The organism is Acinetobacter sp. YH12249 (assembly GCF_013417475.1).
Classification (GTDB): Bacteria; Pseudomonadota; Gammaproteobacteria; order Pseudomonadales; family Moraxellaceae; genus Acinetobacter.
Genome location: NZ_VPDX01000012.1, coordinates 1 through 84777, shown reverse-complemented (window position 1 = coordinate 84777; position 84777 = coordinate 1). Strand labels below are relative to the sequence as shown.

Here is an 84777-nt window from a genome sequence, read left to right as displayed (position 1 = left end):
CCCGCTCGACTTGCATGTGTTAAGCCTGCCGCCAGCGTTCAATCTGAGCCATGATCAAACTCTTCAGTTAAAATCATTTCGAACTTTATAAGTAAAGTTCTTAAACTTGGCTCATCAATTTTCTGACTTAAATTTCGCTCAAATAAACTTCGAGTAATTTAAACCAATCAATCAATGAAAATAATTTCGATCAATCAACCAGTAAAAATCCACACAAGTTGTTCTTCATAATCTCTTAATGATCTTCTTGCTACTTCGTCAGTAGCAAGCTAGGTCGGCTATATTACTCTCTATCTCTAGAAAGTCAACCAGTAATGAAAATTATTTTTAAACTTCCTTCCTAAAACCCAACTCAACCATTTCATGCTAAGTTACTGTTTTATCAGAAGTTTTAATCTTCATCACCGCCGATGGATGTGCATTCTACAGTATTTCAGGGGGCTTGCAATACCTTTTTCAAATAAATCTTACCGCATGTCTAATTTTTAGCCTTTTATGAAGTTTTTATTCATTTATTATACAATTTTGCTTAAATTACGCCTATTCCTAGTAATACAGTTTATTATTCCGGGTTAAACAACGCCACTATACTCAGAACAAGGCTTTGGGGTTTCCTTATGCATCGCTCTATTTATTTATCTTTATGCTTATTTTCTTTGGCCTTTAGCCCATTAATTTTTGCTGAAGACACTATTCAGGCTGAACAGACTGAAATAGAAACTGAATCTTCTGCTACTACTGCTACGGTTCCACTCAGAGAAAAAATATCTTCCAAGGTGAGTCATCTGCAAACCCAGCTAAAAGTCGATGCTAGCGCTGCACAGGCTGAAGAAGTTAAAGATCCTTTCCAGGGCTGGAATAGAAAGGTGTATCAATTTAATGATGCAATCGATCAGGCAGTTGTTCGCCCCATTGCGGTTCAGTATCAGGAAAAGGTTCCTCAAGATGTGCGTGGCAGCTATACCCAGTTCCGTAGCAATTTAGGTGAACCATGGAATGCGGTAAACCAGTTGATTCAGGGCCGTCCTGCTCGTGCAGCAAAATCTTTGGGCCGTTTTACCATTAATACCTTAACTACTTTAGGTCTGGCAGACCCAGCCCGTCGTCTGGGACTGGATCATGAAGATGAAAAGTTCGGGATTACGCTAGGTTATTATGGTGTACCTTCCGGTCCTTATGTGATGTTACCGTTCCTAGGCCCAAGTTCTGTGCGTGATACTTTCGGTATGGCAGTCGATAGCCAGACCCGTCCACAGAAATATATTCTTGAAGATGATGAAGGCTTGTATTGGGGTGATCAATTCTGGCGTGCAATTGATAATCGTGCAGAATTACTTGATATTGAAGGTGTGTTAACAGGTGATCGTTATGCACAAATTCGCGATATTTATTTGCAACGTACCAATTATATGATCGCCCAGAAAAAAGGTCTGGAACAGGAATCTTTATTCCTTGAAGATGACTTCGATGATGAAAATCTTGAAGATGAATCTTTCGATGAAAATGAGACTGAATCTTCTAGTGATGACCTTTGAAACCTAAGCTCAATGATGATTTGCTAGCGAAAACCGTTCGCTAGCAATCATTTGCTTGTTATAGTACATCTTATAACTCATCCCAGGATCGAACTACCTGTCTATGTATTTCATTCAACCTACCCGTGATATTCCTTATTTAGATCAAGTGCTTGAGAAGCTTCCGCACGTTCAAGTAATCAAGCTGGAAGATCACGAGTTGTACGATGCGACGATTATTGCCATTGCAGATGTACATGATTATCTGAAATATAAGTGGAACCTTCCGACTGTCGTATTAGCGCTGGAAAATGAAGGAACAGCCTTGGCACAAGCTTGGGAACAAGGTGCTTTGGCAGGCTGGATCTGGGATAAACTGCCTGAACAACCCGATATCGCATTACAAAAAATCGATGCGCAATATAAGCGTAATCAGGATAGTCGTGATCTTCCTTCAGCAGCAGAGCTACAAAAACGTTTGCTACCGAATGAAATTGAATTAACCAATTATGCGGTTGAAACCTATTTTCAGCCTTCTGCCTATCTATCTGGCGATTGGTATGATTACTGGAAAATCAGCGATAAAGAAGTCATTTTCTATCTGGCAGATGTTTCTGGTCATGGCGTTACCAGCAGTTTATTAACATCCTGGATGGCAGCCTTTCATGGACGTTCGAAAACGCCTCGTGAGCTGATCAAGAAGCTGAACGGGATGCTGGTTCAGGAAAATATTGAAAAACATATTACCATGATTGCCGGAATTCTGAATCTGGAAACCCATGTCTTGAAATGGTCTAGTGCTGGCCACTACCCTCCTCCGATTATCTTTGAACCGAATCAGGAACCAAAAATCCTGTCATCCAGCAGCTTTCCTCTTGGTCTGACCGAAGACCTTGAGGTAGAAGAAAATGAATATATCCTCAGCCGCAATGCACGATTTATTATCTGTTCAGATGGAGCATTGGAGCCGTTTAACGGCGGTCTGAATGAACAATTTTCCCAATTATTGCATCACTTACAGAACGAATCCTTCGAAGCACCCGAACATGTTGCCGACGATATTGCCATTCTCAGCTTTATAAGAGTGAAATAGCAGTATAATCACAAGCTTTATAAGCACTTAATTTGATTGCGACTTTCAGCTACTTGAGTATCCGTAGACCCTATGGGATAATTTAATATCCTTCTCTGCAAATGGCATTTATATGTCAACAGGTCATGTTGAATATGCAAGCTTGAATGGAACGCATATTTTTAAGCTTATCGGCGAAGTGCGGGCCCAATCTTGTATTAGTCTAGACAAATTACTGAACAAACTTGAGCAGCAGGACAACGTTGTTGGCGCAATTGTTGATCTGACTGAAACCAGCTTTATTGACAGCACTGTACTGGGTGTCCTAGCAAAATTAGGACTTAAACTTAAGCAGCTCCATAAGATCCAGGCGGTGATGTTGTCGACTAACTCTGATATCACGACTCTGGCCAACAGTATGGGCTTGGGGCAGGTCTTTGTCATTTTGGATTACTGCGGTGATTCAAATGTATGTACGCGTAAACTGATGGAAGAACATGTGACGCATCAAGCAATGCTGAAAACTGTTCTAGATGCACACAAGACTTTAATGCGGTTAAATCAGAGCAACCAGAATATGTTTGAGCCCTTGGTCAAACAGTTGCAAAAAGAACAAGATAATCTAGATCAAGTGTCTGAACAAAAGGTATGAACACACAATAAGGAATCCCTATGACTTTACTTTCTGTTGCACAGATGAATTCCCAAAATGAAATTGAGCAAAATTTCATGACCATCGAATCATTAATTCAACAAAGTAAAGCAAAAGGTGCTGAGCTTATTGTCTTTCCTGAAAATTTCGTCTGTTTTGCTGCTGGTAAGCAGCGCGAAACTGCAGCTCAATTCGAGAGCATTCAACAACGTCTGGAACAACTAGCGCATCAATATCAGATCTGGATTATCGCAGGGACATTACCCTGTCCTTATCGTCCTGATGGTTCGATTATTGAAGATGGCCGGGTTAGAACCGTAAGTCTGTGTATTAGTCCAGAAAAAACTGAAGCTCGCTATGACAAGATTCACCTCTTTGACGTGCAGGTCGGTGATGCTGTTGGGGGCTATCAGGAATCCCAATTCTTTGAACCAGGTACCGATGTCGTCGTTGCGAAGACGCCTTTTGGCAATATTGGCATGATGGTCTGCTATGACCTGCGCTTCCCTGAACTTGCGCTTCATTTACGTACACAAGGTGCAAATATTTTGACTGCGCCATCTGCCTTTACCTTCACCACTGGCCAAATGCACTGGCAATTATTATTGCAAGCACGTGCTATGGATACCCAATGCACAGTTCTCGGTGCTGCTCAACAGGGTTGGCATGGTGAAAAACGTCAAACTTGGGGACATGCCGCTGCCACAAACAGCCGTGGTCAACTTCTCGATATGGTGCATGCGGAAGGCGCACAGATTATTACGGTTGATTTTGATTTGACTGGGCAGGCCAAAGTGCGTGAGTCTATGCCACTCATGCAGCATCGCAAGCTACTAAAGTTCTCTTAAGTCAGACTTTTTACCGCATTCTCATTCGCTTGCATAAATTAACAAAATCCCTGCTTATTCTTCCCTAGAAATTATGGAGCATAGAAGTTCCATAAAAGAACAAGCAGGAAATACTCTCATGTCATTAGAAAAAGCAGTATATACCGCACGTGCCAAAGCTACAGGCGGTCGAGATGGCCGTGCAACCTCTGACGATCAGATTTTGGATGTGAAACTGGCAGTGCCCAAGGAAATGGGTGGCCCAGGTGGCGGGACCAATCCTGAACAATTGTTCGCTGCAGGTTATTCAGCCTGTTTTTTAGGTGCCATGAAGTTTGTTGCCAACCGGGATAAAATCAATATTAGCAAAGATGCCTATATTGAAGGTGAAGTTGGCATTGGTCCGATTCCTACCGGTTTTGGCATTGAAGTGACTTTAAATATTCATTTAGAAGGAATGGAACAGGACGAAGCTCAAAAGCTGGTCGATGCCGCACACATCGTTTGTCCTTATTCAAATGCAACCCGAAACAATATTGATGTTACTTTGAATGTCATCACCTAAGTCTACATAAGCATTCCACTCTCTATCCTGAAAAATCAGAAGTCATTTCAGGATAGAGTTGATCATTCTTATAAAATATTGATAAAAATTACTTTGTGCTATTTCATAGAAAAATGATCACTTGAGATATTTACTTAAGAAAACTGTGCCTTCCTATCCCATCGAATAAAAATTTACTCTGCCGCCTCATTGGTTACACGCAAAACTTCTTCAATCGTGGTTTTTCCAGCCAGCACTTTACGTAAACCATCATCGCGAATTGAACCAGATTGCTGACGTGCATAGGTTTCCAGCTCATATTCAGCCGCATTACCATGAATCAGACGGCGCATATGCTCATCAACCGGTACAATTTCATAAATGGCGGTACGTCCACTAAAGCCCGTATTCCCACAGCGTTCACAACCGTGCGGTTGAGGTAATCTTAAATCCTGTGGATGCTCAATATGTTCAAACAGATTCTGTTCAAATGCATCTGCATCTTTCCAGGTTGCACAATGCGGACATAAGGTACGCACCAGACGCTGAGCAACTACCCCAATTAAGGAGCTGGATAGCAAGAATGGCTCAATTCCCATGTCTTTTAAACGGGTCACTGCACCAATCGCAGTATTGGTATGCAGCGTTGACAATACCAAGTGACCTGTCAGTGAGGCTTGAACTGCAATTTCTGCGGTTTCCAGATCACGAATCTCACCGACCATTACCACATCTGGATCCTGACGCAGCATAGCTTTTAAGGCACGGGCAAAGGTCATATCGACTTTGGTATTTACCTGAGTCTGACCAATCCCTTCTAACTGATATTCGACCGGATCTTCGGCCGTCAGGATATTTTTGGAACCATCATTTAGATCAGAAAGTGCTGCATATAAGGTAGTGGTCTTACCCGAACCGGTAGGTCCAGTCACCAGAATAATGCCATGAGGACGATGCACCAGGGTCTTGAGTCGATCATAATCGTTATTCATCAAGCCCAGATGAGTCATATTTAGACGGCCAGCCTGTTTGTCTAGCAATCGCATCACCACCCGCTCCCCATAAGAGGATGGCAAGGTTGAAACACGGACATCGACTTCACGCCCTGCCAGACGCAAGGAAATACGTCCATCCTGAGGAATACGTTTTTCTGCAATGTCCAGCTTGGCCATGACCTTGATCCGTGATACCAGTAATGGCGCCAGCTCACGACGTGGCTGCACAATTTCACGCAACTGCCCATCGACACGCAAGCGTACGGAAAGTCGTTTTTCGAAAGATTCCACATGGATATCTGAGGCGCCAACACGGATCGCTTCCGACAACAAGGCATTGATCAGACGGACAATAGGCGCATCATCTTCCTGATCCATCAGGTCTTCGGCTTCAGGAACCGAATCGGCAAGGCTTAATAAATCAGGATGATCTTCCAGACCGGCAGCCACCTGCTGTGACTCACCGCTATCGCCGGCAAAACTGGAACTGAGTAACTGATTGAATTCTTGTTCTGTACAATGTTGATACTGAGCCGGATGACCCAGCAAACGGCGTGCTTCCTGTAATGCAAGCATAGACGTATTGTCACGACGGACAATAAAAGCCTGATCCCCCTCATAACGCAACAGCACACCATGACGTTTCGCAAAGCTATACGGGATTTGTAATTGTTTCAGTACTTGCATCGCAGATTATAATAATGATGAAAAAATTTAAATTGAGTGTACTCTAAGCATATGACAGCGTGAAGTATGTTTTCAAAGATTTAGCAAGAAAGGATGCCAACATTGCCCCTAGATCAAGAGGAATTAAACCTGCAGTCTCCCAGAATTCAATGGTGGGGAGAGCAAAGTTTTGAAATTAACGAGTCCAAGGCCTGGCAATTTGGCTCACTACTCTTTCGTTTGACCCGGGGTTTACAGGAATGGCGGCTAGAATATTATCGCCCGACGGTTCAGTACGATTATGAACAGCAATGGCATCAGATCAGTGATCCACTGTTTGCATTTCCGACCCCAGTGAAAATTGAACGTTATATGTTCAAATCTACCCAAAGCAAGTTACAGCTTATGCCTCGTCTGGCGAATCGCTCCGTAGTAATTAAACCGGTTGATCCGATTTATATTCCGGCTGGACAACGTGGAACCCTCTATATCAGCACCCCGCTATGGATTGCCGGTTTTGTCGAAGGTCAACGTGAACCGATTTTTGATCTTCCAGTGATTTTACCGAAAGATACCTGGTTTGGGCCAAATCACCGTTCCGGTGAAATTTGCTATGCTACCGCAGTTGATGGCCGGACTGAATTGCAACAATTACGTCCTCGTGCATTCCGTGCTGTGACTCCAATTGAGTTTCATAATACCAGTCAGCAGCAACTGCGTTTCGATCGGATGAATGTTCCAGTACCTGCATTGCCTCTCTTTTATAGTGCCAGCACTGAACGTCTGTGGACCTCGCAGATTAAGGTTTTGCATGAAGGTCTGGATCGCCCACCCCGGATCCGGGTGGAAAACCGTACCCCGCCCAATGCGGGTGAAGTGGATTATTTACACCCACCGCGTGATCCGGCGGGAAATTTATTTAATATGTTTGATTCATTTTTCTAAGAGCGTGTGATGCCAAATTCGAATATTCCAACCGAAGTCACCAACAGTCTCAAGGGAGTATTTACCAATATTAATACCGATCGCCTGACTGAAATCGTCGTCGCGGTTGTGCTGTGTTTTATTGGTTTCCTGATCGCACGTTTTTTTTCGAATGCTTTTATCCGTACTATTGGTATACGCTTTAATGCGCATCAGCAAATGGTCTGGCGCCGCGGGATTTTCTACTTTATTTTCCTGCTGTTTGTGATGGCGAGTTTGAAGGAAGCCGGATTTAAACTCAGTGTCTTTCTCGGTGCAGCAGGTATTTTAACCGTCGCACTGGGTTTCGCATCCCAAACCTCTGCATCCAACCTGATCAGCGGTATCTTCCTGATTGGTGAAGGATCTTTTGAAGTAGGTGATACCATTCAGATTACACTGATTCGTGGACATACCGTTGAAGGTGAAGTGATTTCGATTGATCTGCTCTCGGTTAAACTACTTACCCAAGACAATATTTATGTACGCTTGCCGAACGAACAACTGATTCGGGCTCCGGTACACAACTTGTCCAAGTTTCCAATCCGGCGTATTCCGATTACCTTGGCTATTAATTTCTATGAAGACATCATCAAAGTGCGTGAAGTACTGCTGGATGTTGCCAATAAATATCCACTGGTTCTTGCCGATCCAAAACCGGCTGTTACAGTCACCGCCTTCCGTGAATCTTCGATTGAACTTTTGTTTGCGATTTGGTGTCAGCAGGAAAATTATCTAAAAGTCCGCGATGAGATGCAGGAACGAATCCGAAATGGCTTTCTCGATAACCAGATTGAAATTCCGGTACCGAAAATGGGCTTTGTTGATCATCCACTGGCTCGCCCACTGGAAAATGAAGATATTGATCAATATGCCAATGAAAAGGAGCTGAAGAGAGAGCCGGATTTAAAATAACTTTTTCTAAATGCCTCCTAACCTCCCTTTACTAAGGGAGGAACTGTCATAAAAAGCCTGTCTTTCTCTTACACATCGCTTAAAGCAGTGCTTTAAGCTCGTTCAGGGTTTGGAGAGATTAAATTAACGCTCAAATCTAGTAATTTAGATTCAAACCCTTTTCTCCCCATCCGGCATCGGTGCAATATACGCAATCAGTAGCATGACCCCACCGGCCAGCAAGAATGAAATCACACGCGTCAGTGTACCTGTATGAGACAGGTCGAATAACACCAGCTTCAAGCTGACAATCACCAGAATACTGCCTCCTAAAATCCATATCGGTTTAAGCCTTTTTAGCGTAGCCGTCCACATGGTCGCCCAAGCCAGTAATACCCAAAGAATCGTCAGGCTTAGCTGTACTGTAGCATTACTCCACAATTCCAGACTATTGAATGGTGTTTGCAGATAGATATGTAGGGCCCGTAATACAATATAGCTCGACAGCCATAACAGGCTCAGCACCATCAGTACCGACATCATACCGCGATCGTGTCCTGCCCGAATCTGCTGCAACAGCATCCATAGGAAACTGGCAAGCATGGCCAGACTGATCAGGTCAAATGGATTAAATAAAGGTAACCAGTAATACTGGAAAGCTTGCTGGTTAAACAGTTGTGAGCATATTAACCAAGCTCCCATTAATACCAAGCAGTTTTTACTCTGCCAGAGTAAGCGCCACTCCGAATTTTCTTTTTGTCGATAACACCAGAACCAGAATACCAAAGGCAGAATTACCATACTGAGATAAGGCATGCTCGGTATTAGGCATACACTAGCCAAAGTCAGGCTGGCAAATACCCCAAAGCTCATCCACTCTTTGGATAAATCAATTCCTTTCACCGGTCTTAACCATAAAGCAGCCAGCAATAATGATGAAAGTGCAAAGATTCCACGCTCCAAAGCACTTGGCCAGACCAGAATCCCATTTTCGCTATAATCAACAGCCAGCAAAATCGCAATGATCACCAATGGCGTAAGACCGCTCCATTTTGGCAATAACCAGCACCATTCCTGATGCTTGCGCTGTATGATTTCACTTAGAACCGTATAACCCAGTCCAAGACTGAATAAACTATAAATATAAGCCTGTTCATGAGCAAACTCATCTTCAAGCAAGGCAAACAACATCAGGGTCGAAGCAAAACTGAGAATGCTCAGAAAACTGATACTTAAACTATTGAGCTGCTGGCGGTATTTGGCTTTAAGCTGACTCAGGAAGACGACGGCGACATAACAAAAGCTGAGAATCCAGAAAATTTTCCGCGGTGTGGGATTAAGCTCGATCAGATAGTAAACACTACTGAAGCCTGCCATGATCAGCAGTCCCATACTCAGATAATGCGCAACCCGAATATTCTTTTCCAATGCCCAGAGATAAATCAGTGCTCCTTCAACCGCCCAACCCACTACGCTCCACTGCTCTGTCAATAAAATGGGTGGAACCAAAGCCAGAAAGATCAGCATCAAGCTGAGATAACTTTGGGAAATGACCTGAATACTTTCTCTACGACGCACTAAAGTCCAACAGATTGCAAATATCCCAGCAAATAACAGACTAAGCCCGGCTTGCCAAAGCTTCTGATCAGGCTGATTGAAATGAATCAGATACAGGAAAATATATGCGGTAATCGGTGCAGCAAAAATCAGGACAAGATCCAGAACCGGTTTTAAACGAAAACGCGAAAGATCCTGCCGAGCCAGTAACTGGCTAAAACGAAAGCCCAGCCAGATGAATACCGCACTATGTGCCAGAATCAGAGCGGTCATGGTATAATGCTCGTATGTATGACCATGAATCAGGCTATACATCCCACCTACTATGACTGTGACCAGAAAGGCAATCTGGTTCAGGATTTTCCAAGGCCGCAAACTGCTGAGTAACAGCACGCCGATATTAATCAGCAGATAATAACTGATGAACTCAACCGCAGAAGCATCTCGGGTCGGCAAGGTAAACGGCGCCAGATAGGCAATGAATAAAGCCATAACTGCCAGCTCAATACTTTCCTGTTTCAAGCTTAAGTACAGCGTAATTGCTAAAATGACCAAGAACACCAGAGCTGCCAGTGGCAACGTGGCAATCACCAGATTGTAGTAGGCAAAGAACAAGGTCAGAAATAGTGCCCCTAATCCCAAGCCTTCCAGTGCCAGACCGAAACTGCGGTTTTTAGCGATCAGGGTATAACCCAATCCGGTAACAACAACAGCAGATAAGGCGACCAGTCCTAATTTCACCGCCAAGCTCAGCTGCCAGTGCTCTGTCGCAAAACGTAGTAATAAAATGATTCCGATCACCAAAATGGCGATCGCAGCTTTAAGGACCGGATTTCCTCGAAAAATCCACTGCTGGATCTGATCCAGCAATTGTGGTTGATCTGGACTAGCTTGAGCAGCAATGGGTAAAGGAATATCGGGTTGAGTGATTTCTGGATGAGTCTGATCTGCTGACCGGTAACGAGATTGCAACTGAACTATGTTACGTTCCAAACGTTGTAACCAGCGTAATAGAAAGAAAATCCAAGCGGTAATGCCGATCCCCATCAGCCAGTTAAGCTCAGTCACGCCTCCGACAATGGCGATAATAGAAGAAATATACAGCGGTATTTTAGAATTGGCTGGCACAATCACCTGCGTCGGTGCAGCCAGATCCCGCACGGGCGCTTCAATGGCACTGATATATTGCATCACGCTGATCAGGAAACCCAGACCAGTGAGATAAGTCACGATCTGCAATTCCAGATACCATGCACTTATCCCCACAATTACCAGACTAATCAGCCAGATCATACGCAATTCATTTTGCCCTGCCGTCATTCTTCTCGTTCTCGTTCCTTAACCATGTCATCATACAACAGCTTGTACTGCTTATTTCATCTTCACCCGATATTCGCTAAGCTGTAGAAACCGACTTGCCCCTGCGAGTGCAGTAAAAATCACGTACAATAAAACTGTTTTTTGAATAAGGAATTGATTACATGCCACCATTTGTCTTGGTCGATGGCTCTTACTTTTTATTTCGTGCCTTTCATGCACTACCACCATTAACCACGTCAACCGGTCTGCACACCAATGCAATTCGTGGTGCGATTTCTGCTATTCAAAAACTGATGCGCCGTACCCAGCCAACCCATATGGCGGTGATTTTCGACACGCCTGAACCGACTTTCCGTCACGAGCTATCACCTATTTATAAAGGTGACCGTCCGAGCATGCCGGAAGAACTGTCACAGCAAATTCCATACTTACATGCCTTGATTCGTGCTTTGGGCATTCCCCTGCATATGCTGCCAGGTGCGGAAGCGGATGACATTATTGGTACACTGGCTAAACGTGCTGAAGCTTTAGGCCATCAGGTGCTGATTTCGACTGGTGATAAAGACATGGCACAGCTGGTGACTGATAAAGTGACCCTGGAAGACAGTTTCAAAGAAAAACCAATGGATGTTGATGGGGTTTTTGAAAAGTTTGGTGTATGGCCAAACCAGATCATTGACTATCTGACCCTGATGGGCGATGCCTCAGACGGTATTATGGGTGTGCCTGGGATTGGGGCGAAAACTGCAGCCAAATTACTCAATGAATATGGCTCGATTGGTGGCATTCTGGAAAATGTCGACAAGATCAAAGGTAAAGTGGGTCAGAATATTAAAGACAATACCGATGGCATTGCACTGGATCATCAATTGGCCAGCATCATTTGCGATCTGGATTTAAGCTTCACTTATGATGACCTGAAACTTCAGGATCCAAATGTAGAAGCTTTACGTAATCTGTATACTGAACTGGAATTCCGTAACCAGCTGCAATCACTGGATCATCCAAATAATCCCAATAACCGTAATTATAAACAGGCTACCCAATCGATTACTGCCAAAGCAGCACCTGAACCTCAGGAAGCCGATGACCAGCAGGCAACACTAAGCAGTGATAACGATCAGCTCGGAGAGGCGACTTATCATACCGTCTTGACTCAGGAAGATTGGAGTAAGCTGTTTGAACGTTTAAATACTGAAAAACGCTTTGCTTTTGATACTGAAACCACCAGTCTGGACTATCGTATTGCACAGATTGTCGGTTTTTCGGTGGCTTTTGATGCCCAGGATGCCTATTACGTACCGCTAGCACATGATTATGAAGGTGCGCCAGAACAGCTCAATCGTGAAGAAATTCTGGCTCAGATCAAACCGATTCTAGAAAATGAAGCCATTCAGAAAATTGGCCACCATCTGAAATATGATGCGCATGTTCTGGAAAATCACGGCATTCATCTGGTGGGCTGGTATTTTGATACCATGCTGGCTTCTTATGTATTGAACTCAGTTGCCACTCGCCACGGTATGGATGATGTGGCTCGTCTGTACTTAAGCCACTTAACCACCACTTATGAACAGGTGGCGGGTAAAGGCGCCAAACAAAAAACTTTCAATAAAATCGAGATCGAAACTGCAGCGCATTATGCGGCAGAAGATGCGCATGTGACTTATCGCTTGTTTGAAGTACTCAGCAAAAAGCTGCAGACTTATCCTGAACTGGTCAATATTCTGTACAATATTGAAATGCCTGTAGCGCGTGTGCTGACCAGTATGGAAGAAAATGGCATCCGACTGGATCTGGCTTTCCTGGATCAGCTCGGTTGTGAGTTCGCTCAAACCATGCAGAATCTAGAAAATCAGATCACGGAAATAGCCGGTGAAGCGTTTAATGTTAGCTCCCCTAAGCAGGTCGGTGAAGTTCTGTTTGACAAACTGGGCCTAAAAGGTGGTAAAAAGACCTCTACCGGTCAGTACAGTACCAGCGAAAGTGTACTGGAAAAACTGGAACACCCGATTGCTGAACTGATTTTGGAATATCGCGGTCTGTCTAAACTGAAAAGTACCTATACCGATGGTCTATGCAAACAGGCCAATAACGAAACCCATCGTGTGCATACCAGTTATCATCAGGCACTCACAGCCACTGGCCGTTTATCGTCTACTGATCCAAACCTGCAAAACATTCCAATTCGTGCGGAAATCGGACGTCAGATTCGTAAGGCCTTTATTGCACCTGAAGGTCGTGTCTTACTCGCAGCCGATTATTCACAGATTGAATTGCGTCTGATGGCACATTTATCTCAGGATGATGCGCTAGTAGATGCCTTTAACCATGGACAGGATGTGCATCGCCGTACCGCAGCTGAGGTTCTGGGTATCCCGCTTGAAGAAGTGACCAATGATCAGCGTCGTCAGGCCAAAGCCGTGAATTTCGGTCTGCTCTATGGCATGTCTGAATTTGGTCTGACCCGTCAGTTAGGTTTCACCCGTCAGGAATCACAGGAATATATCAAACAGTATTTCCGCCGCTATCCGGGAATTTATGAATATATGCAGCGTACCCGTCAGGTGGCATTGGAACAAGGCTTCGTTGAAACTATTCTAGGTCGCCGTTTATACACACCTGATATCGATGCCCGTAACATGATGGTCCGCAAAGCCGCTGAACGTGCGGCGATTAATGCACCATTACAAGGTTCAGCTGCAGACATTATCAAAATGGCGATGATTGAGGTTGATAAAATGCTACCTAAAGATCAGGCCAAAATGCTGCTACAAGTGCACGATGAATTGGTATTTGAAGTCGATGAAGCGATTGCAGATGAACTGGCTCCTCAACTGGCCGAAGTGATGCAATCTGTGATTGAAATCTCTGTGCCTTTGGTCGTGGAAGTCGGTAAAGGCATGAACTGGGATGAAGCGCATTAATACTAAAGCTCCTTCCTCCTTTTAGGAGGAAGGTTGGGATAGAGGTTATTTAAATTTATAGACCTCACCCTAACCCTCTCCTACAAGGAGAGGGAATTTTCTTGAAATAAAAAAGGACGCCTAAGCGTCCTTTTTCTTTAGGGTTTGATTAAAGACCGGTTAGCAACACAATTGCCACCTGATTCATAATCATTTCAATTACGATCAATGCCAAAATTGCCAGAATTGGAGACAGATCGATCATTCCCATATTCGGCATGATACGACGGAACGGTGCCAATAATGGCTCTGCAAGTTCCTGAACTACCTCAATATAAGGTGAACGGGATTGCGTAAACATCACCACCCAGCTCAAAATAATTGTTGCAAAAATCAGGTAACGACAGAAACGGATCAAATCCTGCATCATGGTAACGAAGGTTAGAATAAGCAAATGGATTGGACCATTTGGCATTCCCCCAGACAAATACATGATGCCAAAAATTTTCAGCAAATACAGCACGACCAAAAGTGCCAGTGCAGCAGTATTCACCCGGCCTTTACCTGCAGTTGGGAAAATACGCCCAAACACATCTACAATTTTAGTCGCTTTGACAGTAGATAGAACGACAGGATTATAAGGACTCACCGCGGCTAATTGCATTAAAAAGCGGAAGAATACGAGCAAAATCGCGACGTTAATGATAATGCCAAAAATTAGCGCAGAATTTGCACCCATACTTGAACGTTCCTAAAAATTAAACTGATAGATTATTTGCTATTGTCACTGAGCTCTTGGGCCAGTTCCTGACTACGTTTTTGCGCAGCAGCAAGCGCTGCCTGAATATTCTGAGAAATCTGCGCGCGATCAAACACTTCCAATGCCGCCTGAGTTGTACCATTCGGAGATGTTACATTCTTACGTAGCTCTGCCGGTGTATTCGAACTGGTGATCGCCATTTGCGCTGCCCCCAAAGCAGTTTGCAATGTCAATGCAGTAGCTACTTTTTCATCCAGACCTAAATTCTTGCCTGCACGAATCATGCTTTCCATCATATAGAAGAAGTAAGCAGGTCCTGAACCAGAGACTGCAGTTACGGCATCAATCTGAGCTTCTGAGTTTACCCAAATTGTCAGACCGGTAGAAGCCAAAACCTGACTCGCCAGCTCACGGTCATCATTACCCACTTCTGCATTGGCAAATAAACCATGTGCACCAGTCTGTACCAATGCGGGTGTATTCGGCATCACACGGACAATACGATCAGTACCCAATAGCGCAGATAGTGTTGCAATCTCGGCACCCGCAACAATTGAAATCACCAGCTTGCCATCAAGTAAACCTTGAAGTGGTTTTAACACACCAGCTAAAACCTGTGGTTTGACTGCAAACAGGACGATATCCGCATCTTTAATAGCAGCAATATTATCATCGGTGACATTGACTTCTTTTTCTGCAAGAAGTGAGCGTACTTTCTCAACCGGATCAGAAACTGTAATACGCGTTGCTGGCAACCCCTGCGAAATCAGCCCGCCAATCAAGGCTTGAGCCATATTACCGCCACCAATAAAACTAATATTACAATTTAAAGCTGCACTCATGTTTAATGCTCGTCGTTGAATTCTAAAGTTGAAGAAACCGAAATGGGTAGCCATCCCCCTGCTTCACAATATGCAGATTGAGCTAACCAAAATCCTTTAGGTGTAAACACGCCTAGCATAACATTATCTGTGCTTAATATTTGAATAGTATGCCGAGTCCAGGGAAATATTTGCGCTTCCTGAATAGCTTTTTTGAGCGGCCAGTGTCCCACCCGTCCATAGAGATGGATTTTTTCACCCCCCTTCCGTTGCCGTAAATACAAGGGTTGTCCTAATAAAGTGGGAGATAATCCTATCTCAGCCCTTTGAATCCTGAATTGACCGGAAGGAAGATGAACCTGATCTTTATTCTGTAAAATGATCTGCTGTTCGGCTACAGTCGATTGTTGGTCAACCAGATAAACTTCAGCTTTTAGGCGATGCAACTGCTGCTGATAACGCACATAGTAATAACCCGACCAATGCAGCGCTGCTTGAGCATCTGGTTTCGCTCCAATTACTTCAGCCTGTACACGCTCAACCATGTCCAGAGAGGGACGATATTGTCCTTCGCCTTTCATCCAGACCGAGAGTAACTGACGCTGCCGTGCTTTGGATAAACTTGAGAATGAAGATAGATCGAGAATTTCGGCGTTACCACAGAGTTTGAGATCCTGCTCTAATACTTCTTGCAGAATGTTTTGTGCATCCTGCATCAGTTCACTGGTACGAGCCAAGGCAGACTGCATTTTCGGATAGCGATGACTTAAGACTGGCCACAGCACCTGACGTGCCCAGGCACGGTCATAATGAGTATCCTGATTAGTCGGATCTTCAATATTCTGGATATTTAAATCTGCTGCCCATTGGCAAATCTGCTCACGAGAAATATCCAGCAGTGGCCGCCAGATGGTTAAATCTGTCCGTATATCGATCGCTTTCATGGCAGCCAGACCATCAATCCCTGCACCAGAAAGTAAGCGCAACATCAAAGTTTCTGCCTGATCCTGCTGATGGTGAGCCAAGACCAGAATTTCATTGGGCCGAAGATGCCGTAAATAAGCTTGATACCGTGATTGGCGAGCCTGTGATTCCAGATTGCCGCTGGCAACATGGACGGGCTGAATGATGCAAGGAATATTTAGTTGCTGACACTGATGCTGGACAAAAGTGCCCCATTCATTGCTGATACTTTGCAATTGATGATCAACATAAATCGCGCGGATTTTTTTCGGGTACAAAAAAAACATCAGATGCAGCAACAGCATAGAATCTACGCCGCCACTGCATCCGATTAGAAATTTTGTTTCTGCAGGAAATTCCTGCAGTTGCTTTAAGATGCCAGACCTAAATTGTCGCTGCCAAACTTCATTAAACGTTGGTAACGTGCTTCGCATCGTGCTTGTGGTTCCATTGCTTGCAGTTCATTTAAAGCTTCTTTCAGGACTGCTTTCAGTTGGTACATGACTTCATCCGGATCCAGATGTGCACCTTCACCTTCATCAACCACATATTCAACAATGCCCATCTTTTGCAATTTTTCAGCAGTCAATGCCAAAGCTTCACTGGCCTGTTCGGCTTTTTCTGCAGTTTTCCACAGAATAGACGCACAGCCTTCTGGTGAAATCACTGAATAAATACTGTGAGAGAGCATCACTACACGATCTGCCACACCAATCCCGAGTGCACCACCTGAACCGCCTTCACCCAAAACTGTAGCAATTACAGGCACTTTCAGATTAGAAAGTTGCGCCAAACTTGATGCAATCGCTTCAGCCTGACCACGCTCTTCCGCACCCACACCCGGGTATGCACCCATGGTATCAATAAAGGTGAAGACTGGCAGATTAAAACGTTCCGCCATATCTAACAGACGCTGAGCTTTACGATAACCTTCCGGATTACTCATGCCAAAATTATGCTGTAATTTTTCACGGGTACTACGACCACGGTGCTGCCCCACGATCATCACCGGCTGTCCATCGAAACGTGCCAGACCACCGATCATTGCGCCATCATCACCATAGAGACGGTCGCCATGCAAAGCATCAAATTCAGTGAATATTTCACCTACATAGTCCAGAAATTGTGGACGTTCCGGATGACGAGCAATCTGTACTGTCGTCCATGCTTTTGATGGGGTAGCTTTATTTTTCATAGGTCAACCGTTTTCATCCCTATAAAGGTATTAATTAACAAATTGTTCAGATTGAACCGAGAGCTCGATCTCCCAATTTTTAAACTGCACCTGTTCATCATGCAGTTCAGCAATCAGCAATGGCCATTGTTTGGCATCGCCAGAAATGCTGAGCTGCCATTGTTGCGCATTCTTGACCTTGAGTTCAATGGCAGGAAGCATCTCATCGCTACGACTGTGATTGACCAAAACCGCCAGACGCAGCAGCAAACAAAGCTGTAAAAGTTTAGTTCCGCCGACTTTCATCACATCATGCTTGGCATCAGCGCGCAATTTGCGGCGATGGTGTGCGACCAAATGTGACAAATAATTCTGATCTACCTGCGAAAAACCGGCAATGTCAGAATGTTGCAATAAATAGGCACCGTGGCGGTGATAACCGCTATGACTGATCGCCAAACCAATTTCATGCAAATAAGCGGCGCGACGGAGTAAATCACTGTCCTCGCTATATAGGCCAAGATCAGCTGCTACATCATCAAACAGTTCTTGTGCAGTCTGCACTACACGTTCGGCCTGCTTGGCATCAGCATTATAACGACCAATCAAGGCATGAACTGAACGATCACGGATATCTTCATGCTTGAAACGGCCCAAGAGGTCATACATCACGCCTTCACGTAATGCACCATCTGAATACACCAGATATGGAATATTCAACACATCAAATACCGCATATAAAATGGCAATTCCTGCAGGCAAAACTGCACGGCGGTCATCTTTCAGACCTTCAAACTCCATGTCCGAAACATGTTTATATTTGAATAATTTGTCTTTAAGTTTTTCCAGACCTTCACGGGTGAGCTGTTCTTTATCATTGCTCCAGCCCATATTGACACAGATCTGGCGACAGGCTTTGATCGTACCACTCGAACCAACTACCGCATCCCAACCGGCAGATTTATAAGTATTGGCAATGCCTGAAATTTCTTTACGTGCCGCAGTCACTGCCTTATCAAATGCTTTATGGGTGATTTCACCATCAGCAAAGAATTTCTTGGTAAAAGTCACACATCCCATCTGCACAGATTCGGTATGAATGGGTTCGAATTCCTCCCCAATAATCAGTTCAGTCGAACCACCACCAATATCGACTACTAGACGACGGCCAGTATTGGCCATGGTATGCGACACACCGAGATAAATTAGACGCGCTTCTTCGCGACCAGCAATAATTTCAATCGGTTTTGGTAAAATTTCAGCTGCTTTCTGAATAAATTCATGACCATTTTTGGCCTGACGCAAAGCATTCGTTGCCACAATCCGTAAGCGGTTCGGTTGTACCGATCCCAAGCGTCCGACAAAACGGGCCAGACAAGCCAAACCGCGCTGCTGTGCGGCTTCAGTCAAATTTTTATTTTCATCCAGTCCCGCAGCAAGTTGAACCTTTTCTGACATTGATGCGACTTTTTTCACTTCGCCATGATCCACCCGGGCAATCGCCAAATGAAAACTGTTTGATCCCATATCGATGGCTGCGAGTAATTCTTCATCAATCAAAAAATCAGACATTCTAGAAATAAACCTTTTAAGAATTGTGCTTAGAGTAATTCACAACCATGCAATTTAAAAGCCATTTGTCAGGACAATTTCGCGTAATTATTTTTTTCATTTATAGGACAATTGTATGAGGCGATGGTGACTATCGTGATCATCCATTAGACAAAACAACATTAAAGCTTGAAAATTTACAGATTCCCCTACATTGTTAAAGATGGCTATGTAATACTAATAATTATAGTTATCTTTATAAAATTAATTCTGGAGCACTCCATGTCTGGCAACATCGTAAACACTACTGACGCAAACTTCGAAGCAGACGTTCTTCAATCAGACGTTCCTGTACTGGTTGATTTCTGGGCTGGCTGGTGTGCGCCATGTAAAGCTATTGCCCCTGTACTTGAAGTATTGGCTGATGAATATCAAGGCAAAGTGAAAATTGTCAAAGTTGACGTAACATCTTGCGAACAAACTGCTGTGAATTTCAATATCCGCAACATTCCAGCTTTATTGATGTTTAAAAATGGTGAAGTCGTAGCGACTCAAGTCGGTGCAGCACCAAAATCTAAATTGACTGCATTTATTGATCAAAACATCTAAGCATAAAATGCTATAGTAAAAATACGCGACCAAAGGTTGCGTATTTTTTTCGTCTATAAATTGACAAAAACCTGTTTCTCTCTTATATTTCAACTTCAAGAGATAAAGGATGCTAAATCCTGTCAGTTTCTTACAAGACACATTACATAACATGCCGCTCGGCAATAGAAATTGTTTTCACATTTCTCTTTGAAACAATCAAACAGACCTCTGAATTGTTCTTGTGCAAATTCAATTGCTTTCGTTTGAATGCTTATATGCGGCCGAATGTTACTCCCTTTCTAACCTATACCTTAGAACTTTGATTCTATCTGACCACCTATGAATTTAACCGAACTCAAGAAAAAACCGATTGGCGAACTCATCAAGATTGCCGAGTTTATGGGCCTTGAAGGTATGGCTCGTAACCGTAAGCAAGACATTATTTTTGCCATCTTAAAACGCCATGCGATGAATGGTGAAGAGATTTTTGGTGATGGCGTTCTAGAAATTTTGTCAGATGGTTTTGGCTTCTTACGCTCTGCAGCAGGCTCTTATTTGGCAGGTCCTGACGATATCTATGTCAGCCCATCACAAATTCGCCGTTTTAACCTGCGTACCGGTGACACCATTACGGGAACCATTCGTCCGCCTAAAGAAGGTGAGCGTTATTTTGCTTTGCTTAAAGTCAATCAGATTAACTACGATACCCCGGAAAATTCACGTAACAAGATCTTGTTCGAAAACTTGACTCCATTGTTCCCTACTGAACAATTAGTGATGGAACTTGGTAATGGTACGACTGAAGATTTAACTGCACGTGTCGTCGATCTGGTGGCACCAATTGGTAAAGGTCAACGTTCAATTATCGTTGCACCACCGAAAGCTGGTAAAACCATGCTATTACAGAACATCGCTCAATCGATTGTTCGTAATAACCCTGAATGTTTCCTGATTGTCCTTCTGATTGATGAACGTCCTGAAGAAGTCACCGAAATGGAACGTACCGTTCGCGGTGAAGTGGTCGCTTCTACCTTTGATGAATCACCTGCCCGTCACGTTCAAGTGGCTGAGATGGTGATTGAAAAAGCCAAACGTTTAGTTGAACACAAGAAAGATGTGGTGATTCTGCTGGATTCGATTACCCGTCTGGCACGTGCATATAACACTGTGATTCCTTCATCAGGTAAGGTACTGACCGGTGGTGTAGATGCACATGCACTTGAACGTCCAAAACGTTTCTTCGGTGCTGCACGTAATATCGAAGAAGGCGGTTCTCTTACTATCATTTCTACTGCACTGATTGAAACCGGCAGTAAAATGGATGAAGTCATTTACGAAGAATTCAAAGGTACAGGTAACCAGGAAATCACGCTAGATCGCCGTATTGCGGAAAAACGCGTCTTCCCTGCGATGAATATCAAGAAATCGGGTACGCGTCGTGAAGAACGTCTGATGTCCGAAGACAAACTGCGTAAAGTCTGGATTCTGCGTAAACTTCTGCATACCCAAGATGAACTGGTCGCGATGGAATTCCTGCTTGACCGCATGAAAGAAACCAAAACCAATGATGATTTCTTTGATCAGATGAAACGCAAAGCATCGAACTAAAATTATCGGAAAGGTCACCATTCAAGGTGGCCTTTTTTTATGGTTGACGCATGTTACACAATGAAACAATGTAATGAGATATCTGTAAACTTATTTTTAAGTTTTTGATTATTAAAATAAACAAATAAATAACTGTATAATTTTTATAAGCTTAATAAGCCTTTCTCCAATCTATATCTTTCAATTAATTGTTATTTTCTGTTAAAAAACCCTTAATTTTTATCGTTTTTTCGCTGTTTTTGATGCTCCCCTAGTAGCAATTAAAAATGCGCAGTGATAGCATATTTGCAGACCAGTTAGACTGCTCCTGCGTTGTTAGTCCCTAACACTTTTAGGAATAATAAAAGCATATTACAGCCTGACTTTGGTTTTTTTTAATCTCAATTTTTTAGAGAGTGATGCCATGTTATTCAAAAAAATCGCTATTGCTGCTGCAGTTGCTACTACTTTAGCTTTCGTTGGTTGTGCTAAAAAAGCTGACGACGCTGCTGCTGACGCTAACCAAGCTGCATCTGAAGCTGTAGAAGCTGCTTCTGAAGCTGAAGCTGCTGCTGACGCTGCTGCTGTAGAAGCTACTTCTGAAGTTGCTGCTTCTGACGCTGCTGCTGTTGCTGAAGCTGACGCTGCTGCTGCTGTTGCTACTGACGCTGCTGCTCAAGCTACTGCTGCTTCTGAAGCTGCTGCTCAATAATCTTTACGATTATTCAGTACAAAAAAAGAGAGCCTTTGGCTCTCTTTTTTTTGTTTAGAAATATAAAAGATTAAAAAAATAAAATTTTTAAATGAAAAAAAGCAGATCAATTGATCTGCTCATTCCCCACACGTTGACGGAACTTCTGCCCCGCGCGGAACGTAACAACACGGCGTGCAGAAATCGGAATCTCTTCACCCGTCTTCGGATTACGGCCTGGACGTTGGCGCTTATCACGTAACTCAAAGTTACCGAAACCCGATAATTTTACTTGTTCGCCCGAGATTAGCGCTTGGCTAATCTCATCGAAAAACAACTCGACCATTTGTTTAGCTTCACGACGGTTTAAACTCGTGAGCTCACTTAAATGATCAGCCATTTCTGCTTTTGTTAATGCTGTCATGAAGCCCTCAATGTCGCTTGGTAAGTGTTTTCCAACACCTGAAGGATATTATCCATACCTGATTTAATTTCAGCATCTTCCAGTGTACGGCTTGGATGCTGCCAGAGAAGTGCAAATGCCAGTGAGCGTTTCCCTTCTTCTACTCCTTGTCCAGTGTACACATCGAACAACCATGTCGAGCCTAGAAGCTCTCCACCTGTTTTTTCGATAAGTCCCTGAATTTCGCTAACATTAATCTTATCACTAATTAAAAGCGCAATATCACGTCGAACCGATGGAAAACGTGATAATTCTGTAAAATTAGATACATAAGTTTGCAAAACAGCCGATTGATCTAATTCAGCGACCCAAGTCGTCGCCAAATCGAGCTCATCTTCCAGCGACGGATGTAAACGACCTAAGTAGCCAATTGACTGACCATTCACTAGAATTTCAGCAGATTGACCAGGATGTAACCAGCTACGTTCAGAACGTACATATTCTACATTCAGACGCGCAGCTGCCAGAATTTCCTCAATATCACCTTTGAAGTCAAAGAAATCCATTGGCTGCGCTTTACCATGCCAAGTTTCAGGTGTACGTGAACCTGTGGCAATCAAGGCAAAAGTTGGAATCTGTTTTAGATCATGAATCGAAGCCGCATTCTGGTAATCAAAACGCAGACCGAGTTCGAAGAAACGTACACGGTTCTGCTGACGGTTGACATTGTACTGTACGCATGGAATCAGGCTAGACAGTAAAGTTGAACGCATCACTGCCAAATCGCTTGAAATTGGGTTCGCCAAAGCCAATGGATTCACCGCTGGATTCAGCTGTTTTTCCAGTTTCAGGTCAGCAAAACTGAAGCTGATCGCTTCCTGATAACCCAAGGTCACGGCTGTTTGACGAAGCTGAGTTAGTTCGAATTGATCTTCATATTTCGCCAATTTCACATCAATGACTGGTAAGCTGATTTGAATATTGTCATAACCGTGAATACGGGCAACTTCTTCAATCAGGTCTTGGTAAATTGCCATGTCATAACGGTGTGATGGAGGAACCACTGACCACTGACCTTTAGCTTTTACAGTGACGCTGCAGCCTAAACGCGTTAAAGCATCTGTAATGAAATCTGATTCAACTGTATAACCTAATAGTTGATCGACTTGCGCTTGTTCTAGCTCAATCGCTTCACGCTTTGGTAATAGCTCTGGTTTTTCAGCTACAATGATTGGACCAAACTCACCGCCTGCAAGCTCAGCAATCAACTGAGATGCACGATGCATTGCAATCATAGGCAATTCGAAATCGACACCACGTTCATAACGTTGAGATGCATCAGTATGCAGACCGAAACGACGGGCACGGCCAGCAATATGCAATGGCGCGAAGAATGCTGATTCTAGGAAGATTTCAGTAGTTTCATCAGTTACCGATGAAGACAAGCCCCCCATAATCCCTGCAATCGCTAATGCTTTTTCATCATCTGCGATTACCATCACATCATCTTGCAGTTCAACTTCCTGTTCATTTAATAGAACCAGTTTTTCACCTGCAGTCGCTTGACGTACATGTACTGAACCTTGAACCTTGCCACCATCAAAGGCATGCAGAGGTTGACCCAGTTCCATCAATACATAGTTGGTGATGTCGACCAGAATACTGTGCTGACGGATACCGGCACGTACTAAAGCTCGTTCCATCCACTCAGGGGTTGGTGCTTTGGTATTGACGTTTTTGATCACACGACCGAGGTAACGTGCACAACCTTCAGTTTCAACAACGACTTTCTTCTCATCTGCAAGAGTTGCTGCAACTTCTTTAATTTCAGGTGCAGTGACAGGCAATTGGTTAATTACACCAATTTCACGTGCGATCCCGCGAATGCTGAAACAGTCACCACGGTTCGGGGTGATGCTGATATCAATCACGTTGTCATCAAGGTCTAAATATTCACGAACATTTACACCGACTGGTGCATCTGCAGGAAGCTCTAACAGACCATCAATTTTGTCTTCAAGATCGATTTCTGAAGCGCCACATAGCATACCTTGTGATTCAACACCACGCAGTTTGCCTTTCTTGATTTTAAAATCGCCTGGTAATACTGCACCGATGGTAGCTACGGGTGCTTTCATACCGGCACGTACGTTCGGTGCACCACACACGATTTGCAAAGGCTCACCTGAACCAATGTTCACAGTCGTTACACGTAAGCGATCTGCATCAGGATGCTGTTCGACAGTCAGGACTTCACCCACAACCACACCTGTGAACGGTTTTGCGGCTGGAGACAAATCATCTACTTCCAAGCCCAGCATAGTCAGTTGGTCAGACAGTTTTTCGCTATCGATGGCTGGGTTAACCCATGTGCGCAGCCAATTTTCGCTAATTTTCATACATTCATTTCCTTAATCTCCCCTAGCCCCTCTTTTTCAAAGAGGGGAAATCCCACACCCTATCTTGTTTCGTGTAAGTCCCCCTTTTACAAAGGGGGATTTAGGGGGATTTTTAAATCTAAAAATTAATATGTTTTAGCCACTCAACTTTATAAGAAGAGGCTATCAAATCTCTTAAGCAAACTGGCGTAAGAAACGCACATCGTTTTGATAGAACATACGCAGGTCATTAATGCCATAACGCAACATTGCAAAACGTTCTACACCTAAACCAAATGCAAAGCCTTTGTATTTGTCTGGATCAATACCCGCAGCGCGAAGTACATTTGGATGCACCATACCGCAACCCAAAACTTCTAACCATTTGCCACGCTCATCCATAATGTCCACTTCAGCACTTGGCTCAGTGAACGGGAAATAAGACGGACGGAAACGCACTTTCAAATCTTTTTCGAAGAATTCGTTTAGCAGGTTTACCAATAAACCTTTTAATTCAGCAAAGCTGGTATTTTCAGCAACGTATAAGCCTTCAATCTGGTGGAACATTGGTGAATGCGTCTGGTCAGAATCACAACGATATACACGGCCTGGGCACACGATACGAATTGGTGGCTGCTGGGTTTCCATGGTACGAATCTGTACACCCGAAGTATGGGTACGTAGCAGATGGTTCACATCAAAGTAGAAAGTGTCGTGCATGGCACGTGCAGGGTGATGGCCCGGAATATTCAATGCTTCGAAGTTGTGATAGTCATCTTCAACTTCTGGACCAGTCGCTACTGTAAACCCTGCTTTGGTGAAGAATTGACAGATACGTTCTTGTACTTGGGTCACTGGGTGGATGCTGCCCACCTGTTGGCCACGACCGGGCAAGGTAATATCAATTGTTTCACTAGCAAGCTTTTGTTCTAGTGCAGCTTTTTGCAGTTCAGCCTGACGTTGTGCCAAAGCACTTGTGATGGCTTCACGAACTGCATGAATTTGTGCCCCAAACGCTTTACGTTGTTCAGGATCCATTTTCCCCAGCGACTTAGATTGTTCCGCGAGCTGGCTTTTTTTCCCCGTAAATTGCACTCGTACTTGATCAAGTGCAGCAAGGTCTTGAGCTGCTGCAATCGCAGCGAGCGCTTCAGTGGTCAGGGCTTCCAGTGACATAGTAACTCTCAAAGCAACAGGTTAGAAATATTTTTAAAAACCCCATATTCTAACAGTTTTTAGGCGAGTTGATGAAGTGCGCTTTTAATGAAAATTAGATTGGCATAGCGAAAAATAAAAAGTATAAAATAAGCAGGATATCAATTAGATCAAATCACTATGGCACTCGATCAAATTTGGAAACAGCAACTGACCCTCGTCACTTATGGCAATGAGTTTTTAACTCAGGATCTCAGTTTCAGCCGCTGGCTGAATCACTCCATTTTTAATCAGCACCATTTAACTTTTCGAGATCTGATTTCCCAGCATTTACTGGCACAGCACTTTCAAATCTGGTTAGAAGGTCTGAAAAAACAAGGTGTTCGTCGTATTAGTCTACATTCTTCACATTTACTGGAAGATGAAAATAACCCTAATGCCAATGTTGAGCTGGTTCCTTTGGCTCATGTGATTATCAGTCATCATGCTCAAGGTAAAACCGCCTGGATGATCGGTAAGGAACTGGCTGAATGGTATACCGCTGATAATGATTATGAAGCACCGGAAGCCCAACAGTCGCCTTTACGTCATGAAGTATTCTGGCGTTATGAACTGAATAATAAACTGGCCAAAAGAATTGATGCTGATTTGGTGCAGCCAAACTGGGATGATATTCATACCTATACTGAACAGGAATTATTTGAACATCATTTAGCTCAAGGATTCACTGAGCCTGCTTATACTGGTTTGCCTTATTACGGTACTACCCCAACGATTCAGTCTCATGCAGAAAATCCGAGTCATCTTGCTTTAATACCAACGGATTATTCATCTGATTATGCTCATCAGACCTTGTACCGTCTGGATGCATTAAGTGATTTTATTCAGACGAAGATTCAACACCCTTATAACGATGATGGTCAGGTACTGAATCCGGAGCAGCAATTAAACCTACGCCACTTTGCACAAAAAATCGATGAAATCAGTGCCAAGTTCATTGTGAAAGTGGCCAATCATTATAAAACCGCACAACTCACTCCTAAAGTGGCGCCTGATCCTTTTGCAGGGATGAATACTGAGGATCGCGCGGTCAAAGTTTCTAAAGCACATAAGCCCCATGACGCAGCTAAATCCAATTCAGGCAATGTGATTACCCTGATTATTATTACGGTGATTATCTGTTTGATTGGATATTATTTTGGGCTTTAAAGACTGATTTGAACGTCAAAAAATAAAAAAGACAGAGATAAAAAAAGACCGCTAAAAGCGGTCTTTTTTCTAAGTCATAAAGACTTATGCAGCCAACGCATCTTTAGCTTTAGAAGCTAGAGCTGCAAACGCAACTGCGTCATGCATAGCGATGTCAGCAAGTACGCGACGGTCGATGATAACCTGAGCTTTTTTCAAGCCAGCGATCATACGGCTGTACGATAAACCGTTTTGACGTGCACCAGCGTTGATACGCGCAATCCATAGAGCACGGAATTGACGTTTCTTCTGACGACGGTCACGGTAAGCGTATTGACCAGCTTTGATTACCGCTTGGAACGCTACGCGGTAAACGCGTGAACGAGCACCATAGTAACCTTTAGCGCGAGCAAGAATTTTTTTGTGACGGCGATGAGCCTGTACACCACGTTTTACACGAGCCATTTATAATCTCCTTAGATGTACGGGCACATACGACGAACTGAAGCAACGTCACTTACGTGAACCATTACACAGCCGCGCAATTGACGAATACGCTTAGCAGATTTTTTGGTCAAAATGTGGCGTTTGAACGCTTGTTTACGCTTAAAACCGTTAGCAGTCGCTTTGAAGCGTTTAGCTGCACCACGGCGAGTTTTCATCTTAGGCATAACAACCTCTTTTGAACACCTGTTCGGCACGTCTGCACCATTGCAAGAACGCCCTGCAGGTAAGGGAGCCGATATTCTAATGCATCTTTGCTTAAAACAAAAGCACTAGTCTTTTTTTCTTGATGAATCTGCAAACTTAGCATTTTTTACGATAAGAATTGAATGATGAATTTATATACTGCTTGCGATATCACTTTATAATTTGTCAATTTTTTCAGTTACAGCTCTTTATGCACATTCAGCCCGATGCGTTTGCCGCACTCCGTTACCGAGACTTTTCTATTGTCACCTTAAATCAGTTTTGTTTGACTTTAGCCATTCTGATTCAGGAAATTATTGTTGCCTATTCACTGTATCAGATTACCAAAGACCCGCTGACCTTAGGACTGATTGGTCTGGCAGAAGCGATTCCATTTATTTCCCTTTCCTTATGGGGTGGATATGTCGCGGATCGTTTTAATAAACAGACTATTATGAAAATCTGTTTATTTTTTGCCATTCCGATGCCTCTCATTCTCTGGTCACTGTTTCATTATCACGGCTTGGGAAACCTCAGCACCAGTCAATTATCTTGGGGAATTTATGCCGTCATTTTCTGTCTGGGTACCATTCGTGGCTTTTATAATCCTTCAGCAACTTCACTGAAACCCTTTCTGATTCCACGTGCACTCTATGCCAATGGTGCAACTTGGACCACAATTGGCTGGCAAAGTGGTGTAATTATCGGGCCGATGCTCGGTGGTTTTATGCTGGCATTTTTAGGTCGGGAAACCAGTCTTCTAACTGTCACAGTACTAGTCAGCATCTGTTTTGTTCTGATTAACTTATTGCAAAAGCGCGATTTTCCTAAAATTGAAACTGAAAATGTCCTGCATAGTCTGGGTGATGGTTTCCGTTTTATCTGGAACAGCAAAATTGTACTGTGGTCGATTTCTCTAGATCTGGTTTCGGTATTGTTTGGTGGGGTGATTGCCCTCTTACCGATTTTTGCAGAGGATATTCTAAAAGTTGGTCCTGAAGGTTTGGGTTATTTACGGGCTGCTCCTTCCATTGGTGCGCTGATAACCATGATTGTCCTGACCCGCTTTCCGCCTACGCAACATGCCTGGCGTAATATGCTGCTTGCAGTCGCAGGTTTCGGTGTCTTTACCTTGCTATTCGCTTTTTCCAACTCAATGTGGCTATCTCTGTTTGCTCTTGCCATGACCGGCGCCTGTGACAGTATTTCTGTAGTGATTCGCCAAACGATTTTACAGATTTATCCACCCGATAATATGCGTGGCCGGGTTGCTGCAGTAAACGGCATGTTTGTCTCATCCAGCAATGAACTGGGTGCTTTTGAGTCTGGTCTGGCTGCGAGATATATGGGCACGATTATGGCTACAGTGTTTGGTGGCAGCATGACCCTACTGGTAGTTGCCATCAGCTGGGCGAGAACCAAGGATCTGTTTGGAGTTGATATTACCAAAGGAAATGAAAAATAATTTTTAGTTCTGATGCACGTAGGATCTTTAATCAGGAAAATCCTGCGCACTAATAATGAATATAAATAAAAAGAGGCTTTATGCCTCTTTTTTTAAAACATCGCATAAGCCCAATAGACAAACAGATAACGTCCAATTTTGGCAATACTGACTATCAAGATAAAACGGGTAAAATTTTCCTTGAGCAAGCCGGCAATTAACGTAATTGGATCGCCAATAATCGGCACCCAGCTCAGCAATAATGACCAATAGCCATATTTCTGATAGGTACTTTGGGCTTTAAGCATCTGCTGCTCAGAGACTGGAAACCATTTTTTATGCTTATATTGCTCAATCTTGAACCCCAGATACCAGTTCACACAGGAACCCAAGATATTTCCAGCACTTGCGATCATGATGAGCAAGGCCGCCGAATAGCTCCCTTGCCATAATAAACCCAGCAAAACCGCTTCCGACTGCAGCGGTAATAAAGTGGCTGCACCAAAAGCGGCAAGAAAGAGCAGAAACAGGGACATCCCGAGACTAACGGCTTAAACCCAGTTTTTTCTTGGCTTTAAGATATTCCCAATTCGCCCAGACTATAGCCATAACCATGACCAAAATACGTGACCATTGATATTTCTGGGTGATCGGTTCAAGCGCTGCATTTAAAATCTGACGATCTTTGGTATTCAAGGCACTGATCACCTGATCCACATGCACAATTTCAGCAATAAACAGCAGCAGACAAGCTGCGATACCGAAAATAATACTCCAGTAAATTCGAGGATTCGTTTCCACGATTTTAGTAAAGTTCAGGAAAAAATCTTTCATATACTCACCCAATAAAAAACCACCCAAAGGTGGTTTAATCTACTTTTATCTAGTTTAGCACAAAGGCCAGACTTATCTGACCTGTATTGCTAACGCTCTTTGCACCGCTGGACGCGCAGTCAGGCGTGTCACATATTCCTGTACTTCCGGATAATCAGCCAGATCAATCTGCTGCCATTCATGACGTAGCACCCATGGCAAAATAGCCATATCCGCAATCGAATACTCACCAGCTACATATTTCTGACCAATCAGCTGTTTGTTCAGAACCCCGTATAGACGCTTGGTTTCATTGACATAGCGATCAGTGGCATACGGGATACGCTCAGGAGCAAAACGGCTAAAGTGATGATTTTGCCCCAGCATTGGACCCAAGCCACCCATTTGCCACATTAGCCATTGCTCAACTTCAACACGTTGCTGCTCATCATCCGGATAAAACAGGCCGGTTTTACGACCCAAATATTGCAGAATCGCGCCAGATTCAAAGACTGAAATCGGTTCACCACGCGGGCCATCCTGATCCACAATCGCAGGAATTTTGTTATTTGGAGAGATACGTAAAAAATCAGGTTGAAACTGGTCATTTTCCAGAATATTGATCGGGAAAATTTTATACTCCAAGCCCATTTCTTCTAATGCGATGGTAATTTTATGGCCATTGGGCGTTCCCCAATAATAGAGATCAATCATGTTATTACCTGTTACCTTTTCGTTTTTACATGACATTATTGAAATTTGATCTAGTTATAGCATGATTTAAAGCCTTACTTCCGCATATTTTGTTATAGATTCAGCAGTAAAATCGCTAAATTCAAAGCATTATTTTTAGCTCAAGATGGGTTCAAATATTTTTAAATCTTGAGGCTTGAAAAGCTTCGCCTCAATCCTATATTAGAAATAGAGCAATGATCTATTCAGGAGATTGTTTCTAATCACTGAGTTCATATTGAAGAATTGCATGTTGTTTAAAAAACTTTTCTGAGATCAGGAGGTAAGATCAATGAGCAATTTCAGTCTTAGCCCACTATTCCGTCGTAGTATCGGTTTTGACCGCTTTAATGACCTTTTTGATTATGCAATGCAAAGTGAGGCACCGAACTATCCACATTACAACATTGAAAAAACCGGCGACAACAATTACCGCATTGTGGTTTCTGCTGCCGGATTCAATGAAGACCAGCTAGAGATCAATCTGGAAAATCAGGTTCTAACCATTAGCGGTAAAGCGGTGGAAGAAAATTCAGATACGACTGTGGAATTCCTGCATAAAGGCATCGCCCACCGTTCATTCAAATTGTCTTTAAGACTGGATGAACATGTAGAGGTACAACAAGCTGAATTTGAAAATGGTTTATTGAAAATCGAATTGCAGCGCAATGTGCCAGAAGAAAAATTGCCTCGTCAGATTCCGATTGGCAAAAAACTGTTAGCTGAAAAAAATGAATCTAACGAGCAGCAAAGCTAATCACCTGCCAAAAGAAAGACCCGAATGGGTCTTTCTTTTTTAGGACAGAATCCTTAAGCTTGAAAGTGTTCAATTTTCACTCATTATAAAAATAATAATATGAGCACATCAGATATTATTCTGTTTCATCAAAGTGCCCAGACGATGAAACATATGGGACTTCTCCTCCTTTGCTATCCCGTTGGGATTTTGATGACCTTATACCTTCATACTCCAGATCCTCCTTCCAGTTTTGTTCGAGGATTGGTATTTTTATGGCAGGAGTCCCCAAGCTTTTATGGCTATATGCTGGGTTTCCTAATGCTATCGCTCTTGGTATATAGCATTAAACTAAAAATCACCTCGCGGACAATTTATTATACTTTGGCAGGATACCGGATCAGCCTGTGTTTATATCGTGAAGCCGTCCATTATAGCTTTATCAATCCTCAATATGATTCACTTAAAGCTCGTACCAAACGCTGGCTAACCAGACTTCCCGCTCATCAAATTAATCAGCGGGATGGCACTCTCGATTTTATTCTTTGTCAGCCCAGTTGGCGCGACCGATTCTGTTTAAGATTATTCCGGATTCATTTATCGATGTTTTCCCGTCAGCAAGCTAAAGAAATTATTCAGGCCATGCACAGTGCTTGGAATTTAAGATCATAAAAGCTGATTCAAAAACACTTTTAACTATATGGTTTAAGCTGAAAGAAATTTATCTCATCAGATTCCAAAGGATAAAAAGCAGTTATTAAAAAATGGTGTTCTGGTTGGTACTTTCCCCTATCACCACATATAGTTGATTTACATAAAATTTCGGCTATGCTTTTCTGAAACAGAATAAAACATTCAATAAATACCATAGATAAAAAAATCTGCCGTAGGTGCACTATGAATTATGTCCGTCGCAACGCCCTAAGTCCATTCATGCTATTGGGCTTGCTCTTCTTTTTATTGATTGTCATTTTACTGCTATTGTTTGGCTGGCCACATTATAAAGTTTGGAAACAAGGGATGGATGGTCAGGCAGCATTGGCTGAAGCAGAACAATCTAAAATGATTCAAGTGCAAGTTGCAAAAGCGGAACTGGAAAGTGCCAAACTGCGTGCAGAAGCTATTAAACTCGTTGGGCAGGCAGCTAAAGATTATCCTGAATATCGCAAGCAGGAATTTATTGGTGCATTTGGTGAAGCCCTACGTGAAGGTCGTATTCAACAAATAATTTATGTACCCACTGAGGCCAATATTCCGATTGTAGAAGCAGGAAAATCCTACCCTACTCAATAAAAAATTAAGTTACCTCATAAAAAAGCCCTGCAAATGCAGGGCTTTTTTCATCAAGAGATGCTTACTTTTTCTTTTTAGGACCAAGCAGCATACCCATTTGACGACCTTCCATTTTTGGTGCTTGTTCAACAACACCATATTCAACGACGTCTGCTTCAACTTTTTGCAGTTGAGCCAGACCCAGTTGCTGGTGAGCCATTTCACGACCACGGAAACGCAGGGTAATTTTAACCTTGTTTCCTTCTTCAAGGAATTTGATGATTGCACGTAATTTTACGTTGTAATCACCTACATCTGTCGCAGGACGTAGCTTGATTTCTTTCACCTGGACTTGATGTTGTTTTTTCTTCGCTTCTTTCTGCTTTTGTTTCAGATCAAACAAATGCTTATTGAAGTCCATGATTTTGCAAACAGGTGGCTCAGCATTGGCTACGATCTCAACAAGATCAAGCTCAACATTTTCTGCTGCGCGCAATGCTTCCGCAAGGCTTACAATACCTTTTTGCTCACCATTTTCGTCTACAAGACGAACTTCTTTAGCACGAATTTCATCATTCAAGGCAGGACGGTTTGATTTATTACCGCCCTGTTGATTACGGTCAGGCTGTTTAATCGCTGTTACTCCACAATGTACCGGCCGCGTTCGGCAACGGCTGCTTTTACTAAGTCAACGAAAGCATCGATTGACATAGTACCCAAATTTTTTCCTGAGCGGGTACGGACATTCACAGTACCTTCCTCTACCTCACGGTCCCCAAGTACCAATAAGTAAGGAATACGCTCTAAAGTACGTTCACGAATCTTAAAGCCGATTTTCTCATTTCTCAAGTCAGAAATTGCACGAATTCCGTTTTCTTTAAGTTTCGCGACGACTGACTCACAAGCCTCGGCTTGAGCATCAGTAATATTCATGACACACGCTTGCACTGGTGATAACCAAGGTGGCATAAAGCCCGCGTAGTGTTCAATCAGTATACCAATAAAACGTTCGAAACTGCCAAGAATTGCACGGTGCAACATCACAGGCTGATCACGATCGTTGTCTTCAGTAACATAAGAGGCATCCAGACGTTCTGGAAGGTTGAAGTCACATTGAATGGTACCACACTGCCAGATTCGGCCTAAGCAGTCTTTCAATGAGAATTCGATCTTCGGACCGTAGAATGCACCTTCACCTGGTTGTAAATCCCAATCTAGGCCAGCAGCATCTAAAGCATCTGCCAAAGATTTTTCTGCCATATCCCAAAGTGCATCATCACCCACACGTTTTTCAGGACGTGTAGATAACTTCATTTGTACTTCTTCAAAGCCAAAATCTTTGTATACGTCTAGTGTCAATTTGATAAAGTCTGCAACTTCAGTACCGATTTGTTCTTTAGTACAGAAAATATGCGCATCATCTTGGGTAAAACCACGTACACGCATGATGCCGTGTAAAGAACCCGATGGCTCGTTACGGTGACATGAACCAAACTCCGCTAAACGGATTGGAAGATCACGATATGATTTTAAGCCCTGGTTGAACACTTGCACGTGACAAGGACAGTTCATCGGTTTTACAGCGTAGTTACGGTTCTCTGAATGAGTCGTAAACATGTTTTCAGCATAGTTCGCTGCGTGACCTGATTTTTCCCAAAGCGTGAAATCCACCACTTGTGGTGTACGGATTTCAAGGTAACCATTTTCTTGCTGAACTTTACGCATGTATTGTTCAAGCACTTGGTAAATGGTCCAGCCGTTCGGATGCCAGAACACCATACCTGGTGCTTCTTCTTGCATATGGAACAAGTCTAAGGCTTTACCGATTTTACGGTGGTCGCGTTTTTCCGCTTCTTCAATACGTTTTATATATGCTGCAAGCTGTTTCTTGTCTGCCCAAGCTGTACCGTAAATACGTTGCAGCTGTTCGTTTTTCGCATCACCACGCCAGTAAGCACCAGAGATTTTTGTCAGCTTGAATGATTTTAAGAATTTGGTATTTGGTACGTGCGGACCACGGCACATATCCAGATAGTCCTGATGGTAGTACAAGCCCATTTGAGTTTCTTCAGGCATGTCTGCGATCAGGCGCAATTTGTATTCTTCGCCACGTGCTGTGAATTCTGCAATCACTTCATCACGTGGAGTCATTTTTTTCACGACATCATAGTCTTGATCGATGAGCTTTTTCATACGCTCTTCAATCGCAGCCATGTCATCTAAAGTAAATGGACGTGGCATCCAGATGTCATAGTAGAAACCTTCTTCAATGACTGGACCAATGACCATCTTTGCTTCTGGGAACAATTGCTTAACGGCATGACCCACCAAGTGTGCGCAAGAGTGACGAATAATTTCGACACCTTCTTCATCTTTAGGCGTGATGATGTGTAAGGTTGCGTCTTCAGTAATCAGATCGCACGCGTCCACTAGACGATCGTTTACACGACCTGCAACGGTATTTTTTGCAAGACCAGGACCGATGCTTTGAGCAACTTCCATCACAGATACGGCGTGATCAAACTGTTTTTGATCGCCATTTGGCAAAGTGATAATTGGCATATGAAATCCTTAAGGAGTGATGCCCCGTACCATGGAGCATGTCACCGCGAGATTATGATCGAGGGAGAACCTCAAAAGATAAAAACGGTGGATAAATAAAAAATCGCCTAGAATTTTACACGGCTTGAGCCAATGATTAAACCTTTTCCCTAATAAAAATAGGATTTATCACCAAAAAGTTCTTTTGAGCTGCAATGAGTTAAGATCATTATTCACTCAAGAATTATTTATTCTCTAAAGGTTTGCCACGCTTCAAATTGCCTTTCGATATAGACATACAATTGAGAAAACTGGGGAATGATGGCTTCGCTTTGAGTTGGTCTTAAAAACACATAATCATCGACTTTCAGTTCGCAAGATTTCGATACCAGAACCATTTCCTGATTGCTACTGCGTCCATATAAAATATGCGGCTGGCTTTTTTCTGGAAAATAATAGTCAGCCCGCCAGTAGCCACCATAAACAAAAAGCGCTTTATGTTGATGCGGTAGATGATTCAGCATTTCCAGTCCGGGAATCTGGCTATAAGGCAGCACTTTTAAAATTGGTGTGGCGATCCACAAGGCACATTTTAAAGCTGAGAGATTGTCTAGATCAAAATCGCTGGGTTTAAGTAGCATGGAACCAAAAGCCAGATCATTACAAATACTCTGCTGGCAATGCTGCATAAAGGTCGGACTGCCGCCACCGTTAAAACAAAGATTTTCATGCCATAAATCAGGAAATTGCTGTTGCAGCGTCCTCTTGAATTTTTGATAAATCTGCTGTGATTGTTGATAACTTTTTTCAGGACTTTTAAGAATTTTTGGCAGTTTAGCTACATGCGCATCGTAGCCCATTAATCCGGAGAATTTTAGAGACAAAGGATGCTGCTGAATCAGCTTGAGTAGGGCTATAAACTGCTCCTGACTGTTCACCCCTCCGCGATGCAGCCCCACATCAATTTCAATATTCACATTCAGGCAAAGATTCAGGCTTTGGGCGAGTTGCAGATACTGCTCCAGACGTGCCTGACTATCGATCAGCCATTGAATATTTACTTGAGTATTTAAGTCCATTTGACCAAACCAGCTTTGATAAAAGCGCTGCGCTGCATGAACCGGCATTGGCTTACCGAGTAGAATGTCCGCTTGCTCAAATGCTCCGATAATTTCCCGAAGATGTGGCAGATGAAATACCATAAAACGCTGGGTATTCAGCTTTTCACTAGCGAATTGAAGCAACTCAGTACTGGACAGAGATTTCACCACCAGACGAGGCTTTAACTGCGGAGGTAGTTTTGCCTGCACAACATCTAGATTATGCTGATACTGAACCAAATCCAGAATCAGTTGTGGTGTACCTGTACCCTGCTGTTTTAGGTCTTGAGTCAATTGCTGAAAATAAGTTGATCGCATCTTTTACTCCTGCTACTTAGCCAGAAACAGTTGTTTCAAGTAGAGATTCAGCCATTTTTTCTGCGGATCCAGTTGCTGACGTAGCGCCATAAATTCATCCCATCTTGGATATAAGTCGTGCAGTGATGCGGCATGCATGTTATGCAATTTCCCCCAATGCGGTCGCCCCTGATATTTCTGAAAAATCGGTTCCACTAGATTAAAAATGACGTGATAATCCTGCTTATAAAACTGATGGATAGAAATTGAAACTGAATCCCGCTGATAAAACGGACTGAGCCAGATGTCATCCGCTTTGACATAACGAAACTCGATCGGAAAGAACATCGGCACACGATGCTGCCTTAAACAATGCAGCACTTCTTCCAGACACTGCAAGCCTAGTTCGACCGGAATCTGATATTCCATTTCATTAAATCGGGTATTACGCGGTGTGGGGAAAATCTGACTGGACCAATCCACAAAACAGGTCGGTTTGACAAAAACACCGAGCAGCTTTTGCAGATAAGGATTGGTAGACGGCAATAACCTTGTCAATTCCGAGCACAACATTAATAAACTATCTTCTGATGGCCAGCTTTCTTTTCTCGGCTGAATGCATTCATCCGTTTCATCCAGCGTTTTCAGCATGACCTGATCAGCATACAGAAAAGCCCAAAACTCAAGATGTCGATGCTGATGTTTCCATTGATCGATATTGGAAAATATGTCTTTTAATGAACACAACCGGATCTGTTCTTTTAATTTATAAAGCGGCTGATTTTGCAAGGTGATTTTGGTGAGTATTCCAAGACTGCCCAGTGCTACCCGCCCTGCCTGAAAAATTTCCGTATTTTGCTGCTCATCACATTGCAATAATTCGCCATCTGCAGTCAGTAATTCAAAGCCTTGAACGAAAGCAGATAAACACGGCAAATCAATTCCCGTGCCATGCGTACCGGTCGAGACTGCACCCGCCAGACTTTGCTGATCAATATCGCCTTGATTGATCAAAGCCTGATTAAGAGGGGCTAGATATTCACCCAACTCATATAAACGCGTACCTGCCTGTACAGTACATTGAGCTGTCGCTTCATCTGCATCTATCACGCCTTTGAAATGATCCAGACGAATCAAGACCTCATCGGTTTTGGCTAGCGCACTGAATGAATGTCCTGCACCCACCACACGAATCTGCGCATGTGACTTCACCAGATTTTGCAATTCATTAATTTCTTTAGGCTCAAAAATTTGAGGAGAACTGTACTGGCTTCCTGACCAGTTGCGCCATGTTGCATCCGCCTGTTGTATTTTCATTATTATTCCTTGGCTGAGGCTATATTTAACACCCATTTAGAGTAAAATACCTAAAAAGGCAAATATGGGAACCCATAGGTTCAAAAAAATCGGTGCTTAAAAATAATTTTATTAATATTCAATTATTTAAATTTTTAAAATTATACATTCGCACTCGACTAAAGCATAACTGCAAGACTTCCAAGAATTGCATATCTTTTTTAACAGGATATGAAAAATAAATATAGAACGGAGTTTTACAATGGTTAAGGCATACGATGAATTACCGCGCACCCCTGCCAATTTTGTAGCGCTGTCACCTTTACGCTATCTCGATCGCGCGGCTTATATCTACCCGAATCAAAATGCGATCATTCATGGTAAGCGTCGTATTACCTGGCGTGAAAAATACAATCGTTGCCGTCAGTTTGCCCACCAGCTCCAGAATTTAGGCATCGGTAAAAATGACACCGTTTCAGTTTTACTGCCAAACGTACCTGCGATGATCGAAGCACACTTTGCTGTGCCAATGGCGGGTGCGGTCCTGAATACCTTAAATACCCGTCTGGATGCCAAAACATTGGCGTTCATGCTGGAACATGCTGAGACCAAAGTACTGCTGGTCGATCCAGAATTTTCTGCAGTTGCAACAGAAGCTTTGGCTCTGGTTCCACAGCAAGACATTTATGTGATTGACGTGGCTGATGAGGAATTTGAGGGTGAAGATACCCGTATCGGCCAGATTGAATATGAAGACTGGCTGGCTCAAGGCGATGCCAATTTTGAATGGCATTTACCGGATGATGAATGGAATGCGATTAGCCTGAACTACACTTCTGGAACCACAGGTAACCCGAAAGGCGTGGTTTACCATCACCGTGGCGCCTATATTAATGCAGCCAGTAATATCATTGCCTGTGGCATGATGCCACGTGCCACTTACTTATGGACCTTACCGCTATTCCACTGTAATGGCTGGTGCTTTGCCTGGACCATGGCAGCCAATGGCGGTACGAACGTCTGTTTACGTAAAGTTGATCCGGAACTGATCTTTAAACTCATTGCTGAACATAAAGTGGATTATTTCTGCGGTGCGCCAATTGTACTATCGATGCTGATCAATACCCCTGAAGAGAAAAAGACCAAGTTTGATCATCGTGTCGAAGTGATGGTAGCCGGTGCTGCGCCTCCTGCTGCAATCATTGAAGGCATGCGTAATATCGGCATCAATGTGACTCACGTCTATGGTCTAACTGAGACCTATGGTCCTTCTGCGCTCTGTGCGTCTCAAGCAGGCTGGTCAGACCTGTCGATTCAGGAGCAGGCGCAATTGCATTCTCGTCAAGGTGTACCATATCCGCTGCAAGATGGCATGAAAGTACTTGATCCTGACACTATGCAGGAAGTGCCACATGATGGTCAGACCATGGGTGAAATCATGTTCCGTGGCAACATCGTCATGAAAGGTTATTTAAAGAATCCGGAAGCAACTGCAGAAGCCTTTGCCGGTGGCTGGTTCCATACTGGCGATCTGGCAGTATGCCAACCTGATGGTTATGCAAAAATCACTGACCGCTCTAAAGATGTGATTATTTCGGGTGGTGAAAACATTTCATCGCTGGAAGTGGAAGAAGTGCTCTATCAGCATCCTGCTATTCTCACGGCAGCCGTGGTGGCAAAACCAGATCCTCGCTGGCAGGAAGTGCCATGTGCCTTTGTCGAACTGAAAGTAGGACAAACTGCCACAGCAGAAGAGATTATCGAATTCTGCAAGCAACATCTGGCGCGTTTTAAAGTACCTAAAGATGTGGTGATTACCGAGATTCCAAAAACTTCAACCGGGAAATTGCAGAAATTTATCCTGCGTGACTGGGCCAAAGAACGCTCAACGGGTGAATTTTCTTAATTTATTAAGACTGTAATATCTAGCTCCACTCCTGAATTTTATTTTTAATAGTGAAAAAAGAAAAATTTGGTGAGTGGGGTTTTTTTATATTCAGAATAAAGGCAATTAGTTTATTTAAGTGCTGATTAAGGTTCTTATCCTGAAAGATGCCTTACCAAATTAAAGATACAGAATGCGATCAATCAATGAGGTCCACATCTACGTGCTTATTTTTAGGCAATAAAAAACCCCAAGACTTAATATGCTTGGGGTTCTTCAGAATTTTGGTCCCGAGGGTCGGACTCGAACCGACACGTCATCTCTGACAGCGGATTTTGAGTCCGCCGCGTCTACCAATTTCACCACCTCGGGAGTGGATGACGGATATATTACTCTGTTTCAAAAACTTGTCAACGCAGAAAAAACACATTTGCCTAATTTTAAAACAATTCTTATTTTTTTGTTTTATAATCGAGCAATTCCCGCCATAAAAAAGAAAAAAGTTTATACTAGCCGCAGTTTTTTTATCGTAAATTGTCATGCAACTTTCTGATTTTAGTTTCGATCTCCCTGATGAGCTGATTGCTCGCTATCCTCTTGAACAACGTAGTGCTTCCCGCCTGTTACATCTTGATGCACAAGGCCAATATCACGATCACCAGTTCACCGATATTCTGGATTTATTGAATGAAGGCGATTTGCTGGTTCTGAACGATACCAAAGTAATGAAAGCGCGTCTGAAAGGTAAACGTGCCTCTGGTGGTGCAGTTGAAGTACTGGTTGAGCGTATGATGGATCAGTTCATTGCGCATTGTCATATCAAGGCCAGCAATACACCTAAAGCTGGTGCAGAATTATTTATTGGTCCAGATGAAGTCAAAGTCACCGTTCAAGGCCGTCATGAAAATCTGTTTATTGTCGAGTTTTCTCAGCCGATTCTGGATGTTTTAGACAAATACGGCGCGCTACCAATTCCACCCTATTTCAACCGTGAAGCGGAAGAGATTGATACGGTTCGTTATCAAACCGTTTTCAATGATCCGACAAAACTGGCCAGCGTTGCTGCTCCTACCGCTTCCCTGCACTTCGATGAAGAATTGCTGAAGAAACTGGAAGAAAAAGGCATTCAGAAAACCTTTGTGACCTTGCATGTCGGTGCAGGTACTTTCCTGCCAGTTCGTACCAATGATATCGAAAACCATATCATGCACAGCGAATGGTGTCAGGTATCGGATGAATCCATGGAATTGATCAAAGCCACCAAAGCACGTGGTAATAAAGTGATTGCTGTCGGTACGACCGCAACCCGTGCGACCGAAAGTGCGGCTCAGGCCAATGGTGGTGAACTGAAAGGCTGGACCGGTGATACTCAAATCTTCATCTATCCGGGTTATGAGTTCAAAGTGGTGGATCGTCTGATTACCAACTTCCATTTACCGGAATCTACCCTGCTCATGCTGGTTTCGGCTCTATCTAACCGCGAAAACATCCTGAATGCTTACAAGCACGCGGTTGAAAGCAAATACCGCTTCTTCAGTTATGGCGATGCCATGCTGATTGATCAAGCGCAGTAATCAGCAGGAACCGTCCCGATGCCGATCGAGTCTGTGCAGCACTCCATTCATATTCGACGTAAGAAAAATGAAGTGGTGTTTCGCAATATCGCACGGCTCTGGGATCTGGGTCGTCAGGCCAAAAGCTATCAGGAATTATTGGATGGCTTGCACCCCTGGAATGGCCCAATTAGCTTAAAATTTGAAAATAATTTACCGCTTGCTCTGGCCGGAATCGGACTCTTTCTGATTGGCTGCATCTTTGTGGCACCGGCCAATATCTGGATGCAAAGCGGTGTTTTCTTTGGATGCCTACTGGTATTCTGGGCTTATATCAGCTATGAACATCGCCAGCCACTAGATGAAGTCATTCGCTATCTGGAAGATGAGGCGCTCGCCAAAAAATACCAGCTGGCTTTTCAGAAACAGCCACAACATATTTCTATTCCACTCAATCCCCTACATTTTATTAGCCATTTAAAACGTCTGTTCCCGGTATTTAATCAAGGTTCTCTAAGTAATGAGATTTCACGCTATGCCAGCACTGTCTGGGAAGATGAAGATGGTCAACAACATCAGGTTCTGGTCTTTCAATATCATTATGTGCACGAAGTTCAGGTACGCAATAAGGAAGGTCAGCCGGTCAAACTGACCCAGGTACATAAAGACCTTTGGGGGGTATTTGTTTTTGATGTTCAGATTCAGGGGCTAGCCGTGACTACCTCCAGAAAGAAATTTCATTATCCTTATGCTCATCCTTGGCACAGCAGCGACATTCGCACCAACCAGAAATTAAATTTCTTTGGCAGTGATCCGATGCAAATGGCCAAAATACTCACACCCGGTTTTGTACTTCGACTGGCGGATTTTTTTGAACAGCGTCAGGGCAATTTACTATTTCACCCGGAAAGCCATATGCTCTGCTATCTGGGACCACATGATTTATTTCAGGTATCCAGTAAACACGATAAAATTAACGATATTTCCACATTGCGTGGCCATCTCAGAACGTTTAAATTAATAGAATTGGAAAAGTTACATACTGATCTGACGCAATTTTTAAAATAATTATTTTTTTCTGGGGACTACTTTTATGGGATTTTTTGTTTTTGTCATTATCCCGCTTCTGGTCATTATTGCCATTATCATGATTCGTAACAGCATTGTGCGTCATCATAACTCCACTATTCGTGCATGGTCCGATGTCGCCAGCTATGAGCGGCAAAAACTAAAAATCCTGGATGGTCTGCAACCTCTGGTTGAGCAATATTCCAGTTTTGAAAAAGGCACTTTAGAGAAAGTCACTGAACTGCGCCAGAACATTATGAACCTGAATATCCAGGATGCCGATATTGCCCAGTTACAACGGGTTGAAAACCTGAATAAAGAACTGATGCGCAGCCTGAATGTGGTGATTGAAAACTATCCTGAACTGAAAGCAAATGACATTTACCTGAAAATGATGAATGAAATTGAAGAACAGAATGAAAATGTCGGTGCTGCGATTACCATCTACAACCGCAATGTTGAACTCTTCAATAACCAGATTCAGATTTTTCCGCACAATATTATCAATAACATGTTCCTCAGAAAGAAAGCAGTACGCCCTTTCCGTGACCAGACTGTGAGTCAAAACTTTGACTATCGTCCGAACTTCCACTGAGAAAAATCATTACATTTTATAGTTTTTGATTTGCAATACATTGGCTTATGATGAAATAGCGAGAGATAAAGCAATACACTTATAAAACCCAATAAAAAGAATAAAAAATCATGCTGGATTATTTAGAACACTTGCAACAGACGCTGGTCAAGGAATTTTATCAGCTGTATGACCGCTATCAGGATGACCACATCTATGCCTGTAGTCTGGTCTTTGACGAATTTTTATTGCTGGATGATCTGGCGATTTCCACAGAACGTAGCATTTTTCAGGACCCTGAAGATCCACAGCAATATCTGGCCGAACGGGATCGCTGGAATGTACGAAAATGGCGCTATAAAAGCCAAAGCTCTTCACAATCTGAACTCATGCCTTTTAAAACTTGGCTGGCAGAGTATTTTAAAACCCAGCATAGTTTTGGCCATCCTGTCTTAGCTCAACAAAAACAGCTTCCTGCTACTCACTTGGATTTATTGCTAGAAACTTTTAAACAAGCCAAACGCAAATTATCTGAAGCTTATGGTCTGGATCTAGATTCGATTATTTTTTTCCTCAGCATTCCGATCCAACCCGAATGTGAATGCCAATCTGCACTTGAACTCAATTCCGACAGTCGCTTATTGCAGGACTTTTTAGCTTTCAGACAGACCCTGTCTCAACCGAGAGTCAATAAACGTTTAAAACTCTCACAAAGTGATAAGGATATTCTGATTGATCTGGAACAAATGCTGGCTATGGAACCTTATGACTATTTGCAAGTGGCGCAGGATGCCTATTTACTAACGCTGGAATCTTATTTTGTCGACAGCAATATCTATATCCAGAAACTGATCCAGCATATTGCTGCTATGGCGGCTGAACCTGACGGCAGCTGTGCTTTGAGCCGGGAAGAAATTATGCAGCGTTTACAGCAATTTTCTGCAAACTTACCTCTTTCACCTGATATTTCCTCTATTCATCGATAAATAAAATTACAGAGTGAATTCTCTACAATGCTGGCGTTTAAGGTCAGAATCAAGGAAAATAGCGCCCTTTAATTCGCATTAGTAATCAGCGAACTGTTTTTTCGCCTTGATTTGGAACTCTTATGAAGTTTGAAAAATTAGGTCAGTCGGGTCGTGCCCGTCGTGGTCGTTTAACGCTTGAACATGGCGTAGTAGAGACACCCGTCTTTATGCCAGTTGGTACTTATGGCACCGTCAAAGGCATGTTGCCACGTGATGTGGAAGGCATTAAAGCACAGATTATCCTCGGTAATACTTTCCACTTATACCTGCGCCCGGGTCTTGAAGTCATCAAGCAGCATGGTGGCCTGCACGGTTTCATGAAATGGGATAAACCGATTCTAACTGACTCAGGCGGCTTCCAAGTCTTCAGTCTGGGTGCAATGCGCAAAATTGAAGAAAAAGGCGTGACCTTCCGCTCCCCGATTGATGGTTCAAAAGTTTTCCTTTCACCTGAAATTTCGATGGAAATTCAGCATACGCTGAACTCCGATATCGTGATGATTTTTGATGAATGTACGCCTTATCCTGCAACCCATGAAGAAGCGCAGAAATCTTTGCAGCTGTCTTTACGTTGGGCTGAGCGCTGTAAGAAACATCATCATGATGAACTCAACAATAAAAATGCCCTGTTCGGGATTATTCAGGGCGGGATGTATGAAGACCTGCGCGATGAATCCTTAAAAGGTCTGCTTGAGATTGACTTTGACGGTTATGCGATTGGCGGTCTGTCTGTTGGTGAACCGAAAGAAGAAATGATCAAGGTACTGGATTATCTTCCGAACAAAATGCCGGAAAATAAACCACGTTACCTGATGGGTGTCGGCAAACCGGAAGATATCGTTGAAGGCATCCGTCGCGGTGTAGACATGTTCGACTGTGTCATGCCAACCCGAAATGCACGTAACGGTCATTATTTCGTGACCGATGGTCTGGTGCGTATCCGTAACAGCCAATACCGTCATGATCAAAGCCCACTTGATCCACATTGCGATTGTTATACCTGTCAGAACTTTACCCGTGCTTATCTGTTCCATTTAGAGAAATGTGGAGAAATGCTGGGCTCTATGCTCGGTACCATCCATAACCTGCGTTATTACCAGCGTTTTACCGAAGATATCCGCAACGCGCTGGATAACGGAACTTTTGATGAATTTGTTCAGGACTTTTACGCTCGTCGTGGCCTGGAAGTTCCACCTTGTCCACAAGATTAATCTTTCAGCATTTGCGCTGAGGAAAAAGACAGGGTAAATTGCAAGAATATGTCAATTTATTATCAAGTTGATCACCAGTTTTTTATTTTAGGAAAATGAAATGAGCCTATTTATTTCGACTGCTCACGCTGCAGGTGAAGCTGCACAACAACCAAGCTTGATGGCTAACCTTTTGATGATTGCGGTTTTTGTTGCAATCTTCTATTTCTTGATCTGGCGCCCTCAATCAAAACGTGCCAAAGAGCACCGTGCTCTGGTTGACAGCCTTGGCGTAGGCAGCGAAGTCGTTTTTGCAGGCGGCTTAATGGGCAAAATCACTAAAATTGAAGGTGATTTCGCAGTCGTTGAGTTGAGCCGCGGTGTAGAAGTCAAAGTTCAACGCGCGAGTGTGATCTCAGTTCTGCCTGAAGGCACTTTAAATAACATTTAATCAAAATTAGTCGTGCTCCCCGCACGACTTTTTCATTTTAAGAAGAAAACGAATGCGTTACCCAGCATGGAAATATGTGCTGATCCTGGTTGTCCTGGTGGTCAGTACTTTATATGCCCTGCCAAGTTTGTATCCAGATGAACCTGCTGTACAGATTTCGGGTGCCAAAGCCGGTACTCAGATTGACGCAGGCATCGTACAAAAAGCAGAGCAGATTTTAACAACTGAAAATATTGCAACTCACGACAATAGCTTTAGTAATAACGCTGCTTTATTACGTGTAAATTCAAGTGAAGCACAGCTGAAAGCCAAAGAAGCTTTACGCCGTGGTTTAGGTGATGAATACGTCGTAGCACTTAACCTTGCTCCAACCACTCCAGAATGGCTACAGAAAATTGGTGCCAAACCAATGAAACTGGGTCTGGACTTACGTGGTGGTGTTCACTTCCTGCTCGAAGTGGATATGGACAAGGCGATTGCACAGCGTATGGACACCTCTGCGACGGATCTACGTCGTCAGCTGCGTGATAACAACCTGAAATTCAATAGCCTGAATTTAAGCAATAACACCATTGTTGTGCAGTTTGCCAATAATGATGATCGTGCTGCCGTCATGGATTTCTTGCGCCGTAATGGCAATGAATTCAACCAGCAGGCAGTGGCGACTGAAACCGGTTCGACTTTACGCCTCAACTATACCGATACGCGTAAGCAGGAAATCGAATCTTATGCGGTGAACCAGAACTTAACTACTTTACGTAACCGTATTAACGAGTTAGGTGTGGCTGAAGCGCTGGTACAAACCCAAGGTAGCAACCGTATTGTGGTTGAACTTCCGGGTGTACAGGATACCGCAGAAGCAAAACGTGTCTTGGGTCGTACGGCGAACCTGGAATTCCGTCTGGTGTCTGATCTGAATGATCAATACATCGATCCTTATACTGGCCAATTAAGTGGTACAGCTCCAGCAGGAACTCAGGCATTTGCTTATGAATCTCTGGACAGTGGTCGTCAGTTATTGCTAAACCGTAACCGTATTTTGACCGGTGAACGTGTACAAAATGCATCTTCTGGCTTTAGTCAGGATACTGGTGGTGCTGAAGTTAATATTACTTTGGACAGCGCTGGCGGTAAATTGATGGCAGATGCCACACGTAATGCCGTAGGCAAACGTATGGCGGTACTGTTCATTGAGAACAAGCAAAAGATCAGCTACGTAGAAGACCCGGCAACAGGTGCACAAACTGAAGTGCGTACACCATATACCGAATCTGTGGTGATTAACGCTGCTACCATTCAGGCAGTATTGGGTTCTCAATTCCGTATTACCGGTCTGGACTCACCGCAAGAAGCTGCTGAACTTGCCTTGATGCTGCGTGCAGGTGCGTTGGCTGCGCCAATGTACTTCGTTGAAGAACGTGTGATTGGTCCAAGTCTGGGTCAGGAAAATATTGATAAAGGCGTACTCTCTACCCAAATCGGCTTCATTCTAGTAGCGATCTGGATGGTCGTATTCTTCCGTCTGTTTGGTGTAATTGCCAACTTTGCGCTGGTCGTTAACCTGGCGATGATTCTGACAGTGATGTCGTGGATTGGCGCTTCCCTCACCCTGCCGGGTATCGCGGGTATCGTGATTACCATCGGTATGGCGGTCGATGCCAACGTACTGATCTGTGAGCGGATACGGGAAGAAATGAAATGGGGCGCCTCGCCGAAACAGGCAATTGTGGCCGGTTATGATCGAGCCTATAACACCATTTTCGACTCGAACTTAACTACCTTCCTGGTCGCGTTCATTCTGTTCGCAATTGGTACTGGTCCAATCAAAGGCTTTGCTGTCACCCTGATGATTGGTATTGTCTGCTCGATGTTTACGGCGATTACCGTAACCCGTGCGATCGTACAGATCATCTATGGCAAAAAACGTAACTTGAAAAAGTTGAGCATTTAGGAGATCGATGATGACTGAAAATACTCAACTGAATCAGAAACAGTACGGTCGCCCTGAAGACGAACGTATCATTCCGTTTATGAAGATTGCATTGCCTGCGGCAGTGTTCTCTATCATCCTGACGGTTGCCAGCATCTTCTTTATTGCGACCAAAGGCTTGAACCTCGGTCTGGACTTTACTGGTGGTGTCTCAGCAGAGCTGAACTATACCAATCCGGTAAAACCTGATGATGTAACTCAGGCACTCAGCAAAGCTGGCTTTGATGATGCTGTCGTGCAGACTCTGGGCTCGGAACGTGACCTGATGGTACGTATGCCGGTTCAGGAAGATATTGAAGCAGAAGACCTTACCAAAGCCGTTACTGCAGCAGTTCAGCTGCCAGGCAATGCGGCTCAGGTACCTAAGGTCGATGTAGTCGGTGGACAGGTCGGTAATGAGCTGTATGTGCGTTCTGCGGGTGCAGTTGCTCTTGCCCTCTTGCTGATGCTAGTCTATGTCACTATCCGCTTTGAGTTCAAACTGGCGATGGGTGCGGTACTGTCATTGTTCCACGATATCGTGGTGACGATTGGTATTTTTGCCATGATGCAATGGCCATTTGACCTTACGGTTCTGGCTGCACTACTGGCGATCATCGGTTTCTCACTTAACGATAATATCGTGGTCTCTGACCGTATCCGTGAGAACTTCCGTAAGATCCGGGGTGCCGAACCTGTTGAAATTATCAATATTGCCTTGACTGAAACCTTACGCCGTACCATTCATACTTCTATGACTTTATTACTGGTTGTAGTGGCCATGATGATCATGGGCGGTGCTGGTCTGAAATGGTTCTCGATTGCGATGTTTGTGGGTGTCTTTGTCGGTACCTATTCTTCGATCTATATCGGTACAGCCTTTGCCCTGTGGCGCGGTCTGAATCGCCAGGACTTTATTGTTCAGGTGAAACCAGAATTTGAAGACGAAAATCAGCTTCCATAAGCTGCCCGTTTTCGATTTCACTATTCAGCCCATCTTATGATGGGCTGAATTTTTTCTGGTCTAAGAAAATTGAATGCTGAGGCACTATGGCAATCACAGGATGGATTTTAGCTACATCAGACTTTTGGAAACTGACCTTGCGGCTTTCATCCAGACTTTGGATCTGATAGCTGTCCTGGTTTTCCGACATCAGCTCCACAATGAGTTGCAGTCCATTAATTAAATAAAGACACGCCAAGCCAGATGACTGTAATACAGCTTGCGCATCACAGACCAACCACCAGCCTGCTTTTAGGCTCGGAAAATAATATTGTCCTGTGACCTGAATGGCATAATGCTGAAGCTCCAATTTAAGCCATGGTAAAAGTCTTTCTGCCGAATCTATAGTTTTCATTTTAAAGGCTTGCTGCTCAACAACCTGCATCTGGAACAAAGTTATTTTTACAGGACTAGATGCCACTTCAATGACAGGTGCTTCAGCACGATCCAATATTAAACATTCCAAACCCAGTTGCTGTTCAAGTTCTCGTGCAGCCTTCTCTCCAATCTGGCGCTTACTGTTCAATAGCTGGGTAATATAAGCTGCAGACAGACCAAAGTGCTCGCAAATCTCTTTGCCATTTTTAAACTGCTGGCTATCAATCAACTGATCAATCACTTTGGCCAGATTATTTCGTCTCAGTTCAAATATTTCCGTGGCACTCATGTTATTTGCTCTTCTCCCTCTTAAGCACACCTTATAACAAAAAAGCCCGCAATTGAATTGCGGGCTTTTCTAATCATGCCTAAAAAGAATCAGTTACCTTGAACCAGACGGCGGGCACTGATAATTCCCGGCTGCTGTTCAAGACGGGCCAATAATTTGGAAAGTTGAGCCAAGCCTTTAACTTCGATCAACAGCTTCATATTGGCAATACCATCTGCTTCAGAAATAGTATTTACCTGACGGATATTGATCTGATCCGAGAAAATCACCTGAGTCAGATCTTTAAGCAAACCACGACGGTCATAGGCTTCCACCACAATCTGCACGCTCTGACCGCGAGTCGGCTGCATTTCCCAGTCGGCTTCTACCGCACGTTCCGGTTCCTGCGAGATCATGCGTACATAATCCGGACAAGCCACCTTATGGATGCTTACACCGCGATTCAGCGTAATATAACCCGCAATCGATTCACCATGCACCGGCTGACAGCACTGGGCTACATGCAGTTCGACGTTATCCAGACCATCAATCAGAATACCATGTGCAGACAAAGTATGGCTGGCACGCGGATTCAAGGCTGGTTTCAGCACCAGTTCAGGCTCATCCTGATCCAGATGCATATGACGGTTCACCTGATTGATCAGGGCATGCAGGCTGATATCACCATTCACCAGACCAATCAGAATGTCTTCACCACTTTTCACATTGAAATGGTTGCAATAATCACCCAAGTCGATTGATTTCGGGTGAATTGCTAGACGTGCCAATTCTTTATTCAGAATTTCACGACCCACTTCCAGGTTCTTACTGCGATCCTGCTGACGGAACCAGTGACGTAACTTGTCACGGGCACGTGCAGTCTTGATATAACCCAGTGAATTAACCAACCAGTCCCGATTTGGTTCGCGGTCTTTCTTGGTCAGAATCTCAACCTGTTCCCCGGTTTTCAAGGCATAGGTTAAAGGCACATAGCGCTGGTTGACCCGGGCCGCATAGCATTTGTTACCGACTTCCGTATGTACATGATAGGCAAAGTCGAGTACGGTTGACCCTCGTGGTAACTCTTTAATATCACCATCACGGCTGAACACATAGATTTTTTCAAAGCCTTCAAAATCTTGAATATGCTCAAAATTTTCAACTTCCTCTTCTTCATCCTTATGTGCACTGGCTTCATTGCGTTCCTGATAATGCTCAATCACTGCACGCAGGGAGTGCAGACGATGATTAAAGGAAGTATCGGTATTTTTCGAACCTTCCTTATAGTTGAAGTGTGAGCATACGCCAAGTTCAGCCTCTTCATGCATCGTATAAGTACGAATCTGCACTTCAAGTGACTTGTTTTCCGCAATCACAGCTGTGTGTAAAGAGCGATAACCATTGGCCTTCGGATTGGTAATATAGTCATCAAACTGATGCGGAATATGTCGCCACAATTGATGTACGATCCCGAGCGTGTGATAACACTCAGGCACACTTTTCACCAATACACGCAGCGCACGGATGTCATACAGCTGGTCGAAGCTCAGGCTTTTGCTTTTCATTTTCCGATAGATCGAATAAATGTGCTTCACCCGGCCGTTAATTTCAGCTTCAATGCCGTGTTCTGCCAGCTCTTCACGCAATTTATCAATCACGAACTGAATATATTGTTCACGTTCCAGACGCTTTTCATTCAGCAAAGAGGCAATTTCTTTATAGCGTTCTGGCGCCAGATAGCGGAAGGCCAGATCTTCGAGTTCCCATTTCAACTGGGCAATCCCGAGACGATGCGCTAGAGGAGAATAAATGGTGAGAATTTCTCGTGCGACCCGTTCTTGCCGTTCACGTGAAGAATTGGCCAGTTCGCGCAGTGCATAGGTACGTTCTGCCAGCTTGATTAACACGACGCGGACATCTTCTGTCACTGAAATCAGCATCTTGTAAATGCCAGACAGATGTTCACGCTGGTTATTATTAAAGTGATCTTCCAGGCGTTTATTTTTTTCAATCAGCTCAGACAGCTTACCCATGGACAGCGTGCCTTTGACCAGACTGTAGACCTGTTCACCGAATTTTTCCTGCACTTCTGCCAGTGGCATGACGCCTTCACGTACTGCGCGGTAAAGCATGGCAGCGGACAAGGTATCTTCATCGACATAGAGATGCGCGAGAATATCCGCCATTTCAATACCGGTATAGAAGGTATTAGAGCGATGCTGAACCGTACTTTGTAGCTCTTTTTCTAAGGTTAAACGGGCAACTTCTTCGAGCTGCTTCAGGGGAGCCCCGTCTAATATGCCACGAACCCGATCTAACCATTCAGTCAGATCCTGCTGTGCTTGTTCGGCATGTTCTACAGTCGCCTCCTGTGACAACTCATTGAGCCGCCCAGGCAGTTGCTCACGTACTGTGACCATACCCTTCTCCTACTTTTAGATACATCATCTCTTTGATCGTTTATTTAATTTTCTTTTTCGAACAAGGCAATCGACTCGACATGTCCGGTATGCGTAAACATATCCATCACACCGGCTTTGGTTAGCTGATAACCCTGTTGTACCAGTAGCCCTGCATCTCTTGCAAGCGTAGCAGGATTACATGACACATAAACGATTCTTTTGGCACCAAACTGAGGAATATAATGCATGACTTCTTCTGCTCCAGCACGTGGCGGGTCGATTAATAATGCATCAAATCCTTGATTTGCCCAAGACTGGTGCGAAAAATCTCTGGTTAAATCTTGTGAATAGAACGAAACTTGTGCAATACCATTATTGTTAGCATTTTCCGCACCGCGTTGCACCATTTCCTCACTTCCCTCAACCGCAACCACCTGACCAGACGCACCAACACAGCGCGCCAGTGGCAAAGAAAAGTTTCCTAATCCACAAAACAGATCCAGAACGCGTTCGCCCTGCTGTAATTGAAGCAAATCACATGCCAAGCGCACCATTTGCGGATTGATCGTTGAATTGACCTGAGTGAAGTCCAATGGATTAAAACCGAATTCCACATCAAAGTCATCAAGACCATAGTGTAAGCGTGCTGCCTGTTCAGGCTCATCAATCCGCTTCAAATAATCTTGGCCTGCAGGCTGCAAATAAAGCTGCCAACCTTTCTCTAACGTAAATTGGCGCAATCGGTTGACATCTGTTACCGATAATTCTGCGGTTTCACGAATGAGCAACGCAATGTCATGATCACCCATAGCCAATTCTATATGACCAATATCTGCCTGACCATCGAGACTTTGGAGCAATTGTTTAAGACGTGTAACCGATCCAAACTCGCGATCTAGAATCATGCAGCGGTCAATCGAGGTCAGCTTATTGGACTGGTTTTCACGAAAACCAACCACCAACTTTTCTTTTTGAGGCAGATAACGCACCCCAATCCGGGCTTTACGACGGTAATCTTCACGTTGTGAACGTAACGGTGGCAGCCATTCTACAGGCTGAATCCCGGCAAAATGCTGCAAATGTGATTTCAGAACATTCTGCTTAAGTTCAATTTGGGCATCTGGATGGATATGCTGCATATTGCAGCCGCCGCATATGCCAAAATGTGGACACACAGGTTTGACCCTGATCTCGGAAGCCTCACTGAGCAACTCCAGGCTATCCGCCTCTTCCAGTTTTTTGACTTCACGGGTAATGCGGGCACGTACGGTTTCACCCGGCAAGGCATAGCGGATAAAGACTTTCTTACCATGCTTTTCAAGTGGATGATCCGGATGTGAACCATAGTGAGCGATGCCACGTCCTTCATGTGAAAGTGATTCAACCTGAAAAATATACTCGGATTGCGGCGCTGGACGTGGTTGTACTCGACGTTTCATGAAAACCTAGGATGTGGAGATGGGAAAATCAAAACGGGTAAATTCAGTTCTTTGTGAGGTTTCACGCCAGACTGATAAAAAATCTGCATGTTGCGGCTGGGTATGCAGGTATTGAATCGTACTCTGCACCAGATGCTGATAATCAGGCAACATCAACTGGCCTTTTAGCAACAGCCAGCGAATATAGACCAACCAGGTATTGAGCACATCACCTTCGCAATAGCTGGTGAGTGCGTTCCATTGCTGGTTACGTACATATTCAGGTACATGATAGCCACCATCACCACGCTTGCCTGGATAACCCAGTAAATGAGCAACATCATCCAGTTTCTGAAAATGACGGGCATGAAACATGGCCATAACATCCATCAAATCAACATGACGCTGATGGTAACGATTCTGGTAGTTATTATAACGCTTTTGCGTATCGATTTCGCCCTGATCGAACAGACTTGGGGCAGATAAACCATGATACATGGCCCGATAAAGAATAACCGGCAGGTCAAATTGTGAGCCATTCCAACTGACTAGAGTTGGATGACGCTTTTCAAAAATGGATAAGAATTTTTTTAAAATCTCTGCTTCACTGTATTGTTCACGGCTGAAAGAAAACAGGCGCATACCCTGTTCATCCATCCATAAGCCGGAAATACAGACAATCTCATGCAAAGGCAGACGCTGAAAGTCCGAGCCTGATTCCTGACGGCGTAACTTGGTCAGGGCCTGATCCAGATCAGCCTCGGGCAGATCCAGACCAAACAGATGCGCGCCTGATTTAAGATCGGTTTGGGTTTCAATATCGAAAGTTAAAACAGGCAGGCGCATAAAAGATTTCTCAAAAATTATTCAGGGTCTTGTACAGAGAATAAGCCTGTAGACAGGTAACGGTCACCACGGTCACAGATAATACATACAATTACTGCATCCGGATTTTCTTCTGCGAGCTTGATGGATGCCCAAACTGCACCGCCAGAAGATGTACCGGCACTGATACCTTCTTTTTGCGCCAGTTTACGCATGGTGCGTTCCGCTTCAATCTGTGGAATATCGATAATACGGTCGATACGGCTACGATCAAAAATCGTTGGCAAATATTCTTCTGGCCAGCGGCGGATACCGGCAATACTAGAACCATCAGATGGCTGTAGGCCCACAATCTGAATATCCGGATTCATTTCTTTCAGATATTTAGATACGCCCATGATCGTACCTGTAGTACCCATTGAGCTGACAAAGTGTGTAATTTTGCCACCTGTTTGCTGCCAGATTTCAGGACCTGTGGTCAGGTAATGCGCTTCGACATTGTCCGGGTTACCAAATTGGTTTAACACCAGACCTTTACCTTCAGCCTGCATTTGCAAGGCCAGATCACGTGCACCTTCCATGCCCTGCTCTTTGGTCACTTCAATCAGTTCAGCACCATAAGCACGCATTGCGTCCTTACGTTCCTGACTCATGTTATTCGGCATAATCAGCTGCATCTTGTAACCACGCATGGCCGCAACCATCGCCAATGCAATCCCTGTATTTCCGCTGGTCGCCTCAATCAAGGTATCACCCGGTTTGATCTGTCCGCGCTTTTCCGCCTGCATGATCATGTTATACGCTGGACGGTCCTTGACCGAGCCTGCCGGATTATTTCCTTCGAGTTTTGCGAGTACTGTGGCTTGAGTGTGACTAGCCAGACGCTGCAAACGCACCAGTGGCGTTTTGCCTACATAATGGTCCAGTAAAAATTCGTCTGCTTGAAAATCAGGGGTGGTATTACTCATTATTTGCACCTATATCGAGGTGCGGCTATTGTATGAAAAAATGCATTTCCCTGCACCCATTTATAGCAGTGCTTTTGCATAAAACTGTATAAATCACGATCGGCATGGCCAATTCGTCCCGTTTTAGCTTGATAAAACTCCTCAATTGTGACAGTGACTTAGCTCACCTCTACCCCTAAAAAGGTTTGCTCAACCCCCCATAACGACTATTAAGCGCAATGGTTCTTATTTTCTGCCTTAATCTGAAGCTTTAGAAAAATAATACTGAAATTTTAACAGTAGATTTAAAGCATGCTAATATGCAAAGCATAAGGAAAATACTGCTTGAATCATGTCAAATATCAACAAAAAGCTGTTTAAACGCCTACACTTAAATCATGCTTATGGACAGCTGATTGCACTGATTTTTGTACCCATTACTATTCTGGCCTGTGTTGGTGCTGCTCTGGTCATCTCGGAAACTTCCAATGCGGCCCGTGCCCAGCAAAAGCAGATGGCCATTGCGATTCTGACCCGTTTTCAGGCCACTTCTGAATATGCGCTGGACATTTTGAGCCTTTATCCATGGCAATATGAACAAGCTCATGACGCCATGCAAAATATGCTGAATGAAAAGCATCTGGTTCGTGCGGCTATTCTGGATGAAAATGGTAAAAGTAAACTCGGTATTGGGTTTCAGGAACAGGCGCCTTGGCCGGACTTTAAAAAAGACGGCAATTTTGTTGGCCCGATCTTAGATAAAAACAATCATATTTATGCAGTCAAAGTAAATGAAAATGGCATGAATGCAGGCTGGCTGGCGATCGAACTGGACAATCAGCCCTTAGAAATTGCCCGCTACCGGGTTTTGATTGTTTTGATTGCGACCGGCTTATTGACCTTATTGCTCTTGTTGTTATGTCTGAATTTCTATTCTCGTCGCTGGATTGCACCGATGTATGAAATTCGCATGCAGCTGCAACGCCTGAATGCCGACACCCTAGATCAGCATATGGTGATTAACAGTACCGGTGAATTGCGTCTTTTGCAGCGTGATATTGCCAATGTGGTGAAACGTCTGCATTTCAGTTTTCTGGAATTGCGCGAGCATACCGAACAGACTGAAGATGATTTGCGCCGTACTCTAGATACTTTAGAAGTTCAAAATATTACTTATCGTCAGGCACGTGATCAGGCGATTTCGGCCAACCAGGCCAAGTCGGTGTTTCTGGCCAATATTTCCCATGAATTACGCACACCCTTAAATAGTATTGATGGTTTTATTCACCTGCTGCTGCGTCAAGGCAATCTTAGCAATGAGCAAAGCCTGTATTTACAGACCATCCGCAAATCTTCTGCGCATCTGCTGGCCCTAATCAATGATGTACTGGATTTCTCCAAGATCGATGCCGGCAAACTGGAACTGGAAACCGCACCTTTTGATCTGGAAGAAGCCATTTTCGATGTGATGGACATGCTCTCGCCACTGGCTGCACAGAAGCATATCGATATGGCATTCTATTTTGCAGACAATGTGCCAAAACATGTGATTGGTGATGTACTACGCTTCAAGCAGATTCTGACCAACCTGATTTCCAATGCGATCAAGTTTACTCCAGATGGCGAAATCATTGTCCGGGCACGCATGGAGCACGATGATATTGGACAATGTCTGCTGCATTTCAGTGTTCAGGACAGCGGCATTGGCCTGAGCGGAACTGACCGCAAGAAACTGTTTGAATCGTTCTCGCAAGGCGACACCTCGGTCACCCGCCAATTCGGTGGTACAGGTCTAGGGCTGGCCATTTCTAAGCAACTGGTTCACCTGATGCATGGTCAGATCGGCTTTGAAGATAACCAGGAACGTGCACCAACAGAAAAAGGCTCAACCTTCTGGTTTACTGCCCAATTCCCGGTGGATGAAGATATTGTTCATGAACATCCGGACTTCAGTGATCTGACCGTTGTGTCTTATCTTGCCCATCCGGCAACAGCGAATGTTTTGAGACATTATCTGGAAAATTATCGCGTCAAACATATTGAGTCGACGTCCATTCTGGATCTGTTCAGTCGTCTGAACCATTTACAGAATATTGAGAATACCTGGCTAATTGTTGACCATAGTGGCGATAGCCAGGCTCTACTGACAGAGATTCGCTCTCGCTATCAGGGACATCTGGCTGTGTATGGTTATCAAATGCAGCTTGATCCGAGCATGCTGAATGATCATCGTGCCCGTGCCCTGCATCAGCCACTGAGTCGTAGTGCTCTGATTCAGCTACTTGGTAATCAACCTGTCTTCGATCAGGAACAGCATGAAGACTTTAATGGTCAGGGACTGCATATTCTGGCCGTTGATGACCATCTGCCGAACCTGATTGTTCTAGAAGCCTTACTGGCCGAACTGAATGTCACCACAACCAAAGCCATTAGCGGACAGGAAGCGATTGATATCATTCAGAGTCGTTATGAACAGGGCCTGCCATCTTTTGATCTGGTGTTTATGGATATCCAGATGCCAGTGATGTCCGGTATCGATACCACGCGTGCAATCCGTTCACTGGAATCAACTTTTGAAAATCATCAGCGTCTGCCGATTATTGCCCTGACGGCACATGCCCTTTCCGATGAGAAACAGAAACTGCTACAAAATGGTATGGATGATTATGTCACTAAGCCTATTCAGATTGATCAGATCGTGCAGATCCTGACGCATTGGACGACTGAGAGTTTTAAAAAGATTCCGGTGCTGGAACGTGCCAATGTCATTGATGCGCTAGATCCGAATATTCTGGACTGGCAGCAAAGCCTGCAACTGGCGGCCAATAAAGAAGATCTGGCCGTCGATCTGCTCAGCATGCTGGTCGACAGTTTTGAAAAAGAGCTGGATGAAATTGAGCAATTAATTGAGCTGGAAGATTTTCCGCAGCTGGAACATGTTTTGCACCGTCTCTATGGGGCTACTCGTTATGTCGGCACACCGACTCTGCAAAAAGTTACCGGAAGTTTTGAGCAGTTTGTCTCGACCTTGCGTAAGGAACGCCGTAAGGCCGATGACAGTTTTGTTCAGGAAGTATTGAAATATCTGGATGAACTGAAAGCCGTAATTGAGCAGGTAGAACAGGCAGCCCAGCAAATCTTAAACAAGCATAGTGGTTAAATCATTGTTGTTTTAATCACTCATATCTGTATGACTGCGCTGTCATGCAAGCACAGATTGCTCATGCTATGCTCGCTTACAGAAAAATTAAGGATGAATACCATGTCACTTGTGCGCTTTGAAAAAAATAATGGAATTGCCACGGTTACTCTCAGCCGTCCAGACAAACGTAATGCTATGAGCTTTGCCCTGCTGCGTGAACTGGTGCAGATTGCGAACCGAATTAAAAAAGACAAGTCAGTGCGTTGTGTCATTTTAACCGGTGAAGCGCAGGTCTTTAGTGCCGGCATTGACTTGGCCGATTTAAATAATCCTAAAAATCGGGCCTATGCGGCTTGGGAACTGATCCGTCCTGGACAGAGCTTATTCCAGAAAGCTTTTCTGGTCTGGCAGAAACTGCCTGTCCCCGTCATTGCAGCCATTGAAGGTTTCTGCTTTGGTGCAGGTATGCAACTTGCGCTGGCTGCGGATATCCGGATCGCTCACCCTGCGACCAAAATGTCAATTATGGAAACTCGTTGGGGCCTAGTACCAGACATGGGATTAACGCGTTCACTCAAAGGTCTGATCGGGATTGATCTGGCCAAAGAGCTGACCTTAACCGCACGTATTTTTGAAGGTGCCTATGCCAAAGAAATTGGCCTGATCACCCATGTTGATGAACAGCCATTAGCAAAAGCACAAGCTTTGGCTGAAGAAATGTTACAACGCTCTCCAGATGCCTTGATGGCCTCTAAATTTGTGCTGGATGCGATGGAGCACAAACCCAACAAGTCATTGCGTATGGAAAAAATCTGGCAGCTTAAACTGTTACTCGGTAAAAACAGTCAACTGGCACGCAAGAAGGATAAAAATCCGGACGTGCAGTTTGTACCACGCCAATATAATTAATTGTGACTGAAGCAAAATCAAAAGATGAGAGATAAGATGCAATTCGATCATGATAGCAAAATTGCCTTTTTAGGTATGGGACTCATGGGCAGTCGTATGGTAACCCGCTTGCTAGAAGCAGGTTTTCAAGTTGCAGTCTGGAACCGTACGGCCAGTGCCTGCGATCCTTTGTTTGCTCTTGGAGCCACTCCGCTATCTCTAGATCAAATTGCAAATTATCCGGTTATTCTGACTTGTCTGGCAGATGATGCCGCAGTGCAATCGGTCTTTGAGCAGATTCAGCCCAATCTGGTGGCTGGACAGGTTATTGTCGATTTTTCCAGTCTTTCCGTACATCAAACCAAAACTCTAGCTGAACAGGCCCGAGCTAAACAAGCGATCTGGATTGACTCTCCTGTGTCTGGCGGTACAGCCGGTGCAGAACAAGGCACGCTAGTCATCTTCGCGGGTGGTGATGCAAAAACTATTACCGCACTTGATCCCATCTATACCGTGCTTTCACAACGTGTCACTCGCATGGGTGATACGGGAACCGGTCAGGCGACTAAAATCTGTAACCAGCTGATTGTAGCGGCGAACAGTACCCTGATCGCTGAAGCAGTAGCTTTGGCCGATCGTGCCGGTGTAGATACTGCCCTGCTTGCACCAGCATTAGCCGGTGGTTTTGCTGACTCCAAGCCTTTTCAGATTCTGGCCCCACGTATGGCCAGCCAGACGTTTGAACCCGTGCAATGGAAAGTGCAGACACTGTCGAAAGACCTGAACAATGCGGTGCAACTGGCTGCTACTTTATCTTTGGATATCCCTGTGGCAAGCCAGGCCCTGTCTCAGCTCAAAGCCCATCAGCAAGACGGATTTGCTGAGGCCGATCTGGCTACTGTAATCAAGCACGTAGACCATTAAATATTTCATTTCAATATTCTGCCTTGAGCAAGGAAAAGTCCATGACCAAACTCGCCGTTAACCTCTCCATGATTTTTACGGAAGTACCTTTGTTAGAACGTTTTGCCTTGGCTCATGCGCACGGTTTTAAACATGTGGAAATCCAGTTTCCCTATGAACTGAGCATTGAGCAGATTCAGCAGCAGCTTCAGTTGCATGATCTGGACATCTGCCTGATTAATGTGCCTGCTGGTGATCTGATGCAAGGTGGACACGGTCTGGCCGGTATTCCTGGACAGGAAATCGAGTTTCGTCATGCTGTAGAGCAGGCCATTCAATATGCGACTGCTCTGAATGTGCCAAGTGTCAATATTCTGGCCGGCAAACAGCCACTGGATTGTGACCTGCTTCCTTGCCTGAACACCTTGGCGAGTAATCTGAAAATTGCATGCTCCATGCTCTCTGATTATCAGATTCAGCCGGTCTTTGAAATGATCAACGGTCAGGACATGCCACGTTTCCTGATTCAGAATGTGGCCCAAGCTCAGGAGATGCTGGAAGCTGTCAATCATCCTGCCTTGAAAATGCAATATGACTGTTATCATATGGCCATGATGGGTGAAGATGTACTTGAAGCCTTAAAAGAAAATATTGCAGAGATTGGTCATATCCAGTTTGCAGACTGCCCGGGGCGTCATCAACCCAATACCGCTTCCATTCCATATTATGAGATTTTTCAATGGTTAGAGAATAGCCAATACAATGGTTATGTCGCAGCCGAATATAAACCTCTGGGGACTTCGGAAGAATCCTTTGGCTGGAAAGAACAGTTCTTCCCGGAGTATGACTAAAGCGGCGGAAGGTGCATTTGAAATTTTGGGCTAAAACCGCTATATTAGATCATGCATAATTGTTAGGAAATTATACTCCCTATGAATTTAGAACCATCGCCCAGCGCTTCTAATTCTCACGATCACACTATGAATTCTCATGCACAAGCAGTAAACGCATGCTTGAAAGTTGTACATGCAGCCCTCGAAGATGTAAAGGCTAAAGAAGTTGTTCAGCTTGATGTTGCTAGCATCAGTAACGTGGCAGATGCCATGGTGATTGCAAGCGGTACATCAACCCGTCATATTAAATCACTTGCAGATAATGTTGCTGAAGAAGCACGTAAAGCAGGTTTCCGTCCGCTTGGTATCGAAGGCGAACGTGATGCAGAATGGATCCTGATTGATCTAGGTTTTGTTGTAGTGCACTGCATGCTGCCTACAGCGCGTAAATTCTATGACCTAGAAAGCCTATGGCGCAATCCTGCAGATTCTGTAGCATAAACATCGAATATTCAAAAAAAGCGACCTATGTAGGTCGCTTTTTTTATATTGTTTAACTTGAATCGAAAAAGAAATTTATGGGTCAAAAACTTTAATGAATTCGTTTTTTGATCAGATTTAATCATTCAGCCTATTTTTTAAACGTTTTGTTGCAATTTTATCCAGATCAATTTTCTAAAAATAAAACACCATAGCTAATTTTATTTTGTAATTCTTCCCGATTCATCTTTTAATCTTTTATATAGGAGGGAAAATTTCTCTCTTATTTAAATAGAAAAATCCCCCTTTTAAAAGGAGGATTTAAGATGATTCAGCGAATGGAAAGTCTTAGTGACCTGTACCATTAATCGCTTTAGTCATATCTTCCACAACTTTCTTCGCATCACCGAAAATCATCATGGTCTTGTCGTTATAGAACAGGTCATTGTCCAGACCTGCATAACCGGTCGCCATAGAACGCTTGATGACCATGATGGTGCGTGCCTTATGAGCTTCCAGAATTGGCATGCCGTAGATTGGTGAGTTCGGATCGTCTTTTGCAGCCGGGTTTACAACGTCATTTGCACCAATAACCAGTACTACGTCAGTTGCCGGGAAATCCGAGTTGATCTCATCCATTTCCAGGATGTCTTCATAAGGAACATCAGCTTCTGCAAGCAATACGTTCATATGACCTGGCATACGACCAGCTACCGGGTGAATCGCAAAACGTACAGTCACGCCCTGCTCTTTCAGCAAGTTTGCCAGTTCTTTGACTGCGTTTTGTGCACGGCCTTGCGCCATACCATAACCCGGTACAATGACAACGCTGTCTGCATTTGACATCAGGAAGCCAGCATCATCTGCAGAACCTGAACGGTAGTTACGTTGCACTTGTGCACCCGCAGCAGCTGTCGGCGCAGCTGCACCACCCATCGCACCACCAAACAATACATTGATGATTGAACGGTTCATCGCTTTACACATGATGTAAGACAGAATCGCACCTGAAGAACCAACCAGCGAACCCGCGACGATCAGCATGTTGTTTTCGAGTGTGAAACCAATCCCCGCTGCTGCCCAGCCTGAGAATGAGTTCAACAGCGAAACCACAACCGGCATATCGCCGCCGCCAACTGGCGCAATCCATACCCAGCCAAATGCCAGCGCAAGACCAGTCATCGCCCAGAAAGATGTCATGCTACCTGTCAGGAAGAAGTGAATCCCTGCTGCCAGCATTGCAATAAAGATCAGAGCCTGAACCGGTTTTACCCAGCCACCTGAAATGGTTTTTGCCCATTTCTTTGCAGCCAGCTTACCGTATGCAAATACAGAAGCAGTAAAGGTAATCGCACCAACAAAACAGCCCACAAACAGTTCAAACAGGTGAACCTTGCTCATTTCATGGAAAGTCACACCATTTGCAGCTAACAGGTCCGGGCCCAATTCAACCAGCTTGTTGTTATGGATAATTGCCGCAACTGCAATCAGTACCGCAGCCAGACCCACCAGTGAGTGCATGAGTGCTACTGTTTCTGGCATCTGGGTCATTGGTACAGTACGTGCACGCGCAATACCCACCACTGCACCCGCAGCCATTGCTGCAAGAATCATCCAGACTACTGGATTTTCAGCAACAAAGAATGTGGTCACTACAGCAATCGCCATGGCGATCATACCGTAGCGGTTACCTGCAATTGCAGTTTTAGGACCAGATAAACCACGTAGCGTTAAGATAAAAAGAACGGCGCCAATCAGGTAGAACCAATCCGCATACTCTCGAATAAATTCCATGGTTTAACCCTCTTTTTTCTTTTGCTTAGGTTTGAACATTTCCAGCATACGTGCAGTCACGGCAAAGCCACCGAAAATATTAATGCTCGCCAGAAATACTGCGATTGCCCCCAGTACACTCACCACGTTAATGGTCTGGAAATCCACGCTGCCTTCAACGCCCACCATTGGCAGGCCAACGGTTTGAATCATTGCGCCCACGATAATGATCGAAGACAAGGCATTGGTCACCGCCATCAATGGCGTATGTAGTGCTGGTGTTACCCCCCAAACCACGTAGTAACCCACGAAGATGGCCAGGACGAAAATCGTAATTGTTTCAACCATGAGTCTGCTCCTTAACCACGTTTTAACAGCACTTGGCCGCCGTGAGTGACAAGTAGGGCTTTTTGAATTTCATCTTCCTGATTCAGGACAAAGTTCTTGTCTGCATCAAAAAGTGTTTCAACAAAGTTATAGACGTTACGTGCATATAGCGCTGAAGCTTCAGTCGATACCGTTGATGGAATATTCGGAACACCCAGAATTTTCACACCGTTTTCAGTCACAACAGTTTCGCCGCACTTAGAACCTTCAACGTTACCGCCTGATTCCACTGCCATATCCAGAATCACTGAGCCTGGTTTCATCTTGGCTACAGTTTCAGCACGGATTAAGCGTGGTGCATCACGACCTGGTAACAATGCAGTGGTAATCACGATATCGGCATTCGATACTGCTTTATCGACAATCGCGGCCTGATCCTTGATGTACTGTTCACCTGGCATCCAGCCATAACCGTTTTTAGCTGCTTCATCAGCACGTGCCTGCTCTTCAGGAGACATTGGCACGTCTAGCCATTTACCACCCAAAGACTCAACCTGATCTTTGGCAGTCGGACGAAGGTCAGTTGCTTCTACGACTGCACCCAGGCGTTTCGCTGTTGCAATTGCTTGAAGGCCTGCTACCCCGACACCCATGATCACGACACGAGCCGGTTTTACCGTACCTGCCGCTGTCATCAGCATCGGGAACATGCGCTGATATTCAGCAGCAGCTAAAAGCACTGATTTATAACCTGCAAGGTTCGCTTGCGAAGACAATACGTCCATGTTTTGCGCACGTGATAGAGTACGTGGCAAAAGCTCAAGAGCAAATGCAGACACATTCTGTGCCGCGAACTGGTCAAGCTCGGTATTGCGGTATGGGTCAAACATCGCTACAACCGTGGTGTTGGCTGACAGCTTTTGAATTTCCTCACCCTTCGGTGCACGAACTTTCAAAACTATCTGGCTACCGGTGTAGGCATCATCCGTAATTTTGGCACCAACTTGCTCATAGGCACTGTCGATGTAAGCAGCTTTAACACCTGCTCCACGTTCGATCACCACACTATGACCAGCGCTGATCAATTTCTTTACTGTCTCAGGCGTCGCAGCGACGCGATTTTCACCGACGACAGTTTCGGCTGGAATTCCAATCTGCATGAGCGTCCCTCAAGCTAATTTTTTCTTAAGTAAACACCGTGATTTACGGTGCTTCCCCTCAGGATGTGTTTTTGTTGAATTTTTGGATTCTAATTAAACTTCTAGAAATTACTACCTATTATTTATTTAATAAATACCCATATTTTGAACTGACGATTCATAAAAATGATGCTGTCATATAGCATTTATTAGTTGAGCCTGATTATTTTGATTTGCTGAATTTATAAACGATATTCATTCTCTTGAACGATGACTGTTTTCTTGGTTATTTTTTATTAGATTACTTTTTGTTTTATTTTGTTACATTGATCATTCTGACAGATATTTCATTTTTTCTGCTCAGCAAATCTTTATTTCAAATGAACTGATAAAGCCTAAATTAAGGCAATTTTCTAGGGCAGTTTCCTGTTTTTGACCTTTTTGACAAATTTAATCTACTTTGGAATATTCATTTTTAAGATCTAAAAATACTGTTTTCCTATAACTTTTTCATTTTTCACTCATAAAAAATATGAATTAATGATGAAAAAATTGATTTGGGATTCACTTACTTGACTTATTCAACTCAAGTCTTAAGACTTGCCTGAAATAGGTGAAAAAAATATTCTGCAACATTTATTATATTAATACTCAGTCCACTGTTAGATTTACGAACTCTTCATTTTGCACCAATTTTGGGCAATCACTGATTCAGATTGATCTCTGTCACTTGGTCTTAAATGAGATGACTTAATACAAAGCGCTTCCACGTACATTTTCTTAAGTGAAAAAGTTAAATTTCTAGCGAATTTTCATCTCTTCTCCATCCAGAAACGTACTTTTTTGTGGCATTTCTCTTGTATGAGTTTGAGTACTTTGCACTATTTTTCTACTTTTATCCTGACGGGTTTTCGCCTATAGTGCCTGCAACTTCTGCATCATCTTTGATGTTCTTTATAAAAATTCTCTCTGAGCTTAAGGTACTTGCCATGTCTCCTCCTCTCGATATCAGTCAAAATAAATCTCTGTTATGGCTGATGGCGATCGCATGTGGTTTATGTGCAGGTGCAAACTATTATTGCCAACCGCTTATCTCCTCAATTCAGCAATATTATCAGGTACCAGAATCCCAAGTGGCGCTGACCGTGACCTTTGCGCAGGTGTCTTATGCTTTGGGCCTGCTGTTTATTGTGCCTTTGGGAGACATGCTGAATAAGTCCAGACTCATTCCTTTCTTGATGTTTGGTGCCGCATTAGGCTTGCTGATCTGTGCCACAGCAGTCAACCTGCCGATGCTCTGGGTGGGGACTATTATTGCTGGGCTATTTTCTGTTGCTGCCCAGATTCTGATTCCTTTAGCTACGATGGCTGTCCGACCTGAAAAAACCGGAGAAGTGGTCGGTTTTCTCATGAGTGGCTTATTAGTCGGTATCTTATTGTCGACCAGTATTGCCGGATTGCTTTCAGACCTGTTTCACTGGAAAACCATTTATGCGCTCAGTAGTATGGCACTGCTGGTTTTGGGCTTTTACTTAAAAGGACAATTGCCCAGCATGCCGCGTATGCGTATCAGCTATGCAGCAATTTTTAAATCCATGGGTATGCTAATGCGTGAGGAACCGCGACTGGGCTTACGCTCCCTGATTGGTGCATGTGCCTTTGCCGCCATGAGCATGCTGTTTTCAACCATTGCCCTGCTGCTGACCCAGAAACCTTTTCATCTTTCTGATGTGATGGTGGGCCTAGTAACCTTGGTTGGTGTTTTTGGTGCGCTGTCGACTCAGGTTATTGGTAAATGGGCAGATCGTGGCTATATCAAGATCCTGACCTGGATTGGCTGTTCAATTCTGGCAGGAAGCTGGCTATTTTTATATTTTGGTGGCGTGTCCCTGCTCAGTTATATTCTGGGTTATGCCCTGATTAACTTAGGTCTGGCGATTACTCATAGCTGTAATCAGAACGTGATTTTCCGCTTGCGCCCAGATGCCAAATCACGACTGAACTCTATTTACATGACGCTGTATTTTATTGGTGGTGCCTGTGGTTCAGCTCTGGGGGTATATGCCTGGCATCATGGTGGCTGGAGCATGACCTGTCTGTTTGGACTTGGCTTGGCACTATGCGCCGCCCTGTTTGCGTTGATTGATCAATGGCAACAACATCGAGCAAAAGCTTAAACCGATTTAGCTGACTTGTACCACTGGGTAATAAGGTTTACCCGAATCCCAAGTCGCTGCATTTTCCAAAAGAATGCAGATAAAAGTGGGCAGCAACCCGGCCAGAACCCGGCAACTGTCTTGGAGCTGTCTGACGTTAAATGAGCTCTGATAAGTCGCACCGCCCTGCATAAGCTGATAATGCAAGGTGGAAAGACGGTTAAAAATCACCAATAAGATTTCAGTTAAATTCCGCTCTTGAACAGCTTTTTGTATTTTCTGTTTTTGCTGATCTAATGCTTCACGACAGCTTTCCAGACTGACTTTATGATGGCGATAATCCCAGAAACCTTGATCGGTATAAGGGCTATCCAGCAGTGTAGAAATTGGCTGGCTGTATTTTTCCCAGACAATATGCTGAAGTTTTTGCTCCACATCTTTTTGACAGAGGGTTTCCAGAAATTGATGCAGGCTTTGTTGATCCTGACGAACCTCTGTTTCTTGTGCATAGATCGAATTAAAACTGATCCACAGGCTAATAAACTTAAACTCTAATTCCTGATCCAACTCTAATGCTTTTTTAAACCAGCTAAGTCCCCGTTGAATCCGTAAATTAAAATAGTCTGAATGCTGAGGTTTTTTGCTTTTATAAATCTCCTCCAACATGAGCATCGTTATTCTCCTTATTTATCTCGTTTTCTTTATCTTAATCTTAATTATCTCAAAATATAGCATTGCAGAATGACTGGGAGTTTATTTTTCAATTCCCACAATTTCTCTTGTTAAATATCTTTATTGGAATGACAGTTATAGATCCTCATGCAGTTCAGCCTTTGGTCATGCAAATTTTATGCTAGTATTACGCCCTCTTTTTGCAGTACTGCTTTTTTGAGCAGATTTCCAGCAACTCCTGCTTATTCTAGTACTGCTATTTCTCTTCCATTTCATTTAAGGCGTGATTTTGAATGACTGATCTCAGCACCATTGAAAACAAACTTCAACCTCGCATCAGTGTTGCGCCGATGATGGACTGGACGACAAAAGATTATCGTTTCTTTGCGCGCCTGTTTAATCCAAATGTCATTTTATATACCGAAATGGTGACTACGGGCGCCATCATTCATGGCGATGCCAAACGCCATCTGGACTTCAATCAAGAAGAACATCCGATTGTGTTACAGCTCGGCGGTTCCAACCCTCAAGATCTGGCAACTTGTACTAAAATGGCTCAGGACTGGGGTTACAATGAAGTTAACCTGAATGTCGGCTGTCCGAGTGATCGGGTACAGAATAATAAAATTGGTGCCTGCCTGATGGCTGAACCTGATCTGGTCGCAGAATGTATTGATGCAATGCGTAATGCCGTGGATATTCCGGTCAGTGTGAAACACCGCATTGGTATTGATGACATGCATTCTTATGAAGAAATGCTGCATTTTGTGGATACGGTCGCCAAAACCGGTTGCGATAACTTTATTGTGCATGCCCGAATTGCTTTACTCCAAGGTCTTTCACCTAAAGAAAACCGTGAAATCCCGCCACTACGCTATGAAGATGTTTACCGTCTGAAGCAGGACCGTCCGAAACTGACCATTGAAATTAATGGCGGAATTAAAACTTATGCAGAAACGCTTGAACATCTCAAGCATGTCGATGGCGTGATGATTGGCCGCGAAGCCTATCACAACCCGTACCTGTTAGCTGAGCTGGGTCAACTATGGAATCTCGAAGCACCGGACCGTTTTGAGATCATGCAACAAATGCTGCCTTATATTGCCCAACGTATGGCTGAAGGTGCACCATTGTCAATTATTACCCGTCATATTTTAGGTTTATTTCAGAACTTACCAGGTGCACGTAAATGGCGTCAGGCTTTAAGCGGTGGCAATGCCAAAACGCTAAAAGATATAGAAACAGCATTATTGAATATTCAGGAAGCCATGCAGCGCACTGAAGATTATCTGCGTGAACATCAAGTTCAGCCTTAAAATCAAAAAGCCCCGAGATCCGGTGCTTTTTTATGACCTAAAATAAAAATTAGTGGGTATAGGCCGTAATATTTCCGACCGGAATCGGTTCTTCATCATAGGAAGCCGCTTGCAGAACAGGCTCTGTAACTGGACGGACATCTGGCCCTAACTCAATACTGGTAGGTTCATGCACAGGTTCCAGATCATCAAGTGATGAGGCCAACTGTTCCAGTTCACGATCCAGTTGCTGACGATATTTTTCAATCTCGATTTCATCGATAAAGGCAAAAGCATCATCTTCAATGGCCCAGCTATAACCACCATTCACCTTTGAAATTTTAACGTTAATGGGATATTCATTACCCTGATAATTCAGATGTGAAACTGCTTCAAACTCATTGCCTTTGCGATGGCGGATTTTTACATTTACTACAGTCAGACGATAATGCTGATAATTCGGATTGGCATTAAATTCTTGCTGCATTTGTCCTTGAATATTTCTGGCCAGTTCATCAATCGATACAAAATAGCTGCATCCAGCCAGACAGGCGATCATCAATATCATTATGATTTTTTTCATCCCGCCCCCTTGTGTTCTCTCACTGCTTTACAGATGTGTAAAACTTTTCATCTTTGGATTATTCTGTGATCCATTTTATACTTTTTTTAAATAAATGAATAAATAAATCCTTAGTCTATAAAGTCGTTTTTATTTTTATGTTGTACTGGCTTTTTAACTTCATGGTAAAAAACCCTATAAAAAAGCCCTGAATCAGTCAGGGCTTTAATCGTCATTTAAAACTTAAAAATCATCTTCTGCAGCAGGATCATGGTGCAAGGCATCATGGATCGCTTCAACCAGTTGCTGGGCAATTTCCTGTTTAGAGGCTTTGTCCAGATCACGCTTATCCAGATGATAGTGTTCGGCAAAGAATACCGTCATGGCATTTTCATCGGATGCAAAGCCAATATCCGCACGCGAAACATCATTGCAGGCAATCATATCCAGTTTTTTCGCCACCAGTTTACCCGCTGCATATTCTTCAATATTTCGGGTTTCTGCAGCAAAGCCTACCATAAATGGACGTTTTTCCTGCTGTGCGATGGTCGCCACAATATCCGGATTCTTTATTAAAGCGACATTCAGCTCATCGCCTGCTTTCTTGATTTTATGCTCGGCTACCTGTGCGACACGATAATCAGCTACTGCAGCGGTCGCAATGAAGATGTCACAACCCTGCTCCAGCATTTGCATGCTTTCATTCAGCATTTGCACTGCCGAAGAAACATTTTTACGTTTGACGCCATTTGGGGTATCTAGGCTCACCGGACCAGCAATCAGGGTGACATTCGCTCCAGCTGCATAACAGGCTGCTGCCAATGCAAAACCCATTTTCCCGGTACTATGGTTGGAAATATAACGTACCGGGTCAATCGCTTCACGGGTCGGACCAGCTGTAATCGTGACTTGCTTACCCGCCAGCATGCCAAATTTTTCTGCAATCGCGCGCTGAGCTTTATGGAAATATTCTGTGACCTGACGTGCCAGCTCTTCCGGCTCCGGCATACGGCCCAAGCCTACATCACCACAAGCTTGTGAACCGGCATCCGGCATAATCACATGTACGCCATCTTCAATCAAAGTCGCAAGATTACGCTGGGTTGCTTTGGCAGCCCACATCTGCTGGTTCATGGCTGGTGCGACCCAGACCGGTGCATTGGTTGCCAGATACAAAGTGCTCAGCAAATCATCTGCAAGGCCTGCTGCAAATTTTGCCAGCGTGTCGCAGCTGGCTGGCGCAACCAATAACAGATCAGCCCAACGTGCCAGCTCAATATGCCCCATGCCCGCTTCTGCTTCAGGATCCAGCAACTCGGTATGTACCGGATTGCCTGACAAGGCTTGAAAGGTCAAAGGGGTAATGAAAGCCTGTGCGCCTTGAGTCATGACAACCCGCACATTAAACCCGGCATCTTTCAGACGGCGAACCAGAATGGCACTTTTATAGGCAGCAATACCGCCAGTGACTGCTAAAATGATATTTTTATGAGGAATTACACTTAGATCAAAGCTCACGAACAGCTTACCTTTCTGTTGCAGTGGGGCTCACAATAGCATTAAATAATTGCATTCCCAAGAGATCAGCTTCAGGGAAAACTCATAATTCATAATAAATAAGTCTAATAACTATGCAATTTTCAATCAAAAACTGGCCTGAACTGGAACGGCCGCGGGAACGTTTAATTCAATATGGGGCAGAAAGTTTATCTGATGCAGAACTGCTGGCCATTTTTCTCCGATCAGGATCACAACAGCATTCGGCCGTAGAATTAGCCCGGCTATTGATTCAACATTTTGGTCATTTAACTGCTTTACTCGATGCACCTTTGCAGGAAGTCAGCCAGTTTCATGGCATGGGCATCAGTAAATATACCCAACTGATGGCGGTTAAAGAATTAGGACGGCGTTATATTGCCGAGCATCTTAAACAGGATTCTTTAGAATTAAGTAATTCAAAAAGACTACGGGATTATTTACGTTTCGAATTATTGAGTGAAAATCAGGAAGTATTCGCGGTCCTGTGTCTGGACGCCAGTTTAAGGAAAATTGCATTTAAAAAGCTGTTTTATGGCTCTGTGAATGCATGTGATATTTCGATTAATCAGTTGCTCAGATATGCCATTACCCAACAGGCAACTTCAATTGTGATTGCGCATAATCATCCCTTGGGCCAAGCCACTCCTTCTAAGGCTGACCTGTATCTGACCCGCCAGATTCAACAGGCATGTCGACTGGTCGATATCCGTTTAATTGACCATTGCATCATCGCGCTGGAGGGCAGTTTTTCCTTTGCTGAGCAGCAACTCATCAAACCTGAAGCCTAAGGGGGAATAGCACTTGACAAAGCAGCTACAACTCAAGAAGATCATGAAAAAAAATTGTGATGATTCCAATAAATGATCGTACGTGACCAGCAGAACGTTTTTAAATTATTATTTTCCTGGCGAGGAACGATTTTACCTAAGGTTTTACCTCCTTTAGGCGTGGTCATGCTGATTTCAGCCATTATTGGTGGTTTTTCACGTGTAGGTTATTTTCATTTTCCAGAACTCCCTCTCGTCGGCTTTACCCTCATCGGCGTAGTACTGTCTATCTTTCTCGGATTTAAAAATACTGCTTGTTATGACCGCTGGTGGGAAGCACGTAAACTCTGGGGTATTCTGATTGCCAATGCACGTCATTTTGACCGTGACTGCCGGATGTTGTCTCAAGGCCGTCGTGAACGTGTGATTCAGCACGTCATCGTTTTCGCGAACGTACTGCGTGACCGTCTGCGCCATCAGACAGCCAATCCGACTGAACTGGTGGAAACAAGTGGGATGAGCCAGCAGGCGATTACTCAGCTCTATCAACAGGCCAATGCACCGCAATATACCTTGAGTCTGATTCAGTGGGAGCTAATGCAAGCTCTCAAAGAAGGTGAAATCTCTGACATCATTTATATGCAGATGAATAATCATGTCGCGGAACTCAGTATTGTGCAGACAGGTTGTGACCGGATTGCGACGACGCCTTTGCCTTTTGCCTATTCGGTACTCTTGAACCGTACCGTATATTTTTTCTGTTTTATTTTACCTTTTAGTCTGGGCTCAACGCTTGGTCTGTTTACGCCTTTGCTGGTCGGTATTTTGGCCTATACTTTTTTGGGACTGGATGCACTAAGCTCAGAGATTGAAGAACCTTTCGGAACTCAAAGCAATGACTTGCCACTGGACTCCATGGTTCGTACCATTGAAATCGAACTGTTAGGCACTCTGGGCAAACCGACACCGCCACCGATTCAGGCACAAGATAATAATTTGCTTTAATAGGTTACCTCTCTTATCCAAAGAGAGAATTCCTTCACGTTGGGATGGGTAGCAGTGTTGCGACTACTGCTTAACTCATTAAATAAAACTCTCCCAGATCCCGATCTGCCCTGGTTTTAGGCTTGGGACTTGGCCCAGTTTAATCCAAGGCATATTATCGCCATGAAAATCACTTCCTATTGATACTTTAAGGCCTTGCTCTGCAATCATCCGGTCGACCATCTGACGGGTTGAACTTGGATCAATGGCGGGCGGTAACTCCACCGCATCTCCACCAAACTTGGCAAAGATCTCGATCAGATAACGAATATTGGTCGCCGATAAATCATAACGGGTCGGATGCGCCAGCACGGCAAAGCCACCGCTGTCATGAATCACCTGAATGGTTTCTTCCAGACCCAGACCATCAAATTTGACATAGGCCTTTTTACCTTCCTTGATGTACTTATCAAAGGCCTGTTGGGGGCGGGTCACAATGCCTTTTTCTACCAGCGTTTTGGCAATATGGGTTCGGGTAACCCGATCAGGAATATTGTCAACTTTGGCAATCACGTCAGCATAAATATCCTGACTAATTAAAGGAACCAGAAGGTCACAGATCTGTTTAGAGCGTTCGGCACGAATGATCTTCTGCTGATTGAGGGCTTTTTGTAACGGCTCAGGATTCTGAACATTGAGTGCCACAATATGTACGCCATAATTTTTCTTGGTAGCAGGACGTGACCACTGGCTAGAAATCTCGACTCCAGAAATTATCTTAATCTCATGATTTTTGGCAGCTTCTTCAGCCAACACTAAACCGTCCATAGTGTCATGATCAGTCAGGGCCAAAGTATGGATAAGTTTTTCCGCAGCCGCTTCGACCAATTGCTGAGGACTCAAAGTTCCATCAGAAATATTACTATGTGTATGTAAATCTACGCCGTGCATCTCTATACTATGACATTTATTTGATCAGATTTAGATACTCTAACATGAAAGCACTTTTAGACTTTGTGCCACTCATTATTTTCTTTTATTTATATAAAACTGTAGATCCAAAAGACACTGACCATCAACTTCTACAATTGATCGGTTCTGCGGGGGGTGTCGACAATAACAATATTCTCGTTGCAACTACGGGACTGATCATTTCCATGCTGGTGGTCTATGGTGCGTTATTTGTCATGCAAAAATTCCGCCTAGACAAACAGCAATGGATCGTTCTATTTATGACGGTGATCTTCGGTGGTATTACCCTGATGCTCAGCGACGATTTCTATATCCGTCTTAAAGCTGTATTACTGAATCTGGTTTTCGCTGGTGTCTTCCTATTATCGCCATGGTTTAGCAAAGATAAGAAGCCACTCATCCAGCGTCTGTTTGGTCCGGTATTCAATTTGAGTGCCAAAGGCTGGCTTAAATTAAACTATGCCTGGGTCGGTATGTTTACTCTCATGTCATTTCTGCATACATTCTTCGCCTATTTATGGATGGATGGAAAATATTGGGGCGAATTTACTGCATTCGGTGACATGATCGTGATGTTTTCCTTTATCATTATTCAGTTTATTGTATTGCGCAAATACTTTAGAACAGCTGAATAAGTCCAACTACAAACGATAGAGAGTCATCATGCCATTATTCGTCGTTAGCTGTACCGACCGGGAAGGTACAGTTGAAAAACGCCTTGCGATTCGTCCACAACATCTTGCACGTCTAGAACAGTTAGATGCTGAAGGCCGTCTGATTGTTGCAGGTGCCATGCCTAAAGATCCAGCCAATCCTCAAGCCGGTTTCTATGGCAGCACCATCATCGTTGATTTTGACAGTCGTGAAGCACTGGATGCATGGTTACAGGATGAGCCATTCCTGAAAGAAGGCGTATACGCGCATATTGATGTGAAACCATTTAATAAAGCATTTCCTAAAGGATAAGGTTCATGCGCGCTGTTACCGCCAGTTTCATTGGCTTTTGTTTCATGATTCCTTCTGCCTGGGCTGTTGAAGTTTCTGCTCCAGTTGCCCCGGCTACACAGCCAGCAGCTACTCCTGTCCAAGCTGTTACCACACAAGCACCTGCTCAGGGCGCTTCTGCACAGCAGGCTGGAATTATTCCAGCAGTTGCAACAACTGCTCAGACTGTTCAGCCGACTGAGAAAAAGCCGCTTACCGCAGAAGAAATTGCCAAGCAGAAAGCCCAGCAAGATGCCAAAGTCAAAGCTTTAGTCAAAGATCAGGCAACGCGTCTACAGCAACTGGAAAAAGCCAATCTGGAAGCCCTGTCACAAAATCAGGAATTGCAGCTCAAGAACGACAATCTCGGGGTTCAGGTACAGGTCCTGCAAAGTGAACGTAGTGCCCAGATGTTTCTCTACGGCGCTGCAACTTTGGCAGTCGGTGTATTACTTGGCTTTCTGATAGCGAGCTATGTTTATACCAAACGTCGCCGTCAGTGGTAATCTATAAGCCGTCCAAATATCTTTAAGGTTGTACCCGTTTTGTCGCATGCAATTCAAACTGCCGATCTGGATTGGCAATTGGTGGATGGCATTGATGTGCCTGTGTCCAAGCAATTTGGTGATGTGTATTTTTCCAAAGACAATGGATTGCTGGAAACCCGGCATGTCTTTTTAAATGGCAATGAACTTAGTACCCGTCTGGCCGATTTAAAACCTTTTGCATATTTCTGTGTCGGTGAAACGGGTTTTGGTACGGGTTTAAATATTCTGGCGTTATGGCAACTCTGGCAACAGGTTCGTCCGGATAACCAAAGCCATCTGCATGCGATTTCAGTAGAAAAATTTCCGCTTTCTAGAGCAGATTTAGTCCGTGCCTTAAATGCCTGGCCAGAATTGAAACCGCTAGCAGATCAACTCATCTCCCAATATCCAATGCCGATTGCCGGTTGTCATCGTCTCAGCTTTCCTGAAGAGCGTTTCAGTCTGGATCTGTGGCTGGGAGATGCACATGATGTCTTTCCTGTCATTGAAAAAACTGCACCTGTTAATGCCTGGTTTCTGGATGGCTTCGCACCATCATGTAATCCAGACATGTGGGAAGAAAATGTTTTAAATAACATTGTGCGTTTATCCGAGATCGGAACGACTTTTGCTTCTTTTAGCGTTGCAGGTGTCTTAAAACGTGGTTTAAAACAGCACGGCATCTCTATTTCCCGTCCACGTGGATTTGGCCATAAACGTGAAATGCTGAAAGCGATCTGGAATCCTGTTAAAGAAAATAAAGACAGTGAAACGGTTTTAGAACAGGAAATTGCTCAAAAAAAAATTGAACCCGATCTAGAGCGTCCTACCAGACCTCGTCAAATCGCTGTGATTGGCGCTGGAATCGCAGGTTTAAGTACAGCATGGGCATTTGCTCAGCGTGGTCATCAAGTCACGATTTACGACCAGTCAGCACCGCTTTCAGGCGGTTCCGGCAATCCCCTTGCCCTGCTCAATCCTAAACTGTGTCCAGTTGAGCAAAGTGCCGAACATCTGATGACTGTGGCCTGGCAGCATGCCTTAATTCATTATCAGAAATTTAAAGCTTTTCGCTCAATTCAGGTCAATCAGCTTGCCTTAAAAAATCCTGAACAGCTTTTAGGATTGGCAGATGAATATCCCACAGAAATTCTTGCTGCTCAAAGTGCAGCAGACCAAGAGATTCAAACTGAATTTCCAGCTTTAAAACTATTAGCAGCGGGTGCAGTTTCACCTCATCAACTGCGTGATGAAATTCTGCAGCATCCTCTTATTCAGTATAAACAAGCCAAAATTAGTCATATTGAGGCTGCTGAACAGCCTGCGTTATTTGCAGAGCAGCAATCCTTAGGCAAGTTTGATCACATCATTGTATGTACCGCACGTGATACCCAGCAATTCTTTGAAAATTATCCAGTCCTGAAACCGATTCGTGGACAGGTCAGCTGGGTCAATAATCAAGATCAGCCATTGAATCAGGATACAGCCTATAGTTACGGCGGTTACTGTATACAGCTCAATCCAGAACAACTGATTTTGGGTGCTTCATTCTATCCAGGCCGGGATGATGCAGAAGTCTTAGTAGAAGATCATGTGCATAATTATGAACTTATCCACAGTGTCTTTCCTGAATATGCACAGTTATTACCCTCTACCGAAACCTGGCAAGGTCGAGCAGCAGTACGCGCCCAGAGTCAGGATTATTTTCCCTTGCTCGGTAAGATGAATGTAGATCAAGAAGTTTACAGTTTTGCGGGTCTTGGCTCTAAAGGTTTTCTATTTGCACCACTGTGTAGTGAAATTCTGGCAGCCCAGATTTTGGGAGAAGCCTGCCCCGCACCTTCAAACTTGGTAAAAAAACTCGACGTAACACGTTTTCAAAAGAAGGTAAAAGCCAAGAAGCCTTATTTTAAGCCTCAAAATTAAAGAGCTCCTCCCTTTAATAAAGAGTGAGGAACACTGTTCCGCAAGGGAGGAAGTTTTAGAAAGAGTTTAATTCCCCTAAATCCTCCTTTAAAGAAGGGGGACTTTGAAGAAATCCAGACAACAAAAAAGCGCCCTTAGGCGCTTTTTTTCACAAGGTCAATTATGCACCTTGTTCCAGTGGCATACCTGCATCACGAGCAGCACGAGTACCACCCATCAGGATGACATATTCACGTGAGCTGTCAAAACCTTCTAACTTTTCAGCTGCACGTGGAGCTTTACTCCCACCACCACATAAAATGTAAATCGGTTGATCCGCTGACACCTGAGTCAGGCTATCTGCTGAAAGATCGTTAATGGGCTGATTGACCGCCCCTTTCACGTGTGCTTCAGCATAAGCACTTGCATCTCGTACATCCCAGATTACAGCATTTTCTGGGAACTCAAATGTTGTAATTTCTTGTTTACGGATCATTGCGCACTCCTTTGATGTAAACAACACTTGGCAAATGAAGAAAACATCCCTAGCATCTCAGATATTCTTTCCCTTTGTAAAGGTCTAAACTATGCCTTCTTTCGATATTGTTTCTGAATTAGAAATTTTTGAAGTAAATCATGCAGTTCAAAATACCCAAAAAGAGATTGCAACCCGCTTCGATTTCCGTGGACAGGATGTTTCTATTGAACTGAATGAAAAAAACAAGGAAATTAAAATTAGCACAGAAAGTGATTTCCAATGTGAGCAAGTGTATACCATGCTGGAAAATCATTTCTTCAAGCGTAAAGTGGATATTCAGGCACTAGATCCACAAAAAATGACCGCTTCAGGCAAAAATGTAGTTCAGGTGATCAAGCTTAAAGATGGCCTTGACTCAGATACGGCGAAAAAAATTAATAAGGCCATTAAAGAAAGCGGTATTAAAGTGCAATCTTCAATTCAGGGCGACAAGATTCGTGTGACTGATAAAAAGCGCGATACCTTGCAACAAGTGATGGCATTCCTGAAAGAACAACAATTCGGTCTGCCTTTACAGTTCAACAACTTTAAAGACTAAGGCAGCAACGTCTGTAGATAGAATTATGGCAAAGAGCAACCGACTGACCAGACTGGTCAAAGCGACATCAAGATTACCGCAAGGTATACGTACTGCTTTATTAAGTAAGACCTTTGGCCGAGTGGTTCCAATGGTTGGCTCTTCCAAGATTCGCTATCAGGAAATCAGTGCAGCCAAAGTTGTGGTGAGTATGGCCAATCATAAGGCCATGCAGAACCATATCGGTCAGATTCATGCATGTGCGATGGCACTGCTGGCAGAAACAGCAACCGGCTTTGTGACTGCGATGAATGTACCTGACAGCGCAGTGGTTCTGATTAAAAGCCTAAAAGTGGACTTTAAGCGTCCAACCAAAGGTGCCATGACTGCGGTGGCTACGTTGACTCCTGAACAGCAGCAATTGATGCAAAGTTCAGAAAAAGGTGAAACGCTAGTACAAGTTATTGTAACTGATGAATCTGGTGAAGCACCGATTCAATGTGAAATGCTCTGGGCTTGGATTGCCAAGAACCAGTTGAAGCCAGGCTAATTTCAATACAGACAAAAAAATCCCAGATTATTGATCTGGGATTTTTTATTTAATGAATTATGAGTTCTGCTGAGATTCTGCAAATTTCTGTTTTGCTTCATCTGGAATTGGACGTTTATTGCCTTTGACATCCACTGCGACAAAGGTAAATACCCCTTCAGTCACGCGTACAGGTGCACGTGAGTTATCATGACTGTCCCATACTTCGATTTGCATCTGGATTGAAGTATTACCGACTTTTAGAATTTTGGTATAGCAGCTAATGACATCGCCGACTTTCACAGGAACCAGGAAGGTCATCTGGTTAATCGAAATCGTTGCACAGCGTCCTTTACTAAAGCGCTCTGCATGAATTGCTCCCGCCAAGTCCATTTGTGAAACAATCCAGCCACCAAATACATCTCCACTCCAGTTGGTATCCGCAGGCATTGCAATCGTCTGCAGGGAAAGTACTCCCTCTGGTTTAATATGAGAATCTGTCACTTGAACTCCAGGCTTTTTAAATTAGGATTGAGCATTATTTAACTGCTGATCAAGCCACTTTTGTAGTTCGCTTGAACGTAATGCACCGCTTATTCTAGCAATTTCATTGGTTTTATTCATCAAAACCAGCGTCGGAATACTACGTACATTAAATGCTGAGCTTAATCGCGGATTGGCTTCGGTATCAATTTTAGCAAATACCACTTGTGGATTTTCTTTTGCTACAGCAGCAAAATGCGGTGCCATCATTTTACATGGACCACACCAGTCTGCCCATAGATCAATCAGGATGGGAAGATCACTATGGGTGACAAACTGACTAAAGTTCTGTTCATTTAGCTCAATCGGCGCTAATGGAACTAAAGCTTGATGACACTGACCACATGCTGGATCGGCCGTTAATTTTTCTTCAGGCACACGATTTTTAGCCTGGCAATTCGGGCATACAATGATCATCTAGCGCACTCCAATATGTTGATGTAAGAATTCTAATTGGGTCGAGACTGCTTTTTCAAACCATTCACCATGATAAATATCAAAATGCCGCATATTCCACTCATGATATTGTACAAATGGTGCAATATTGGTTGCGGTTTCCCGACTGGCTTCAATGGGAATCAGGCTGTCTTGTTGTGCTGCGATAAACAGGACAGGAATAGTGATTTTGCGGACTTCCTGAATAGGACGATATCGCATCAATTTAAAGAATACCCGGGCTGGGATATGACCACTCCAGTAATAATCTGGATTCACAATGGATAGATATCCTTCATAACTGTCTTGTGTCGGCATAAAACAGAGTTCATGACGATCAACCACCGGCAAGGTCTTGGGCGTCATTCCTACCTTTGCCCCCATATAATCCTGACTGGAAATCTTCAGGGCTTTGGGCAATTGCTGCAAAGGATAAAGTTTGGCACTTTCTGCACCATCAACAAAGGGTACCTGTACCATTACCGCCTGAATATTTTTTAGTTCTGCGGCCAATGTCAGTACATGCCCGCCACTTAATGCCGTTCCCCATAACACAATCCGTTTGGCATCAATCGATTTACGTGCCTGCAAATGCTGGATCATGGTACGCCAGTCTTCAAGTTGAGCACCGATCGATACCAGTTCACGCGGACGCCCGGTACTGCCTCCCCAATAGCGATAATCAAACAGAACCACCGCATAACCTGCACTGGCAAAACGTTGGGCATATTGTACCAGTTTAAAATGACGTAAAGCAGCCAGGCCATGAGCCATCAGGATCACAGCTGGTTTATCAATCTGTTGAGGACGATAGAAATCCGCAGCAATCACTTCCTGACCGCTTTTGACATACAGTGGTTCGACTGTATAGGCGTACATACGCGCTCCATTGCGTTATTTTATAGTTGTAATCATTTATAAATTTTTCAGAACTAGGCCATCATGTTTTCAGCTTAATGCTATCATAAAGCATATCAAGATAAATGACATAATGGAGTGACATCATGAGCGAAAATGTAGGCTTTGCTGGCCAAATTGGTCCTGAACATATCTCTCAAGTAGTTGAAAAAGGTTTTAAATCAATTATCAATAACCGTCCGGATATGGAAGGTGGCCCTGAACAGCCAACTAGCGTACAAATTGAGGAAGCTGCTCGTAGTGCAGGTCTGGATTATGTCTTCCAGCCTGTAGTCGCTGGCCAGATTACCGAACTTGATGTGCGCACCTTTGCTAACCATTATAACGAATTACCAAAGCCGATCTTGATGTTCTGCCGTACAGGAAATCGCTCCAATAATTTATATCAGCTGGCGAAACAGATGGACCTGCTGGATGACTAAGGTATTTGGGGGAAATGTACTTTTAGTCAATATCTCCTTTTAATTTCAGAGCTTGACCTATGAATAAATTCTTACTGGTTATATGTTGCAGTCTTGCATTGATGGGTTGTAGTTCAATGAATTTTAAGCCTACTGTGGGTGTCAGTATGGGAACTTCTGTTTAACTTTTAAAAAGAAGTTCTCAAAAAAAACAGCGCCGAAGCGCTGTTTTTTTATTTTATAAGAGTCCAGTAAAAGGATCAGTAGAATTACAAATAGGGGGTCCATAAGGACTATCATCAAATGGCTGACTAGCTTCAGATTCAAAATCAGCTTTTAATAATCCCAATGTATATACTAAGCTAGAATTTAAATCTTTAGTGCTTACATTTGTCTTAGCTTTGAATTCGACAGTTTGCCAACCTGCGTATTGACGTAAATACTGCACACTAAAATTGAATTTACCGGTAGCATCAGTTGTATACGTAAATGTTGAACTAATATTTCCATTTGGATCCACAAATCCAGTTGCTAACTGAATATTAGACTTATTAGTAATTTCACAATATGACTGGAAACGTGCAGGTAATTTTAAACTTTCAACAGCATTGATTTTATCAGTGGTTTCCTGTGCAGTATTTTTTAATTGTGCTACAACGCTGGATTGTTGATTAATTTGCTGCTGTTTTTGAGCAGTTGCGACTTCCATTGCCGCTGTTAAATCAGCATTAAGACTTGCAATATCTAAATTTAATTGATTAATAGTGCCATTAATCATAATAATTTGTTTTTGATATTGCTTAGCACTAGCTTCATCTTCATCAGCTTGAGCAAGTTGTAAATTTGTTTGTGCAGTAGCTAATCGTGAATTTTGTGTCCTAATTTCACTTTGTTTAGCTGAAATTTGAGAACGTAAACTTGTAATTTCACTTGATTGAACAGGAGCACTTTGTAAGCTAGCTAAAGTAGCTTCAGCTTGACGTACCTGATTATTTTGATTTACTAAAGTCTGTTTAACAGGAGCTAAACGTTCAACTTTAATATTTTCTAATTGAGCTTTGGTCATAAAGAAACCTTGACCTGCACGTAACAAATCAATATTCATTGTGACACGATAATTAGGAAGAGGCACACCATAAATATCTACCACATGGGCTGAAAGAGCCTCTCTATAATATAAAGCATCTGCAGTTTTTTGTAATTCCCCAGATTTACCAAAGGTAATATTACCTATTGGCTGCTCTATTTGTCCTTTAGACACATTGAGTTTAAGTGTTTGTTCACTTAATTTTTCATTTGCATTGGTTATGGTAGCATTTAAAATAATGCCTGATTTAACAAGTGTTTCAGCGAGTGGACTTCCTGTCCTTGGTAGAGTAATACTGAATTGTGCATTTCCATCAGCGTCAGTTTGCTTAACTGAGCTTCCAGTAATAGTAACTTTATTAGTTTTTGTATCAACTACAGATAATGTAACATTTTGATTAGCAACTCCCCCCCCATTGCCGTCAATTGCTTTGACTGTAATAGTTGCATTATCACCGGTAATAACTAAAGTAGGCTTATTAGAAGTCACTTCCAAATGATACTGAGCAACCTCAGAGGTTGGAATAGATTCAATCACCTCTAGTTTTCTAGCTTGAGATGTAATTTTTCCAGTACCGTCTTTAAAAGTAGCATTCAAATTAACGCCATTAGCGATAAGATTGCGAGAATTTAAAATATTTGATGGATCTAATGATAAATTAAAAATAGCATTACCATTCGAATCTGTGGTTACTGTTGAACTACCATCAATCGTTATTCCATTTGATTGAGTATTTTCAATTGCAAGTGTTACTGGTTGATCAGATACACCACCACCATTTACATCGACCAGTTTAACAGTCACGACTACTGTATCACCCGTCACTAATAACTTAGGTTTATCACTGCTCATCAAAAGATGATAATTAGTCGGCACTGCATCAGGATTTGTTACTGTTCCTCCATCGGTCGGGCCTTCACCTGTCGAAGGGCTTCCATTGCCATTATTATAATATCCGTCACTACCACCGCCACCACAGCCGGCCAACATTAATGCCAAAGTAAGAGCAGGTAACTTCATACTTAATTGTTTACTAATCATTTAAATCCCCAAGTCCCTCTATCTTCAGAGTTTGTTATCAATCTTTATTTAATTATGCGTTATGTAACCACAGTTGAGCTTTTATGTAAATAAAGGTAAGCCAAATGTTTTGTATGCTAGTTTATAACAATCAAATAAATTTGATAAGAGCAATAAATGTACGACTTAATCATTATCGGCGCAGGCACAGCAGGAATCAGTGCCTATAAAGAAGCTATTAAATATACCCAAAATATTTTAATTATTAATGCCGGTTCATGGGATACGACATGTGCTCGTGTAGGCTGTATGCCGAGCAAGCTTCTGATTTCTTCTGCTAACCGTATGCATGAGATAAAAACTGCAGAAAATCTTGGATTACAACATGATGCCGTAATAAATACCTCCACCGTTATGGAGCGCTTACATAAGCTTCGTAATCATTATATTCGGGCCACTTTAAAAGAAGTAGAACAATGGAATCCAGCCCATAAGGTATCTGGTCACGCCAAATTTACTAATGCTCAAACAGTCCAAGTAGAAGGAAAATCTTATCAAGCTAAAAGTTTTATTATTGCAGTAGGCTCTCGACCAAATTTTGATGCTACCTTAAAAGACGAATTAGGCGATAAACTCCTGACATCTGATGAAATCTTTGAGCTTTCACATTTACCCAAATCCTTAGCAGTGATTGGTAGTGGCGTTATTGCAATTGAATTGGCTCAAGCCATGCAACGTTTAGGAGCGCGTACTACTATGTTTGCTCGTAGTCAGAAAATAGGTGCACTCACCAGTCCAACTCTACAAGCTTTGGTTAGAGAGCAATTAAATAACGAGCTGGATATCAAATTTAAAACTTTACCTAATCAAGTCAAACTCCTTACTGATCAGGTAAAAATTGACTATATAGAGAATGATCAAAAACAAAGTCTTGAAGTAGATTATGTACTCTCAGCTACTGGACGTAGTTCTAATTTAGATCGATTAGGTTTGGAAAAAATTAATCCTGAATTCCAAGATGTTAAAAAGCTACCTATTAATAAAAAAACCAAGCAATTAGAAAACTTGCCTATTTTTATTGTTGGCGATGCAGCCCCTGATGTCCCAATTCAACATGAAGCTGCCCATAATGGTAAAGAAGTGGTCCAGAACTGCTTAAATTTTCCAGATGTTCAGCCTATTTCTGCCCTAACTCCTTTGGCAATCGTATTTAGCCAACCAGAAATGGCGATTATTGGACAAAGTTTCAAACAGCTAGAAGAGAAAAATACGGAATATATTAGAGGCTTTGTATCTTATGAAAGACAGGGACGCGCGTTAATTCTTTCAGAAAATAAAGGTGGGGCTGAAGTATATATAGATAAAATGTCAGGAAAATTATTAGGTGCTGAATTATTCTGCCCTCAAGCCGAACATCTAGCACACATACTAGCCTGGATGATTGATGCAGAGCAGGATATTCATCAGATTCTGGCAAAGCCTTACTATCATCCGACTTTAGAAGAAGGGCTAAGAACAGCATTTAAACATGCTCGTCGTCAGCTTGATCAACAGGAAGTAATTGACAATTCTTAAATATCTTAAAGAAGGATAGATAAAATTTAATTACTTCAAACAATATGGTGCAGCTAATAGCTCTGAAGTTTTGGCTGCACCTTGTTACTCTTTAACTCTTTTTTTAGATTATAAAGTATCAATAGAAAAATCTATAACCATGAAATCCCACGCATAAAAAAGCCCCCTGCGTGAGCAGAGGGCTTTAGGAATAATGAGCTGGCGATGACTTACTCTCACATGGGAGACCCCACACTACCATCAGCGCTAAGAGGTTTCACTTCTGAGTTCGGGAAGGGATCAGGTGGTTCACTCTTGCTATGGTCGCCAGCACA

78 protein-coding genes, 1 tRNA gene and 2 rRNA genes are annotated in these 84777 nt (G+C 43.5%); 42 read left to right on the top strand and 39 right to left on the bottom strand.

What is annotated here, in order from left to right; all coding sequences use genetic code 11:
* Positions 1–70, bottom strand: a 16S ribosomal RNA gene (locus FTV25_RS15980); the annotation flags it as partial.
* A 547-nt stretch (positions 71–617) separates the two neighbouring features.
* Here FTV25_RS15980 and FTV25_RS08775 point away from each other — a divergent pair.
* The 5 genes from FTV25_RS08775 to FTV25_RS08755 all read left to right on the top strand — a co-directional run bounded on the left by FTV25_RS08775 (position 618) and on the right by FTV25_RS08755 (position 4630).
* Positions 618–1535, top strand: coding sequence for a VacJ family lipoprotein (locus FTV25_RS08775; protein WP_180002875.1), 918 nt, complete (start codon positions 618–620; stop codon positions 1533–1535).
* 103 nt (positions 1536–1638) lie between these two features.
* Positions 1639–2607 carry an RsbU family protein phosphatase GigA gene (gene gigA / locus FTV25_RS08770; RefSeq protein WP_159123042.1) on the top strand — a complete coding sequence of 323 codons (969 nt, stop codon included), beginning with the start codon at positions 1639–1641 and terminating at the stop codon, positions 2605–2607.
* Between the two features lie 112 nt (positions 2608–2719).
* A complete protein-coding gene (gene gigB / locus FTV25_RS08765) occupies positions 2720–3238 on the top strand; it encodes an anti-anti-sigma factor GigB (RefSeq protein ID WP_004783532.1) in 519 nt (172 codons plus the stop codon).
* Positions 3239–3258: 20 nt separating this feature from the next.
* Positions 3259–4086: a carbon-nitrogen hydrolase family protein gene (locus FTV25_RS08760; protein ID WP_180002877.1), complete on the top strand. Its 828-nt coding sequence runs from the start codon at positions 3259–3261 to the stop codon at positions 4084–4086.
* A gap of 118 nt (positions 4087–4204) precedes the next feature.
* Positions 4205–4630, top strand: coding sequence for an organic hydroperoxide resistance protein (locus tag FTV25_RS08755; protein WP_004783539.1), 426 nt, complete (start codon positions 4205–4207; stop codon positions 4628–4630).
* A 173-nt stretch (positions 4631–4803) separates the two neighbouring features.
* On the opposite strand, the gene gspE is transcribed toward FTV25_RS08755, so the two are convergent.
* The gene (gspE, locus tag FTV25_RS08750) at positions 4804–6291 is read right to left on the bottom strand and encodes a type II secretion system ATPase GspE (protein WP_180002879.1); all 1488 of its coding nucleotides are present in this window, start codon (positions 6289–6291) and stop codon (positions 4804–4806) included.
* Positions 6292–6384: 93 nt separating this feature from the next.
* On the opposite strand from gspE, the gene FTV25_RS08745 reads away from it, so the two are divergent.
* Both FTV25_RS08745 and FTV25_RS08740 read left to right on the top strand, forming a co-directional pair.
* Positions 6385–7215, top strand: coding sequence for a hypothetical protein (locus FTV25_RS08745; protein WP_159123045.1), 831 nt, complete (start codon positions 6385–6387; stop codon positions 7213–7215).
* Between the two features lie 9 nt (positions 7216–7224).
* Complete coding sequence (locus FTV25_RS08740; RefSeq protein WP_180002882.1) at positions 7225–8148, top strand: mechanosensitive ion channel family protein; 924 nt, start codon at positions 7225–7227, stop codon at positions 8146–8148.
* A 150-nt stretch (positions 8149–8298) separates the two neighbouring features.
* Here FTV25_RS08740 and FTV25_RS08735 read toward each other — a convergent pair whose 3' ends face one another.
* Positions 8299–11004: a DUF2339 domain-containing protein gene (locus tag FTV25_RS08735; RefSeq protein WP_180002884.1), complete on the bottom strand. Its 2706-nt coding sequence runs from the start codon at positions 11002–11004 to the stop codon at positions 8299–8301.
* Positions 11005–11165: 161 nt separating this feature from the next.
* Here FTV25_RS08735 and polA point away from each other — a divergent pair, with 161 nt between their 5' ends.
* Positions 11166–13931, top strand: a complete 2766-nt coding sequence (gene polA, locus FTV25_RS08730; RefSeq protein ID WP_180002886.1) for a DNA polymerase I — start codon at positions 11166–11168, stop codon at positions 13929–13931.
* Positions 13932–14079: 148 nt separating this feature from the next.
* Here the strand turns inward: polA and FTV25_RS08725 are convergent, their stop codons facing one another.
* Genes FTV25_RS08725 through ppx form a run of 5 tightly spaced genes read right to left on the bottom strand, consistent with a single transcriptional unit; the run spans position 14080 to position 19200 of the window.
* Complete coding sequence (locus FTV25_RS08725; RefSeq protein WP_004783550.1) at positions 14080–14649, bottom strand: YggT family protein; 570 nt, start codon at positions 14647–14649, stop codon at positions 14080–14082.
* A 32-nt stretch (positions 14650–14681) separates the two neighbouring features.
* Positions 14682–15512, bottom strand: coding sequence for a pyrroline-5-carboxylate reductase (gene proC, locus FTV25_RS08720; RefSeq protein ID WP_004783553.1), 831 nt, complete (start codon positions 15510–15512; stop codon positions 14682–14684).
* A gap of 2 nt (positions 15513–15514) precedes the next feature.
* The gene (gene tilS, locus FTV25_RS08715) at positions 15515–16888 is read right to left on the bottom strand and encodes a tRNA lysidine(34) synthetase TilS (RefSeq protein WP_180002897.1); all 1374 of its coding nucleotides are present in this window, start codon (positions 16886–16888) and stop codon (positions 15515–15517) included.
* Positions 16825–17649: an acetyl-CoA carboxylase carboxyltransferase subunit alpha gene (locus FTV25_RS08710; protein WP_004783557.1), complete on the bottom strand. Its 825-nt coding sequence runs from the start codon at positions 17647–17649 to the stop codon at positions 16825–16827. Before FTV25_RS08710 ends, tilS begins: the two co-directional genes overlap by 64 nt.
* Before the next feature lie 30 nt (positions 17650–17679).
* Complete coding sequence (ppx, locus tag FTV25_RS08705) at positions 17680–19200, bottom strand: exopolyphosphatase (RefSeq protein ID WP_180002899.1); 1521 nt, start codon at positions 19198–19200, stop codon at positions 17680–17682.
* A gap of 261 nt (positions 19201–19461) precedes the next feature.
* Here ppx and trxA point away from each other — a divergent pair, with 261 nt between their 5' ends.
* From trxA to FTV25_RS08690, 3 genes are all read left to right on the top strand, one after another.
* Positions 19462–19788 (top strand): thioredoxin, encoded by a 327-nt coding sequence (gene trxA, locus FTV25_RS08700; RefSeq protein ID WP_005233946.1) that lies wholly within the window; start codon positions 19462–19464, stop codon positions 19786–19788.
* A 321-nt stretch (positions 19789–20109) separates the two neighbouring features.
* On the top strand, positions 20110–21378 hold the full coding sequence (rho, locus tag FTV25_RS08695) for a transcription termination factor Rho (protein ID WP_004783562.1): 1269 nt from the start codon (positions 20110–20112) through the stop codon (positions 21376–21378).
* A 403-nt stretch (positions 21379–21781) separates the two neighbouring features.
* Positions 21782–22069 carry a hypothetical protein gene (locus tag FTV25_RS08690; protein ID WP_179992970.1) on the top strand — a complete coding sequence of 96 codons (288 nt, stop codon included), beginning with the start codon at positions 21782–21784 and terminating at the stop codon, positions 22067–22069.
* Between the two features lie 106 nt (positions 22070–22175).
* Here FTV25_RS08690 and FTV25_RS08685 read toward each other — a convergent pair whose 3' ends face one another.
* The 3 genes from FTV25_RS08685 to pheS form a co-directional block, all read right to left on the bottom strand.
* Positions 22176–22472: an integration host factor subunit alpha gene (locus tag FTV25_RS08685; RefSeq protein ID WP_004783565.1), complete on the bottom strand. Its 297-nt coding sequence runs from the start codon at positions 22470–22472 to the stop codon at positions 22176–22178.
* Positions 22469–24850: a phenylalanine--tRNA ligase subunit beta gene (pheT, locus tag FTV25_RS08680; protein ID WP_180002901.1), complete on the bottom strand. Its 2382-nt coding sequence runs from the start codon at positions 24848–24850 to the stop codon at positions 22469–22471. Before pheT ends, FTV25_RS08685 begins: the two co-directional genes overlap by 4 nt.
* A gap of 174 nt (positions 24851–25024) precedes the next feature.
* Positions 25025–26005, bottom strand: a complete 981-nt coding sequence (gene pheS, locus FTV25_RS08675; protein ID WP_180002903.1) for a phenylalanine--tRNA ligase subunit alpha — start codon at positions 26003–26005, stop codon at positions 25025–25027.
* A 159-nt stretch (positions 26006–26164) separates the two neighbouring features.
* On the opposite strand from pheS, the gene FTV25_RS08670 reads away from it, so the two are divergent.
* On the top strand, positions 26165–27193 hold the full coding sequence (locus FTV25_RS08670) for a hypothetical protein (protein ID WP_180002905.1): 1029 nt from the start codon (positions 26165–26167) through the stop codon (positions 27191–27193).
* A gap of 84 nt (positions 27194–27277) precedes the next feature.
* Here FTV25_RS08670 and rplT read toward each other — a convergent pair whose 3' ends face one another.
* Both rplT and rpmI read right to left on the bottom strand, forming a co-directional pair.
* Positions 27278–27637 carry a 50S ribosomal protein L20 gene (gene rplT, locus FTV25_RS08665; protein ID WP_004647525.1) on the bottom strand — a complete coding sequence of 120 codons (360 nt, stop codon included), beginning with the start codon at positions 27635–27637 and terminating at the stop codon, positions 27278–27280.
* An 11-nt stretch (positions 27638–27648) separates the two neighbouring features.
* Positions 27649–27843, bottom strand: coding sequence for a 50S ribosomal protein L35 (rpmI, locus tag FTV25_RS08660; RefSeq protein ID WP_004278281.1), 195 nt, complete (start codon positions 27841–27843; stop codon positions 27649–27651).
* 230 nt (positions 27844–28073) lie between these two features.
* On the opposite strand from rpmI, the gene FTV25_RS08655 reads away from it, so the two are divergent.
* The gene (locus FTV25_RS08655) at positions 28074–29327 is read left to right on the top strand and encodes an MFS transporter (protein ID WP_180002907.1); all 1254 of its coding nucleotides are present in this window, start codon (positions 28074–28076) and stop codon (positions 29325–29327) included.
* A 92-nt stretch (positions 29328–29419) separates the two neighbouring features.
* Here the strand turns inward: FTV25_RS08655 and FTV25_RS08650 are convergent, their stop codons facing one another.
* From FTV25_RS08650 to FTV25_RS08640, 3 genes are all read right to left on the bottom strand, one after another.
* On the bottom strand, positions 29420–29842 hold the full coding sequence (locus FTV25_RS08650; protein WP_034170828.1) for a YqaA family protein: 423 nt from the start codon (positions 29840–29842) through the stop codon (positions 29420–29422).
* Between the two features lie 7 nt (positions 29843–29849).
* Positions 29850–30140 carry a hypothetical protein gene (locus FTV25_RS08645; RefSeq protein ID WP_180002909.1) on the bottom strand — a complete coding sequence of 97 codons (291 nt, stop codon included), beginning with the start codon at positions 30138–30140 and terminating at the stop codon, positions 29850–29852.
* 72 nt (positions 30141–30212) lie between these two features.
* On the bottom strand, positions 30213–30833 hold the full coding sequence (locus FTV25_RS08640) for a glutathione S-transferase N-terminal domain-containing protein (protein ID WP_004783581.1): 621 nt from the start codon (positions 30831–30833) through the stop codon (positions 30213–30215).
* Between the two features lie 310 nt (positions 30834–31143).
* Here FTV25_RS08640 and FTV25_RS08635 point away from each other — a divergent pair, with 310 nt between their 5' ends.
* The 3 genes from FTV25_RS08635 to FTV25_RS08625 all read left to right on the top strand — a co-directional run bounded on the left by FTV25_RS08635 (position 31144) and on the right by FTV25_RS08625 (position 32880).
* Entirely contained in the window at positions 31144–31608 is a 465-nt protein-coding gene (locus FTV25_RS08635; RefSeq protein ID WP_004783582.1) for an Hsp20 family protein, read from the top strand.
* A 99-nt stretch (positions 31609–31707) separates the two neighbouring features.
* Positions 31708–32259, top strand: coding sequence for a hypothetical protein (locus tag FTV25_RS08630; protein ID WP_180002911.1), 552 nt, complete (start codon positions 31708–31710; stop codon positions 32257–32259).
* Between the two features lie 225 nt (positions 32260–32484).
* On the top strand, positions 32485–32880 hold the full coding sequence (locus FTV25_RS08625) for a hypothetical protein (RefSeq protein ID WP_004783587.1): 396 nt from the start codon (positions 32485–32487) through the stop codon (positions 32878–32880).
* Positions 32881–32941: 61 nt separating this feature from the next.
* Here FTV25_RS08625 and infC read toward each other — a convergent pair whose 3' ends face one another.
* From infC to FTV25_RS08605, 4 genes are all read right to left on the bottom strand, one after another.
* On the bottom strand, positions 32942–33493 hold the full coding sequence (gene infC, locus FTV25_RS08620) for a translation initiation factor IF-3 (protein ID WP_081400954.1): 552 nt from the start codon (positions 33491–33493) through the stop codon (positions 32942–32944).
* A gap of 5 nt (positions 33494–33498) precedes the next feature.
* Positions 33499–35421, bottom strand: coding sequence for a threonine--tRNA ligase (gene thrS / locus FTV25_RS08615; protein ID WP_159123058.1), 1923 nt, complete (start codon positions 35419–35421; stop codon positions 33499–33501).
* Between the two features lie 227 nt (positions 35422–35648).
* Positions 35649–36818, bottom strand: a complete 1170-nt coding sequence (locus FTV25_RS08610; RefSeq protein WP_180002913.1) for an alanine racemase — start codon at positions 36816–36818, stop codon at positions 35649–35651.
* Between the two features lie 12 nt (positions 36819–36830).
* Positions 36831–38114, bottom strand: a complete 1284-nt coding sequence (locus FTV25_RS08605) for a D-arabinono-1,4-lactone oxidase (protein WP_180002915.1) — start codon at positions 38112–38114, stop codon at positions 36831–36833.
* A 241-nt stretch (positions 38115–38355) separates the two neighbouring features.
* On the opposite strand from FTV25_RS08605, the gene FTV25_RS08600 reads away from it, so the two are divergent.
* Complete coding sequence (locus tag FTV25_RS08600; RefSeq protein WP_179992978.1) at positions 38356–39999, top strand: acyl-CoA synthetase; 1644 nt, start codon at positions 38356–38358, stop codon at positions 39997–39999.
* Positions 40000–40263: 264 nt separating this feature from the next.
* Here FTV25_RS08600 and FTV25_RS08595 read toward each other — a convergent pair.
* Positions 40264–40350: transfer RNA gene (locus tag FTV25_RS08595), tRNA-Leu, on the bottom strand.
* A 167-nt stretch (positions 40351–40517) separates the two neighbouring features.
* Here FTV25_RS08595 and queA point away from each other — a divergent pair.
* The 8 genes from queA (at position 40518) to secF (ending at position 48775) form a co-directional block, all read left to right on the top strand.
* Positions 40518–41552: a tRNA preQ1(34) S-adenosylmethionine ribosyltransferase-isomerase QueA gene (queA, locus tag FTV25_RS08590; RefSeq protein WP_180002918.1), complete on the top strand. Its 1035-nt coding sequence runs from the start codon at positions 40518–40520 to the stop codon at positions 41550–41552.
* Between the two features lie 18 nt (positions 41553–41570).
* Positions 41571–42599, top strand: coding sequence for a hypothetical protein (locus tag FTV25_RS08585; protein ID WP_180002920.1), 1029 nt, complete (start codon positions 41571–41573; stop codon positions 42597–42599).
* A 25-nt stretch (positions 42600–42624) separates the two neighbouring features.
* Positions 42625–43194, top strand: coding sequence for a LemA family protein (locus FTV25_RS08580; RefSeq protein ID WP_034702415.1), 570 nt, complete (start codon positions 42625–42627; stop codon positions 43192–43194).
* A 110-nt stretch (positions 43195–43304) separates the two neighbouring features.
* Positions 43305–44159 (top strand): DUF4303 domain-containing protein, encoded by an 855-nt coding sequence (locus FTV25_RS08575; protein ID WP_180002922.1) that lies wholly within the window; start codon positions 43305–43307, stop codon positions 44157–44159.
* 122 nt (positions 44160–44281) lie between these two features.
* On the top strand, positions 44282–45412 hold the full coding sequence (tgt, locus tag FTV25_RS08570; protein WP_004783611.1) for a tRNA guanosine(34) transglycosylase Tgt: 1131 nt from the start codon (positions 44282–44284) through the stop codon (positions 45410–45412).
* Between the two features lie 100 nt (positions 45413–45512).
* Positions 45513–45842, top strand: coding sequence for a preprotein translocase subunit YajC (gene yajC / locus FTV25_RS08565; RefSeq protein WP_004783613.1), 330 nt, complete (start codon positions 45513–45515; stop codon positions 45840–45842).
* 52 nt (positions 45843–45894) lie between these two features.
* The gene (gene secD, locus FTV25_RS08560) at positions 45895–47793 is read left to right on the top strand and encodes a protein translocase subunit SecD (RefSeq protein ID WP_166135677.1); all 1899 of its coding nucleotides are present in this window, start codon (positions 45895–45897) and stop codon (positions 47791–47793) included.
* A gap of 7 nt (positions 47794–47800) precedes the next feature.
* Positions 47801–48775 carry a protein translocase subunit SecF gene (secF, locus tag FTV25_RS08555; RefSeq protein ID WP_171064806.1) on the top strand — a complete coding sequence of 325 codons (975 nt, stop codon included), beginning with the start codon at positions 47801–47803 and terminating at the stop codon, positions 48773–48775.
* Positions 48776–48809: 34 nt separating this feature from the next.
* Here secF and FTV25_RS08550 read toward each other — a convergent pair whose 3' ends face one another.
* From FTV25_RS08550 to cysM, 5 genes are all read right to left on the bottom strand, one after another.
* Positions 48810–49481 (bottom strand): hypothetical protein, encoded by a 672-nt coding sequence (locus FTV25_RS08550; protein WP_180002924.1) that lies wholly within the window; start codon positions 49479–49481, stop codon positions 48810–48812.
* Between the two features lie 89 nt (positions 49482–49570).
* Positions 49571–51880, bottom strand: coding sequence for a bifunctional (p)ppGpp synthetase/guanosine-3',5'-bis(diphosphate) 3'-pyrophosphohydrolase (locus tag FTV25_RS08545; protein ID WP_159123078.1), 2310 nt, complete (start codon positions 51878–51880; stop codon positions 49571–49573).
* Positions 51881–51924: 44 nt separating this feature from the next.
* Positions 51925–53301 (bottom strand): 23S rRNA (uracil(1939)-C(5))-methyltransferase RlmD, encoded by a 1377-nt coding sequence (rlmD, locus tag FTV25_RS08540; RefSeq protein ID WP_180002934.1) that lies wholly within the window; start codon positions 53299–53301, stop codon positions 51925–51927.
* A gap of 6 nt (positions 53302–53307) precedes the next feature.
* On the bottom strand, positions 53308–54126 hold the full coding sequence (locus tag FTV25_RS08535; protein WP_159123080.1) for a 3'-5' exonuclease: 819 nt from the start codon (positions 54124–54126) through the stop codon (positions 53308–53310).
* Positions 54127–54143: 17 nt separating this feature from the next.
* A complete protein-coding gene (cysM, locus tag FTV25_RS08530) occupies positions 54144–55073 on the bottom strand; it encodes a cysteine synthase CysM (RefSeq protein WP_034702431.1) in 930 nt (309 codons plus the stop codon).
* Between the two features lie 331 nt (positions 55074–55404).
* On the opposite strand from cysM, the gene FTV25_RS08525 reads away from it, so the two are divergent.
* The 5 genes from FTV25_RS08525 (at position 55405) to rsfS (ending at position 61319) form a co-directional block, all read left to right on the top strand.
* On the top strand, positions 55405–58212 hold the full coding sequence (locus FTV25_RS08525) for an ATP-binding protein (RefSeq protein ID WP_180002936.1): 2808 nt from the start codon (positions 55405–55407) through the stop codon (positions 58210–58212).
* A 102-nt stretch (positions 58213–58314) separates the two neighbouring features.
* On the top strand, positions 58315–59103 hold the full coding sequence (locus FTV25_RS08520) for a crotonase/enoyl-CoA hydratase family protein (RefSeq protein WP_180002938.1): 789 nt from the start codon (positions 58315–58317) through the stop codon (positions 59101–59103).
* A gap of 36 nt (positions 59104–59139) precedes the next feature.
* Complete coding sequence (locus tag FTV25_RS08515) at positions 59140–60006, top strand: NAD(P)-dependent oxidoreductase (protein WP_180002940.1); 867 nt, start codon at positions 59140–59142, stop codon at positions 60004–60006.
* A 41-nt stretch (positions 60007–60047) separates the two neighbouring features.
* Positions 60048–60836 carry a hydroxypyruvate isomerase family protein gene (locus tag FTV25_RS08510; protein ID WP_159123083.1) on the top strand — a complete coding sequence of 263 codons (789 nt, stop codon included), beginning with the start codon at positions 60048–60050 and terminating at the stop codon, positions 60834–60836.
* Positions 60837–60917: 81 nt separating this feature from the next.
* Positions 60918–61319: a ribosome silencing factor gene (rsfS, locus tag FTV25_RS08505; RefSeq protein ID WP_004783634.1), complete on the top strand. Its 402-nt coding sequence runs from the start codon at positions 60918–60920 to the stop codon at positions 61317–61319.
* 327 nt (positions 61320–61646) lie between these two features.
* Here rsfS and FTV25_RS08500 read toward each other — a convergent pair whose 3' ends face one another.
* The 3 genes from FTV25_RS08500 to FTV25_RS08490 are packed head-to-tail and all read right to left on the bottom strand — an operon-like array spanning position 61647 to position 64558.
* Positions 61647–63092 (bottom strand): NAD(P)(+) transhydrogenase (Re/Si-specific) subunit beta, encoded by a 1446-nt coding sequence (locus tag FTV25_RS08500; protein WP_159123084.1) that lies wholly within the window; start codon positions 63090–63092, stop codon positions 61647–61649.
* Positions 63093–63095: 3 nt separating this feature from the next.
* Positions 63096–63419 carry a proton-translocating transhydrogenase family protein gene (locus FTV25_RS08495; protein ID WP_004783638.1) on the bottom strand — a complete coding sequence of 108 codons (324 nt, stop codon included), beginning with the start codon at positions 63417–63419 and terminating at the stop codon, positions 63096–63098.
* An 11-nt stretch (positions 63420–63430) separates the two neighbouring features.
* Positions 63431–64558, bottom strand: a complete 1128-nt coding sequence (locus FTV25_RS08490) for a Re/Si-specific NAD(P)(+) transhydrogenase subunit alpha (RefSeq protein WP_034170850.1) — start codon at positions 64556–64558, stop codon at positions 63431–63433.
* A gap of 968 nt (positions 64559–65526) precedes the next feature.
* Between FTV25_RS08490 and FTV25_RS08485 the strand changes: the two genes are divergently transcribed.
* On the top strand, positions 65527–66714 hold the full coding sequence (locus FTV25_RS08485; protein ID WP_180002942.1) for an MFS transporter: 1188 nt from the start codon (positions 65527–65529) through the stop codon (positions 66712–66714).
* 6 nt (positions 66715–66720) lie between these two features.
* Here FTV25_RS08485 and FTV25_RS08480 read toward each other — a convergent pair whose 3' ends face one another.
* The gene (locus tag FTV25_RS08480; protein WP_180002944.1) at positions 66721–67365 is read right to left on the bottom strand and encodes a HEPN domain-containing protein; all 645 of its coding nucleotides are present in this window, start codon (positions 67363–67365) and stop codon (positions 66721–66723) included.
* 293 nt (positions 67366–67658) lie between these two features.
* Between FTV25_RS08480 and dusA the strand changes: the two genes are divergently transcribed.
* On the top strand, positions 67659–68681 hold the full coding sequence (gene dusA, locus FTV25_RS08475; RefSeq protein WP_180002946.1) for a tRNA dihydrouridine(20/20a) synthase DusA: 1023 nt from the start codon (positions 67659–67661) through the stop codon (positions 68679–68681).
* Positions 68682–68730: 49 nt separating this feature from the next.
* Here dusA and FTV25_RS08470 read toward each other — a convergent pair whose 3' ends face one another.
* Positions 68731–69243, bottom strand: coding sequence for a hypothetical protein (locus tag FTV25_RS08470; RefSeq protein ID WP_180002948.1), 513 nt, complete (start codon positions 69241–69243; stop codon positions 68731–68733).
* Between the two features lie 222 nt (positions 69244–69465).
* Positions 69466–70740 (bottom strand): bifunctional phosphopantothenoylcysteine decarboxylase/phosphopantothenate--cysteine ligase CoaBC, encoded by a 1275-nt coding sequence (gene coaBC, locus FTV25_RS08465; RefSeq protein ID WP_159123089.1) that lies wholly within the window; start codon positions 70738–70740, stop codon positions 69466–69468.
* A 113-nt stretch (positions 70741–70853) separates the two neighbouring features.
* Between coaBC and radC the strand changes: the two genes are divergently transcribed.
* Both radC and FTV25_RS08455 read left to right on the top strand, forming a co-directional pair.
* Entirely contained in the window at positions 70854–71549 is a 696-nt protein-coding gene (gene radC, locus FTV25_RS08460) for a DNA repair protein RadC (protein WP_159123090.1), read from the top strand.
* A 72-nt stretch (positions 71550–71621) separates the two neighbouring features.
* Complete coding sequence (locus FTV25_RS08455) at positions 71622–72533, top strand: bestrophin family protein (protein ID WP_159123091.1); 912 nt, start codon at positions 71622–71624, stop codon at positions 72531–72533.
* 78 nt (positions 72534–72611) lie between these two features.
* Here FTV25_RS08455 and FTV25_RS08450 read toward each other — a convergent pair whose 3' ends face one another.
* Positions 72612–73463, bottom strand: a complete 852-nt coding sequence (locus FTV25_RS08450; RefSeq protein WP_180002951.1) for a PHP domain-containing protein — start codon at positions 73461–73463, stop codon at positions 72612–72614.
* A gap of 44 nt (positions 73464–73507) precedes the next feature.
* Between FTV25_RS08450 and FTV25_RS08445 the strand changes: the two genes are divergently transcribed.
* From FTV25_RS08445 to mnmC, 4 genes are read left to right on the top strand one after another with little or no spacing between them, the layout of a single operon-like run.
* Positions 73508–74119, top strand: coding sequence for a septation protein IspZ (locus FTV25_RS08445; RefSeq protein ID WP_005233839.1), 612 nt, complete (start codon positions 73508–73510; stop codon positions 74117–74119).
* Between the two features lie 28 nt (positions 74120–74147).
* Positions 74148–74450 (top strand): YciI family protein, encoded by a 303-nt coding sequence (locus FTV25_RS08440; RefSeq protein ID WP_004783657.1) that lies wholly within the window; start codon positions 74148–74150, stop codon positions 74448–74450.
* A 5-nt stretch (positions 74451–74455) separates the two neighbouring features.
* The gene (locus FTV25_RS08435) at positions 74456–74974 is read left to right on the top strand and encodes a hypothetical protein (protein WP_159123094.1); all 519 of its coding nucleotides are present in this window, start codon (positions 74456–74458) and stop codon (positions 74972–74974) included.
* A 39-nt stretch (positions 74975–75013) separates the two neighbouring features.
* Positions 75014–76921: an FAD-dependent 5-carboxymethylaminomethyl-2-thiouridine(34) oxidoreductase MnmC gene (mnmC, locus tag FTV25_RS08430; protein WP_180002953.1), complete on the top strand. Its 1908-nt coding sequence runs from the start codon at positions 75014–75016 to the stop codon at positions 76919–76921.
* 160 nt (positions 76922–77081) lie between these two features.
* Here mnmC and FTV25_RS08425 read toward each other — a convergent pair whose 3' ends face one another.
* Positions 77082–77396 (bottom strand): rhodanese-like domain-containing protein, encoded by a 315-nt coding sequence (locus FTV25_RS08425; protein WP_005233835.1) that lies wholly within the window; start codon positions 77394–77396, stop codon positions 77082–77084.
* 91 nt (positions 77397–77487) lie between these two features.
* On the opposite strand from FTV25_RS08425, the gene FTV25_RS08420 reads away from it, so the two are divergent.
* Positions 77488–77976: a YajQ family cyclic di-GMP-binding protein gene (locus tag FTV25_RS08420; protein ID WP_004783667.1), complete on the top strand. Its 489-nt coding sequence runs from the start codon at positions 77488–77490 to the stop codon at positions 77974–77976.
* Positions 77977–78001: 25 nt separating this feature from the next.
* Positions 78002–78505 carry a DUF4442 domain-containing protein gene (locus FTV25_RS08415; protein WP_180002955.1) on the top strand — a complete coding sequence of 168 codons (504 nt, stop codon included), beginning with the start codon at positions 78002–78004 and terminating at the stop codon, positions 78503–78505.
* A gap of 57 nt (positions 78506–78562) precedes the next feature.
* Here the strand turns inward: FTV25_RS08415 and FTV25_RS08410 are convergent, their stop codons facing one another.
* The 3 genes from FTV25_RS08410 to FTV25_RS08400 form a co-directional block, all read right to left on the bottom strand.
* Positions 78563–78934 carry an acyl-CoA thioesterase gene (locus FTV25_RS08410; protein ID WP_171523022.1) on the bottom strand — a complete coding sequence of 124 codons (372 nt, stop codon included), beginning with the start codon at positions 78932–78934 and terminating at the stop codon, positions 78563–78565.
* Positions 78935–79009: 75 nt separating this feature from the next.
* Entirely contained in the window at positions 79010–79444 is a 435-nt protein-coding gene (gene trxC / locus FTV25_RS08405; RefSeq protein WP_004783672.1) for a thioredoxin TrxC, read from the bottom strand.
* A complete protein-coding gene (locus FTV25_RS08400) occupies positions 79445–80341 on the bottom strand; it encodes an alpha/beta hydrolase (protein WP_180002957.1) in 897 nt (298 codons plus the stop codon).
* A gap of 125 nt (positions 80342–80466) precedes the next feature.
* Between FTV25_RS08400 and FTV25_RS08395 the strand changes: the two genes are divergently transcribed.
* A complete protein-coding gene (locus FTV25_RS08395; RefSeq protein ID WP_004783676.1) occupies positions 80467–80802 on the top strand; it encodes a TIGR01244 family sulfur transferase in 336 nt (111 codons plus the stop codon).
* Positions 80803–81019: 217 nt separating this feature from the next.
* Here the strand turns inward: FTV25_RS08395 and FTV25_RS08390 are convergent, their stop codons facing one another.
* The gene (locus tag FTV25_RS08390; RefSeq protein ID WP_180002959.1) at positions 81020–82909 is read right to left on the bottom strand and encodes an Ig-like domain-containing protein; all 1890 of its coding nucleotides are present in this window, start codon (positions 82907–82909) and stop codon (positions 81020–81022) included.
* A 156-nt stretch (positions 82910–83065) separates the two neighbouring features.
* Between FTV25_RS08390 and FTV25_RS08385 the strand changes: the two genes are divergently transcribed.
* Positions 83066–84463, top strand: a complete 1398-nt coding sequence (locus FTV25_RS08385; protein ID WP_180002961.1) for a dihydrolipoyl dehydrogenase — start codon at positions 83066–83068, stop codon at positions 84461–84463.
* Positions 84464–84659: 196 nt separating this feature from the next.
* Here FTV25_RS08385 and rrf read toward each other — a convergent pair.
* Positions 84660–84774: ribosomal RNA gene (rrf, locus tag FTV25_RS08380) — 5S ribosomal RNA — on the bottom strand.
* Between the last annotated feature and the right edge of the window lie 3 nt (positions 84775–84777).

Coding starts and splice junctions, on each gene's coding strand:
- dusA (WP_180002946.1), top strand. CDS start 67,659: ATGACTGATCTCAGCACCATTGAAAACAAACTTCAACCTCGCATCAGT.
- FTV25_RS08640 (WP_004783581.1), bottom strand. CDS start 30,833: ATGATTGATCTCTATTATTGGGGAACGCCCAATGGCCATAAAATTACC.
- trxC (WP_004783672.1), bottom strand. CDS start 79,444: ATGATCATTGTATGCCCGAATTGCCAGGCTAAAAATCGTGTGCCTGAA.
- FTV25_RS08495 (WP_004783638.1), bottom strand. CDS start 63,419: ATGGTTGAAACAATTACGATTTTCGTCCTGGCCATCTTCGTGGGTTAC.
- rpmI (WP_004278281.1), bottom strand. CDS start 27,843: ATGCCTAAGATGAAAACTCGCCGTGGTGCAGCTAAACGCTTCAAAGCG.
- FTV25_RS08490 (WP_034170850.1), bottom strand. CDS start 64,558: ATGCAGATTGGAATTCCAGCCGAAACTGTCGTCGGTGAAAATCGCGTC.
- rho (WP_004783562.1), top strand. CDS start 20,110: ATGAATTTAACCGAACTCAAGAAAAAACCGATTGGCGAACTCATCAAG.
- FTV25_RS08755 (WP_004783539.1), top strand. CDS start 4,205: ATGTCATTAGAAAAAGCAGTATATACCGCACGTGCCAAAGCTACAGGC.
- thrS (WP_159123058.1), bottom strand. CDS start 35,421: ATGCCAATTATCACTTTGCCAAATGGCGATCAAAAACAGTTTGATCAC.
- FTV25_RS08515 (WP_180002940.1), top strand. CDS start 59,140: ATGCAATTCGATCATGATAGCAAAATTGCCTTTTTAGGTATGGGACTC.
- FTV25_RS08635 (WP_004783582.1), top strand. CDS start 31,144: ATGAGCAATTTCAGTCTTAGCCCACTATTCCGTCGTAGTATCGGTTTT.
- FTV25_RS08420 (WP_004783667.1), top strand. CDS start 77,488: ATGCCTTCTTTCGATATTGTTTCTGAATTAGAAATTTTTGAAGTAAAT.
- FTV25_RS08445 (WP_005233839.1), top strand. CDS start 73,508: ATGAAAGCACTTTTAGACTTTGTGCCACTCATTATTTTCTTTTATTTA.
- rsfS (WP_004783634.1), top strand. CDS start 60,918: ATGAATTTAGAACCATCGCCCAGCGCTTCTAATTCTCACGATCACACT.
- FTV25_RS08410 (WP_171523022.1), bottom strand. CDS start 78,934: ATGCCTGCGGATACCAACTGGAGTGGAGATGTATTTGGTGGCTGGATT.
- FTV25_RS08760 (WP_180002877.1), top strand. CDS start 3,259: ATGACTTTACTTTCTGTTGCACAGATGAATTCCCAAAATGAAATTGAG.
- FTV25_RS08670 (WP_180002905.1), top strand. CDS start 26,165: ATGGCACTCGATCAAATTTGGAAACAGCAACTGACCCTCGTCACTTAT.
- FTV25_RS08600 (WP_179992978.1), top strand. CDS start 38,356: ATGGTTAAGGCATACGATGAATTACCGCGCACCCCTGCCAATTTTGTA.
- yajC (WP_004783613.1), top strand. CDS start 45,513: ATGAGCCTATTTATTTCGACTGCTCACGCTGCAGGTGAAGCTGCACAA.
- rplT (WP_004647525.1), bottom strand. CDS start 27,637: ATGGCTCGTGTAAAACGTGGTGTACAGGCTCATCGCCGTCACAAAAAA.
- FTV25_RS08550 (WP_180002924.1), bottom strand. CDS start 49,481: ATGAGTGCCACGGAAATATTTGAACTGAGACGAAATAATCTGGCCAAA.
- FTV25_RS08435 (WP_159123094.1), top strand. CDS start 74,456: ATGCGCGCTGTTACCGCCAGTTTCATTGGCTTTTGTTTCATGATTCCT.
- FTV25_RS08655 (WP_180002907.1), top strand. CDS start 28,074: ATGCACATTCAGCCCGATGCGTTTGCCGCACTCCGTTACCGAGACTTT.
- FTV25_RS08645 (WP_180002909.1), bottom strand. CDS start 30,140: ATGAAAGATTTTTTCCTGAACTTTACTAAAATCGTGGAAACGAATCCT.
- FTV25_RS08520 (WP_180002938.1), top strand. CDS start 58,315: ATGTCACTTGTGCGCTTTGAAAAAAATAATGGAATTGCCACGGTTACT.
- secD (WP_166135677.1), top strand. CDS start 45,895: ATGCGTTACCCAGCATGGAAATATGTGCTGATCCTGGTTGTCCTGGTG.
- FTV25_RS08470 (WP_180002948.1), bottom strand. CDS start 69,243: ATGAAAAAAATCATAATGATATTGATGATCGCCTGTCTGGCTGGATGC.
- FTV25_RS08690 (WP_179992970.1), top strand. CDS start 21,782: ATGTTATTCAAAAAAATCGCTATTGCTGCTGCAGTTGCTACTACTTTA.
- FTV25_RS08725 (WP_004783550.1), bottom strand. CDS start 14,649: ATGGGTGCAAATTCTGCGCTAATTTTTGGCATTATCATTAACGTCGCG.
- FTV25_RS08685 (WP_004783565.1), bottom strand. CDS start 22,472: ATGACAGCATTAACAAAAGCAGAAATGGCTGATCATTTAAGTGAGCTC.
- FTV25_RS08575 (WP_180002922.1), top strand. CDS start 43,305: ATGCTGGATTATTTAGAACACTTGCAACAGACGCTGGTCAAGGAATTT.
- polA (WP_180002886.1), top strand. CDS start 11,166: ATGCCACCATTTGTCTTGGTCGATGGCTCTTACTTTTTATTTCGTGCC.
- secF (WP_171064806.1), top strand. CDS start 47,801: ATGATGACTGAAAATACTCAACTGAATCAGAAACAGTACGGTCGCCCT.
- FTV25_RS08500 (WP_159123084.1), bottom strand. CDS start 63,092: ATGGAATTTATTCGAGAGTATGCGGATTGGTTCTACCTGATTGGCGCC.
- FTV25_RS08390 (WP_180002959.1), bottom strand. CDS start 82,909: ATGATTAGTAAACAATTAAGTATGAAGTTACCTGCTCTTACTTTGGCA.
- rlmD (WP_180002934.1), bottom strand. CDS start 53,301: ATGAAACGTCGAGTACAACCACGTCCAGCGCCGCAATCCGAGTATATT.
- FTV25_RS08610 (WP_180002913.1), bottom strand. CDS start 36,818: ATGCGATCAACTTATTTTCAGCAATTGACTCAAGACCTAAAACAGCAG.
- FTV25_RS08425 (WP_005233835.1), bottom strand. CDS start 77,396: ATGATCCGTAAACAAGAAATTACAACATTTGAGTTCCCAGAAAATGCT.
- queA (WP_180002918.1), top strand. CDS start 40,518: ATGCAACTTTCTGATTTTAGTTTCGATCTCCCTGATGAGCTGATTGCT.
- FTV25_RS08605 (WP_180002915.1), bottom strand. CDS start 38,114: ATGAAAATACAACAGGCGGATGCAACATGGCGCAACTGGTCAGGAAGC.
- cysM (WP_034702431.1), bottom strand. CDS start 55,073: ATGAGTAATACCACCCCTGATTTTCAAGCAGACGAATTTTTACTGGAC.
- FTV25_RS08745 (WP_159123045.1), top strand. CDS start 6,385: ATGCCAACATTGCCCCTAGATCAAGAGGAATTAAACCTGCAGTCTCCC.
- gspE (WP_180002879.1), bottom strand. CDS start 6,291: ATGCAAGTACTGAAACAATTACAAATCCCGTATAGCTTTGCGAAACGT.
- FTV25_RS08455 (WP_159123091.1), top strand. CDS start 71,622: ATGATCGTACGTGACCAGCAGAACGTTTTTAAATTATTATTTTCCTGG.
- ppx (WP_180002899.1), bottom strand. CDS start 19,200: ATGTCTGATTTTTTGATTGATGAAGAATTACTCGCAGCCATCGATATG.
- FTV25_RS08525 (WP_180002936.1), top strand. CDS start 55,405: ATGTCAAATATCAACAAAAAGCTGTTTAAACGCCTACACTTAAATCAT.
- FTV25_RS08710 (WP_004783557.1), bottom strand. CDS start 17,649: ATGAAAAATAAAGCTACCCCATCAAAAGCATGGACGACAGTACAGATT.
- FTV25_RS08450 (WP_180002951.1), bottom strand. CDS start 73,463: ATGCACGGCGTAGATTTACATACACATAGTAATATTTCTGATGGAACT.
- pheT (WP_180002901.1), bottom strand. CDS start 24,850: ATGAAAATTAGCGAAAATTGGCTGCGCACATGGGTTAACCCAGCCATC.
- FTV25_RS08625 (WP_004783587.1), top strand. CDS start 32,485: ATGAATTATGTCCGTCGCAACGCCCTAAGTCCATTCATGCTATTGGGC.
- FTV25_RS08485 (WP_180002942.1), top strand. CDS start 65,527: ATGTCTCCTCCTCTCGATATCAGTCAAAATAAATCTCTGTTATGGCTG.
- FTV25_RS08580 (WP_034702415.1), top strand. CDS start 42,625: ATGGGATTTTTTGTTTTTGTCATTATCCCGCTTCTGGTCATTATTGCC.
- FTV25_RS08395 (WP_004783676.1), top strand. CDS start 80,467: ATGAGCGAAAATGTAGGCTTTGCTGGCCAAATTGGTCCTGAACATATC.
- trxA (WP_005233946.1), top strand. CDS start 19,462: ATGTCTGGCAACATCGTAAACACTACTGACGCAAACTTCGAAGCAGAC.
- FTV25_RS08510 (WP_159123083.1), top strand. CDS start 60,048: ATGACCAAACTCGCCGTTAACCTCTCCATGATTTTTACGGAAGTACCT.
- FTV25_RS08415 (WP_180002955.1), top strand. CDS start 78,002: ATGGCAAAGAGCAACCGACTGACCAGACTGGTCAAAGCGACATCAAGA.
- FTV25_RS08385 (WP_180002961.1), top strand. CDS start 83,066: ATGTACGACTTAATCATTATCGGCGCAGGCACAGCAGGAATCAGTGCC.
- proC (WP_004783553.1), bottom strand. CDS start 15,512: ATGAGTGCAGCTTTAAATTGTAATATTAGTTTTATTGGTGGCGGTAAT.
- FTV25_RS08740 (WP_180002882.1), top strand. CDS start 7,225: ATGCCAAATTCGAATATTCCAACCGAAGTCACCAACAGTCTCAAGGGA.
- FTV25_RS08440 (WP_004783657.1), top strand. CDS start 74,148: ATGCCATTATTCGTCGTTAGCTGTACCGACCGGGAAGGTACAGTTGAA.
- FTV25_RS08535 (WP_159123080.1), bottom strand. CDS start 54,126: ATGCGCCTGCCTGTTTTAACTTTCGATATTGAAACCCAAACCGATCTT.
- FTV25_RS08400 (WP_180002957.1), bottom strand. CDS start 80,341: ATGTACGCCTATACAGTCGAACCACTGTATGTCAAAAGCGGTCAGGAA.
- gigA (WP_159123042.1), top strand. CDS start 1,639: ATGTATTTCATTCAACCTACCCGTGATATTCCTTATTTAGATCAAGTG.
- pheS (WP_180002903.1), bottom strand. CDS start 26,005: ATGTCACTGGAAGCCCTGACCACTGAAGCGCTCGCTGCGATTGCAGCA.
- FTV25_RS08775 (WP_180002875.1), top strand. CDS start 618: ATGCATCGCTCTATTTATTTATCTTTATGCTTATTTTCTTTGGCCTTT.
- tgt (WP_004783611.1), top strand. CDS start 44,282: ATGAAGTTTGAAAAATTAGGTCAGTCGGGTCGTGCCCGTCGTGGTCGT.
- FTV25_RS08650 (WP_034170828.1), bottom strand. CDS start 29,842: ATGTCCCTGTTTCTGCTCTTTCTTGCCGCTTTTGGTGCAGCCACTTTA.
- FTV25_RS08545 (WP_159123078.1), bottom strand. CDS start 51,880: ATGGTCACAGTACGTGAGCAACTGCCTGGGCGGCTCAATGAGTTGTCA.
- tilS (WP_180002897.1), bottom strand. CDS start 16,888: ATGCGAAGCACGTTACCAACGTTTAATGAAGTTTGGCAGCGACAATTT.
- FTV25_RS08480 (WP_180002944.1), bottom strand. CDS start 67,365: ATGCTCATGTTGGAGGAGATTTATAAAAGCAAAAAACCTCAGCATTCA.
- radC (WP_159123090.1), top strand. CDS start 70,854: ATGCAATTTTCAATCAAAAACTGGCCTGAACTGGAACGGCCGCGGGAA.
- FTV25_RS08630 (WP_180002911.1), top strand. CDS start 31,708: ATGAGCACATCAGATATTATTCTGTTTCATCAAAGTGCCCAGACGATG.
- gigB (WP_004783532.1), top strand. CDS start 2,720: ATGTCAACAGGTCATGTTGAATATGCAAGCTTGAATGGAACGCATATT.
- FTV25_RS08585 (WP_180002920.1), top strand. CDS start 41,571: ATGCCGATCGAGTCTGTGCAGCACTCCATTCATATTCGACGTAAGAAA.
- FTV25_RS08735 (WP_180002884.1), bottom strand. CDS start 11,004: ATGACGGCAGGGCAAAATGAATTGCGTATGATCTGGCTGATTAGTCTG.